The organism is Xenorhabdus sp. TH1, assembly GCF_037260955.1.
GTDB lineage: Bacteria > Pseudomonadota > Gammaproteobacteria > Enterobacterales > Enterobacteriaceae > Xenorhabdus > Xenorhabdus griffiniae.
Genome location: NZ_CP147734.1, coordinates 3,617,501 through 3,732,843 on the forward strand (window position 1 = coordinate 3,617,501; position 115,343 = coordinate 3,732,843).

Annotated in this window: 102 protein-coding genes and 9 pseudogenes (2 of these 111 running past the window's edge); 56 read left to right on the forward strand and 55 right to left on the reverse strand. The window is 42.4% G+C overall.

The window, feature by feature from the left end; translation table 11 throughout:
* Positions 1-1,066, reverse strand: partial view of a TonB-dependent vitamin B12 receptor BtuB gene (btuB, locus tag WDV74_RS15895; protein WP_338883735.1) — the 5' portion only. 773 nt of this gene lie to the left of the window's left edge; 1,066 of the gene's 1,839 nt are visible here — the first part of the coding sequence; its start codon is at positions 1,064-1,066; its stop codon lies off the left edge, out of view.
* A gap of 202 nt (positions 1,067-1,268) precedes the next feature.
* On the opposite strand from btuB, the gene trmA reads away from it, so the two are divergent.
* Complete coding sequence (gene trmA, locus WDV74_RS15900) at positions 1,269-2,369, forward strand: tRNA (uridine(54)-C5)-methyltransferase TrmA (RefSeq protein ID WP_338883736.1); 1,101 nt, start codon at positions 1,269-1,271, stop codon at positions 2,367-2,369.
* 75 nt (positions 2,370-2,444) lie between these two features.
* Here the strand turns inward: trmA and WDV74_RS15905 are convergent, their stop codons facing one another.
* Positions 2,445-2,822 carry a YijD family membrane protein gene (locus tag WDV74_RS15905; protein ID WP_338883738.1) on the reverse strand — a complete coding sequence of 126 codons (378 nt, stop codon included), beginning with the start codon at positions 2,820-2,822 and terminating at the stop codon, positions 2,445-2,447.
* Between the two features lie 41 nt (positions 2,823-2,863).
* Complete coding sequence (gene fabR, locus WDV74_RS15910; protein WP_338883739.1) at positions 2,864-3,505, reverse strand: HTH-type transcriptional repressor FabR; 642 nt, start codon at positions 3,503-3,505, stop codon at positions 2,864-2,866.
* Positions 3,506-3,710: 205 nt separating this feature from the next.
* Here fabR and sthA point away from each other — a divergent pair, with 205 nt between their 5' ends.
* On the forward strand, positions 3,711-5,108 hold the full coding sequence (gene sthA / locus WDV74_RS15915; protein ID WP_338883740.1) for a Si-specific NAD(P)(+) transhydrogenase: 1,398 nt from the start codon (positions 3,711-3,713) through the stop codon (positions 5,106-5,108).
* Here sthA and oxyR read toward each other — a convergent pair.
* The 5 genes from oxyR to argC all read right to left on the reverse strand — a co-directional run bounded on the left by oxyR (position 5,100) and on the right by argC (position 10,751).
* Complete coding sequence (oxyR, locus tag WDV74_RS15920; protein WP_338883741.1) at positions 5,100-6,017, reverse strand: DNA-binding transcriptional regulator OxyR; 918 nt, start codon at positions 6,015-6,017, stop codon at positions 5,100-5,102. The genes sthA and oxyR overlap by 9 nt on opposite strands.
* 99 nt (positions 6,018-6,116) lie before the next feature.
* Complete coding sequence (argH, locus tag WDV74_RS15925; protein ID WP_338883743.1) at positions 6,117-7,490, reverse strand: argininosuccinate lyase; 1,374 nt, start codon at positions 7,488-7,490, stop codon at positions 6,117-6,119.
* A gap of 161 nt (positions 7,491-7,651) precedes the next feature.
* Positions 7,652-8,863: an argininosuccinate synthase gene (locus WDV74_RS15930; protein ID WP_338883745.1), complete on the reverse strand. Its 1,212-nt coding sequence runs from the start codon at positions 8,861-8,863 to the stop codon at positions 7,652-7,654.
* A 55-nt stretch (positions 8,864-8,918) separates the two neighbouring features.
* Positions 8,919-9,692: an acetylglutamate kinase gene (gene argB, locus WDV74_RS15935; RefSeq protein WP_338883747.1), complete on the reverse strand. Its 774-nt coding sequence runs from the start codon at positions 9,690-9,692 to the stop codon at positions 8,919-8,921.
* Between the two features lie 54 nt (positions 9,693-9,746).
* Positions 9,747-10,751 carry an N-acetyl-gamma-glutamyl-phosphate reductase gene (gene argC, locus WDV74_RS15940; protein ID WP_338883749.1) on the reverse strand — a complete coding sequence of 335 codons (1,005 nt, stop codon included), beginning with the start codon at positions 10,749-10,751 and terminating at the stop codon, positions 9,747-9,749.
* A 115-nt stretch (positions 10,752-10,866) separates the two neighbouring features.
* Here argC and argE point away from each other — a divergent pair, with 115 nt between their 5' ends.
* A complete protein-coding gene (gene argE, locus WDV74_RS15945) occupies positions 10,867-12,033 on the forward strand; it encodes an acetylornithine deacetylase (protein ID WP_338883751.1) in 1,167 nt (388 codons plus the stop codon).
* Positions 12,034-12,647: 614 nt separating this feature from the next.
* Positions 12,648-13,859 carry an MFS transporter gene (locus WDV74_RS15950; protein ID WP_338883752.1) on the forward strand — a complete coding sequence of 404 codons (1,212 nt, stop codon included), beginning with the start codon at positions 12,648-12,650 and terminating at the stop codon, positions 13,857-13,859.
* A 36-nt stretch (positions 13,860-13,895) separates the two neighbouring features.
* On the opposite strand, the pseudogene WDV74_RS15955 reads toward WDV74_RS15950, so the two are convergent.
* A pseudogene (locus WDV74_RS15955) lies at positions 13,896-14,081 on the reverse strand (IS110 family transposase); the annotation flags it as partial.
* Positions 14,082-14,269: 188 nt separating this feature from the next.
* On the opposite strand from WDV74_RS15955, the gene metF reads away from it, so the two are divergent.
* Entirely contained in the window at positions 14,270-15,157 is an 888-nt protein-coding gene (gene metF / locus WDV74_RS15960; RefSeq protein WP_189760005.1) for a methylenetetrahydrofolate reductase, read from the forward strand.
* A 57-nt stretch (positions 15,158-15,214) separates the two neighbouring features.
* Here the strand turns inward: metF and ppc are convergent, their stop codons facing one another.
* The 3 genes from ppc to metB all read right to left on the reverse strand — a co-directional run bounded on the left by ppc (position 15,215) and on the right by metB (position 21,708).
* Positions 15,215-17,851 carry a phosphoenolpyruvate carboxylase gene (gene ppc / locus WDV74_RS15965; protein WP_338883753.1) on the reverse strand — a complete coding sequence of 879 codons (2,637 nt, stop codon included), beginning with the start codon at positions 17,849-17,851 and terminating at the stop codon, positions 15,215-15,217.
* A gap of 258 nt (positions 17,852-18,109) precedes the next feature.
* Positions 18,110-20,545 (reverse strand): bifunctional aspartate kinase/homoserine dehydrogenase II, encoded by a 2,436-nt coding sequence (locus tag WDV74_RS15970; RefSeq protein WP_338883754.1) that lies wholly within the window; start codon positions 20,543-20,545, stop codon positions 18,110-18,112.
* A gap of 2 nt (positions 20,546-20,547) precedes the next feature.
* A complete protein-coding gene (metB, locus tag WDV74_RS15975; RefSeq protein ID WP_338883756.1) occupies positions 20,548-21,708 on the reverse strand; it encodes a cystathionine gamma-synthase in 1,161 nt (386 codons plus the stop codon).
* A gap of 292 nt (positions 21,709-22,000) precedes the next feature.
* Between metB and metJ the strand changes: the two genes are divergently transcribed.
* The gene (metJ, locus tag WDV74_RS15980; RefSeq protein ID WP_338883758.1) at positions 22,001-22,318 is read left to right on the forward strand and encodes a met regulon transcriptional regulator MetJ; all 318 of its coding nucleotides are present in this window, start codon (positions 22,001-22,003) and stop codon (positions 22,316-22,318) included.
* A gap of 82 nt (positions 22,319-22,400) precedes the next feature.
* Here the strand turns inward: metJ and rpmE are convergent, their stop codons facing one another.
* A complete protein-coding gene (gene rpmE, locus WDV74_RS15985; protein ID WP_189760010.1) occupies positions 22,401-22,616 on the reverse strand; it encodes a 50S ribosomal protein L31 in 216 nt (71 codons plus the stop codon).
* Between the two features lie 231 nt (positions 22,617-22,847).
* On the opposite strand from rpmE, the gene priA reads away from it, so the two are divergent.
* The 7 genes from priA to rraA all read left to right on the forward strand — a co-directional run bounded on the left by priA (position 22,848) and on the right by rraA (position 30,853).
* A complete protein-coding gene (gene priA / locus WDV74_RS15990) occupies positions 22,848-25,046 on the forward strand; it encodes a primosomal protein N' (protein ID WP_338883760.1) in 2,199 nt (732 codons plus the stop codon).
* Between the two features lie 220 nt (positions 25,047-25,266).
* The gene (gene cytR, locus WDV74_RS15995; protein WP_338883762.1) at positions 25,267-26,292 is read left to right on the forward strand and encodes a DNA-binding transcriptional regulator CytR; all 1,026 of its coding nucleotides are present in this window, start codon (positions 25,267-25,269) and stop codon (positions 26,290-26,292) included.
* Positions 26,293-26,363: 71 nt separating this feature from the next.
* Positions 26,364-27,182, forward strand: a complete 819-nt coding sequence (ftsN, locus tag WDV74_RS16000; RefSeq protein WP_338883763.1) for a cell division protein FtsN — start codon at positions 26,364-26,366, stop codon at positions 27,180-27,182.
* A gap of 137 nt (positions 27,183-27,319) precedes the next feature.
* Positions 27,320-27,850: an ATP-dependent protease subunit HslV gene (gene hslV, locus WDV74_RS16005; protein WP_338883764.1), complete on the forward strand. Its 531-nt coding sequence runs from the start codon at positions 27,320-27,322 to the stop codon at positions 27,848-27,850.
* Between the two features lie 11 nt (positions 27,851-27,861).
* On the forward strand, positions 27,862-29,193 hold the full coding sequence (hslU, locus tag WDV74_RS16010) for an HslU--HslV peptidase ATPase subunit (protein ID WP_338883766.1): 1,332 nt from the start codon (positions 27,862-27,864) through the stop codon (positions 29,191-29,193).
* Positions 29,194-29,329: 136 nt separating this feature from the next.
* Positions 29,330-30,247, forward strand: coding sequence for a 1,4-dihydroxy-2-naphthoate polyprenyltransferase (locus WDV74_RS16015; RefSeq protein ID WP_338883768.1), 918 nt, complete (start codon positions 29,330-29,332; stop codon positions 30,245-30,247).
* Positions 30,248-30,355: 108 nt separating this feature from the next.
* On the forward strand, positions 30,356-30,853 hold the full coding sequence (rraA, locus tag WDV74_RS16020; RefSeq protein ID WP_338883769.1) for a ribonuclease E activity regulator RraA: 498 nt from the start codon (positions 30,356-30,358) through the stop codon (positions 30,851-30,853).
* A 56-nt stretch (positions 30,854-30,909) separates the two neighbouring features.
* On the opposite strand, the gene zapB is transcribed toward rraA, so the two are convergent.
* A complete protein-coding gene (zapB, locus tag WDV74_RS16025; RefSeq protein ID WP_074019086.1) occupies positions 30,910-31,152 on the reverse strand; it encodes a cell division protein ZapB in 243 nt (80 codons plus the stop codon).
* A 316-nt stretch (positions 31,153-31,468) separates the two neighbouring features.
* Between zapB and WDV74_RS16030 the strand changes: the two genes are divergently transcribed.
* Together WDV74_RS16030 and glpK are read left to right on the forward strand one after the other, a co-directional pair.
* Positions 31,469-32,266: an MIP/aquaporin family protein gene (locus WDV74_RS16030; protein WP_338883772.1), complete on the forward strand. Its 798-nt coding sequence runs from the start codon at positions 31,469-31,471 to the stop codon at positions 32,264-32,266.
* 23 nt (positions 32,267-32,289) lie between these two features.
* Complete coding sequence (gene glpK / locus WDV74_RS16035) at positions 32,290-33,813, forward strand: glycerol kinase GlpK (RefSeq protein WP_338883774.1); 1,524 nt, start codon at positions 32,290-32,292, stop codon at positions 33,811-33,813.
* 78 nt (positions 33,814-33,891) lie between these two features.
* Here glpK and emrD read toward each other — a convergent pair.
* From emrD to WDV74_RS16075, 8 genes and pseudogenes are all read right to left on the reverse strand, one after another.
* Positions 33,892-34,140 (reverse strand): annotated as a pseudogene (gene emrD / locus WDV74_RS16040) (multidrug efflux MFS transporter EmrD); the annotation flags it as partial.
* Positions 34,141-34,408: 268 nt separating this feature from the next.
* The gene (locus tag WDV74_RS16045) at positions 34,409-35,062 is read right to left on the reverse strand and encodes an HAD-IB family hydrolase (protein WP_338883776.1); all 654 of its coding nucleotides are present in this window, start codon (positions 35,060-35,062) and stop codon (positions 34,409-34,411) included.
* 16 nt (positions 35,063-35,078) lie between these two features.
* On the reverse strand, positions 35,079-35,831 hold the full coding sequence (locus WDV74_RS16050; RefSeq protein ID WP_338883778.1) for an AfsA-related hotdog domain-containing protein: 753 nt from the start codon (positions 35,829-35,831) through the stop codon (positions 35,079-35,081).
* Positions 35,832-35,920: 89 nt separating this feature from the next.
* Positions 35,921-37,405: an FAD-dependent monooxygenase gene (locus WDV74_RS16055; protein ID WP_338883780.1), complete on the reverse strand. Its 1,485-nt coding sequence runs from the start codon at positions 37,403-37,405 to the stop codon at positions 35,921-35,923.
* Between the two features lie 130 nt (positions 37,406-37,535).
* Complete coding sequence (locus WDV74_RS16060; protein ID WP_338883023.1) at positions 37,536-38,576, reverse strand: IS630 family transposase; 1,041 nt, start codon at positions 38,574-38,576, stop codon at positions 37,536-37,538.
* Positions 38,577-38,932: 356 nt separating this feature from the next.
* Entirely contained in the window at positions 38,933-39,997 is a 1,065-nt protein-coding gene (locus tag WDV74_RS16065; RefSeq protein WP_338883782.1) for an aldo/keto reductase, read from the reverse strand.
* Positions 39,998-40,021: 24 nt separating this feature from the next.
* Positions 40,022-41,185: an MFS transporter gene (locus WDV74_RS16070; RefSeq protein WP_338883784.1), complete on the reverse strand. Its 1,164-nt coding sequence runs from the start codon at positions 41,183-41,185 to the stop codon at positions 40,022-40,024.
* A 52-nt stretch (positions 41,186-41,237) separates the two neighbouring features.
* Positions 41,238-42,236, reverse strand: coding sequence for an aldo/keto reductase (locus WDV74_RS16075; protein WP_338883786.1), 999 nt, complete (start codon positions 42,234-42,236; stop codon positions 41,238-41,240).
* Between the two features lie 1,484 nt (positions 42,237-43,720).
* Between WDV74_RS16075 and fpr the strand changes: the two genes are divergently transcribed.
* Positions 43,721-44,467 (forward strand): ferredoxin--NADP(+) reductase, encoded by a 747-nt coding sequence (gene fpr / locus WDV74_RS16080; protein ID WP_338883788.1) that lies wholly within the window; start codon positions 43,721-43,723, stop codon positions 44,465-44,467.
* Here the strand turns inward: fpr and WDV74_RS16085 are convergent, their stop codons facing one another.
* A complete protein-coding gene (locus WDV74_RS16085) occupies positions 44,468-44,902 on the reverse strand; it encodes a DUF805 domain-containing protein (RefSeq protein WP_338883790.1) in 435 nt (144 codons plus the stop codon).
* A 59-nt stretch (positions 44,903-44,961) separates the two neighbouring features.
* Here WDV74_RS16085 and WDV74_RS16090 point away from each other — a divergent pair, with 59 nt between their 5' ends.
* Positions 44,962-45,582 (forward strand): DUF1454 family protein, encoded by a 621-nt coding sequence (locus tag WDV74_RS16090; RefSeq protein WP_338883792.1) that lies wholly within the window; start codon positions 44,962-44,964, stop codon positions 45,580-45,582.
* Positions 45,583-45,726: 144 nt separating this feature from the next.
* Positions 45,727-46,494, forward strand: a complete 768-nt coding sequence (tpiA, locus tag WDV74_RS16095; protein ID WP_338883794.1) for a triose-phosphate isomerase — start codon at positions 45,727-45,729, stop codon at positions 46,492-46,494.
* Between the two features lie 71 nt (positions 46,495-46,565).
* Here the strand turns inward: tpiA and WDV74_RS16100 are convergent, their stop codons facing one another.
* The 5 genes and pseudogenes from WDV74_RS16100 to WDV74_RS16120 all read right to left on the reverse strand — a co-directional run bounded on the left by WDV74_RS16100 (position 46,566) and on the right by WDV74_RS16120 (position 50,830).
* Positions 46,566-47,567, reverse strand: a complete 1,002-nt coding sequence (locus WDV74_RS16100) for a sulfate ABC transporter substrate-binding protein (protein WP_338883796.1) — start codon at positions 47,565-47,567, stop codon at positions 46,566-46,568.
* 206 nt (positions 47,568-47,773) lie between these two features.
* The gene (gene pfkA / locus WDV74_RS16105; RefSeq protein ID WP_338883798.1) at positions 47,774-48,751 is read right to left on the reverse strand and encodes a 6-phosphofructokinase; all 978 of its coding nucleotides are present in this window, start codon (positions 48,749-48,751) and stop codon (positions 47,774-47,776) included.
* A 157-nt stretch (positions 48,752-48,908) separates the two neighbouring features.
* Positions 48,909-49,808, reverse strand: a complete 900-nt coding sequence (gene fieF / locus WDV74_RS16110; RefSeq protein ID WP_338883800.1) for a CDF family cation-efflux transporter FieF — start codon at positions 49,806-49,808, stop codon at positions 48,909-48,911.
* 31 nt (positions 49,809-49,839) lie between these two features.
* A pseudogene (locus tag WDV74_RS16115) lies at positions 49,840-49,995 on the reverse strand (phosphatidate cytidylyltransferase); the annotation flags it as partial.
* A gap of 328 nt (positions 49,996-50,323) precedes the next feature.
* Positions 50,324-50,830: a Spy/CpxP family protein refolding chaperone gene (locus tag WDV74_RS16120; protein WP_338883802.1), complete on the reverse strand. Its 507-nt coding sequence runs from the start codon at positions 50,828-50,830 to the stop codon at positions 50,324-50,326.
* Between the two features lie 152 nt (positions 50,831-50,982).
* Between WDV74_RS16120 and cpxR the strand changes: the two genes are divergently transcribed.
* The 13 genes and pseudogenes from cpxR (at position 50,983) to WDV74_RS16185 (ending at position 65,996) form a co-directional block, all read left to right on the forward strand.
* Positions 50,983-51,675, forward strand: a complete 693-nt coding sequence (gene cpxR, locus WDV74_RS16125; protein ID WP_338883804.1) for an envelope stress response regulator transcription factor CpxR — start codon at positions 50,983-50,985, stop codon at positions 51,673-51,675.
* Entirely contained in the window at positions 51,672-53,048 is a 1,377-nt protein-coding gene (gene cpxA / locus WDV74_RS16130) for an envelope stress sensor histidine kinase CpxA (RefSeq protein ID WP_338883806.1), read from the forward strand. Before cpxR ends, cpxA begins: the two co-directional genes overlap by 4 nt.
* Before the next feature lie 306 nt (positions 53,049-53,354).
* Positions 53,355-54,440 carry a dTDP-glucose 4,6-dehydratase gene (gene rfbB / locus WDV74_RS16135; protein ID WP_338883808.1) on the forward strand — a complete coding sequence of 362 codons (1,086 nt, stop codon included), beginning with the start codon at positions 53,355-53,357 and terminating at the stop codon, positions 54,438-54,440.
* Positions 54,440-55,339, forward strand: coding sequence for a dTDP-4-dehydrorhamnose reductase (gene rfbD, locus WDV74_RS16140; RefSeq protein ID WP_338883810.1), 900 nt, complete (start codon positions 54,440-54,442; stop codon positions 55,337-55,339). Before rfbB ends, rfbD begins: the two co-directional genes overlap by 1 nt.
* A 56-nt stretch (positions 55,340-55,395) precedes the next feature.
* A complete protein-coding gene (rfbA, locus tag WDV74_RS16145; protein ID WP_338883811.1) occupies positions 55,396-56,274 on the forward strand; it encodes a glucose-1-phosphate thymidylyltransferase RfbA in 879 nt (292 codons plus the stop codon).
* Positions 56,275-56,277: 3 nt separating this feature from the next.
* On the forward strand, positions 56,278-56,820 hold the full coding sequence (gene rfbC, locus WDV74_RS16150; RefSeq protein WP_338883812.1) for a dTDP-4-dehydrorhamnose 3,5-epimerase: 543 nt from the start codon (positions 56,278-56,280) through the stop codon (positions 56,818-56,820).
* A 20-nt stretch (positions 56,821-56,840) separates the two neighbouring features.
* Positions 56,841-58,199: a Coenzyme F420 hydrogenase/dehydrogenase, beta subunit C-terminal domain gene (locus WDV74_RS16155; protein ID WP_338883813.1), complete on the forward strand. Its 1,359-nt coding sequence runs from the start codon at positions 56,841-56,843 to the stop codon at positions 58,197-58,199.
* 157 nt (positions 58,200-58,356) lie between these two features.
* Positions 58,357-59,709, forward strand: a complete 1,353-nt coding sequence (locus WDV74_RS16160) for a hypothetical protein (protein WP_338883814.1) — start codon at positions 58,357-58,359, stop codon at positions 59,707-59,709.
* Positions 59,710-59,722: 13 nt separating this feature from the next.
* On the forward strand, positions 59,723-60,856 hold the full coding sequence (locus tag WDV74_RS16165) for a polysaccharide pyruvyl transferase family protein (protein ID WP_338883815.1): 1,134 nt from the start codon (positions 59,723-59,725) through the stop codon (positions 60,854-60,856).
* Positions 60,857-60,859: 3 nt separating this feature from the next.
* The gene (locus tag WDV74_RS16170) at positions 60,860-61,744 is read left to right on the forward strand and encodes a glycosyltransferase (RefSeq protein WP_338883816.1); all 885 of its coding nucleotides are present in this window, start codon (positions 60,860-60,862) and stop codon (positions 61,742-61,744) included.
* A 237-nt stretch (positions 61,745-61,981) separates the two neighbouring features.
* Positions 61,982-62,662 (forward strand): annotated as a pseudogene (locus WDV74_RS16175) (IS1 family transposase).
* Positions 62,663-63,934: 1,272 nt separating this feature from the next.
* The gene (locus tag WDV74_RS16180) at positions 63,935-64,852 is read left to right on the forward strand and encodes a rhamnosyltransferase (RefSeq protein ID WP_338883818.1); all 918 of its coding nucleotides are present in this window, start codon (positions 63,935-63,937) and stop codon (positions 64,850-64,852) included.
* A 1-nt stretch (position 64,853) separates the two neighbouring features.
* Positions 64,854-65,996, forward strand: a complete 1,143-nt coding sequence (locus WDV74_RS16185) for a glycosyltransferase family 4 protein (protein WP_338883820.1) — start codon at positions 64,854-64,856, stop codon at positions 65,994-65,996.
* Positions 65,997-66,063: 67 nt separating this feature from the next.
* Here WDV74_RS16185 and WDV74_RS16190 read toward each other — a convergent pair.
* Positions 66,064-66,831: pseudogene (locus tag WDV74_RS16190) on the reverse strand (IS5 family transposase).
* Between the two features lie 126 nt (positions 66,832-66,957).
* Between WDV74_RS16190 and WDV74_RS16195 the strand changes: the two are divergent.
* Positions 66,958-67,206 (forward strand): annotated as a pseudogene (locus tag WDV74_RS16195) (ISAs1 family transposase); the annotation flags it as partial.
* Between the two features lie 118 nt (positions 67,207-67,324).
* Here the strand turns inward: WDV74_RS16195 and WDV74_RS16200 are convergent.
* Both WDV74_RS16200 and WDV74_RS16205 read right to left on the reverse strand, forming a co-directional pair.
* Positions 67,325-67,558: a hypothetical protein gene (locus WDV74_RS16200; protein WP_338885634.1), complete on the reverse strand. Its 234-nt coding sequence runs from the start codon at positions 67,556-67,558 to the stop codon at positions 67,325-67,327.
* Positions 67,476-68,737: pseudogene (locus tag WDV74_RS16205) on the reverse strand (IS701 family transposase). The gene WDV74_RS16200 and the pseudogene WDV74_RS16205 overlap by 83 nt, the downstream one beginning before the upstream one ends.
* A gap of 103 nt (positions 68,738-68,840) precedes the next feature.
* Here WDV74_RS16205 and WDV74_RS16210 point away from each other — a divergent pair.
* Positions 68,841-68,960, forward strand: a pseudogene (locus tag WDV74_RS16210) (hypothetical protein); the annotation flags it as partial.
* Between the two features lie 53 nt (positions 68,961-69,013).
* Here WDV74_RS16210 and WDV74_RS16215 read toward each other — a convergent pair.
* A pseudogene (locus tag WDV74_RS16215) lies at positions 69,014-69,434 on the reverse strand (IS4 family transposase); the annotation flags it as partial.
* Positions 69,435-69,664: 230 nt separating this feature from the next.
* Between WDV74_RS16215 and trmL the strand changes: the two are divergent.
* Complete coding sequence (gene trmL / locus WDV74_RS16220; RefSeq protein ID WP_338883822.1) at positions 69,665-70,168, forward strand: tRNA (uridine(34)/cytosine(34)/5-carboxymethylaminomethyluridine(34)-2'-O)-methyltransferase TrmL; 504 nt, start codon at positions 69,665-69,667, stop codon at positions 70,166-70,168.
* Positions 70,169-70,249: 81 nt separating this feature from the next.
* Here the strand turns inward: trmL and cysE are convergent, their stop codons facing one another.
* The 4 genes from cysE to WDV74_RS16240 form a co-directional block, all read right to left on the reverse strand.
* On the reverse strand, positions 70,250-71,071 hold the full coding sequence (gene cysE / locus WDV74_RS16225) for a serine O-acetyltransferase (protein ID WP_338883824.1): 822 nt from the start codon (positions 71,069-71,071) through the stop codon (positions 70,250-70,252).
* 19 nt (positions 71,072-71,090) lie between these two features.
* Positions 71,091-72,110 (reverse strand): NAD(P)H-dependent glycerol-3-phosphate dehydrogenase, encoded by a 1,020-nt coding sequence (gene gpsA, locus WDV74_RS16230; RefSeq protein WP_338883827.1) that lies wholly within the window; start codon positions 72,108-72,110, stop codon positions 71,091-71,093.
* Positions 72,110-72,580 carry a protein-export chaperone SecB gene (secB, locus tag WDV74_RS16235; protein WP_189759444.1) on the reverse strand — a complete coding sequence of 157 codons (471 nt, stop codon included), beginning with the start codon at positions 72,578-72,580 and terminating at the stop codon, positions 72,110-72,112. The genes gpsA and secB overlap by 1 nt, the downstream gene beginning before the upstream one ends.
* Positions 72,581-72,653: 73 nt before the next feature.
* Positions 72,654-73,091 (reverse strand): rhodanese-like domain-containing protein, encoded by a 438-nt coding sequence (locus WDV74_RS16240; RefSeq protein ID WP_189759443.1) that lies wholly within the window; start codon positions 73,089-73,091, stop codon positions 72,654-72,656.
* 329 nt (positions 73,092-73,420) lie between these two features.
* Here WDV74_RS16240 and envC point away from each other — a divergent pair, with 329 nt between their 5' ends.
* Positions 73,421-74,734, forward strand: coding sequence for a murein hydrolase activator EnvC (envC, locus tag WDV74_RS16245; protein ID WP_338883829.1), 1,314 nt, complete (start codon positions 73,421-73,423; stop codon positions 74,732-74,734).
* Between the two features lie 16 nt (positions 74,735-74,750).
* A complete protein-coding gene (locus WDV74_RS16250) occupies positions 74,751-75,782 on the forward strand; it encodes a divergent polysaccharide deacetylase family protein (protein ID WP_338883830.1) in 1,032 nt (343 codons plus the stop codon).
* Here WDV74_RS16250 and tdh read toward each other — a convergent pair.
* Together tdh and kbl are read right to left on the reverse strand one after the other, a co-directional pair.
* Positions 75,779-76,804 (reverse strand): L-threonine 3-dehydrogenase, encoded by a 1,026-nt coding sequence (tdh, locus tag WDV74_RS16255; protein WP_338883832.1) that lies wholly within the window; start codon positions 76,802-76,804, stop codon positions 75,779-75,781. The genes WDV74_RS16250 and tdh overlap by 4 nt on opposite strands.
* 9 nt (positions 76,805-76,813) lie before the next feature.
* Positions 76,814-78,010: a glycine C-acetyltransferase gene (kbl, locus tag WDV74_RS16260; RefSeq protein ID WP_338883833.1), complete on the reverse strand. Its 1,197-nt coding sequence runs from the start codon at positions 78,008-78,010 to the stop codon at positions 76,814-76,816.
* A gap of 278 nt (positions 78,011-78,288) precedes the next feature.
* On the opposite strand from kbl, the gene rfaD reads away from it, so the two are divergent.
* From rfaD to rfaC, 3 genes are read left to right on the forward strand one after another with little or no spacing between them, the layout of a single operon-like run.
* Positions 78,289-79,227, forward strand: coding sequence for an ADP-glyceromanno-heptose 6-epimerase (gene rfaD, locus WDV74_RS16265; protein ID WP_338883835.1), 939 nt, complete (start codon positions 78,289-78,291; stop codon positions 79,225-79,227).
* 9 nt (positions 79,228-79,236) lie between these two features.
* Positions 79,237-80,289, forward strand: coding sequence for an ADP-heptose--LPS heptosyltransferase RfaF (rfaF, locus tag WDV74_RS16270; protein ID WP_338883837.1), 1,053 nt, complete (start codon positions 79,237-79,239; stop codon positions 80,287-80,289).
* Entirely contained in the window at positions 80,289-81,266 is a 978-nt protein-coding gene (gene rfaC, locus WDV74_RS16275) for a lipopolysaccharide heptosyltransferase RfaC (RefSeq protein WP_338883838.1), read from the forward strand. The genes rfaF and rfaC overlap by 1 nt, the downstream gene beginning before the upstream one ends.
* On the opposite strand, the gene WDV74_RS16280 is transcribed toward rfaC, so the two are convergent.
* The 3 genes from WDV74_RS16280 to WDV74_RS16290 all read right to left on the reverse strand — a co-directional run bounded on the left by WDV74_RS16280 (position 81,246) and on the right by WDV74_RS16290 (position 84,827).
* Positions 81,246-82,133 (reverse strand): GNAT family N-acetyltransferase, encoded by an 888-nt coding sequence (locus tag WDV74_RS16280; RefSeq protein ID WP_338883839.1) that lies wholly within the window; start codon positions 82,131-82,133, stop codon positions 81,246-81,248. The two genes, rfaC and WDV74_RS16280, sit on opposite strands and share 21 nt — an antisense overlap.
* Before the next feature lie 264 nt (positions 82,134-82,397).
* Positions 82,398-83,528 carry a glycosyltransferase family 9 protein gene (locus tag WDV74_RS16285; RefSeq protein WP_338883840.1) on the reverse strand — a complete coding sequence of 377 codons (1,131 nt, stop codon included), beginning with the start codon at positions 83,526-83,528 and terminating at the stop codon, positions 82,398-82,400.
* Positions 83,529-83,867: 339 nt separating this feature from the next.
* Positions 83,868-84,827 (reverse strand): polysaccharide deacetylase family protein, encoded by a 960-nt coding sequence (locus WDV74_RS16290; protein WP_338883841.1) that lies wholly within the window; start codon positions 84,825-84,827, stop codon positions 83,868-83,870.
* A 221-nt stretch (positions 84,828-85,048) separates the two neighbouring features.
* Between WDV74_RS16290 and rfaQ the strand changes: the two genes are divergently transcribed.
* From rfaQ to coaD, 6 genes are all read left to right on the forward strand, one after another.
* Positions 85,049-86,119: a putative lipopolysaccharide heptosyltransferase III gene (gene rfaQ, locus WDV74_RS16295; RefSeq protein ID WP_338883843.1), complete on the forward strand. Its 1,071-nt coding sequence runs from the start codon at positions 85,049-85,051 to the stop codon at positions 86,117-86,119.
* Positions 86,116-87,246, forward strand: coding sequence for a glycosyltransferase family 4 protein (locus WDV74_RS16300; RefSeq protein WP_338885630.1), 1,131 nt, complete (start codon positions 86,116-86,118; stop codon positions 87,244-87,246). Before rfaQ ends, WDV74_RS16300 begins: the two co-directional genes overlap by 4 nt.
* Complete coding sequence (locus WDV74_RS16305) at positions 87,243-88,346, forward strand: glycosyltransferase (protein WP_338883844.1); 1,104 nt, start codon at positions 87,243-87,245, stop codon at positions 88,344-88,346. The genes WDV74_RS16300 and WDV74_RS16305 overlap by 4 nt, the downstream gene beginning before the upstream one ends.
* Before the next feature lie 103 nt (positions 88,347-88,449).
* Positions 88,450-89,727: a lipid IV(A) 3-deoxy-D-manno-octulosonic acid transferase gene (waaA, locus tag WDV74_RS16310; RefSeq protein ID WP_338883845.1), complete on the forward strand. Its 1,278-nt coding sequence runs from the start codon at positions 88,450-88,452 to the stop codon at positions 89,725-89,727.
* Entirely contained in the window at positions 89,727-90,536 is an 810-nt protein-coding gene (locus WDV74_RS16315; RefSeq protein ID WP_338883847.1) for a glycosyltransferase family 2 protein, read from the forward strand. Before waaA ends, WDV74_RS16315 begins: the two co-directional genes overlap by 1 nt.
* Complete coding sequence (gene coaD / locus WDV74_RS16320) at positions 90,502-90,984, forward strand: pantetheine-phosphate adenylyltransferase (RefSeq protein WP_338883848.1); 483 nt, start codon at positions 90,502-90,504, stop codon at positions 90,982-90,984. Before WDV74_RS16315 ends, coaD begins: the two co-directional genes overlap by 35 nt.
* A 40-nt stretch (positions 90,985-91,024) precedes the next feature.
* Here coaD and mutM read toward each other — a convergent pair whose 3' ends face one another.
* Complete coding sequence (mutM, locus tag WDV74_RS16325) at positions 91,025-91,834, reverse strand: bifunctional DNA-formamidopyrimidine glycosylase/DNA-(apurinic or apyrimidinic site) lyase (protein ID WP_338883850.1); 810 nt, start codon at positions 91,832-91,834, stop codon at positions 91,025-91,027.
* A 131-nt stretch (positions 91,835-91,965) separates the two neighbouring features.
* Between mutM and rfaL the strand changes: the two genes are divergently transcribed.
* The gene (rfaL, locus tag WDV74_RS16330; protein ID WP_338883851.1) at positions 91,966-93,210 is read left to right on the forward strand and encodes an O-antigen ligase RfaL; all 1,245 of its coding nucleotides are present in this window, start codon (positions 91,966-91,968) and stop codon (positions 93,208-93,210) included.
* A gap of 78 nt (positions 93,211-93,288) precedes the next feature.
* Here the strand turns inward: rfaL and WDV74_RS16335 are convergent, their stop codons facing one another.
* The 7 genes from WDV74_RS16335 to radC all read right to left on the reverse strand — a co-directional run bounded on the left by WDV74_RS16335 (position 93,289) and on the right by radC (position 99,429).
* On the reverse strand, positions 93,289-94,467 hold the full coding sequence (locus tag WDV74_RS16335; RefSeq protein WP_338883852.1) for a glycosyltransferase: 1,179 nt from the start codon (positions 94,465-94,467) through the stop codon (positions 93,289-93,291).
* The gene (locus WDV74_RS16340; RefSeq protein WP_338883853.1) at positions 94,467-95,570 is read right to left on the reverse strand and encodes a glycosyltransferase family 4 protein; all 1,104 of its coding nucleotides are present in this window, start codon (positions 95,568-95,570) and stop codon (positions 94,467-94,469) included. The genes WDV74_RS16335 and WDV74_RS16340 overlap by 1 nt, the downstream gene beginning before the upstream one ends.
* Positions 95,571-95,587: 17 nt before the next feature.
* Positions 95,588-96,577, reverse strand: a complete 990-nt coding sequence (locus WDV74_RS16345; RefSeq protein ID WP_338883855.1) for a glycosyltransferase family 9 protein — start codon at positions 96,575-96,577, stop codon at positions 95,588-95,590.
* 190 nt (positions 96,578-96,767) lie between these two features.
* Positions 96,768-97,886 (reverse strand): glycosyltransferase family 4 protein, encoded by a 1,119-nt coding sequence (locus tag WDV74_RS16350; RefSeq protein ID WP_338883857.1) that lies wholly within the window; start codon positions 97,884-97,886, stop codon positions 96,768-96,770.
* A gap of 160 nt (positions 97,887-98,046) precedes the next feature.
* Positions 98,047-98,214, reverse strand: a complete 168-nt coding sequence (rpmG, locus tag WDV74_RS16355; RefSeq protein ID WP_010847629.1) for a 50S ribosomal protein L33 — start codon at positions 98,212-98,214, stop codon at positions 98,047-98,049.
* Positions 98,215-98,225: 11 nt separating this feature from the next.
* Positions 98,226-98,462, reverse strand: coding sequence for a 50S ribosomal protein L28 (gene rpmB, locus WDV74_RS16360; protein WP_092512040.1), 237 nt, complete (start codon positions 98,460-98,462; stop codon positions 98,226-98,228).
* A gap of 274 nt (positions 98,463-98,736) precedes the next feature.
* Positions 98,737-99,429, reverse strand: coding sequence for a DNA repair protein RadC (gene radC, locus WDV74_RS16365; RefSeq protein ID WP_338883861.1), 693 nt, complete (start codon positions 99,427-99,429; stop codon positions 98,737-98,739).
* Between the two features lie 316 nt (positions 99,430-99,745).
* Here radC and coaBC point away from each other — a divergent pair, with 316 nt between their 5' ends.
* The 3 genes from coaBC (at position 99,746) to slmA (ending at position 102,185) form a co-directional block, all read left to right on the forward strand.
* Positions 99,746-100,990 (forward strand): bifunctional phosphopantothenoylcysteine decarboxylase/phosphopantothenate--cysteine ligase CoaBC, encoded by a 1,245-nt coding sequence (gene coaBC / locus WDV74_RS16370; RefSeq protein ID WP_338883863.1) that lies wholly within the window; start codon positions 99,746-99,748, stop codon positions 100,988-100,990.
* Entirely contained in the window at positions 100,968-101,426 is a 459-nt protein-coding gene (gene dut, locus WDV74_RS16375) for a dUTP diphosphatase (protein WP_338883864.1), read from the forward strand. The genes coaBC and dut overlap by 23 nt, the downstream gene beginning before the upstream one ends.
* Positions 101,427-101,585: 159 nt before the next feature.
* On the forward strand, positions 101,586-102,185 hold the full coding sequence (gene slmA, locus WDV74_RS16380) for a nucleoid occlusion factor SlmA (protein WP_338883866.1): 600 nt from the start codon (positions 101,586-101,588) through the stop codon (positions 102,183-102,185).
* Between the two features lie 242 nt (positions 102,186-102,427).
* On the opposite strand, the gene pyrE is transcribed toward slmA, so the two are convergent.
* Positions 102,428-103,069 carry an orotate phosphoribosyltransferase gene (pyrE, locus tag WDV74_RS16385; RefSeq protein WP_338883868.1) on the reverse strand — a complete coding sequence of 214 codons (642 nt, stop codon included), beginning with the start codon at positions 103,067-103,069 and terminating at the stop codon, positions 102,428-102,430.
* 103 nt (positions 103,070-103,172) lie between these two features.
* Entirely contained in the window at positions 103,173-103,916 is a 744-nt protein-coding gene (rph, locus tag WDV74_RS16390) for a ribonuclease PH (RefSeq protein WP_338883869.1), read from the reverse strand.
* A gap of 123 nt (positions 103,917-104,039) precedes the next feature.
* Here rph and WDV74_RS16395 point away from each other — a divergent pair, with 123 nt between their 5' ends.
* A complete protein-coding gene (locus WDV74_RS16395) occupies positions 104,040-104,903 on the forward strand; it encodes a YicC/YloC family endoribonuclease (protein WP_338883871.1) in 864 nt (287 codons plus the stop codon).
* A gap of 92 nt (positions 104,904-104,995) precedes the next feature.
* On the opposite strand, the gene WDV74_RS16400 is transcribed toward WDV74_RS16395, so the two are convergent.
* On the reverse strand, positions 104,996-105,766 hold the full coding sequence (locus WDV74_RS16400; protein ID WP_338883872.1) for a transposase: 771 nt from the start codon (positions 105,764-105,766) through the stop codon (positions 104,996-104,998).
* Positions 105,767-105,788: 22 nt separating this feature from the next.
* Between WDV74_RS16400 and tnpA the strand changes: the two genes are divergently transcribed.
* The 5 genes from tnpA to WDV74_RS16425 all read left to right on the forward strand — a co-directional run bounded on the left by tnpA (position 105,789) and on the right by WDV74_RS16425 (position 109,516).
* Entirely contained in the window at positions 105,789-106,205 is a 417-nt protein-coding gene (tnpA, locus tag WDV74_RS16405) for an IS200/IS605 family transposase (protein ID WP_338885501.1), read from the forward strand.
* Between the two features lie 1,035 nt (positions 106,206-107,240).
* On the forward strand, positions 107,241-107,426 hold the full coding sequence (locus WDV74_RS16410) for a type II toxin-antitoxin system HicA family toxin (RefSeq protein ID WP_338883873.1): 186 nt from the start codon (positions 107,241-107,243) through the stop codon (positions 107,424-107,426).
* A 65-nt stretch (positions 107,427-107,491) separates the two neighbouring features.
* A complete protein-coding gene (locus WDV74_RS16415) occupies positions 107,492-107,899 on the forward strand; it encodes a type II toxin-antitoxin system HicB family antitoxin (protein WP_338883874.1) in 408 nt (135 codons plus the stop codon).
* A 1,000-nt stretch (positions 107,900-108,899) separates the two neighbouring features.
* Complete coding sequence (locus WDV74_RS16420; protein WP_047962450.1) at positions 108,900-109,121, forward strand: type II toxin-antitoxin system Phd/YefM family antitoxin; 222 nt, start codon at positions 108,900-108,902, stop codon at positions 109,119-109,121.
* Positions 109,118-109,516, forward strand: coding sequence for a type II toxin-antitoxin system death-on-curing family toxin (locus WDV74_RS16425; RefSeq protein ID WP_338883875.1), 399 nt, complete (start codon positions 109,118-109,120; stop codon positions 109,514-109,516). The genes WDV74_RS16420 and WDV74_RS16425 overlap by 4 nt, the downstream gene beginning before the upstream one ends.
* A 345-nt stretch (positions 109,517-109,861) precedes the next feature.
* On the opposite strand, the gene WDV74_RS16430 is transcribed toward WDV74_RS16425, so the two are convergent.
* Entirely contained in the window at positions 109,862-111,274 is a 1,413-nt protein-coding gene (locus tag WDV74_RS16430) for an MFS transporter (protein WP_338885631.1), read from the reverse strand.
* A gap of 94 nt (positions 111,275-111,368) precedes the next feature.
* Between WDV74_RS16430 and WDV74_RS16435 the strand changes: the two genes are divergently transcribed.
* Positions 111,369-112,025, forward strand: a complete 657-nt coding sequence (locus tag WDV74_RS16435; protein WP_338883876.1) for a metalloregulator ArsR/SmtB family transcription factor — start codon at positions 111,369-111,371, stop codon at positions 112,023-112,025.
* A gap of 87 nt (positions 112,026-112,112) precedes the next feature.
* On the opposite strand, the gene WDV74_RS16440 is transcribed toward WDV74_RS16435, so the two are convergent.
* Both WDV74_RS16440 and selB read right to left on the reverse strand, forming a co-directional pair.
* Positions 112,113-113,762 carry a sulfatase-like hydrolase/transferase gene (locus WDV74_RS16440; protein WP_338883877.1) on the reverse strand — a complete coding sequence of 550 codons (1,650 nt, stop codon included), beginning with the start codon at positions 113,760-113,762 and terminating at the stop codon, positions 112,113-112,115.
* Positions 113,763-113,846: 84 nt separating this feature from the next.
* Positions 113,847-115,343, reverse strand: partial view of a selenocysteine-specific translation elongation factor gene (gene selB, locus WDV74_RS16445; protein WP_338883878.1) — the 3' portion only. 393 nt of this gene lie beyond the right edge of the window; 1,497 of the gene's 1,890 nt are visible here — the last part of the coding sequence; its start codon lies off the right edge, out of view; the stop codon is at positions 113,847-113,849.

Genomic DNA, 115,343 nt, shown 5'->3' on the forward strand with positions numbered 1-115,343 from the left:
CATGTTTCTGTACAGGGATGTTATTAGAGCCTGCGGCGATCCATTCTCTTTTCCAGTCAATCCCACTACTGATTGCACCATGAGCAACCTGCCACGTATTTCCCCACTGCACATTGTATTGTTTTGAATCACTTAGACTGGAGTTTGTGCCATAACGCCCATGCTTAGGAACATAATTGTAATCTTTAACACGACTGTAACTGACAATGAATTGGGAAGAATAGAGGCCTTGATTAAATTGAAGCCCCGCATCATAGGAACGACTGAACAGTTCGCGCGTGTCTGCTTCGCCGAAGTTCCATGCATCATAAGCGGTCCGATTATTAAATCCATAGGCTCGAGCAAACCCGCTCATTTGCTCATTTATTTTATGATCAATTTCCAACCACAACATTTTACCCATAAAACCATCACGATCTGGCTGACGATATCCCCCTGTTTTACCATCAACTATCACATCAAACCCTTTGGTATAGGTATAACCTGCAGCTGTAGTTAATAAAGTATTCTCACCAAATTTTTGCTGTGTTGAACCATTATAGTTCTGATATCCATTCGAGCCGATCCCCGCATTCAGTGTTGTCCCGCGTTGTTGCCGTTTTGTAATAATATTAATCACGCCACCAATGGCATCAGAACCGTATACAGCCGAACGCGCACCACGGATATATTCTATTCTTTGCACCATTGAAATTGGGATTTGGCTAAAATCGGCGGCTCCGGTAATACCTGCCTGATTCAAACGGAGTCCATCCACCAGCACCAGTGTATGGTTTGAGTTCGTACCACGAACAAATAAAGAAGAATGCTGCCCAATACCACCATTCTGCGCAATATCAATACTCGGCAAACGGCGCAAAACATCAACCAAGCTACTGGATTGCCAACGATCTATATCTTCACGAGTTACTACTGTCGTTGGCGCCAACACTGAAGAAACCGGCTGCTTAAAGCGATTAGCTGTAACCACCAACGTATCCTGGTTATCTGCAATTGCAAGATGGTTCCAACCAGAAAATATCGCCACGGACGCAGTATATAGAAGAGCTTGCTTTTTATTTGCCATAAGATTTGTAATGAGAATGTGTGTGTTATCTGGCTAGCTATTTTAACTATAAAGAGTCATGCTACGATGAAGACTTTAGCGTGTCCAGAATGCCTCTCTATCAAAAAAAGCACTGATAAACCAGAAAACTGGACATCCTTTGCACTTGCCCTACAATGCCGCTCGGAAATTTTTCTTAACGCGACCATACGAGAACCCGATAATGCAGAATGCTTTGCCAACGGAAAATTATGAAAATCAATTGATGGAGAAAGTCCATCGTTTAAAAGGAATGATGCTCCCCTTTAGCGCACCTGAGCCTGAAGTTTTCCGTTCCCCGGCATCACATTACAGAATGCGCGCAGAATTCCGTATCTGGCATGAGGAAGATGATCTCTATCACATTATGTTTGATCAGCAGACTAAACAGCGTATCCGCATTGATCAATTTCCCGTTGCCAATCAGCTAATCAATAAAATGATGCAAGCCATCATTGCTGGCGTAAAAGACAATCCCATCTTACGCCATAAACTGTTTCAAGTGGATTACCTTTCTACCCGCAGTGACAAAATCATTGTCTCTCTGCTTTACCACAAAAAACTGGGGGATGAATGGCGTGAACATGCAACTGCTCTGCGTACTCAACTCATAGCAACAGGGTTTGATGTGCACCTTATTGGACGCGCAGCAAAAACTAAGATCATGCTTGACCATGACTATATTGATGAAGTACTGCCTGTTGCAGGCAAGACGATGATTTATCGTCAAGTTGAAAATAGTTTCACCCAGCCGAATGCCAATATCAATGTGCATATGTTGGAATGGGCAATTGATATCACCAAAGACTCGAAAGGTGACTTACTTGAGCTGTATTGCGGTAATGGTAATTTCTCTCTGGCACTGGCGCAGAATTTTGAACGAGTATTGGCGACAGAAATAGCCAAACCTTCAGTGGCGGCTGCCCAATTTAATATTGCAGCGAACAAAATTGATAATGTACAGATTATCCGCATGTCAGCAGAAGAATTTACTCAGGCGATGAATGGAGAGCGTGAATTCAATCGCTTGCAAGGAATTGATTTAAACAGTTATCAATGTGAAACCATTTTTGTTGATCCACCGCGCAGCGGACTGGATGAAGAAACATTAAAAATGGTTCAAGCATATCCACGTATTCTTTATATTTCCTGTAATCCAGAAACGCTCTGCCAAAATCTGGAAACGCTAACACAGACCCACAAAATCAGCCAACTGGCGCTCTTTGACCAATTCCCTTATACCCATCATATGGAGTGCGGTGTTCTGCTAGAAAAAAGAACTTAGTCGTCATAAAAAAAACAAAACGCCACAGAGTCAATTTCGTGGCGTTTTTTATTGAACCATTCTCAATAAAAGCGGTTAGTTTTGGCTTTCTGAAGTGAACGCTACTTGCTGCTTGCGCTTTTTCATCTTTAGGTAGATCCAAAACACCAAAACTGTGCCAATAATGACAGATAATAAATTAGATCCAATTGCTGGATATTCCATCCGAATAAATGCGCTATACATGAATATACCTAACAAGAAACATCCCGTCGCTAGTTTTGGTAATCCTTCTGCCATTGGATAATTCAAATAACGTTGATGGAGACAATACAAAGAGAGTGCCAGTGCAATAAGCGGGAAAATAGAAAAAGGGACAAATGAATTAAAAAATGCTGAGAAAGTTCCGTGTGTTGCCATTCCAACGATAAGCGCCAGCAACATTGTGCTTTTATCTTGGCGGTATTGTTCCATCGTATTATTCTCCTTTCATTATTATTCAGAGGTTTTAGGGATCACTTTAGGGACAGTTTTCTTTCTTGCTCACGACGATACCAATAATAAGCACCTTTGGAAATCATGCGGAGTTGCAAAACTAAACGTTCTTCGAGACGACGCCTTTTTTCTTCATCAATATCCAACGCTTCTGCACCTGCACTGAACACGATTGTCACCATCGCCTCGGCTTGTATTTCGGTAAAATGACGTGGCATATGGCTGGCTTGCTCGAGATAGTCTGCCAATTCGGCAATAAAATGTTGGATTTCTCGTGCTACAGCCGCACGAAATTCAGCCGATGTACCGGAGCGTTCACGCAGTAACAGCCGGAACGCATTAGGATTGTTGCCAATAAACTCCATAAAGGTTGAAACCGAAGTACGGATGACACTGCCACCTTTGGCAATACGCTGGCGGGCTTGACGCATTAACTGACGCAACATCAAACCACTTTCATCCACCATCGTCAGACCCAGTTCATCCACATCGCGAAAATGTCGATAAAAAGAAGTTGGTGCAATACCCGCCTCCCGAGCCACTTCCCGTAGACTCAAACTGGTAAAGCTGCGTTCAGCACTGAGTTGGCTGAATGCCGCCTCAATCAGGGAGCGGCGGGTTTTTTCTTTTTGTTTTGCTCTAACGCCGGTTACGTTACTCACAACAATCCTGATCTATCTCGACTTTAATCAGGCAAATATAACAGATTCTGCTAAGTTTGCTGTGATTGTTCTCTTAAAGATATTATTCGATGTTTTCCTGATTTATTTCTAAACAATGAGATAAAAACCTTATGTTCATTGGGTTATTGCATCAAGTAATGTTAAGATAGCGTTGTTATTTTGTGTAAAAACAGGTCTTTCCTCTATGCAACATACTCATTTTGATGCCATTGTGATTGGCTCTGGTCCCGGAGGGGAAGGAGCAGCAATGGGGTTAGTAAAACAAGGCAAAAACGTTGCTGTTATAGAACGTTATAATAATGTCGGTGGTGGATGTACTCATTGGGGCACAATCCCGTCGAAAGCTCTCCGCCATGCTGTTAGTCGTATTATCGAATTTAATCAAAATCCTCTCTACAGTGATAACTCCCGCATTCTTCGTTCCTCGTTTTCAGAAATTCTCCGCCATGCTGAAGTCGTGATTAACCAACAAACTAAGATGCGCCAAGGGTTTTATGAACGTAACCGTTGTCGAATGTTTGCAGGAGAAGCCTCTTTCATTGATGAACATCGGGTCAGTGTGCGTTATGCCGATGATAGTGTTGATATCTTAAGTGCAGACAACATTATCATTGCCACCGGCTCCCGTCCTTACTGCCCTCCTGATGTCGATTTCACCCACTCCCGTATTTATAACAGCGATACCATACTGCAACTGGATCACGAACCTCGGCATGTCATTATTTATGGTGCCGGCGTGATTGGTTGTGAATATGCCTCTATTTTCCGCGGATTGGGTGTTAAGGTGGATTTGATCAATACTCGCGATCATCTTCTGTCGTTTCTTGATCAAGAAATGTCTGATGCGCTCTCCTACCATTTTTGGAATAGTGGCACAGTCATTCGTCATAACGAAGAATATGAAAAAATTGAAGGCCTTGATAATGGTGTCATCGTTCACCTGAAATCCGGTAAGAAAGTCAAAGCGGATTGTTTGCTGTATGCCAATGGCAGAACAGGCAATACAGACACTCTCGGTTTAGAAAATGTTGGACTGGAAACAGATAACCGCGGGTTACTGAAAGTCAATCGCGTCTACCAAACCAACAATGAAAGCATCTATGCCGTGGGGGATGTTATTGGTTATCCAAGTTTGGCTTCTGCGGCCTATGATCAGGGACGCATCGCGGCAAAAGCGATTATCACAGGCCATGCTGATCTGCATCTGGTGGAAGATATCCCAACGGGCATTTATACCATTCCTGAAATTAGTTCCGTTGGTAAGACTGAGCAGCAATTAACCGCAATGAAAATTCCTTATGAGGTAGGACGTGCCCAATTCAAACATCTGGCAAGGGCACAAATTGCCGGTATGAATGTTGGCAGCATCAAGATCCTGTTCCACCGTGAGACAAAACAGATTTTAGGCATCCACTGTTTTGGCGAACGTGCGGCAGAGATCATTCATATTGGTCAGGCCATTATGGAACAGAAAGGTGAAGGCAATAATATCGAATATTTCGTTAATACTACCTTCAATTATCCAACAATGGCAGAAGCCTACCGTGTTGCAGCACTGAATGGGCTAAACCGATTATTTTGAGGTTTTTCCAAGTATTTCATAATAATTACCCATTTTAGTCCGAATCGCCTCTGCCAATTGCTCATAGCGACCACGCAGAGGTGAGCCGGGACGATAAACCAATATGACAGAGCGCTTCGGTTCCGGTTCATAACACTCCAGATAGCAAACCCCATCCCGGCTTCTCTCATTCGGCACTGATAAATCAGGTAATAACGTAATACCGCTCCCCGCCGCGACCATATTGCGCAGAGTTTCCAGACTGGTCGCCCTAAAATGGGTATCTTCTTTGGCGCCAGCCTGAAAACAAAATCCCATCGCCTGATCACGCAAACAGTGTCCATCTTCCAGCATCAATAACTTCTCGCCGGATAGCTCCGCCATCTTAATTTTGTCCCGTCCAGCCCATTTATGCTCTTCATATACCGCCAGTTTCATGGGTTCTTCAAATAATGGCACTTCGATAAATGCTTCGGTTTCTTTCACCAACGCCAAAATAGCGCAGTCAAGTTTGCCACTATCAAGTTGAGCCAACAAATTTAGGGTTTGAGCCTCATGCAGGTACATTTCCAATTTGGGAAACAATTTATGCAGTTCAGGAATAATAAGTGGCAGGAGGTAGGGACCGATTGTTGGAATAAGGCCGATATGCAACGGCCCAGACATACTTTCACCTTGAAGCGAGGCCATTTCCTGCAAAACCTTCACTTCTCTCAAAATGGTTTTGGCCTGTTCCACTAGCAACATTCCCTGTTGGGTAAATAATACCTTGCGGCTAGTACGTTCCAGCAGCATCACGCCAAGCTCATCTTCCAGTTTGCGGATTTGCCCGCTTAGTGTCGGTTGGCTGACATGACAAGCATCAGCGGCTCGGCGAAAATGGCGGTATTCAGCAAGTGCTACAAGGTATTCCAGATCGCGGATATTCATTCCCAACCTCAGCATTTGATATCAATGATAGTATTGACCAATAAATCATTATATCCACGAGGGGAAAAAACTATCAACCGCATGTGATTACTGATGTTTTTAGCTAAATCGCTTCTTGGCCTGAGTAATCGCTTGCTTCACTTGTTCTTGCGCTACTCCACCTTTTGCCAGTCGCTTGTCTAAACACGATTGCAACGATAAAACGTCATAGACATCCACGGCAATGACATTGCTGAATTTTTGCAATTCAAATAGAGAAAGTTCTTCCAGTGCCTTACCTCGGTCAATTGCCGCAACAACAACTTCACCAACAATGTGATGTGCCTCGCGGAACGGAACACCTTTTGCCACCAGATAATCCGCCAGCTCAGTTGCATTAGCATATCCCTGCTTTGCTGCTTCCTCACAACGGGAGCGTTTTACCTGAATGCCATCCAACACCAGTATCGCCATATGCAAACAATCCAGCCAGGTATCCAGTGCATCAAACAAGCCTTCCTTATCTTCCTGCATATCTTTATTGTAGGCGAGAGGAAGCCCTTTTAACGTCATCATCATCCCCGTCAATGCGCCTTGCACCCGTCCACACTTACCGCGGATAAGTTCCAACGCATCTGGGTTTTTCTTTTGCGGCATCAAGGAAGAGCCGGAAGTTACCCGATCCGACAATTCAACAAAGCCGGCCTCTCCGCTATTAAAGAAAATCAAATCTTCAGCCAAACGCGAAAGATGAATCATACTAATGCTCGCATCTGACAGTAGCTCCAAAACATGATCACGGTCAGACACACTATCCAGACTATTGCGTGTCGCTGAAGCAAAGCCCAGCCATGACGCCAGTTGCTCACGATCAATATCATAAGCCGTTCCTGCCAATGCCCCGCATCCCAATGGACTGACATCCAACCGCTTTAATGCATCTTGCAGTCGGCTTTCATCACGATTAAGCATTTCCACATAGGCCAAACACCAATGGGCAAAAGTGACAGGTTGCGCCCGCTGTAAATGGGTATAACCTGGCATGACTGCATCCTGATTATTTTCAGCAGTGAATACCAATGCTTGTTGCAACTCAACTAATGCTGTCAGGATGTGGACGATCTGATCTTTGCACCATAATTTCAGGTCAGTTGCGACCTGATCATTACGGCTACGTCCCGTATGGAGTTTTTTACCCAAATCGCCCACTTTCGTGATAAGTTGCCCTTCAACCCAACTGTGAATGTCTTCCGCATCGCTTTGCAAAATGGCCTTGGGGTTGGTTCGCACTTCATCCAGTAACTCATTTAAGGCTAGTTCCAGCTTTTGCTGCTCTTCGGCAGTGAACACGCCTACCGTAACCAACGCTTTTGACCACGCAACCGAGCCAATAATATCCTGCTCCGCCAAACGATAATCAAAACGCAGTGAATCATTAAATTGCTTGAAGCGCTGATCGGCTTCCTGACTGAAACGCCCACCCCAAAGTGCCATAATATCGTTCCTGTTTTTCTAACCGTTATTCATTACTATACCAATCTCACTTCAAGATACGTGTGATATCTCCCCGCTTCGCGAGGGAGATATCAGGTTTCATAGCGTGTTGTAAATTGCAACTTGAAGTTTAATGCGTATAAAAGTTGATCGCCCCAAAATTACTTTTTGCTATTCAGTGCACGAATGCGTGAAGAAAGCGAATAGAGGCGAATAAACCCTTCTGCATGGCTGTGATCGTAAACTTCATCCTCGCCAAAAGTGGCGAATTCTTCAGAATAGAGGCTATTGGCTGATTTTTTCTGCACTGCCGTTACCTGCCCTTTATAAAGTTTCAGGACAACTTCACCGCTGACACTGACCGCTAACATTTCTGCTGCCGCTTGAATTGATTGACGCAATGGTGCAAACCAACGGCCGTCATAAACCACATAAGACATCTCCAGCCCCAGTTGTTGACGCCATTTGAAACTATCACGATCTAAAACCAGTTGTTCGATACCACGTAATGCTTCCATCATGATGGTTCCCCCCGGAGTTTCATAACAACCGCGGGATTTCATGCCTACTAAACGATTTTCCACGATATCTATCCGGCCAATGCCGTGCCTGGCTCCCAACTTATTTAACTCATCAAGGCATTGATAAGGTGAAAGTGCCTGACCATTCACACCAACCACTTCACCTCTTTCAACCATCACCGTGACATACTCCGGTTCATTGGGTGCCTCTTCTACCTCTACTGTCCACGCCCAACAATCTTTATTGGCAGCGTTCCACGTGCTTTCCAGAACCCCGCCTTCAGTTGAAATATGCCATGCATTCTCGTCACGGCTATAGATTTTCTCCAGCGTTGCGGTTGTCGGAATATCGCGAACTTTTAAATAATCCAGCAGCGCTTCACGGGAACGCAGATCCCATTCCCGCCACGGAGCCACAACTTTCAGATGTGGTGCCAACGCGGTATAAGTGCTTTCAAACCGAACCTGATCATTACCTTTACCTGTTGCGCCATGAGCGACAGCATCCGCTCCTACTTTCAGAGCCAGCTCAACCTGCGCCTTGGCAATAATTGGACGAGCCATTGAAGTACCAAGCAGATAACTTCCCTCATACAGGGCGCCAGTTTTTAACACAGGATAAACATACTCTTTGATAAACTCTTCGCGCAGATCAACGACATGGCATTCGGAAGCGCCAGAACGTAACGCTTTTTGCTCCACGCCTTCCAGATCTTCACGACTTTGGCCGACATCAGCGACAAACGCAATCACGTCACAATTGCCATAATGTTCTTTCAACCACGGAATAATGGCGGATGTATCTAAACCACCTGAATATGCCAAAACGATTTTCTTAATGCTTTTAGTCATAGGGGTAACCTTTTTAATTTTAGTAAAAACATAAGTTCGGTAAATACACGTTCAATTACGCCAAAATTCGTGTGCCAATAGGTATGCCATTAAATAACGCAATCAATTGATCTGCATGACGCCAACTCGCAATATCTACGGGTTGTCCGAGTGTTTTTGCCGCTTCCAGCGCTGCATTCACTTTCACTATCATGCCGTCAGTAATAATGCCTTGATCGATAAGCTGCCTGATCTGCTCTGCCGTGGCTTCTGGGATTTTTTTCCCTTTCCCATCCAGAATACCGCTGACATCGGACAACAAGACCAAATCTGCATTCAGTACTTGCGCGATAGCTGTCGCAGCTTGATCGGCATTCACATTCATCAATTCACCCTGCTCAGTAATACCAATCGAGCTGATAATCGGCATATAGCCTACATCCAGCAAAATTTGCAGGAGATCAGGTGATCCTGGTTGAGCCTTTCCAGTGTGGCCAAGCTCTTCATCAAGTTGAGAAACTTTAACCATCCCTCCATCACCCAAACATAATCCGATAGCAGGCAAACGATACTTTGTTGCCCACGCCAGTAATTTCTTATTGGCAGTTCCGGCAAGCGTCCCCGTAATGATGTCAACTTGATCCTCAGGGGTAACCCGCAAGCCTTGCTTTTTCAAAATAGGCATCTGCAATCGTTGCATCAGCTCATCAACCAAGCAACCACCGCCGTGTACAATAACCAGCGGACGTTTATGTGTTTTTCGATATAACTGTAATGTGGTAAATAACCGTTCCAGCGCTTCTTCACTGTCTAATAACACACCACCCAACTTGATAACTAACGGCTCCATCGGATTTATCCTCTGTCGGAATTTTAATTTTTCGGCATTCAGTTATTTTAGAAGTTAAAGTAATGCCTGAGTTTCTTCATACCCAAAACGAATATTCATGCACTGTACTGCTTGTGCCGCGGCGCCTTTCAACAAATTATCCTCAGCTCCTACGATGATCAGATGTTGCCCCTGAACAGCAAAACCAATATCGCAGAATGGCGAACCAACAACAGCTTTCAACGCGGGAACGCCTTTGCTATATAACCGTACCAACGGCTTATCATGATATGCCTGTTGATAAGCTTCCCTAATTTGTGCTTCTGTCACACCAGATTTCAACTTACAGGTAATTGTGGCAAGAATACCGCGTGAGAAATTGCCCAAATGAGGGATGAAAATCACCTCTGTACCTAAATGTGTGGTGATTTCAGGTTGATGACGATGGTTAAAAACACCATACGGTTGCAAACTCACTTCACAGAAGCTATTGGCAATCGACGCTTTTCGGCCAGCGCCACTGACACCACTGACAGCGTTGATAACAGGCCAATGTTCTGTATCTAATAAGTTTTGCTCAAGCAACGGTTTCAAGGAAAGTTGGGAAACGGTAGGGTAACAGCCGGGAACGGCAATCAATTGTGCTTGCTTGATTTTCTCGGCTTGCCATTCTGCCAACCCATATACGGCTTGCTCCAACCACTGCGTATTTTTATGTTCAAATCCGTAGTATTTTTTATAGAACTGTGTATTTTGTACGCGGTAGGCACCAGATAAATCAAATACGATACAACCTGCTGCCAGAAATATCGGGGCAATATCATGGCTGACTTCATGGGCAGTGGCGAGAAAGACGACATCAATCCCTTTTGCCGCCTCAATCACCTCAGTTAGCGGCTGTAAGGGTAAATCCACAATACCTTGATATTGTGGATGAAGTTCAGAAAAACATTTCCCTGCATCTAAACTTTGAGAAGAAACCATCAAGCCGGAAAGATGGACATGGGGATGACGTTGCAGATATGCTGCTAACTCAGCTCCGGTATAACCACTGGCACCAACTATCAGCGTATTCAACATGGGATTTATTCACCTTTAGTATTAACCCAATAATATTAATTCAATGACCCCATTGCATTTATATGCAATAAACATGCATGAATATTGATACTATTATGAGTAAGGGCTGTCAACAGTGAATATTAAATTACCGTCTTTTATTAAATTATATCATCAGCTCATTGCGGCGCCTTCGATCAGCGCCACCGATGCTGAACACGATCAAAGCAATGAAGTTGTTATCAATCTGCTGGCGGAATGGCTAAAAGAGATCGGGTTTTCCATTGAAATTCAGGGCGTCCCTGAAACCAGAGGTAAATTCAATCTGCTGGCAACATTGGGCAGTGGTTCAGGTGGTTTGCTGCTATGTGGCCATACAGATACCGTTCCTTTTGATGAGGGGCGCTGGACACAAGATCCCTTCACGCTGACCGAACGCGATGGCAAATTATATGGACTTGGGACGGCTGACATGAAAGGCTTCTTTGCCTTTATCGTTGATGCGTTACGGGATATCGATGTCAGCAAACTATCGCACCCTCTGTATATTCTGGCCACTGCTGACGAAGAGACATCCATGGCGGGTGCACGTTACTTTGCTGCCAATACCCATCTTCAGCCTGATTTTGCCATCATTGGCGAACCCACATCATTACAGCCAATCCGCGCCCATAAAGGGCATATCGCCCAAGCGATCCGCATTGAAGGAAAATCCGGGCATTCCAGTGATCCGGCACGGGGCGTCAATGCCATTGATCTGATGCACGAATCCATTACCCAGCTCATAAAACTACGCCATACCTTACAAGAACGCTATCACAATCCGGCATTTGTCATCCCTTATCCAACCATGAATTTCGGCCATATTCACGGCGGTGATGCCGCAAATCGTATTTGTGCCTGCTGCGAGCTGCATATGGATATCCGCCCGCTTCCTGGATTGACTTTGCAGAATTTGAATGAATTGCTAAATGACGCTCTGGAACCGGTCAAACAGCGCTGGCCTGGTCGCCTGAGTGTAACAGAGCTTCATCCCCCGATTCCGGGTTATGAATGTCCAACAGACCACAAACTGGTCGGCGTGATTGAAAAACTGTTGGGAACCAAAGCAGATACCGTCAATTACTGTACGGAAGCACCTTTTATACAGGCATTGTGTCCGACCCTGGTCTTAGGGCCGGGATCAATTGAACAAGCACACCAGCCCGATGAATTTTTAGATATGGCATTTATTGAACCGACAAGGAAGCTACTTTCACAGCTTGTGGAACACTTTTGTTTGAATCTTCATTCAAAGCCATGAACTAAAAACAACTATTCTCCCAATCGTCAACTTACTAATTTATGTGTTTTTTATCAAAAAATGTTCAGAATTAGTACCATAAATGGATGGAGAGTATCCGGTCAGCATTTAACCTCGGTGAGTACATCGGGGTTTTTTGCTAATTCCCGCTGATAGGCGAGTAGTGCCTAAACCGTGCGCGCTAACTTATTTGCCATGCCCACCAATCGCGATACAAAGTTTTTTCAACTCCATGCTCCACAAAGAGAGTGTTCTCGTCAGTAAAGTGGCTGACCTTGCACCGTTCTGCACTTCACTAAAGTAAACGAACCTCATGCCCCAGTTTTTTCAGCTCACAGCTACTCCCCTCATATATATACCAATCGATATATAATAGATTGACAATATTTAATCTTGATACTTACAATTGTATCAATTGGTATATTTATTTTTAACCATAGAAATGGTTGTGTTATTAAGGAACAACTTAAATGAGTTTATTTAGATTGCCTTGAACAACGTGGACTTTATCTGGTAGCGGTTGGCTCAGCCTTGCCGCATTAGCCCGATGACTTTACACAGCAAACCATTCGTTTTTCGCCTGACTTAGCACTATCTGCGAGAGGAATCTTGTTATGAGCAATTCAACTATATTGGATGGACGTCCAGCGTCCTCCGCACCTGATCATCTACCTGTCATTGGCCTATTAGCTCTGGCGATGACAGGATTTGTCAGCATCTTGACCGAAACACTACCTGCCGGTTTACTGCCGCAGATCAGTGTCGATCTAGGCGTCTCCGAAGCACTGGCCGGACAAACCGTAACTCTCTATGCCTTAGGTTCTGTGCTGGCTGCGATTCCATTGACCGTTGCTACACGAGGCTGGCGAAGGCGCACGCTATTACTTACGGCAATCGTAGGCTTTTTCATTTTCAATACCACTACAGCTCTATCTACGAGTTACATACTTACTCTGGTAGCCCGGTTCTTTTCTGGTGTCGCCGCTGGCCTATCTTGGAGTTTACTTGCTGGATATGCTCGACGTATGGTGCTGCCACATCAGCAAGGGCGCGCTATGGCGATAGCGATGGTTGGAACACCGCTTGCCCTGTCATTAGGTGTACCAATGGGAACATGGCTAGGCAACTTGGTTGGTTGGCGTATCGCTTTCGGGATCATGTCTGTCCTGACGTTGGTGCTTATTGCATGGGTGCTTTTTAAAGTACCCGACTACCCTGGGCAAACTAAATCTCGACGATTGCCGTTATACCGAGTATTCATAACACCTGGTGTCCGGCCGGTGCTAATGGTCATTGTGGCATGGATGCTTGCCCACAACATTCTATATACCTATATCGCCCCTTTTGTCGTGCTTGCTGGGCTTGCAGAGTACATAGATTTGGTACTGTTTGTGTTCGGTGTTGCAGCACTTGCCGGAATCTGGATCGTTGGCCAGATCATAGATCGTTGGTTACGTGGTGCTGTCCTGACAAGTCTAGCCGCTTTTGCCTTAATTTCTCTGGTTCTTGGGCTGGGCAGTCATTCGCAGTTGGTGATTTACGCTAGTATTGCTGTTTGGGGTTTGACCTTTGGCGGGGCCGCAACTTTGCTGCAAACGGCTCTCGCAGATAGTGCTGGTGATGGAGCTGATGTTGCGCAATCTATGTGTGTGACAGCCTGGAACTTGGCAATTGCCGGTGGCGGTATTGTCGGCGGTGTACTATTAAATATCTACGGAGTCGCCTCATTCCCTTGGACTCTGCTGATTCTATCGCTGGTTGGCTTATTAGTTGCTTGGAGAGCACGTACCTACGGTTTTAGGCCTGGTCCACGCAATTATCATTAATAAAAAAACCAGCTTGCCGTGGGATTTAATGAGCAACTATCTTCCACTTTCAACCGTGTGGAGTGATTCATCCCACGGTTTATTGGTTTTTACCATTACATTGAGAATAACCAGTAACTTACGCACACAAGCAACGATGGTGACTTTATTTAGTTTGCCTGCAACTATCCGCCTTTTGTAGAAAGCACAAGGCACGGAATTAAATCTAATTGCCGTTAATGTATTAGGTCAAAATACAAACTACACCTCAATATGAATTTCTTTCCTGATCACTTTGAATATTCCTCATTGGGAATAAGCCATTTCTCGATTGACTAAAAACGCCGCTTCGCCCATTCTATTTGGACATCTAAACGGATAGACATTTAAACACTTAAACATCTAAAAATATGTTCATGAGGGCACAGGGTATGAGTTTTTTTCACGCTAATCAGCGAGAAGCGCTGAACCAGAATCTGGCTGAACTTGAAGGTCAAATTCGTGTTTCCTTTGAATTCTTTCCACCTAGAACGGCTGAGATGGAACAAACCCTGTGGAAATCCATTGATCGCTTGAGCAAGCTGAAACCTAAATTTGTATCCGTCACCTATGGTGCTAACTCTGGCGAACGTGATCGCACCCATAGCATTATCAAGGGCATTAAAGAAAAAACCGGCCTTGATGCAGCCCCACACCTGACTTGTATTGATGCCAGCCGTGAAGAACTGAGCAGCATTGCTCATGATTATTGGCAAAACGGCATTCGCCATATTGTGGCATTACGTGGTGATTTACCGACTAACGGTTGCAAACCAGAAATGTATGGTGCTGATTTAGTTGAGCTATTAAAAAAAGAAGCGGATTTTGATATCTCTGTTGCCGCTTATCCAGAAGTGCATCCAGAAGCGAAAAGTGCACAGGCAGATTTGATCAATTTAAAACGTAAAATTGATGCCGGAGCCAATCGCGCCATTACCCAATTCTTTTTTGATGTGGAAAGTTACCTGCGTTTTCGTGATCGTTGCGTCGCAACAGGGATTGACGTAGAAATTGTACCCGGGATCTTACCAGTCTCTAACTTCCGTCAATTGCAACGATTTGCCGCCATGACTAACGTTCGGATCCCAAGCTGGATGACCAGAATGTTTGAAGGGTTAGATGATGATCCGGAAAGTCGCAATTTAGTCGGTGCATCTATTGCAATGGACATGGTGAAAATTCTCAGTCGTGAAGGCGTGAAAGATTTTCATTTTTATACCCTGAATCGGGCAGAATTGAGTTATGCCATCTGCCATACACTGGGAGTACGCCCTTGCTAGCACCAAAAAGCCGAACAGTTTCCCATTCGGCTTTTATGATTAAAAAATATTTAAACGCTATCCTGTATTACGCATTCCTGCCGCAACACCGGCAATCGTCACCATCAGCGCTTGTTCAAGATGCGGAGCAGGATTTTCCTGCTGACGAGAACGCTGTAATAATTCGACTTGTAGTACGTTCAACGGATCGGTATACACGTTACGCAAAGCGATAGATTCAGCGATCCACGGCAAATCTGCCATTAATTGTTCATCCTGCGAAATAGTCAATACCGTTTCGATATCCTCTGCAAGTTGATTACGCAATTTGACGCCTAAAGGCCACAACTTAGGTTCTACCAAACGCTGATCGTAATATTCTGCTAGCCACAGATCTGCTTTAGCAAACACCATCTCCAACATGGCAATACGCGTATTGAAGAATGGCCAATCACGACACATATCCGTTAAAACTGACAAGTTACCGGCATCGATCACCCGTTGCAGCGCCGCACCCGCGCCTAACCATGCCGGCAACATCAACCGGTTTTGCGTCCAGGCAAATATCCACGGGATCGCGCGCAAACTTTCAACTCCCCCTGTCGGGCGCCGTTTAGCTGGCCGCGAACCCAAAGGCAGTTTTGCCAACTCTTGCTCTGGCGTCGCTGCGCGAAAATAAGGCACAAATTCCGGTTGCTCACGGACATAATCACGATACATGTCACAGGAAACATCAGAGAGTGTATCCATAATCTGCTGCCATTCCGGTTTCGGCTCTGGTGGCGGCAATAAGTTTGCTTCCAGGATCGCACTGGCGTACAAGGCCAAACTGCTGATCGTGACCTGCGGCAAACCAAATTTAAAACGGATCATTTCCCCCTGTTCCGTTACCCGAAACCCGCCTTTCAAGCTACCCGGCGGTTGGGAGAGCAAAGCCGAATGGGCAGGAGCACCACCGCGGCCAATGGTGCCACCACGTCCGTGGAACAGAGTGAGTGTCACGCCTTCTTTTTCACACACCTTGATTAATGCATCCTGTGCCCGATATTGTGCCCACGACGCTGCCATCACCCCTGCATCTTTGGCTGAATCAGAGTAACCAATCATCACCATCTGCTTATCCTTAATCAGATCGCGATACCACCCAATCCCCAACAGTTTTTCAATCACGCCTTCTGCATTATTCAAGTCATCAAGGGTTTCGAACAACGGCGCAACAGGCAATGACAATGGACATCCCGCCTCTTTCAACAATAATTTCACCGCCAAGACATCAGAAGGAACTTTCGCCATGGAAATAACATAAGCTGCAATCGAATCTTGGGGTGATTCAGCAATAACCTTGCAGGTATCGAAAACTTCTTGCGTTTCTGCGCTTGGCTGCCAATCACGTGGGATCAGAGGACGTTTTGATTGCAACTCTCTCAGCAGAAATGCCTGCTTTTCGGCTTCAGGCCAGCTCGCATAGTCTCCCATTTCCAGATATTGCGTCAGTTCAGCAATCGCATCGCGATGGCGGGTACTTTCCTGACGGATATCAATACGTACCAAAGACAAACCAAAGCAACGAATGCGGCGCAAGGTATCCAGCAATTGGCCATTTGCGATAATTTCCATCCCGCAAGCTTTCAATGATTGATAACAAGCATAGAGTGGTTGCCATAACTGTTCGTTATGCAAAAGTAGATCCGCGGGTGGTAAAGTTTGCTCGCCTTTAAGGCGTTTTTCCAGATAAGCCAGTGTGTTACCTAATTGCGTGCGCAATTGTTTGGCAATTTCACGGTAAGGCTCCAAAACATGCTCACCTCCTGCCATTTGGCGAAGTTCAGGCGTACATTCCGACATGGAAAGCTCAGAAACTAAAACCTGAATATCTTTCAGGAACAGATCGGCGGCTTTCCAACGGCTCAGCAATAAGACATGACGGGTAATCTCGGCGGTAACGTTAGGATTACCATCACGATCGCCTCCCATCCAAGAGGTGAAACGTACTGGTACAGCTTCCACCGGCAAACTATGACCAATGGATCCTTCCAGTTGTTCATTGAATTCACGCAGGAATGCCGGCACACCTTCCCACAAGCTGTTTTCAACCACAGCAAAACCCCATTTTGCTTCATCAATTGGGGTGGGACGATTCTTACGGATCTCATCAGTATGCCATGATTGGGCAATCAACTGACGCAATCGGCGGATGATGTTATTGCGTTCATAATCGGCCAAATCGTCATGATCAAGCTGTGCCAGACAGCCATTAACTTCAACCAACTTATGAATCAGGGTACGGCGGGCAATTTCTGTCGGATGAGCGGTCAGAACCAGTTCAATCGCCAGTTCATTGACTGCCTTGATCAGATCATCATTGCTGAATTGCTTGTCTTTGAGCCGGTTGAATAGCGCTGCCAGCGCGACCGGATTACTTGCCGCTTCGCCATGTGGCGAAATGCTGTGATATTGTTCGGCAACGTTAGCCAGATTTAAAAACTGGTTAAACGCACGGGCCACAGGCAATAATTCATCATTGGATAAATTTTCTAACGTCGATAAAAGCTGCTGACGGTGGGTTTCGTTACCTGCACGGGATGATTTAGATAACTTCCTGATCGTTTCAACTTTATCAAGAATATCTTCTCCCAAAGCTTCTTTAATTGTATCGCCCAGCAACTTACCGAGCATACTGACATTACTTCGCATTGCGGAATATTGTTGATTCATGTGGTTCCTGGCCTTGTGTTGCTGTATGTCACCTATCTCACCAATGGATTGGCTTACCCTTATTTTCTGTCTAAATATTTCATATTTTGCTGTAGAGCCTGTTCTTCTATTTATATACCAATCTAACTTCAGGCTGCGTGTGATATCGTGTTGTAAATTGCAGCTTGAAGTTTAATGCGTATATTCATATCAGAAAACAAACAACTTGGGCGAATTTTAAAGCCTGATCGCTCAATATCTCTCCTACCGAGAGATAGGTTACAGAAGTTGTGACAGACGATTTAAATCCGATTGGATTGCTCCCGCGGTGACATCTCGTCCCGCACCAGGCCCACGGATTACTAACGGATTATCACGATACCAGCGACTTTCTATCGCAAAAACATTATCCGCCGGCAGTAGTGAAGCCAATGGATGATCGCTACGCACCGCTTCTACCCCCACTTTTGCCTTACCACTGGCATCAAAACGAGCGACATACCGTAGCACCAGGCCCATTTCCTGTGCCGCTTCCAATCGTTGCCGCATTTGCTCATTAATGGCAGCACTGTTTTCAAAGAACTCTTCGATAGAACCGCTTCGAGCCTCTACCGGCACCAAAGATTCAACCCGTACATGATCAGGCTCTATCTCATAACCCGCTTCGCGCGCCAGAATAACCAATTTACGCATCACATCCTGACCAGAAAGGTCAATACGCGGATCAGGTTCCGTCAACCCTTGTTGCCATGCTTGTTCAACTAATTCACTGAAAGGTACAGAACCATCAAACTGCAAAAACAGCCAGGATAATGTGCCGGAAAAAACGCCACTGATGGACAGAATAGTATCACCGCTCTCCCGCAGATCCCTGACGGAATAATTAATCGGCAGCCCTGCACCTACTGTGGCGTTGTATAACCAATGGCGCCCCGTTTTTGCAAAGGCATCGCGGATCATACGATAGGTATTACTGTCGGAAGAACCGGCGACTTTGTTGGCACTGATAACGTGGAATCCATAACTGGCAAAATAGATATACTCTTTGGCCAATTCTTCACTTGCCGTGACATCCAGTACAACCAAGTCATCATAAGGATGTGCCCGCATCCATAAAAACAGAGTATCTTCTTCATGTTCAGTTGCCTCATCATCAAAGAAGGCCAATGCCCGACTGGCATCAATACCCTGATAATTCAACAAACTCCGCCGACTATCGACGACACCCGCGAGAATAAATTCAAATCCACTGCGAGCAGAAATGTTCTTCTGTTCACGGGCAAACAGCTCCAGCCAACGAGAACCAATATTCCCTTTACCAAACAACACCAAACCGATACGTTTCTCTGCCCTAAACAGGCTTTGGTGCAATCCCTGAATTAAATGTGATGTCTGATTCAAACGCAGTACAGCAACCAAACTAATGTCATCTTCTGCATGCCAGATAAATTCAACTGGCTGATCTTTTAATTGTTGATAAAAACGATGGCTATGCAGTGGATTCTTGCATACACCCGCCCCCACTAATGCCACCAGCGCTAAACCTTCACGCAAAGAAAGTTTGCCGGGTAAGGAAGCATCCTGCAAAACATCAAGGGCGCTATTGACAATCTCAGAGGTATAGCAAAGTTGGATCAGGTTGCAATCTGCGTGCAGCCCTGTTGCCAATGGCCGGATTTGGGCGCGTTTCAACAAAGAATCAATGTCTTTATAGATTTGCTTGAAATCGTGGGCTGAAGAAACATGCAATTCAATCAGGCAGACATCATCATGGCTGGTGACAATTTTTGCCCCTGTCCCCGTTGCCAGTACCCGTTCAATCCGGGTGGAACCCTGTTCAGGCTGGTAACTGCAACGCAGTTGTAGATCAATATCGCTGAGAGAAACCGGCTGCAATGTTCGGGTATGGAGAACAGGCGCGGCCAAACGTGCCAATTCACTGGCTTCGTCCAAACGCAGCAACGGCAACAAACAGGCATCTTTAACTTTACGCGGATCGGCACTGTAAACTCCCGCTACGTCACTCCAAATTGTGACTTTTTTGGCTCCCGCCAAAGCGCCAACTTGGGTAGCAGAATAGTCGCTGCCATTGCGCCCCAATAATACCGTTTCCCCTTTCTGGTTACTGGAAATAAAGCCGGTAACCACTAAACGCTTATTGGAGTTTTGGATCAGTAATTGGCTAAGCAGAGGTTGAGATAAACTGACATCAACTTGCGGCTGAGCAATGCGCTCTGCCCGCAGGAATTGACGCGCATCCAGCCATGCGCTAGGGATACCCTGATTTTCCAGCACTGCCGCCATTAAACGTGCAGACCAGATTTCCCCGTGACCGACAACTTCGGCGTATGTCATATCGGTGACAGGCTTATCCAACAATACGCTCAATCTTTCCAGATCAGCGACAAACATTGCATTTAGTTCTTCTGCAACTGTTTCGGGCAACAAGCCACGGATCAATTCTTGCTGGTAACGCCGCAAAGACTGCTGTATTTGATGGGCTGATATCCGGTCACTCTGGCTCAATTTAAGCCAATCAATCAATTGGTTGGTTGTACTCCCTGCGGCCGATACCACCATCAAATCACCTGGCAGGCTGTAGTTCGCCATAATTTCAGCAACCCGCTGATAACATTTCACATCAGCCAGGCTGCTACCACCAAATTTATGTAACTGACGGCCAGATCCCGTCCCCGCTGTTGCCCTTGTACTCATGATTACCTCGTTGCCGCTGCCTGAAACGCATTGTCCAGATCAGCAATTAAATCCTGACTATCTTCAATTCCCACAGAGACACGAAGAAGCGAATCCGTAATCCCTGCCTGAGTCCTTGCTTCTGCCGACATTCCCGCGTGTGTCATCGTCGCGGTATGAGAAATCAACGATTCCACACCACCGAGAGATTCAGCCAAGGTAAATAATTTTAACGCAGATAAGAAACGACACATGGCCTGTTCATCACCATCCAGTTCGAAACTTAGCATCGCCCCAAAACCTTGCTGTTGCTTAACGGCAATTTCATGCCCTGGATGGTTCTTCAACGCAGGATAGAAGAGCTTTTTCACTTGGGGCTGTTGTTGCAAATAATCCGCAATGGCAACAGCATTGTTTTGTTGGAGCAGCACGCGGGCAGATAATGTACGAATGCCGCGCAGTAGCAGATAACTGTCAAAGGCCGCAGCCGTTACGCCAATATTGTTCGCCCACCAAGCTAACTCTTCCGCGATGGATGGCTCCTTAGCGATAATTGCTCCCGCAATCAGATCAGAATGTCCATTCAAATATTTCGTGCAAGAATGCACGACTAAATCTGCCCCCAAATCCAATGGCTTTTGCAGTACAGGGCTTAAGAAAGTGTTATCGACCACAGCCAATGCCCCAATTTCATGGGCCAAGCCACAAATGTATTGAATATCTACGATCCGCAACAAAGGGTTACTCGGTGTTTCAATTAGCACCAGTTTGGGGTTTTTAGCCAACGCCTGTTTCAACGCTTGTTCATTTGACTGATCAACAAAAATCACATTGTATGCGCCACGCTTGCTTAGACTGTCAAACAGGCGGTAGCTCCCACCATAACAATCATGCGGAGCCACCAATAAATCCCCTGGTTTCAGAAATACGGTACAGAGCAGATGAATCGCTGACATGCCACTGCTAGTCATGATTGCGCCCGCGCCTCCTTCCAGCTCGGCCAACACCTGTTGGACAACATCACGACCAGGATTGCCACGGCGCGAGTAATCATGCGCCCTGGGCTGATTGAAACCCGTAAAGTTGTATGTACTGGAAAGATAGATAGGCGGAACAACACAACCATATTGTTCATCAACATTTGAACCACTGTGAACCGCAATTGTCGCTTGCTTACATCCCATAACCTTTCACCATCATCGTTATTATTAGCGTCACGCAAGAATAACGATTGGAAAGATAGACGTCAATACATCTAGACATCCAAATTATTTTGCGGTTTAATACCACAATTCCATGGCTGTCATTACACTTTATATGTCTTCTGGTTATATTTTATAAATTAGTGCGGGTAGGGCGATATAGTCGACAGGCTAATTATGTTAGACTATTGCATTATCGACATGAAAACAGATCAGAAATTCCTTCCAATTTCTAATCTCAATTACTTGATTCAAAAATTATTTAAGGTATCTCATGGCTGAGTGGAATGGTGAGTATGTCAGCCCTTATGCTGAACATGGCAAAAAAAGTGAACAGGTCAAAAAAATTACAGTTTCAATCCCACTAAAGGTATTGAAAATTCTGACTGATGAGCGCACTCGCCGTCAGGTGAACAATCTGCGTCATGCAACAAACAGCGAATTACTGTGTGAAGCTTTTCTCCATGCATTCACCGGACAGCCTCTGCCTAATGATAACGATTTGCGCAAAGAACGCCATGATGAAATCCCGGAAGTAGCGAAAACCATGATGCGTGAACGAGGCATTGATCCTGATACATGGGAATATTGATAACAAAAACGCCCGATGCAAAACATCGGGCGTTTTTGTTTGAACTCTCCGGCCTGTATGAACAACAGACAGGAAAAAGTCATTACTTTTTAGTACCTGGAACGCTGAAACGTTTGTTAAAGCGATCAACACGACCACCAGTCGCAACATCACGCTGCTTACCAGTGTAGAACGGGTGGCATTCACCACAGACGTCCAGGTTCAGATTATGACCTACAGTAGAGTTAATTTTGATGACATTACCGCAAGAGCAAGTTGCAGTAATTGCTTCGTATTTAGGATGGATACCTTGTTTCATGGGAAACCTCTGTTCAGGCCGTGTCGCTATCCAGCCTTGTTTTGCTGCCAGACACCACACGTCGTGTTGATAAAAAATATGTATCGGTAATTTCTATACCAAAGGCGGCGGATCATACAGAATATCTGTTTATTGCGCAATGAAATCTGCCGATTTGCTATGATACCCTTATCGCTATATGTTCTTTTATACGTTCTTTCATCTGGTCATTAATTATCCGGAAATCGCCTTATGACAGTTGTCCAGGTTGCATTGCCTGTCCCCCTAACCCGCACATTTGATTATCTACTGCCTACAGCGTTACCTTTACCCACTATTGGAGTTCGAGTACTCGTGCCTTTTGGTAAACGTAATGCGATAGGTATTGTCACTGGTATCACAGACAGCAGCGAACTTCCTCTTGAACAACTCAAGTCTATTGCTACTATTCTTGATAACCAACCCCTTTTTCCTAACGATCTCTGGCAATTGCTTCAGTGGGCCGCCAGCTATTATCACTATCCGCTGGGTGAAGTGTTGTTCCATGCTTTGCCTGTCTTGCTACGACAGGGAAAACCGGCAGAATTTTCCCCTCTTTGGCAATGGCAAGTTACTGAGGCAGGCCGCGAACTCCCGCTTACACAACTCAAGCGCTCCGCTAAGCAACAAAAGGCGTTGGCCGCTTTGCGCCAACGTCCCGTTTATCGTCACCAAGTCGCTGAATTGGCGTTAAGTGAAAGCGCACTGCAATCACTGAAAAAGAAATCACTGATTGCCCTGCATCCCATCCAACCAAAAGCGGAAAATTGGCGTGAGCATTTTAAAACTATTGGCGAACGGTTAAAGCTCAACACAGAACAAGCTACCGCGATAGGCGCCATCCGTGCAGAAGATCAAACCTTTTCTCCGTGGCTACTAGCGGGGATCACGGGATCGGGTAAAACAGAAGTGTATCTCAGTATACTGGAGAACATTCTTGCACAAGGTAAACAGGCTCTCATTTTAGTGCCAGAAATTGGCTTGACGCCACAAACTATCCGCCGGTTCCGGGAACGTTTCAACGCTCCCATTGATGTTCTGCATTCAGCCTTGAATGACAGTGAACGGTTAACAGTTTGGCTGAGAGCGAAAAGAGGGGAAAATGCCATCGTTATCGGTACACGCTCAGCTTTGTTTACCCCCTTTGCTCATCTGGGTGTCATTATTATTGATGAAGAACATGACAGCTCTTACAAACAGCAAGAAGGCTGGCGCTATCATGCCCGCGATCTGGCGGTATTCCGGGCGAAAAAAGAGGGGATTCCGATTATTATGGGTTCTGCCACCCCGGCACTGGAAACACTATATAATGTACAACAGGGGAAATATCGCCAACTCACCTTAACTCAACGGGCAGGCCACGCCCAAGTAGCTACTCAGCATTTATTAGATCTGAAAGGCTTGCCATTGACGGTTGGATTATCCCAACCACTCATCAATCGCATAGGTGAACATCTCAAAGCTGACAATCAGGTCATTCTATTTCTGAACCGTCGTGGTTATTCTCCTGCCCTGCTCTGCCACGAATGCGGCTGGATAGCAGAGTGCCAACGCTGTGATCACTATTACACCCTACATCAAAATCATCGCCACCTGCGTTGCCATCACTGTGACAGCCAGCGCCCAATCCCACGCCAATGCCCGCAATGTGGCACCACTAACTTAATTCCCGTTGGCTTAGGCACTGAGCAACTTGAAGATGGCATTACAAAACTGTTTCCCGATACCCCGGTTACTCGTATCGACCGTGATACCACCAGCCGCAAAGGTGCGCTGGAACAGCAACTAGCCGAAGTCCATCAAGGTGGAGCCCGCATCTTGATTGGTACGCAAATGTTGGCGAAAGGTCACCATTTCCCTGATGTTACGCTGGTTGCCTTACTGGATGTCGATGGTGCCCTGTTTTCTGCTGATTTTCGAGCCGCCGAACGTTTTGCCCAACTCTATACCCAAGTCTCCGGTCGGGCAGGACGAGCCGGAAAGCAGGGAGAAGTTGTCCTGCAAACCCACCATCCTGAGCATCCACTTTTGCAAATATTGTTGGAGAAAGGCTACGATGCCTTTGCCCAGCAAGCGATGGAAGAGCGTCAACAAGTTCATTTGCCACCTTTTGTGAGCCATATCCTGCTCCGCGCAGAAGATCACGACAACCAACAAGCCCCCGCATTTTTGCAGCAAATGCGTCAACTGTTTGAACATCATTCACAACCTGATAATCATTTATGGATCATGGGGCCAGTACCCGCATTACAGGCTAAACGTGGCGGTCGTTATCGTTGGCAGTTGATGATTCAACACCCTTCCCGCATTTTTCTCCAGAAAATGATGGCCAGAATTAATCCCCAAATCACTACACTGCCACAAGCACGTAAAGTGAAATGGAACATTGATGTTGATCCCACCGAAAATTGATAATTATTTCTTTAATTTGCGAAGCACTTCTAAGAAATGATTTATCTCACACTTTTTATGCAAACAAAGTAACAGATGGATCTGTTAATCAGCTTAAAATGAACTTATTAATATAACTGTAGAAAATAATTTGCCAGCACTCCCTTCTCAGGAAAGACTGGCGTTTTTCAGCAGCTGGATAGCAACCGATTAGCTGCCTATGGAAAGCGAGAAGTGAACTATGGAAAAAAAGCATTACGCGTTAGTAACTATGAAGGATGTTGCCAAGGTGGCTGGTGTTTCTACCGCGACTGTATCAAGAACACTAATGAATCCTGACAAGGTTTCTGCCCATACACGCCAGAAGGTTGAGAATGCAGTGTTGGAGGTGGGTTACTATCCCCACACCCTGGCCAAAAATTTACGACGTAATGAATCCAGAACCATCTTAGTACTTGTTCCCAATATCTGTGATCCTTTCTTTACTGAAGTTATTCGGGGCATTGAAGAAACCGCCACTGAACATGGTTATTTGGTTCTGATTGGTGATTACAAACATCAACAGCAACAAGAACATGCATTTATCAATTTTCTGATCACCAAACGTATTGATGGTATGGTGCTATTGGGTTCCAACATTCCTTTCGATGTTTCTAAAGAAGAACAGAAAAATCTGCCTCCCATGGTGATGGCCAATGAATTCGCACCAGAACTGGAACTCCCCACTGTCCATATTGACAACCTGACAGCCGCCTTTAATGCTACCCATCATTTGCAAGATCTGGGACACAAACGCATTGCCTGCATTACCGGGCCGGAAACCATGCCATTGTGCCACTATCGTTTACAAGGTTACATCCAGGCATTACGGCGTGCAGGAGAAGAAATTCGCGAAGAATATATTATCCGTGGTGATTTCACCCATAAAAGTGGGGCTACACTGGCAGAAACCTTGCTTAACCTGCCAGAGCCTCCAAGCGCTATTTTTTGCCATAGTGATATCATGGCAATGGGCGCAATGTGGCAAGCTAAAAAAATGGGATTAAAATTACCAGAAGATCTCTCTATTGTCGGTTTCGATAATTTAAACTTGGCTCAATACTGTGAGCCAGCCCTAACTACAGTAGAACATCCCCGTTATGAGATTGGGTATAATTCCATTTTATTATTACTGGAGCAGCTTCAAGGCCGTTTGGTTTCTAAAGGTTCAAGATTATTGGAGGCAGAATTGATCATCCGTGCAAGTACTTGTTCGCCTAAAAGCTAGGCAAATAACAACAGCTTAAGTAACATTAGTTACCTATCCTTTAATTTTTAAATAACTCAGTGAATTAAACAGTGGCACAACGAGATTATGTAAGTCGCGGGCGTAACAATCCCCGTCGGAAAAGTACTGGTAAGAAAAAAAATCAGTCTCAAGGATTACCCAAAACTACATTAGCCGTTGCTGTGGCCTTGGTGGTCATATTTATTGGTGGACTTTATTTCATCGTACACAATAAACAGGAAGAAAATAAGCAGGAAGAAAGTACACAAAATACCTCACAGCCCCATCATCAAAACAAGGGGCACGGCTTGCCACCAAAACCAGAAGAGCGCTGGAGTTACATCAAGGAATTGGAAAATCGTCCTGTTAATGAATCTTCCATCCAGGAAGGCGATACAACAGTAAACAAACCACTAAACCAGCCTCCTCAATTAACCCCTGAGCAGAAACAGCTACTCGAACAAATACAAGCGGATATGCGCCAACCGCCTATTTCATTGAAAGAAGTGCCCTATAACAGTGAAGCAGTTGCACGTTCACAAGTGTTGATCAGCCCTCCTCAACAACATACTGAACAACATTCACCAGAACAAAAGCCAGCCAACGTGCCGGAAAAAAGGTCTTCCGCTTCTTCCCAAACCAGCACAAAGCCTGAAGCCAATGAGGCAAAATTGATGCTACAATGCGGCTCTTTCCGCACAATGGAACAGGCGGAATCTGTCCGTGCCAGCCTTGCATTCGCAGGCATTGAGAGTCAAATTACCACGAAAGATAATTGGAACCGTGTTGTACTTGGCCCTTATAAAAATAAAGCCAGCGCTGTGAAAATGCGCGAACGTGTTGCAGGTGCTGGTGTACCTGGTTGTATTCTCCGCCCTACCGGGGGTTGAAAAAGCGGAAAGCTCCCCCATCTTACTCTCTAATAATATACACATGGTGCTTTTATCAGCAGTGCACAAGCAATTGTGGGATAGCAAATTAATGCTCCGTGTGTACCATCTTCTATTTTGTAACCAGGGGCTAACTCGTGACTACAATCGTAAGTGTTCGCCGTAATGGCAAAGTCGTCATCGGTGGTGATGGACAAGCAACAATGGGTCATACCGTTATGAAAGGCAATGTCCGCAAAGTACGCCGCCTTTACAATGACAAAGTCATCGCGGGTTTTGCCGGCGGTACTGCTGATGCTTTCACACTGTTCGAGCTGTTTGAACGGAAACTCGAAATGCATCAAGGACACCTAACCAAAGCAGCCGTGGAACTAGCCAAAGACTGGCGAACGGATCGCATGTTGCGCAAGCTGGAAGCCCTGCTTGCTGTCGCAGATGAAAATACTTCGCTGATCATTACAGGCAATGGTGATGTTATTCAGCCAGAGAATGACCTTATCGCCATTGGTTCCGGTGGATCATACGCACAGGCTGCTGCCCGTGCGATGTTGGAAACAACCGAACTCGGCGCCAGAGAAATCGCAGAACGCGCTTTAACTATCGCTGGCGATATCTGCATCTACACCAACCATAATCACAACTTCGAAGAACTGCCTTCGAAAGCGTAAGGATAGATAGTATGTCTGAAATGACTCCTCGCGAAATTGTCAGCGAACTAAACAATCATATTATCGGTCAGGACAAAGCAAAACGTGCCGTTGCTATTGCCCTGCGTAACCGCTGGCGTCGCATGCAGTTAGATGAATCACTGCGTTATGAAGTCACGCCAAAAAATATTTTGATGATAGGCCCAACCGGTGTCGGTAAAACCGAAATTGCCCGTCGTCTGGCAAAACTGGCCAATGCTCCCTTTATCAAGGTTGAAGCAACTAAGTTCACCGAAGTGGGTTATGTCGGTAAAGAAGTCGATTCCATTATTCGTGATCTCACTGATGTAGCGGTAAAAATAGTCCGTCTGCAATCCATTGAGAAAAACCGCTATCGTGCAGAAGAGTTAGCAGAAGAGCGTATTTTGGATGTCCTGCTACCACCAGCAAAAAATAACTGGGGACAGACTGAGACTCAAGCTGAGCCGTCTTCAACTCGTCAAGCATTCCGCAAGAAATTGCGTGAGGGCCAGTTAGACGATAAAGAAATTGAAATTGAAGTTTCAGCCGCCCCAGTTGGTGTTGAAATCATGGCACCTCCGGGCATGGAAGAAATGACGAATCAGTTACAATCCATGTTCCAAAATCTGGCAGGCCAGCGTCAAAAAAATCGTAAGATGAAAATCAAAGACGCCTTCAAGTTGCTGGTCGAAGAAGAAGCGGCAAAACTGGTCAATCCTGAAGAACTGAAACAGCAGGCAATTGATGCAGTTGAACAACACGGCATCGTTTTCATTGATGAGATCGATAAGATTTGTAAACGCGGCCAAACTTCCGGTCCAGATGTTTCCCGCGAAGGTGTTCAGCGCGATCTGCTGCCACTTGTCGAAGGCTGCACCGTTTCCACTAAACACGGCATGGTCAAAACTGATCACATTCTGTTTATCGCTTCCGGTGCATTCCAGGTTGCCAGCCCTTCTGATCTGATCCCAGAACTTCAAGGTCGCTTGCCAATCCGTGTTGAATTGCAAGCCCTGACCACCGAAGACTTTGAACGAATCCTGACTGAACCTAATGCTTCGCTGACCGAACAGTACAAAGCCCTGATGGCAACGGAAGGCATGGGTATTGAATTCACGGCTGACGGTATCCGTAAAATTGCGGAAGCAGCATGGCAAGTTAATGAAACGACTGAAAACATCGGTGCCCGTCGTTTGCACACCGTGCTTGAACGTATGATGGAAGATATCTCTTTCGACGCCAGCGAACGTCAAGGACAAACTGTCGAAATCAATGCCGATTATGTCAAAGAACACTTGGACGAATTGGTTGCAGATGAAGATTTGAGTCGGTTTATTTTATAATCAGTCATATTATCAGTTTGATTAGAGCCAATAATTCTTCGTACTGAGACAAAATGGGGGGCTTTTAGCCTCCCGTTTTGCTATTTTCGATGGTATAAAATTTATTTCATCAATCATAATGACAAACAGTGACAATATGAGCTCAACAACGTCTATCAGTCAGATGCAAGCATGGCTGGAAAGTTTACGCCCCAAAACGCTCCCGCTGGCCGTTGCTGCCGTCATAACGGGTTCAGCCCTTGCGTCATGGACCGGACATTTCAAATGGCCTGTCGCTTTACTGGCTTTATTAACTGCGGCCCTACTGCAAATTCTTTCTAATCTCGCTAACGATTATGGTGACGTCACCAAAGGCAGTGACACAGAACATCGCATTGGCCCAAGTCGTGGTATGCAAAAAGGCCTGATTACCGCAAAGCAGATGAAAAATGCCTTGAAGCTCACTGTACTACTCTCTTGTTTATCAGGAAGTTCCCTGATTGCTATAGCTTGTAATAACCCAAACGACATAATCGGATTCTTGATCCTAGGGTTACTGGCGATTGTCGCCGCTATCACTTATACAGTGGGTACGCGTCCTTATGGCTATCTGGGGTTGGGAGACATTTCTGTCCTGATTTTCTTTGGCTATTTAAGCGTTCTTGGAACCTACTATCTGCAAGCCAGTACTTTTTCCATAAGCACCGTTTTGCCCGCAACTGCCAGTGGCTTACTTTCCGTGGCAGTCTTGAACATTAATAACTTACGCGATATCGACAGTGATCGCCAAAACGGCAAAAATACGCTGGCTGTCCGGCTGGGAGGAAAAAAGGCTCGCTATTACCATGCAGCCATTCTGCTAACTGCGATGCTCTGCTTTGTTTTCTTCACGCTCCTATACCTGAATAATTGGTTTAGTTGGTTGTTCCTGCTTGCTTTTCCCCTGCTGTTAAAACATATGATGCAAGTGCTACGTGATCCAACCGCTGAAGGTATGCGCCCCAAATTAGTACAAATGGTCAAAGCGGCATTATTGACCAATATTCTGTTTTCTATTGGATTGGTACTGAATTAAGCGAGTAAGAATCGATTTTACACATAGGTTTCAAGATTGATGGTTTTGCCAACACTGACTTTAAAAGGATATACTGTCCGTTCCTTGCATAAACCAGACGTAAATCCCATGAAATATGATACTTCCGAACTTTGTGATATCTATCAAGAAGATATAAATGTGGTAGAGCCAATCTTTACCAACTTTGGTGGGCGTACTTCATTTGGTGGTCAGATCATCACAGTGAAATGTTTTGAGGACAATGGCCTTCTTTATGATTTACTTGAAGAAAACGGACAAGGTCGCATTTTGCTCGTTGATGGTGGTGGATCAGTACGCAAGGCACTCGTTGATGCTGAAGTGGCTCAGCTCGCCGTCAATAATGATTGGGAAGGCATTGTCGTCTATGGCGCAGTGCGTCAGGTCGATTATCTCGCGGAACTTGATATTGGAATTCAGGCAATGGCTGCCATTCCTGCTGGCTCCAATAGCGAAGGGGTGGGAGAAAGTGATATCAGGGTGAATTTTGGTGGCGTCACATTCTTCTCTGGTGACTATCTCTACGCAGATAATACCGGCATTGTCTTATCCGATTTCCCTCTGGAAATTGATGAAGAGCTAAATTAAAGGGAATATAAAAAGGGCGCAATTATCGCCCTTTTTCAGCTAAGCCATTAGATACCCTATTGTACATCTTCCATCTTACCCAACAAAGTGCGTAAGCGCTCTTGCCATGCTGATTGTTCTTGTTTGAGCTGCTCATTTTCACGTGCCAGAGAATCACGACTGTCTGTTATATTCTGGACATCCTGAGATAAGACGGCATTCTTTTCTTTTAATTCTTCAATTTCCATTTGCAGCAAAGTGATGGTATCAATCGCCTGCTGAACTTTAGATTCTAGCTTCTCAAAAACTTCAAATGACATTCTAAGGCCCCTCTTGTAAGCAATGTTATTGATTGTATTTAGCCTATTAACATCTGTCTAGTTTCATCCTAGCAATGTGCGGCATAACGCGAAATATCGTGACCAAACCCAAATGTCTGTAAGATCACATTTCCAAGTTCAATAAAACTGTAAATAAATGCGAATTCGCTCATTTTGTTGACGCAACACGCATATTTCAATTTCGCTATTTCTCGTTTACGCGCATTAACGATAAATTCACAGGCATCTTTTTCTTAACACATAAGAAATGACTAATAATTAATCTCTTCCCTGTACTTTTTTATAGGATATAGAAATGAGCCAGACCACAACTCCAACATTATCAGGTCAATGTATTTCCGAATTTCTCGGTACTGCATTGCTCGTTTTTTTTGGCTTAGGCTGTGTTGCTGCTGCCCGAATTGCCGGAGCACAACTGGGCTTATGGGAAATCAGCATTATCTGGGGCTTTGGTGTTGCCCTGGCAGTCTACCTTACTGCCGGAATATCAGGCGCACATCTTAACCCCGCAGTGACTATCGCATTATGCCTATTTGCCAACTTTGACAGAAAAAAGGTGCTGCCTTATATCATTGCCCAAATGCTCGGTGGCTTTGTCGCAGCACTCATTATCTACATGATGTATTACGATCTGTTCCTCGATTATGAGCAAGTTCACAACATCGTTCGAGGCTCGCAAGAAAGCCTCTTTACTGCGGGGGTTTTCTCCACTTACCCAGCTGCCCAGATCTCCGTGTTTCATGCGTTTATCGTTGAAGTTATTATTGCGGCCGTTCTGTTATGCCTGATCCTGTCCCTGACAGATGATGGTAATGGCATCCCACGTGGACCTTTAGCTCCCCTGTTAATCGGGATTCTTATTGCAGTTATCGGTGGCTCGTTTGGCCCACTGACCGGCTTTGCCCTGAATCCAGCTCGTGATTTCGGCCCCAAATTAGTTGCTTACTTGACCGGCTGGGGAGACATTGCCCTGACCGGAGGCCGAGATATTCCTTATTGCCTTGTTCCGTTGGTAGCTCCTATCGTTGGCGCGATTTTAGGTGCTTTTGGCTACCGTAAACTGATTACTCGCCATTTACCACGCGAGATTTAAATACATAAAACCAGGTTATAGTTATGACAACAGAAAATACTACAGAAAAAAAATATATTGTTGCTCTGGATCAGGGCACGACCAGTTCACGCGCCGTTGTACTTGATCACGATGCCAATATTGTCTGCATCTCACAGCGTGAATTCCCACAAATCTATCCCAAGCCTGGCTGGGTGGAACACGATCCAATGGAAATCTGGGCAAGCCAAAGCTCTACCTTAGTTGAAGTCTTGGCAAAAGCCGATATTCGCTCTGATGAAATTGCCAGCATTGGTATTACAAACCAACGAGAAACAACCATCATCTGGGAAAAAGAAACCGGTAAACCGATTTATAACGCGATTGTATGGCAATGTCGCCGGACAGCAGATATTTGCACCAAACTGAAACAAAAAGAGGGACTGGAAGAATACATCCGCCATAATACAGGTTTGGTGCTTGACCCTTACTTCTCAGGTACGAAAATAAAATGGATTTTGGACAACATTGAAGGCGCCCGTCAGCGTGCTGAAAACGGTGAACTTTTATTCGGTACAGTCGACACATGGCTGGTCTGGAAAATGACTCAGGGGCGCGTACATGTGACCGATTACACTAATGCCTCCCGTACCATGCTATTTAATATCCATAATCTGGAATGGGATCAAAAAATCCTTGAAGAGTTAGGCATACCTCGCGTGATGCTGCCTAAAGTGGCCGCATCCTCGGAGATCTATGGCCAAACCAATATCGGCGGTAAAGGCGGCACTCGTATTCCTATCGCGGGTATCGCAGGCGACCAACAAGCCGCTTTATACGGGCAACTGTGTGTAAGCCCCGGAATGGCAAAAAATACTTACGGCACAGGCTGCTTCCTGCTCATGAACACCGGCAAAGACGCAGTACGCTCCAACCATGGCCTGTTAACAACTGTTTGTTGTGGCCCACGCGGTGAAGTTAATTATGCACTGGAAGGTGCCGTCTTTGTTGGTGGTGCATCCATTCAATGGTTGCGTGATGAACTGAAACTCATTGCAGATGCCGCAGATTCAGAATACTTCGCGACCAAGGTCAAAGACAGCAACGGTGTTTATGTTGTTCCTGCTTTTACTGGCCTTGGCGCACCATATTGGGATCCTTACGCCCGTGGCGCTATTTTTGGCCTGACCCGCGGCGCCAATAGCAACCACATTATCCGTGCTACATTAGAATCCATTGCTTACCAAACCCGCGATGTTTTGGACGCTATGCAAGCTGATGCGGGTACTCGCCTGCAAGCCCTGCGCGTCGATGGCGGTGCTGTCGCCAACAACTTCCTGATGCAATTCCAGTCCGATATTCTTGGCACTCGGGTAGAGCGCCCTGAAGTGCGTGAGAGCACAGCTTTAGGCGCAGCTTTCCTTGCAGGTTTAGCCGTTGGTTTCTGGCGAGATTTGGATGAAGTGAAAAGTAAGGCGGTAGTCGAAAAAGAATTCCGTCCAAGTATCGAAACGACTGAACGCAACCATAAATACAATGGCTGGAAAAAAGCCGTCGCCCGCGCCCAAGAATGGGAAGATCGTGCCTAACCGCAAGATATTGAGCAAGTGAGATAAAGGCTTTGGCATCTAAGATTGTTGCCAGAGCTTTTTTAAACACTATCGTTTCTACAAAACCGTATGTTCTTGACGCTGGAACCGCTGTGAAATAGGCAGCCAACAAAATAGAATCAGCAATGACATGGAAAACATCAACATCCCAACACTAAATTGGCTATTTTGCGGTAGCATCGCCGACAGCCACGTTGCCACACCTGAACCGACATTCTGCAATCCCCCGACCAAGGCACCTGCTGCTCCTGCCAGATAAGGGAAAGGCTCCATCGCTCCCGTCGTCGCGAGAGGGAACAACATACCATGAGAATATAAAAAATCTTGGGACTCTTTCTTTATTCAATTAGCGATAGAATGAACAACCAAACATACCTATCAAGCACCTCACATGAAAACCTATATAGCACTTCAGGGGTATTAGTCAGTCCTATGGGCTGGCACCATTTCAGACTACAGATGATACTTCTTTAGCTGCTTTTTACTATAAGATTAGGTGATGAAACGATAAATTGCCTCACTGAGGCCATTACAGCACAAGCGCCCAAGCTTTTTATGCTCTCAGACTGAACCATTAGAGTCTTGGCTCTAGCAGGATCGGCCAGCCTTGCTTCTGACATTCTTCCATCAGTTCTGATGAAGGGTTAACAGCATAAGGATGGCCAACAAGCCGTAGCAGATCAAGATCTGATATGTGGTCTCCATAGGCATGGCATGCAGAAAGCGGTTGGTGATGAACTTGAGCATAATCACGGGCATGTTTGGCTTTTTGGCTGCCAATGGAAATTCTGCTAAGTGCACCAGTATAATACCCATGTTCTGTTATGGGTTCAGAACATAATGCATTTCTGATTCCGAGTGATTCCATCACGGGGTAGATGATATCTGTCATCGCACCTGAGACGAATACAACGTCATCATTACAGTTTTGATGAAAGCGTATTCTTTTAATTATCGTGGTATTGAAATCATAACAACCTTCACTAAATACCTTACTGGCCATTATTCTTACCTGATTTTGTGATATACCATCAAATAAAGAGTAGTAATAACGGTTAATATCTTCTCTTGATTTTCCTTCGTTACTCTGTTTTTGTATTTTACTCATTATACTGGAGAACGATAATCCACATTGTAATGTTCCATGTTCTAAATATTTTTTCAGAAATATGAACATACTTTTACCTGTAATAACAGTTTCATCAAAGTCGAAAAAGGCGATTCCCATGATAGTAAAACCTCATTTAAATACTTTCTAGATAATGATGATGGCACATAGACGCCTGACTACCCTCTTTTTGGGTAATATAATTAAAGTCATATACACTGAATATGAAATTAATTTCCGCTGTTTTTATTTTGTTTTGTTCGAATGTTATACTATATTCACCTGTAAATTTACCATATTTTGTGATTTTCTGAGATAATACCTTGAGCGATACAGTAACAGGTAATGGGAATACAAAAGATAAAAATGATACATTCAATGATGTCAAAGTAAAATATTTTTCTTCCATGTTGATACCGGCATCCCTAAGAAAGTATTTCTCCGTGGTGGCAATCATAGCCTGCCTTGCTGCTTCAATCAGAATCATTCCCTGTATATGCTGGCCTGTTTGATGATCACATAATAATTCTGAAGAATCCTGAAGAATAAGTTTAGACTTATAATTTCCATTGTCTTGTTTTTCTGGGCTAGTAATAAGAATATTTTCTTTTTTACGTTTATGCACTAGTTTTTGTAGCTCTTTATTATTCTGATAATAAATATCGTTCAAGTTAATTATCCCTTGTATTTTATTAGGATAATTTTGGTGAATAGTATGAATCGTTCTTGCAATATCATCAAGCTGTACGCCCTGACCAAAAATAATTTTTTTCACATTGGCAATTTCACCTGACCAGACAAAATGCTCAAATTCATGAACGGTCAAAACATTTTCATTTCTTTCGGCAAATTCTGTAAATTTTTCTCCGACCACAATAAGTTTTTCCATATTTGTTACCTCTCAGTTTTTTAACTAGTTACACTTCATTCCTTCATCGATACACAATGATGCAAACACGATAATTTTCCTTTTTAAAATCACACCAAGTTATACAGGGAGGAAAAATATTGTATTAGCTCAGTTTCTTTTCCTGTGAAACCCAGGTATCCGTCAGGATTAAGAACGGCATACTCGTCATTATTGATTTGAAGATGCATTATCAGTGCTGTATCTTCTTTCTCTATATGGTAAAAAATAAAAAATTCACTTTCTTTCATAATGTTAAATACCGAACATTTTTTCCTTGCGGAAAAGATAACAATTTTTCCTGAGGAAAAAGCATCATACGTATTTTTAAATCCATATTTATTCGAAGAAAATTCAAACCAAGGAACATGATGCCCCTCCATTGTGCCGGAAGATATTTCCAATGAAGCTGAAAATCCCGCATATTTATGAGGAAGCTCATGGCGATAATAATCCCGGTTGCAGAATTCAGGATAATAAACAGCATCGACACTTCGGTGGGGGATAAGTCCAGCAATTAACCCCGTGTCATGATCTGTGGAGTTCAGAACTTTTCTGACAGCAGTGAAGCGCTGTGAACGATATGTATTAAGAAGTTCAAAATTGGAAACTCCCTTAAGATAAAAAGCCAATTTCCAAGCCAGATTAATAGCATCCTGAATACCTGTATTCATTCCTTGCCCACCTATAGGACTAAATAGATGAAAGGCATCTCCGACAAGAAAAATATTTTCTTTAAAATTTTCATCCGCTATTCTGTTATAAAAATTCGCACTGGATGACCATACCAACTTATTGGCTTCTCCTGTCTGGTTACAGTACCTTGAAATATAATTATTTATTTCCATTAAGTTAGGAATAGGCCGTAAAAGAGGCAATTTACCGTCTTTCTTGATTACGATTCTGACCATGTTATCAGGCATTGGAAGAAAAATTAAGAACCCATTCTCATTAATATAATAAGATGTCACGGGAATATTTTTGTTTTGCCCGAACTGTACATCTGCCATAATGAAATGCATATCATAATTGTGACCACTGAAATTAATCCCAGCCAATTCTCTGACCGTACTAGTAGCGCCATCAGCACCAATAATATAGTCATATAAGGATGTATACACTATTCCATTTTCGTCCAAAAGTGTTGCTTTATAAAGTCCTTTTTCCCTGGTCCATGAAATAAGTTTGCATCCTCGTTTCACCCTGACCCCAGATTGTTGAAGGTGGTTCTCAAGTATCTGTTCAGTTTCTGGCTGAGGAATACTGATATGAAATTTGTAACATGAAGAAAGATATTTATTATTTATATGAAGGAAGCGTTTATTTTTATAAAAGGCATAAACAGAATTAACTTGATGACCCTTCTTGACTAACTTATCTGCAAGATTTAATCCATAAAACGCTTTAATTGTTGCCGGACTAACTGTCAGTGCTTTAGAATAAGTAGTACTTTCTGTATTTTTATCAATAATATCAAAACAGATATTATATTTATTTAAGTAACATCCTGTCATCAATCCCACTGGACCTGCGCCGATGATAAGAATTTTTTTCATGATAATATTGGTTCAATTTACTATTCAATAATTAATCACATGAAGTGTTCTGAAAAAACCTCAGTGTTAATTAATTGGTTGTTTTAATATTTTGATAATTCACAAAACTGCTATGCTTATAAATAAACTTTCATAATAACGATACACTCATTTTTTTCATTCCCGGTTGTTGCCCGAATGAAAATGCAATCATAAATTCTTCAACGCACGCTAAGAGTTGCCACATATACTGACAGCAATGATTTCGGGTGACGGTTTCATGCAAGGATTGCCACAAGCGTTCAATCTTATTTAGCCATGGCGAATAGACCGGTAAAAATAACAGGTTAAATTGAGGATTTTGTTTTAGCCATTCCCTGACCTTATGGCTTTTGTGAATACCATAATTATCCAAAATCAACGTGATACTTTTGGCTTGACGATACTGACGATTAATTTTCTCTAACATATTGATAAATAAATCAGCGTTTTTCTTTATACCACCGACATAAGTCACTTGACCTGTTCGGACATCAAGGCAGCCTGCAAGGTAGTGCTTTTGGTTTTTCCCCGGTGTCATCACGCGTTTTTGTTGTCCTTTTAGACACCAGTCTGCCCCGATTTTAGGATTCAGATCGATATCGACTTCATCTTCATAAAAAACAAGATGTTGCTCTGATGCGTTGGCTAAGGCTTCGGTGATTTTTGCCATTTTTTCGTCATACTCCGGATCAGGCTTTTTGACAGTAGGCGCCGCTCTTCGCCAGACAATACCCACCTGACAAAAGTAACGATAAAGCGTACTTTTCGACAGTGATACCCCTAATAATTCATTGATTATCTGAGTGATAAGTTCAATACTCCAGCGTGAACGCAAACAGTCAAAATCCTGCGGGGAGTGTGATAATAAGAACGACAACAAGCTAAAAATCGGGGCTAAATTCCATCGAGTAGGCCTTCCTCTCGGTAAGCTTTTTAATCCTTCCAGCCCATATAACGTTAACCAATTTATCCAACGATGGACGGAAGAACGTGAACAATGAAGGGTTCTGGCGATGTAAGAAACGGTCTGACCTTCATGTAACATCAAGAGTGCCATGAGTCGGCGGGCGTAATCTTTATCCCGGGTTTTATGAATAAATTTTTTCATCTGACGTCGTTCATTTCGGGGTATTGGTGCTATGATTCGCATCACTCAGTCCATTTTGGGATTTTTTTGATTTGGCGATTAATCAGATCGCAAAAATTGGACTGAGTTCCCTTCAAGTGATCTACTATTTTGAAAGCTTATTTATACCAATCTAACGTCAAGATGCTTGTGATTTTTCCCCGCAAAGCGGGGAAAAATCAGGTTTCATAGAGTGTTGTAAATTGCAACTTGAAGTTTAATGCGTATATATCCTGTTAAGGCATACGTATAATAGGTTTTTATAATAGTCAACCACTACAAATCGTAGGGTGCTTAATGCCTCCGCAGTGCGAGGTATTAAGCAGTTTCCTATCATGTTGACAAACTATTTATTATCTCTTTAAAAAAACCATTATCAGTTACGGATAAATATCACCTTTAATGCGGCGATCACTGGCGACATTACAAATGTGCCAGTATGGATATGGCTTTTCTCTTTCACTGACTTTATTAAGAATATCTGTTTCCTCCAGACTAAGCTGCCAGGAAAGTGCGGCAATATTGTCTTCGAGCTGAGTCATTTTTGTCGCTCCAATCACAAGTGAGGTGATCCCCGGACGTGTACGCAGCCAGTTCAGTGCCACTTGTGCGATACTAGCGTCATGTTGCAGTGCAATTTCACGCATAACATCCAACGTCTGATAAGCCTGCTCCCGGTTAGCTATAGGCGCAGATTCAAACGGGGTAATATTTGATAAACGACTACCTTCAGGATAAGCCTGATTTCGCGGATATTTACCCGTCAGGAACCCACCGGCAAGTGGACTCCATACCGTGATCCCGACATTTTGATCGACACTCAACGGGATAATTTCGTGTTCCAATTCCCTTGCAGCGATATTGTAATACCCTTGATATACACAAAACTTTTCCAGGTCAAGGCGTTCAGAAATGTCTAAAGCTTTCATCAGTTGCCAAGCTGCATAGTTTGAAACACCAATATAGCGGATTTTTCCGTCACGGATCAGATTATCTAATGTCCTGAGGGTATCTTCCAGTGAAGTCCGGGGATCAAAACCATGCAAATGATAAATATCAATATAATCCGTCTTAAGATGTTTTAAACTCAGCTCTACTGCATTGATAATGTGATAACGAGATGCACCAAGTGAATTAGGATTGGGATCAGTCTGCCAGCGGCCTTTAGTGCCGATGATGACTTCGTGTCGCTTACCTTTCAGCGCATTACCCAGTAGCTCCTCGCCTTGTCCATTTTTATAACAATCAGCGGTATCAAAGAAATTGATCCCAGCATCCAGAGCCTTATATACGAGATCATAAGCTGTATTTTCAGAAACGACTCCAAATTCCGCCCAATTACGATCTGGTGCACCAAGAAAAGCGCCTTTTTCACCAAAAGTCATAGCGCCGAAGCATAACTCAGATACGGATAAACCCGTAGAACCTAAATATCGGTATTTCATATTCACTCACTTACCTTAAAGGGATTACAAGGTTACATATACAATGATGAGTCCGATTGCCGTCATAAAGGCACCTGCCAGCGGAATATGGGAAAGAGATACACCGTATGCAAGTAACAGCCCACCAATCCAGGCACCAACTGCATTACCGAGGTTAAATGCGGCGATATTACAGGAGGACACCATGCTTTTGGATGTTTCGCTACTGTCCAGTGCTTGAACTTGCAACGGAGGAATAGTAGAAAACATGGCCATTCCCAGTAAGAAGACAGCCACACAAGCTGATGCAGTGCTCAACATGGCCACTGGGAATAGGCAAAGCACTATAATAAGGAACGACAGTGTAATAAGGAGTGCTTTGCGTGTTCCTTTATCTGTGAGTTTCCCACCGATATGATTCCCTACAATCATGCCGATACCAAATAGCACCAATATAAATGGAATTAATTTTTCATTCATTTGAGTGACATCTTTCAGCATTGGCGCGATATAAGTGAATGCAGAAAATACACCAGAAAAACCCAGTATTGTAATCAACAGACTTTTAAATACTTTTGCCTGAATAATAATTTTCAATTCATTAACGACGCTTATTTTATTCATCTCTGTTGTCTGACGATTCGGAACAAAAAAGAAGACTGATAATGTCGAAAACAAACCGATAAGAGTCACCATGAAAAATGTGTAACGCCAGCCAAAAGATTGCCCCACCCATGTTCCGAGAGGAACGCCCATGATATTGGCCAGCGTGGCTCCAAGAAATACAGCTGATACCGCAGAGGCTCTTTTATCTGGTGCTGCCAGTTCCGATGCGTAGACAGAGCTGATGCCAAAGAACGCGGCATGAGCAAAGGCTGTGATGATCCTGGCTATAATCAACGTAGTAATATTGCCTGATACACCGCACCAGAAATTTCCAGCAGTGAAAATAATCATCAGAAGAATAAGAGAATACTTTTTATTATATTGACTAAGGAATGAAGTAATCAGTGGTGCTCCAATCACAACACCAAAGGCATACGCAGTGATCGAATAAGCCGCCAATGTGATGGAAATATTAAAATCCCGAGCAATATTAAGCAGTACACCCATAATAACGAATTCTGTCGTTCCAATACCGAATGAGCCTACAGACAATGCATACACAGCAGTAGGCATGTCTGATCCACGGGGAGCAGATAATGTCATGATATAAACCTCATTTCCTGCCAGAGTCGGCGGAATAATTTACGACAGATGATTATTGGTCAATGAGTCTAAGATCATCCTGATTGTATCGCAGACCATGAATGTTTTCCGGCATGAAAATAATATCAATGAGTTGAATATCATCGTCAGAAATACGCAGCTCGGCTGCACAGGAATTATCCTTCAAGTGTTCAATTTTCCTCGCTCCCGGAATTGGGACAATATCATCCCGCTTGCTCATCACCCAAGCGAGGGCGAGTTGGGCCAGAGAACATTGATACTTTTCGGCTATAGATTGTAGCTTATAGAGTAATTGTCGATTTTTTTGCATGGCTTCTTGCTGGAAACGAGGAAGATTTCGGCGAAAATCGTCGTTGGAGAAACCAGACTGATCAATAATTTTACCCGTCAAGAAACCTCGGCCTAACGGGCTATAAGACACAAAGCCCACACCCAGTTCACGACAAACCGGAAGAATGTTACCTTCAGGTTCACGAGTCCAAAGAGAATATTCACTCTGTACGGCGGTAATAGGGTGCACTTTACAAGCCCGACGCAACGTATCGGCGGAAACTTCTGATAAGCCAAGATGACGAACTTTTCCTTCCTTAATTAGGTCAGACATTGTGCCCACTACGTCTTCAATCGGTACAGAAGGATCAATGCGGTGCTGATACAGCAAATCAATAGTGTCTATATTGAGCCGTTTCAGAGAACCTTCGACGGCTTCACGAATATGCTCTGGTCGGCTGTCAACACCGGCCATACGCTCCAATCCACTGCCAGTGGGTAAAATACGGAAACCAAATTTTGTCGCAATCTGGACTTTATCACGGATCCCTTTAATGGCCTTTCCTACGAGTATTTCATTGTCAAAAGGGCCATAGACTTCAGCAGTATCAAGGAAAGTGATTCCCATATCAATGGCTGCATGAATAGTCTTAATAGCCTGTGATTCTTCTGCTCCACCATAGGCAAAGCTCATTCCCATACAACCTAACCCCAATGCGGAAACGGAAAATTTATCTTTTCCGAGATAATGTGTTTTCATCTTTCTTTCTCTTTTGTTAAATTATTTTAAAGGGTGTTATCACTATTAATATGTGATAAATATAGTGTTAACGCATGACGTTTTTGCTCTAAAAATGCATTTATATAAAAAACTGGGTTGTTTTATTTTCATTGCAATACAACTATTTGACCTTTATATAATAATCATTATGGTATTAACCCTGTATCTTTTATAATTACAAGACATTAGACTTGCGGAAATATTTACGCCTCGATCCATCAATGGAGTAACATGCTATCTGCCATTTTGAAAAAACCCATAAATGCTAATTTTGACTTAAATTAACTCCAAATAATGCTTGCCAAAATGCAATTTCACGGCCATTTAAAACATCGAAGATAATAAGACACGGAATATAAATAAATTATCAACACGATAAAATAATTATTTTATTATTGTATGGGCATAATAAGAATAATAATGCTACTTTATATATTCTATAATTATTAACCTAATGGCTTACAATAATGTTACTCTCTAAACAAATAACTCATTTAATCTATTGATTTTGTTATTATTACATAACCAAAAATAACTTTTGTACTAAAAATTTTTAGCGTAACAGAGTTATCAATACTGGATTCTATTTATGTATTTATTAGGAGAGAATAAAAATGTGTGAAGCACTTATTGCAGCAATAGCTTCTGTCAAATAATAATCCTTTTCTTCACATGATCTTATTCCCAGATACCAACGCTTAAATCAAGCTTTTAAATCATCATTGAGTCCCGCTCTGTTCGTGTCTGGAGCAAGTAATGTACCTTGTTGACCTCATTATTTTTGCTGTTTTTTCACCATACGCTTAACGATAACCCCATTGATCGTCAACTCAACAAATGAAGAAAAAATCAGCTCGTCATATCGATACATTTCGCCATAATAGGGGAATTCATGCTGTTATCTACAATATAGATATACATTTCATCTATTTGTTTTAACAGAGATTTGTTGTTTTCACAGTGCGATGTGCCGCCATCACATATCAAGGCGAAATTATCCAATTATTTTAATGCATTATCGACATTTCCAAGCCAAATATACCATTTTATACTAAATAGGTTTTCATAATACTGAGAGTATCAGATGTTGAAGTTTCTTACCTCGCGCGACGCGCGGGGTAAGAAACGCCTATCATTTTGAAACGCTATTTAGTAAAAGAGGTTTAATAGTTCAGTTCCGAATTTAGAGGAGTTTTTGATACCCTTTTGATATATCGTTTTAATATTGCCAGGGGCATCAACAGAAAAATATTTTTCGGCGATGACTTCGAAATGGTGTTTTTTAGAGAAAATAAATTACAGATATATCACCCATATATGTCAATAAAAATGTACATATTAGACCATGATATTGGCAAAAACCCAGTTAATCGAACTGTAACACGTAATCGATAATGCTATCTCAAGTAATCACGTAGAATCGTTACAAAAAATCATCAATTTGTGTAGAGAGGTTAATCGTAATGACAAATTGGGTTACAGGAAAAGTTACCGACATAACCAACTGGACTGATTCGCTTTTCAGCATCAAAGTTCATGCACCAATAGAAAAATTCACCGCCGGACAATTTGCAAAACTTGCCCTAAAAATTGGGGAGGAACGTATCCAACGGGCTTATTCCTACGTCAACGCTCCCGATGACAATAATCTGGAATTTTATTTGGTTACCGTTCCTGAAGGAAAACTCAGTCCTCGATTGGCTGCACTAAAAATTGGTGATGAATTGCTGGTAACAGAGCAAGCGGCGGGTTTTTTCGTTCTTGATGAAATCCCTGACTGCCAAACACTCTGGATGCTTTCCACTGGCACCGCCATTGGGCCTTACCTTTCCATCCTCCAGCAAGGAACCGCTCTGGAACGATTCGAAAATATCGTTTTGGTTCATGCCGCCAGATGGGGAGCGGATTTAAGTTATTTACCGATGATGCAAGAATTAGAGAAAAAATTTCAAGGTAAACTGAGAATACAGACCATCGTCAGCCGAGAAAAATGGCCAAATTCACTCATGGGCAGAATTCCAGCATTAATTGAAAATGGCGAATTGGAATCGGCTGTTGGTTTACCCATTCAGGCAGAAAACAGCCATGTCATGCTGTGCGGGAATCCCCAAATGGTCAGGGATACCCAGCAACTATTAAAAGAGCAGCGTAATATGGCAAAACATCTACGTCGTAAACCAGGCCATATTACCAGCGAGCAATACTGGTAATCAGTTTTCCTTGGCAGAAATATAATCAACCGTTTCTGCCATCTCACCAAAACGATTAGCGCCTTCCGTACCACGGAATACACCACAATCCAATATCATCATGACAAAAATCAGGGTTGGAACAAAACGACCAATTCCCCACTGCCATATTGGTGCCATCACGCTCCAATCAAGGGACAACAATATCCAGGCCAGTGCACATAGTAGCATCCAACCACCCCGTTTATTCCGGTCATGCAGGCGCTTCGAAAAAATTGCCGCCGTTGGATACAATAGCAAAGCAAGACCGACCGCCGCATAATTCATGGGAAGGAGATTCATTCCATGCAATGTCAGAAGTATAAAGATCAAGGCGAAACAAATAGCCATGCCGATCCAAAACTCCCGCCTTCCAATTCGGCCTTTGAATGAAAATCCCCATTGTTGTAATGTCATGTACTCTTTTCCAATTGTGGATGCTGTTTTTCCAGGATTTAACTCAGTGAGTAATTAAAATGAAAACAGGCATAAATAAACTTCTGGTGACAATTTTAATCGCTTTTAGCATCGGTTTACCATTCTCAGCCTCTGCCGATGAGTCTTCAGTCACACCAGAAATAAACTCACCGTTAATGTATCTGCTGCCAGATTCCCCTACTTTCGAAGACACCATCCCTGTCTTTCGGGAGAAATTCAACAAAAAACACCCGGATATTCCCCTATATGAATATCGGGTGATTGCAAGCACAGATATTTCTCAACCTTTCATCCGCGCCGCCAGTAAAATCAATGACAAAATTTACTCTTCAGCGGTACTGGAACGAGGCAGCGAAAAAATTAAAAGTCTGCAAATTACCTTGCTGCCATCACAAAATAAACGAGAAGATGAACAAAACCGTATATTGGCAAAGCAATATATCACAGCCCTGATCAGCCAATTCGAACCGACCTTTTCTCCTGAACAAGCCGAAATTCAATTGGAAAGGCTTTTGCAGACAGCAGAAAACCGCCCTGCTTTCAGTCAAAAAATGGGAGCAATGCGTTATATCATCGTAAACAGCAGCGAAAATATAATGACCTTCGCAATTGAACCGATTAAGCTATCGTTATCTGACACAGCAGCAAATGAAAATTAGTGACACAACGCAGAGCTATTCGCGTTGATGATCTTTATACTGTCGGGATTCCACTTACAGGGAATGACATCACCATAATGTCATTCAAAGAAAGAATATTCATTCAGTTCGCAATTTGATTATTTTCTGGTTGGAGGGAAAAATATGCGACATCCATTAGTTATGGGTAACTGGAAATTAAATGGCAGTACCCACATGGTTAACGACCTGATTGCAGGCCTACGTAAAGAACTGAGCAACGTTGACGGCTGTGACGTCGCTATCGCACCACCAACAGTTTATGTTTCTCTGGCAAAAAATGCCCTGGCTGGTAGCCGTATCGCTCTGGGTGCACAAGATACTGGCGTCAATCTTTCTGGTGCCTTTACGGGCGAAACCTCCGCAGAAATGCTGAAAGACGTCGGGGCAAAATATATCATTATCGGCCACTCTGAACGCCGCACTTACCACAAAGAGAGCGACGAATTCATCGCGAAGAAATTCGCAATCCTGAAAGAGCAAGGTTTGATCCCTGTCCTGTGCATTGGCGAAACTGAACAAGAAAATGAAGCCGGTCAGACTGAAGCTGTTTGCGCGCGACAAATCGATGCCGTTCTGAACACGCTGGGCGCGGAAGCATTCAAAGATACGGTGATTGCTTATGAGCCAGTTTGGGCAATCGGCACAGGCAAATCCGCTACACCTGCTCAGGCTCAGGCCGTCCATAAATTTATCCGTGACCATATCGCCAAACAGGATGCAGCTATCGCTGAACAGGTCATTATTCAATATGGCGGCTCAGTTAACGCCAGCAATGCAGCAGAGCTATTCACCCAACCAGATATCGACGGTGCTCTGGTCGGTGGCGCATCACTGAAAGCTGATGCCTTTGCTGTTATCGTAAAAGCCGCAGCAGAAGCGAAAAAAGCGTAAGTTTTTAATTAAGACAGAACCGCCACGCAGTATCACTTGTGGCGGTTTTCTATCCCAAATGAGTTCAATGATTAACGCCGGATAATGTCGTCAAATGTTCCGCCTGTGGCAAAATGTTCTTTCTGAGCGTTCTCCCAACCACCAAAAACCTCATCAATCGTAAAAAGCTTCAAATCAGGAAAAACCGCGTGGTATTTTTCTGCAATTGCTTTATCACGAGGACGATAATAGTTCCTGGCGGCAATCTCCTGCCCAGCCGGAGAATAAAGATATTTCAGATATGCTGTTGCCAGCTCACGCGTTCCTCGCTTATCAACCACCTTATCGACAACAGAAACCGTTGGCTCTGCCAGAATAGAAATGCTCGGCGTCACAATTTCAAACTTGCCTTTGTCCAACGCATTAATTGCCAGTAACGCTTCGTTTTCCCAGGCAATCAATACATCACCAATTCCGCGCTCCACAAACGTATTCGTTGCACCGCGTGCGCCGGAATCCAGCACTTCAACATTTTTATAAAGCGCTTTCACGAATTCTTTAGCTTTAGCCTGATCTTGGTTGTTATGCGCCAGACCATATCCCCAAGCAGCCAGATAATTCCAACGTGCTCCGCCGGAAGTTTTCGGATTTGGCGTAACCACCGCAACATCTGGACGAATTAAATCCGACCAATCCTTTATCTGTTTAGGGTTTCCTTTTCTCACTAAAAAGACAATGGTTGATGTATAAGGTGCTGAATTATCTGGCAGGCGCTGAATCCAATTCTTATCAATGCGCCCATGCTCTGCAATGGCATTCACATCATAAGCCAGTGCCAGCGTCACAACATCCGCCTGAAGACCATTAATAACAGAAGTTGCCTGCTTGCCTGAACCGCCATGTGATTGGCGGATTTTTACATCATCCCCCGTTTTGTTATGCCAGTATTCGCGGAATGCCTCATCATACTGCTGATAAAATTCACGTGTCGGATCATAGGAGACATTCAATAATTGCTGCTCTTTTGCCCATGCACCGTTAGTTACCGCCAGCGCCGCCAAGAATAACGCCGATACCACATACTCTTTTGCCATTGCCCATCTTGAGCCTCTATTTATACCCCTTGCATCCACGATAATATTTCCCCTAAGTTATTATGATTTCTCTATAAAAACTGACAGAAAGCGTTATGACGCAGAAATAATTTTAAATTTCTGCTTATGCATAAGAAGAATATGAGGAACGAGACAGCCAGAGCATATGGCTGTCTCCGCAAGAGGATCTGACAGGTAAGAAAGGATTAGTAGAGTTTCTTCGCGGTTTCCAGCCACTCTTTCTTAAAGACACGCTGCATATTTTGCACCGCATCAATGATATCATGATGAACAAGTTTCTCGTTCTGGATACCAACACAACGACCACCGTGACCTTCCAGCAGTAGTTGAACAGAGTATGCCCCCATACGGGAAGCAAGAATGCGGTCATAAGCGACAGGCGCACCACCACGCTGGATATGTCCTAATACCGTCGCACGGGTTTCATGGTGGGTTTCTGTCTCAATATATCTCGCCAGCTCCGCGACATCACAAACATGCTCAGTTATAGCAACAATCGCGTGACGCTTGCCTCGTTGAATTCCAGCTTTAATTTCAGCCAGCAATTCCTCACGGTCGAACGGAACTTCACTTTCAGGCAGAACAATAAATTCGCATCCACCCGCGATTGCCGCTGATAAGGTTAAATCACCACAATAACGTCCCATCACTTCAACAATCGAAATTCGTTTGTGGGAAGTTGATGTATCGCGCAAACGGTCAATCGCTTCAACCACCGTTTCCAACGCCGTGAAATAACCAATGGTGTAATCTGTGCCCGCAACATCGTTGTCAATCGTTCCAGGCAAACCAATACAAGGGAAACCTGCTTCGGTCAGCTTTTTCGCCCCCAAATAAGATCCATCCCCTCCAATCACCACCAACGCATCGATTCCATTTTTGCGCATGTTTTCAATGGCAGTTTCCCGAACCTTATCATCCCTGAACTCTGGGAAGCGGGCTGATCCCAAAAACGTACCACCGCGGTTAATCATGTCGGAAACACTAAAGCGATCAAGCTTCTTCATGCGGTTTTCATACAACCCCAGATAGCCATCATAAATACCATAGACTTCCAACCCTTCGGTTAAAGCGGCACGAACAACACCACGAATAGCGGCGTTCATGCCAGGCGCATCACCGCCACTCGTTAAGACTCCAATTCTTTTAATCTTGTTGATCATGATGACCTCTGACTTGTAGATATAATATTTGAGAAACCTGATTGTCACTGCATTAGCTGAATTGATTCAACTCTAACTATAATACGGAAAAACACCCAGTCTGCATCAAGATTATGTCTGTTTTTTGATGTTCTTTTGATTATGAATAAATTCCCCTTCAATCCCAGCGGTTTTTATGCTCTTCAGACACGACAGAGCAGGGATCTTGGTGAATAATAATATCGGCATCTGGGAATCTACTCCGCAATTTATTTTCAATCCCATCGGCTAGAGCATGCGCTTGCACCAAGGACAAATTGTCATCTATCTCCAGATGGAACTGGATAAAACGCGTTGAGCCTGATTGACGAGTCCGCAGATCATGCCCACCAGCTATACCCGGATAATTTTGAATGATCTCAATAATCTCCTGTCGCTCTTCATCTGGCAAGGCGCGATCAAGCAAAGACTGTACAGCATCATAGCCCATCCGTAACGCACTATAGAGGATATAGGCTCCAATACCCAAAGCAAAGAGTGCATCTGCGCGTTTAAAACCATACAGACTCAAAAACAACGCCAGCAAAATCGCCCCATTCATCAACAGATCGGACTTATAATGCAGCATATCCGCGCGGATTGCCTGACTTTGCGTTTTACTGATCACCCATTTCTGGAACGTAACTAAACATAACGTGGAAACCAAAGCAATGACGATTACCCATATACCTATCGCCGCATGTTCCAATGGCTCGGGGGAATATAGATGCTGGAAGCCTGTCAAAAACAAGAAAATTGCCGAACCGGAAATAAACATACTTTGCGCCAAAGCCGCCAGCGATTCAGCCTTACCGTGTCCAAAAGCATGTTCGTCATCAGCAGGTTGAAGTGAATAGCGCACAACAAAAAAATTCGTCAAGGAAGCAGCCAAATCGACCAATGAATCCACTAACGCTGCCAATAAACTCACCGAACCCGTCAACCACCAGACAAAAATTTTCACGATTAACAACACACTAGCCAGAACCGTTGCCGCCAACGCAGCAGAACTGACCCATCGCCCATAATTTATACTCATTGACTACCGCCTTTCGGTTCTTCAGTCACTCTCAAGTATAAAAATAGCGTGTGAAATGGAAAAATATAGGCGCAGAGAGGCAAAGTGAGTCGCTTCACTCCAACTCCCCACCATGGCTTTCAATTATTCCACTGAACTCCCTCACTCCACTATCTCGTTTAATCGCCGACTTGCATAATCTACCAACTGTATCAGGGTGATTACTAACGACGAACAGCACAGACATAAGATCCCTCCACCAACAGAGCTATGTCATGAGCTATCGTCAATATGCTTTGTCAGACTACGGTTTTACATGTTAAATGATTTCAACGTCTCGACTATTACTATCCGGTTTTTGGTTTTCGGCAGCAGTACACTTTGAGAGTTCATTTTCTTACTGATAATTAAGGTAAAAAAAAAAGCCCCTCACAGGGGCTGAAAGACAGGGATGGTGTCTATGGCAAGGAAAACCGTTGTTAATGCTACTATGTAGCAAAAGTATAGGAATCAAGAGTAGTAACAAAAAAATTAATTCACTTTTCGAGCTTCACATTCGTTTGTTTTAAACAATTTTTTAATAGCCCTTTCTGCTCTGGTGTTAAAAGTTGATAAATCTGATTGCTAATGCGTGCAATTTCTACACCCAAGGCAACATTCTTTTCAGCTATTTTTTCGAGCTGCGAGCGAACCTCAGCTTCATCAAAATCCTCTGTTGCCAAAAGCGCACGCAACTTTCGATGTTCAGCTCGCATATCAAGCTGCGGCTGTTCATACTGATGCTGCTTTTTGACTAAATTCCACATCTGCTCACGTTGATGCTCAGTTAACGCTATTCCACCGAAGATATAACTATAGTTATATTGACCATCTTGGTGATGATTAAATCCCCTCTTATACCCATATGGCATACAATATGGATGTGTGGAGGAAGGACTAACACTAACCTCAGGAATATGATCCGTATCAGCAGTTTTAGCTAAAGCCTCCGCTGTTCCGAGAACAACCATTGACGCTAAAGCCAATATTGCTATGTTACGCATTAAATTTCCTCGCTTTCTCGAACAGCAGCATTCGATTCAGTGTGGATAACTATAAACCTGCGGCTGCAAACTAGCGTCAGAGCATGTAAAAGAACGTAAAGTCATGGAATAGCGAAGTTTGTTATCGTATTTTGCTCTTGGAGGAAGAATTAATGCATAAAATCTTATTAGTTGATGATGACCGCGAACTGACATCGCTATTAAAAGAATTGCTCGAGATGGAAGGATTCAATGTTGTAATCGCCCACGATGGCGAACAGGCTTTACAATACATCGATTCTTCAATTGACCTATTGTTGCTGGACATCATGATGCCGCGCAAGAACGGCATTGAGACGCTGAAAGAGTTACGGCAATACCACCAGACCCCTGTTATCATGTTAACGGCTCGTGGTAGCGATTTAGACCGTGTTTTGGGATTAGAGTTAGGAGCAGATGACTATCTCCCCAAACCGTTTAACGATCGCGAACTGGTCGCCCGCATACGTGCCATTTTACGCCGTTCCAACTGGAGTGAACAACAAGCTGATATTGGGACACCTATACTGGAGATCGATAAACTACAACTCAACCCAGGACGTCAGGAAGCCAGTTTTGATGGTGTCATTTTGGATCTCACTGGCACAGAATTCACTCTGCTTTATTTATTAGCACAACATTTGGGACAAGTCGTTTCCCGTGAACATTTAAGCCAAGAAGTATTGGGAAAACGTTTAACGCCTTTTGATCGAGCTATTGATATGCATATTTCGAATCTACGCCGTAAATTACCCAACAGAACTGATGAACTACCATGGTTTAAGACATTACGCGGCCGTGGATACTTAATGGTTTCTGCAAAATGATCAACAGCTTGACAGCCCGTATATTTGCAATTTTTTGGTTCACGCTTGCACTTGTCCTGATGATAGCTTTAATGGCTCCCAAACTGGACTCACGGCAGTTAACACCTCTTTTAGATAGCGAATATCAGTTAGGGGAAAAACTGGCAAAACAAGTAGAAGAAGAATTAATGCACGACTCTGGGAATGATCTATTCTGGTGGTTACGTCTAGATCGTGCTATTGCTTTGTGGACTCCTCCTGGACAACGTCTAATCCTCGTCTCCAGTGAGGGGCTGATTAGTGACATTAATACTCCCCCCCATCAACAACAAGTTATCCGCAACTTTATCGGTCAATCCGATAACGCTGATCACCCTAAAAAGAAAAAATATGGCCGTTCGGAAATACTCGGCCCCTTTTCTGTCCGTGATAGAGAAGATCATTACCATCTCTACATCATTAGGCCAGCGGGCAGTCCACAATCAGATTTTATTAATTTGATGTTTGACCGGCCATTTTTACTGCCCGCAGCCACCATGTTAATCAGCGCTCCACTACTCTTATGGCTATCATGGAGCCTGGCAAAACCCGCTCGTAAACTCAAAAACGCAGCCGATGACGTCGCGAAAGGAAACTTACGACAACACCCTGAACTGGAATCCGGACCACAAGAATTTTTAGCTACCGGCAGTAGTTTTAACCAAATGATTAGTGCACTAGAAAGGATGGTCACCGCCCAACAACGTCTGATTTCCGATATCTCCCATGAGCTGCGCACGCCGCTTACCCGTTTACAGCTAGCGACTGCCTTATTACGCCGCCGTCATGGTGAAAGTAAAGAGCTGGAGCGTATCGAAACAGAAACCCAACGTTTAGATGGTATGATTAATGACTTACTAGTACTTTCCCGCAATCAACATAAAAACGAGTTACTGCGCGAAAATATCAAAGCCTACGATATATGGTCTGACATTCTGGAAAATGCAAAATTCGAAGCTGAGCAGATGAGTAAAACTCTCGACATCGTCTCACCTCCCGGAAACTGGATAATTTACTGCAACCCCGCAGCACTCGGCAGCGCACTAGAAAACATCGTCCGCAATGCATTACGTTACTCTAGCAACCATATTGCTGTTGCATTTAAGGCAGATAACCAAGGCGTAACAATTACCGTTGATGATGACGGCCCAGGAGTCAGCCCAGAAGACCGAGAACATATCTTCCGACCGTTTTATCGAACAGATGAGGCACGGGATAGAGAATCTGGTGGAACTGGATTAGGGTTGGCGATAGTTGAAACGGCAGTGAATCAGCATCGAGGTTGGGTGAAAGCAGAAGATAGCCCTTTAGGAGGATTACGGTTGATAATTTGGTTGCCATTGCATGGAAGATAAACAGGCTTTCGCCTTGAAATTTAGCTAGTTACAAAATGTAACAATTAAAGAAAAAAAGTTATTATACTTGACCTCAAAGCGTCGAGGGACTAATCTCGTCGCTGCTTAACATAACTCATAGATATGTTAATTTTTGTTAATATAAAAAATCCTTTTATATTAAATGGATAAGTCAAATTGTTACATATAAAGGTACTCTGGGAACCGTAACCTAGTGCGGTAGCTTTAATTACATATAACAATTTATATTCCATAAACTTCCTTTCTAATTTCTATCAATCCTAAAATCAACTAAAAATCTCAAAAATGAAAATTCTGGTTACTGGCGGAGCAGGTTTTATTGGTTCTGCATTAATTCGATATATTATCAACTACACTAATAATAGCGTTATAAATGTTGATAAGCTTACTTATGCAGGCAATTTGGAATCACTCAAAGAAATTGACGGTAATCCACGTTATTCCTTTGAAAAAGCAGATATTTGTGATCGAAATAGGTTAGATAATATATTAGAACAATACCAACCTGATGCAGTGATGCATTTGGCTGCAGAAAGTCACGTCGATCGCTCCATCACCGGACCTGCAGCATTTATTGAAACCAACATCATTGGCACTTATGTACTGCTAGAAGCCACACGCAAATATTGGTCTTCACTTGATAGTGAGAAAAAAAGCGCTTTCCGCTTTCATCATATTTCTACTGATGAAGTCTATGGCGACTTACTGCACCCTGATGAGGTGCTCAATAAAACGGAACTTCCCCTGTTTACTGAAACAACTGCCTATGCTCCAAGTAGCCCTTACTCCGCATCAAAAGCATCCAGCGATCACTTAGTACGTGCCTGGATGCGCACCTATGGCCTGCCAACAATCATCACGAATTGTTCTAACAATTATGGCCCGTATCACTTTCCGGAAAAATTAATCCCGTTAGTGATACTGAACGCTCTGGAAGGTAAACCACTGCCAATATATGGCAAAGGCGATCAAATTCGGGACTGGTTGTATGTGGAAGATCACGCTCGTGCGTTATATGCCGTTCTGAGAGAAGGTAAAACAGGTGAGACATACAATATCGGTGGTCACAACGAGAAGAAGAATCTCGATGTGGTGCATACGATTTGCGATTTACTGGATGAAATCGTACCAAAGGGTTCGTCATATCGCGAGCAAATCATCTATGTTGCCGATCGACCGGGGCATGACCGCCGCTATGCCATTGATGCAGAAAAAATTAGTTGTGAGTTAAGATGGAAACCGCAAGAGACATTCGAGAGCGGTATTCGTAAAACGGTGGAATGGTATCTGGCAAATACTCAATGGGTGGAGAATGTAAAAAGCGGCGTCTACCAAACTTGGATTGAGCAGAATTATGAAGGACGTCAATAATGAATATTCTTCTGTTTGGCAAGACCGGACAAGTCGGCTGGGAATTACAACGAGCTTTGGCTCCACTTGGTAATCTGATTGCGCTTGATGTCCATTCAAAAAGTTATTGTGGTGATTTTAGTGACCCTGCAGGTGTTGCTGAAACCGTTCATAAAATTCGGCCGGATGTCATTGTAAACGCAGCGGCCCATACTGCTGTTGATAAAGCCGAATCAGAACCTGAATTCGCCCAGGTACTCAATGCATCCAGCGTTGAAGCAATTGCTAGAGCGGCAGCAGAAATAGGGGCTTGGGTTGTTCACTTCTCTACCGACTATGTATTTCCTGGTACTGGAGATGCACCATGGAGGGAAATTGATGCTACTGCCCCTCTGAACGTCTATGGGGAAACCAAATTAGCTGGTGAAAAAGCGTTGCAGAATAACTGCGAAAAACATCTGATCTTCCGCACCAGTTGGGTATATGCTGGCAAAGGGAACAATTTCGCGAAAACTATGCTTCGTCTAGCGAAAGAGCGTTCAGAACTCTCGGTGATTAACGATCAATTTGGTGCGCCTACGGGAGCTGAATTATTAGCAGATTGCACCGCACATGCCATTAGAATTGCCATAAAAAATCCAAATGTGGCGGGTTTGTACCATCTTGTTGCTGGTGGTACAACTACTTGGTACGACTTTGCTGCACTTGTCTTTGACGAGGCGAGAAATGCAGGTATTGAACTTGCACTGACCAAACTCAATGCCGTACCAACCAGTGTCTACCCGACTCCGGCACGCCGCCCGAACAACTCTCGTCTGAATACAGAAAAATTCCAACGTAATTTTGACCTCGTTCTTCCTCAATGGGAGACGGGTGTTAAGCGTATGCTGAACGAGTTGTTTACGACAACAACAATCTGATAATAATAATGATATTAATACCCAATTGGGCATTTTGTGCATAAAGAGATAATGAAATGAAAACGCGTAAAGGCATTATTTTAGCTGGCGGATCCGGCACCCGTCTTTATCCAGTAACTATGGCAGTAAGTAAGCAACTGCTGCCAATATATGACAAGCCAATGATTTATTATCCGTTGTCTACACTCATGCTAGCAGGAATCCGAGATATTCTTATTATCAGCACAACGCAAGATACGCCGCGTTTTGAACAACTCCTAGGGGACGGTAGTCAGTGGGGACTCAATCTGCAGTATAAAGTGCAACCTAGTCCCGACGGTTTAGCGCAAGCATTTATCATCGGTGAAGAATTTATTGGTAACGATGATTGTGCCCTAGTCCTCGGTGACAATATTTTTTATGGTCACGATCTACCGAAGTTGATGGATAACGCTGTTAACCAGGAAAGTGGTGCTACTGTATTTGCATATCACGTCAACGATCCTGAGCGCTATGGTGTCGTTGAGTTTGATAAAACCGGCACTGCTATCAGCCTCGAAGAAAAACCGATCGAGCCAAAGAGTAACTATGCGGTTACCGGGCTTTATTTCTATGACAACGATGTTGTAGAAATGGCTAAGAGTCTGAAACCTTCTGCACGCGGTGAACTGGAAATAACAGATATTAACCGAATCTATATGGAGCAGGGGCGTTTATCTGTAGCCATGATGGGGCGAGGCTATGCCTGGCTGGATACAGGAACTCACCAGAGCCTGATTGAAGCCAGTAACTTTATCGCGACGATTGAAGAACGCCAAGGCTTGAAGGTGTCTTGTCCGGAAGAAATTGCGTATCGCAACGATTTCATAGATGCTGAACAGGCTAAGAAATTAGCCGAACCACTGAAAAAAAATGCCTATGGGCAGTATCTGCTGAAAATGATTAAAGGTTATTAAGAAATGAACATAGTTAAGACCGATATACCTGACGTATTGATTTTTGAACCAAAAGTTTTTTGTGACGATCGTGGCTTTTTCTTTGAAAGTTTCAGCCAGAAAATCTTTGAAGAGGCTGTAGGGCGGAAGGTTGAGTTTGTTCAGGATAACCATTCTAAATCCTGCAAGGGTGTGCTTCGAGGTCTGCATTACCAGTTGGCCCCGTATGCCCAAGGGAAATTAGTTCGTTGCGTAGTTGGTGAAGTATTTGATGTTGCGGTCGATATTCGTAAATCTTCGCCGACATTTGGAAAATGGGTAGGTGTAAATTTATCTGCTGAAAACAAACGTCAGTTGTGGATTCCTGAAGGCTTTGCACATGGTTTTCTGGTTTTGAGTGAAACAGCAGAATTTATTTATAAGACTACAAACTTTTATTTTCACACGCATGAAAAAAGTATCGTATGGAATGATGATATTATCAATATATCATGGCCAAATAATGAGCGCATAATTCTTTCAGAGAAAGATAAAAATGCACCACTATTTAATGATACGGTACTATAATAATCATTATTGGATATGTTATGACAATACAGAAGGTTATCGAAAATGGGTACTGTGTTGGTTGTGGTGCATGCAAACTTACACTGAAAGAGTCTGTTGAACTGAAAATATATGATGATGGTTTTTATCATGCAAAAATAAAAGAAAATGTAAATACAGATGTAGCTAATAAAGTTTGTCCGTTCTCAGATGATGCAGATAATGAAACTGAAGTAGGGGAACGGTTATTTTTTGGAAAGAAATTTGATGAACGTATTGGTTATTATGATGATGTTTATGTAGGGTATGTCAAAAAATTAAGTGATCGAAATAGTTCCAGTTCAGGGGGACTTACTACTTGGTTTGCGAAAAAATTATTGTTGAATAATGAAATAGATGCTGTTATCCATGTTGGACATGATAAGAACATGTTCGATTATATTATTACTGATAAAATTTCAGAGTTGGATATAAAGACCAATAAAAAATCAAGATATTACCCTGTAAGTTTTTCTGGCTTAATCAATGAAATTAATAAATCAAATAAGAGATACTTATTTATTGGGGTTCCATGCTTTGTAAAGTCTATAAGGCTTGCTCAGCAAGAGGGAATGCTGAAAAATGTCAAGTTTGCAATTTCATTGTTGTGTGGTCATATGAAGTCTACCAATTTTGCAATGAGCTTAGCTTGGCAAGTAGGTGTCAAACCGGAAAAATTATCAACAATAGATTTTCGCGTAAAGCAAGATTTTAAGAAGGCAAACGATTATAATATAGAAGTTATTGATATTGAAAATAATAAAATTTTGCATCAAAGCTCATCTCTGTTTGGGACGAACTGGGGCTTGGGTTTTTTCAAGCACAAATCATGTGATTTTTGTGATGATATTGCGGGTGAATTGGCGGATGCTACATTAGGGGACGCATGGTTACCAAAATATATTAATGATTCTCAAGGGACCAATATTTTGGTAATAAGAAATAGTATTCTAAATAACTATTTAAAAATATATAGTGAAGAGATATTTATTGAAAATGTTGATGTAAATGATTTTTACGAAAGCCAGGCAGGAAATTATAGAAACCGACGAGAAGGATTGTTAGTTCGTATTGAACATGAAAAAAAATGGACTCCAAGAAAACGAACAACATTACTCAATAATAACTTATCAAATGCTCGTCGTAAATTATATTTGGAGCGCTCGCGTTTGAGTAGGCAAAGTATAAGAAAATTTCAAATTGCAAAAAATTTAGGTTCTATCTTTATATTTAAAATACTTATGTTACCAGATATATTTATGTATAAGCGGATAGAAAAAAGCAATCTTGCAGCATGGAAAGAAATCATAAGATTGTCAGTTCCTGAAAAAATCAAAAAATTACTTAAAAAATGTAATTAAAATTATGCATAAACAAGTTATCCGGAACGCGTTTCTAAACATATTAACATTTTTTTTCAATGTAGTTACTGGATTGTATTTAACACCTTTTTTGATTAGGTATTTAGGCCTTGAGGTATATAGTGTTGTTCCTTTAGCAATGTTCCTGACTTTTTATATGGGTGTAATTACTCAGTCATTAACATCCTCAATAAATCGATTCTTTATAGCAAGCTTGCAAACGAATAATATTCGTGATGCAAATATTATATTCAACACGGCTCTTATTGTAATTGTCTTTTATGCCGTGATTCAGTTTTTGTTTATTTATTATCCAGTTCAGGATATAAACAAGTACATTTCAATTCCCTCATTGAGTGTAGAGCCTGCTATTCTCTTGTTTGAGTCTATTCTGATCAGTTTTTCTATAGCACTTTTGACATCAATATTCAGTGTGTCATTGTTTGCATTAAATAGAATTGACTTTATACAATGTGTATCATTACTTAAGGTATTTTTAAAGTTTATCAGCATCATTGCTTTTTTTAATAATGGTTATATAGGGATTCAATATGTTGGCTATGCAATGATAATTGCAGAGATCTCAGCACTCATTATGACTATTTTTTTATGGAAAAAATTGACACCAAATATAAATATAAATATAAAGCTATTCAGTAAGGATAAAGTTGGTGAAATATCAAAGTTTGCATTATGGTTGATAATAGATCAAATTGGTTATGTGCTCTTCATCAAGATGGACTTATTGCTGGTAAATAAATTTTTTGGTGCAAAGGAATCAGGGCGATATTCAATTGCAACACAATTTAGTGATTTACTCAGATCATTCGCTGGTTTAATAGCTGGAGTTCTTTCTCCTGTTATAATGATCCTTCATGCGAAGAATGAGTTTGAAAGTATCATTACTGTAACAAAAGCATTTGTGATGGTACTCTCACTAACGATCGCGATTCCAGTTTCTATTATTTGTATTTTTTCAAATGAGCTGATCTATTTTTGGATTGGTCAACAAATGAATATTGATTACTTAATGTGGGTAATCATGTTACCGCTAATAATAAATCTAGGCGTGTTACCATTTTTTTCTATTAACGTAGCATTTAAAAAAGTAAAAATACCTGCGTTGCTAAATGTGGTTTTGGCTTTATTTGGAATTTTAATTTCATTTATATTAATTCGTTTTACAGAATTACAAGTTTTGTCAATTGCAATAGGCTTCAGTGTTGCATTAACAGTCAAAAATGCCATATTTATTCCTATTTATGCAGCAATGAACTTAAGTTTAAATAAATTAACTTTCTTAGGTATCCATATTAGAACTGTCTTATTTTCAGCAAGTTACATGATAATTCTATATTCATTTAAATCTATATTATCTTCTAAGTTGGATATATTTTTGCTTGAACTTATTTTATTAGGCATATTAGGTGGGATAGCTAGTGTGATTTTTTATGCTCGAGATGAACGTAAGTATCTTATTAATATGATTCTTAAAAAATTAAATAAATAGTAAAGAAGGTAAAATGAAAAAAAAAGTCGGTGTTTTAAATTTCCAGTATTCTGATCACAACTATGGTGCAGTTTTACAAGCTGTTGCTTTGGAGGGAATACTACATAAAGTTTGTGAGGATGTGGAGCATATTAATTTTATACCAGATGCTAAAAAAAATCGAACATTCAGGGAGAGAATCATAGTAACTTTAGAATTTTTAAGACTAAAAAAAATTCTATTGAAAATACTTAAAAAGAAAATAATTATCAAAAAAAAAGTTCAAGGATCGGAAGTATTTGAGTTATTTAGAGAAAAACATCTGACTCGTTCAAAAACCTATAATTCAATATATGATCTCAAAAATGTAGCATCTACATATGACGTAGTTATCGTCGGTAGCGATCAGGTCTGGCGTCCTCGAATGTATTCAGATCTTTCTCAAGTTCAGGTTTATTTTTTATCATTCGTATCTGAACAAACAAAAAAGATATCTTATGCAGCAAGTTTTGGTGTCGATCAATGGGAATATAAAAAAAAAGATAATGTAACCCATTTGGTTTATGAGTATTTGCATAAATTCGATTCTGTATCGGTTAGAGAAGATACGGGGGTTGCTATTTGTAAAAATCTATTTAAAGTAGATGCTACGCATGTGTTGGATCCAACTTTATTAATCGGTAGAAGTTTTTTTGACAATATTATTGGTGATTTACAGACCAGAGATACAGGTCTGATTAGCTATTATAAACTTGATCTGAATGAGACGTTTTTATCGGGTGTTGAGCATGTATCGCAAATGATGAAATGTAAGCCGTGTAATATTTATTATAAAAGCATGAGCGGCAAAAATTATGAATATTACCCTGTTGTTGATTGGTTAAAGAAGATTAGAGATTCTTCTTTGATCATAACTGATTCTTTCCATTGTGTATGCTTTTCCATTTTATTTAGTAAAAACTTTTATTGTTGTCTTAACGAGGAGCGAGGGGCATCTAGACTCGAAAGTTTATTAAGTGACCTGGAGTTAAAGGATAGACTAATATCTGAAGAAGATTTAGGTAAGCTAAAATCATTCGAGGATATTGATTACTCGAGAGTAGAAGGTATTTTGAGTAAAAAGAGGGAATCATCAATGGATTTTTTGATAAAAGCGCTTGAAGGATAATATATGGACTGCGTTATCCCAATTATAATAATGACACGTAATGAAAGCAATTATCTAAAAAAATGTGTTGAGTCGATAATTAATACAGTTACAATCCCATATCATATTTACATCATTGATAATAAATCCTCTGAAGCCAAACATAACGAAATTTTGGCCAAAATAGAGCAGAATTACAGTAAAAAGATCAATGTTATCAGGAATAAATCCAATCTTTGGATTCTAGGGCTGAATAAGACTTTATTGGAACTTTTTGCGGAAAAAAAGCAAAAATACTTTTTTCTTACCGATGGGGACATTGACTTTTCAGCCTGTCAGGCTAAGCCATGCTGGCTATCGTATTTAGTTTCAGCAATGGATAATAATACTTGTATTGGAAAAATTGGTATAACCCTAAATTGGGACTATATTTCAGGCCGTAAAGAACTGAGCGCCATATATCAACAAGAAAAAAATTTATACAATGAAAATAAAAAAATAAATGATTTATATGTTTCCCCTGTAGATACTACTGCAGCATTGTTCCGTTGGGATTGGTCTATTGAAGGAAAGCCAGGACTATATCCTGACCATATTAGATATTTAAGACCTGAACTTTATTCATGTCGTACGCCATTCAATATTAACGTAATACATATGGGATGGTTTCAATATGGAGAAATACCTGTTGATAAAAGAAATATTAAAGAGAAAATAGCTTGTTTTACACTTGTTGGTGGTGATGTTAAGGATGAGGTATTAAACCAAACTACCGTATTTTATCGACTCTTGTATAAATGCCTTTCCGGCCCAATGAAAAAATTATGGTATTTCCGACGATACTATTATCTTTTGAGATATATGCTTCTAAAAGGAATTCGTCAGTTTGACGGTCAAAATAGCATTTAACATATTATGTTGGCATTATACCCGCCGGGATAAACCTGAAATTTTTTCATCCTGGGAAATCTATTTTTGGAAAACGAAACTATTATATTGGATTAATCGGAAGAAAAGAGTTTCACAAAGGGACTAAGGAACTCATTAAACTACTTTGTAAGTGGCCTAGTGTAAAAAGCATAAAACTGGTCACGTATTCAACCTATTGATGATTGTGTATAATCGCCATTTTTTCGGAAAAATCACATGGCGACTGTTGAAGTAAAATGTCGGTTTTGTCAGCAAACTGAATACGTCAAAAAGCATGGCAAAGGTGAGGCCGGACATCAACGCTATCGTTGTTTCTCCTGCAAACGAGCCCTCCAACTGGATTACGCCTATCGCGCCTGCCAAGCGGGTATAAAAGAACACGTTGTTGATCTTGCCATGAATAATGCGGGTATCCGTGATACAGCCCGTGCATTACATATCAGTATCAATGCGGTTATCCATGTTTTAAAAAACTTAAACCACGAGGCGTAACGACACTCCCACCGGATAATGTCAACGTTCAACTCATTTGTGAAGTTGATGAAGTGTGGTCATTTGTCGGGAATAAAAAATGCCAACGTTGGTTATGGTATTCTAAAACGCATCATCACTCATACGTTTGAAGCGAGAAGCAAAGAAACCCTCAAGAAATGCCTCAAAAAACTGGCTTTGTTCAATGTTGTTTTCTGGTGTACAGATAATTTCAAGGCTGGCAATCTATTACCCAAAAGCCAGCCTCTTGTCGGAAAAACCTTCACTCAACGTATTGAGCGGGAAAATTTGACATTGCGCAACCGACTTAAACGACTCAATCGTAAGACGTTGGGTTATTCGAAGTCACCGGAAATGCATGATAAAGTCATCGGGACTTTCATTGAACGTGAATACTATGTTTAACACAAATCAACGGATTGAATACGTGACCCGAATTTCTGTATAAAACTACAGAGTATTATTTGCCACAGCATGAATTTTCGATCGCCTATAATGAGCCGTTTTTAAATATCGATTGACCTAAAATTGTTCAAGAATATATTTTCTCCGAAAAATATCGAATCGCGAAATATTTTCATGCATGTACTCGATTTAAATAAATAGCAGAAAGTGATTGCTAATCATGCTTATATATAAAAAGAACTTGTTTTATTTAATAATGTTGATGGTGGCAACGATTTATGTTGTTAAAATAATGCCATTTTCTAATGACTATGAATCTTATGTTGATCTATTTACCTATACTTTTAAGGAACCAGCCTTCGACAGGATGGAAATAGGATTTCGTATTCTTGTTATTCTCTTTAAGTCGATCAGTGAAGATTTCATGCTATTTTGGTTTTTTATGGTTGTGATTTCATTAGCTCTGAAATACTATGTATTAAAATCTTTTAATACTAACAACTATATATTAGTCCTTTTGTTTCTTCTATATGGAATTTCTTTATTAGCTTTACATGAAGGAACACAAATCCGCGCTGCTCTTGCTATCGCTTTTGGATTTACGGGATTCCGATGCAAGAACCCTATTTATGCTTTTGTGTTTCTCTCACTTTCAGTTTTATTTCATTACTCTGCATTTTTATTCTTAATACTTTATATTTGTGGGTATTATGTTAAATCATATAAATTTATGTGGTTAATATTGGTTATTAGCTTAGCTACTATTTTGCCTATGCTTTTAAATCAATACTTGAGTTTATTAATAGATTTCAATCCACTTTTTGATTTATATTTAGAAAATTCAGACAATACAAAAGTTAACAAATATTCCTTTACTCTAATATTTGCAATGTTATTTTTTATTGTGAACTTCTTTGTCGGACGAAGGTTAAGTCGCTATAGTTTTTTGGATAAAGATATATTTAATAAATATAACTTATTTTCATTTTTATATCTCACTAGTGCAATATTGTTATCAGTTTTGTCTTTCTCTCCTGTGTTATCAATAAGATTATATGAACTCCTATCTTTGAGTCCCTTTGTTATTATAGCTTGTCTCTACACAAAATTAGTAGATTACATAATTTTACAACATTCAGATGTTAAGCTTTTAATGCTAAGAAAAATCTTGCTTTTAATTTTAGTACTAATGTCGATACACCGCTATATTGCATATTATTTCGTTAATCCAATTATTAATTTCAATATTCAATTGTAGAAAGGGAAAACCAGGTGACTGTGAGTACTCCATCAGTAACTGCAATTCTTGTCACATTTAACCCCGACTTGAAAAGCTTTGGCCAAGTAATAGATAGTATTTCCACACAAGTTAAATATCTAATTATAGTTGATAATGGTTCTAAAGATATATCTGAAATAAAGAAAGTAGCTGTTGCAACAGGATGTAATTTCATCCTTTTAGAACAAAAGAATAATATTGGTTTGGCTTCTGCACAAAATATTGGGATCGAGTATGTAAAACATAATCTTAATACAAGTCATATTATCCTTTTTGACCAAGACAGTATAATTAACACTGATTTTATTATTCATCTGTTAGAAGAAGAACAGAGACTGAATGAAAATGGTGTTAGAGTTGGTGCAATTGGTCCAAGTTTTTATGATCCTGACAATAACAATGTATATCCAGCGACTGTCTATAATGGCCCCTTTATTCAACGTGTTGAGTTAAAAGATGAACCAGTAGAAGCCACATTCCTGATTGCTTCCGGCTGCTTAATCAAGATGGCTGTTCTCAACGATGTCGGTAAGATGTTGGATGATTTATTTATTGATTATATTGATGTTGAATGGTCTTTGCGTGCTAAAAAAAAGGGATATAAAGTTTTTATCACTCCTAAAGCTTCAATGGCACACACTATAGGTGATAAGCGAGTATCCATCTTTGGCAGAACAATTTCAAGTCATAGCTCTTTTCGTCGTTATTTTCTAGTGAGAAATAGTTTTCTGATGATACGGCTATCTTATATACCTTTTGGCTATAAACTTCGTGAAATTGTATTTAATTTTATAAGGATAATTATTGGATTTGCGACGAGCTCGCAGAAAAAAGTATTTATAAAGTACACTATTGCAGCCCTTAAAGATGGTTTTTTAAAGAAATTTGGCCCTTGCAAATATAAATTTTGATATGATTAAAATTGCACATGTTCAATTACTACCACTACTGAGTGGAGTACAACGGGTATGTCTCGATGAGCTAATTCGTCTGGATGATAATAAATTTGATAAGTATCTTATTTGTCGACAGGAAGGACCTCTTACCGTCGAAGCTAGAAAATATGGGATTACCTGCTTGGTTGTTCCTGAACTGGTAAGAGAAATATCCATAGTAAACGATATTAAGGCTCTATATGCATTATGGAAGATTATAAAAAAACACCGATTTGATATTATTCATACCCATTCATCTAAAACAGGTGTATTAGGACGAATTGCTGCTTGGCTAAACCGAACGAAGCTAATTGTCCACACTGTTCATGGATTTTCGTTTCCTGTTGCCAGAAATAAAATGCAATATTTATTGTTCTGGTTGATGGAGAAAATTGGTTCAGCATGTGGAGATATAACTATTTGTTTGCATGAAGATGATATGCGGATCTCAACTCAAGTGGTGAGGATCAACCGCAAAAAAATTCTGATTATCGGTAATGGGGTAGATACCGAACGGTTTAAACCTTACTCTCTTCAGCATAGACAACAATTGCGTACACAACTAGGTGATATAAAAGACAATGAAGTCATTGTTGGTATGATCGGTAGGCTTTGGCCACAAAAGAATCCGATGTACCTGTTGAACGCTTTAGCAAAGTTAATCAAAGATTATCCGTATGTGAAATGTTATTTCATCGGAGATGGTGAGCTTCGTGAAGAAATGACAGAGTTCATTTCTAAAAATCAGTTGGAAAATAATGTTAAGTTATTTGGTTGGAGAAATGATACCGAAGTTTTTTTAAATATTTTTGATGTTTTCGTCCTTCCCTCACTCTGGGAGGGAATGCCCTTAGCTATTCTTGAGGCAAAAAGTTGTGGCTTACCTTGTCTGGTCTCAAATATTTCAGGCAATCGCAATATCATAGATGACGGCAAAGATAGTTTGCTATTTGACCTAGAACAAAACGGTAACGATTTACATAAGAAACTGCAATTTCTTATTGAGGAGTCCGATGAAAGAAAAAGTTTGGGCCAACAAGCAAGACTGAATATACTACAGGAATATAATATTGATGTCCGCATTCGTAGAATTGAACAAATGTACCTGGAGCATTTTTGATTTCCTGTGGTAATCCAAAAAAATGGTATAGAGACATTAGACTCTAAGGGCTGTTGATGTTTTAAGGTCATAATTCAATCACCCACATCAGCAACCAGACAAGGATAAATGCCAGTGCCACCATGCTGGCATAATTCCGTTCAAGTTTATCGTATCTTGTTGCTATTGCTCGGAAATGTTTAATTCTGGCAAACAAATTTTCCACCAAGTGGCGATAACGGTATAAACAGTTATCAATATGTTGGCCTGCTTTTCGACTATTTTTGCGGTCAGGGATCACCGGGGTGGCTTCTCGTTGTTCAATAAATGTTCTGAAAGGCTAGCTATCATATCCTTTGTCAGCGATAACAACTTCGGATGAGGGGGACTCAGAGACAAGACTTTCCGCATGAACACTATCGTGAACCTGTCCCCCGGAGAGTTCAAAATGAACGGGCAACCCTCCGCTGTCTACCGCTAAATGGATCTTGGTTGAACGCCCGCCACGACTTTTACCAATCGCCTCATCGTTATCTGAAGCGGCTCCAGCACTATGCTGGTGAGCACGAACAATAGTTCCATCAATAAACAACCATTTTGTATCCGCAATATCAGATAACCATTTGAAAATAAGCTGTAAAACACCTTTCTTCGACCAGGCATTAAAACGTGAAAAGACGCTATTCCATTTACCGAATTTTGTCGGTAAATCGCGCCAGGGGATGCTCGTTCTCATTCGGTAAAGGATCCCTTCGAAGGTCAAACGGTGTTCAGGTTTGTCATAAACCCAACCGGTATGTTGCATTAATGCAGATAGCTTATTCCAATAGAGATCTGTTAACATAGTTCGCGGCATGATGGTGAGGTCTGGTTGTTTTTTGGCGAAAGTAATTATACCGAATCATCATGCTGTCTAATAATCCCTCGCAAAACGTCAACAGCCCCTAGTCACGGTGATAAGTCAGCTGACTTTATCGCCTATGCGATACGCAGTCATTGGCATATTGAAAATAAACTGCACTGGCAATTAGATGTGAGTTTTGGAGAAGACAGGCAGCGCCAGAGAAGTGGTCATGAGGCTGAAAATCTAGCACTGCTGAATAAAATAGCGCTTAACCTGCTGAAAAATGAGAAAACAGTTAAAGTGGGGGTGAAAACCAAGCGTCAGAAAGCCGGATGGGATAATGATTATCTGCTGAAAGTCCTTACGATGGGATTTACATCAGTATAATTTAGACCCGTTTGCCCTGGCATGATGAGCTGGGGTAATAGTTTTTTCGCGAAGACAATGATACCAGATCATCATGCTGTTCAAACTTACCTCCACGAAACGTCAACACGCCCTAGTACTACAGCCGTAATGGCTCTGGGATAAGAGGGTTATCCCGGCGACGATAATGACATTGTTGTGCGCGGTACTGATGTCGTCGCCACCAATCTGACCAAGATAAAATCTGTTCGACGGTTTCCCTTGCCTTTTTCATCAGTTTTGACAGCAGATTACGCAGTTCCGATACGCTCAGGGCTATCAGCTCCTCCGGTGTTTTTTTTCTCCTGTATTCGCAAAACAGCCAGGACCGCATGGGCCAATAACGACAGCGTAATATGCCAGTACCAACTCTGCCACTGCCGGACTTCGTAGTGATCCAGCCCACACTCGCCTTAACCGCTCTCAATTTCCCAACGATGTCCGGCCGCCTGAACCAGTGCCTTGAGGTCAGCCTGGTCTCTGCGGGCATACACCACATAGTCAGCCCGTTCTTGCTTTTCATCCCGGCTACGCCGGACCAGCAGATAATGACCATAACGCCGTTCCTCTTCACTTATCTGCAGACGCCAGAGCGGGATCCGTGCCCAGTCATACCAACGCTCTCCCTTTGTCCCTAACCCTGCGGACTGGGTTTCCCAATCGTCAGGCGTCAAACTGGCTGCAATCACATCCGCCCTGATATAGCTAAATCAGCATAACTTGACGCAATCTATATACATCATAAGCAATGCTGTGTTGCCATTTGAATTCAGATGCTATGTCACATTATTTTGGTTCTGCTATATCGCGCGGGCCTTGCCACCAGAGCTGTTCATTCTTGGGGATCGTTAATACAAACGGTTGATGCCGGGACTCCAGCCAGCATCGCAGGCGGCGGTCATGCCCATACATGGCATCGGCGGTCACCTAGCGACAGGGCACACCGGCATCCAATGCCTGTTCCAGCATGTGCCGGACAAGCTGAGGTTTCGTGGCAAAGCTCACGGAGTCAGGGATGCCCGCGGCCGCACAGCGAGGCCGGTCCTCAGTCCACTGTTCGGGCAGGTATAAGGCCCGATCAAGAAAGGCATGGCCGCCCTTGCCGGCGTAACACAGGAAGACGCCTATCTGACTGTTTTCAATGCGCCCAGCAGTACCACTGTATTGACGCTGTACTCTGGCCGAGTGGCGCCCTTATTTTGACAAAACCAGTTTCATCGATGATGAAGATACCTTGCTCATCGCCGAGATGTTCAGTCACATCATCGCGTAAGATATCGCGGGTCGCCTCCGCATCCCACTGAGCGCGTTCCAGAAAATATTGAATGCCATCAGGCGAGTGTTCACCCAACCATTCAGCCAGTTGCCAGCTATTTTTACGTTCTACATCACTGAGCAGTCCGCGAAGATAAGCCAGACAACGGTGTTGAGAGCCTACAGAGTGAAACAGCGGAGCCAGACGGGAATGCAGGCCTCGTAGCTCCTCTTCCCAGAGATTGACAGGTGAGGTCATAGGACACCTCCCTTGGTGTGAGGAAGAAAAGAATCATCATGACACAATACGGATCACGGCTGTAGTACTAGTATTGCCGTGATACCCCCTCCCCTTAACTACCTACTACGACAGCAACCGTGCCACTGTTCTGCCAGCCAACCTGATCCAGGAGCAGCGCGATTAATTTAGTGCGCACACCTATAATCGCACTGATAAAGAAGGAATTTTCCATACTGAATGAATGAGAGAACTCTGAAAATATAGATGAGCCCGGTTAAAAGCCCTGTCTCTTGATCAAATCTCTAGCTCAAGAGACTGTGCAAGTAGATAACCCTCAAGGATGGTTTGTAACATGAACCATCCTTCCCCACCCTACTCGACCATTACGTTTCGAGTCGTACCAACCTGCAAGCTTTCCAAGGTTAATATATGCCCAGTAAAGACTTGGCGCTTTGTGAAATTCTTCAATTAGCCAACGTTTTTCGTAGTCATCGAGAATGCGCTTTGCCTCTTCTTTTGTTTTCACTGACTCTGAGGTCAGAATGTGCTAACTCAAGCCGTCATCGTTTTCCGTTTCTTGACAACCGACATAGTACAGCGGTACGGGCTCACCGGTTTTATTCGCAGGGATTTTTACGGTCACGGCCGCATAACGAACTTCACAGTGTGCATCACGAGCCTTTCGCCCACCTTTTTGCCTCACTTGAACCGTTCTTTATTGTAGGGTCAAGAAATATGTCCGAAAGTTCTTGACCACTACATGTTTTAAGGAAAAAAAGAGGCAATCATCATGACACAATATAGGCTACGGCTGTAGTACTAGATAATATCTTTAACTGATAAAATAGAAGTTGGTACTACACACTTAGTAGTAGTAAAAACACATACAACAAAAATGGATACTGTAGAAAATTACAACTACATCTGTAACAATTTAATCAAAACATGCTAAACATAGTCCTATTCGAACCAGAAATTCCGCCTAATACAGGCAATATCATTCGCCTGTGTGCCAACACTGGCTGTCAACTTCATCTCATTCAACCTTTGGGTTTCACATGGGATGACAAACGCCTGCGTCGTGCAGGGTTGGATTACCACGAATTCGCCAATATCAAACAACACCACAATTACAATGCATTCTTGGAAAGTGAAGGGCTCAGCTCTGTCAATTCACAATCTCCTTCTGGAGCCCGTCTGTTTGCCTTAACCACAAAAGGCACACCGGCGCACAGTAATGTAAGTTATCGTGATGGTGATTATCTGATGTTCGGCCCGGAAACCCGTGGCTTGCCATCTTATGTGCTAGATAATATGCCTTCTGGACAGAAAATCAGAATCCCTATGCTGCCAGATAGCCGTAGCATGAATCTGTCCAATTCTGTCGCAGTGGTTGTGTTTGAAGCATGGCGGCAACTGGGTTATCCAGGTGCGTTATTGCGGGATTAAGATTAATAGGACATTCAGCACCTAATCCGCGCTGGATGTCCTATCTATTAACGCTAATGCTCATAAGAAAAGAACAGAATTTCAAATTCCATCCCCATTCTCAAATCCATTATTGATGCCATTAAAATGCTGGTTCATATCCAAAGATGGTTTTTCACTTTCCGGTTTACCAACGATCCTCGCCGGTACGCCTGCCGCAGTGGTATGAGGTGGCACTGATCTCAATACAACCGAGCCTGCCCCAATTTTTGCACCACGACCAATCTCTATATTTCCGAGAATTTTAGCTCCCGCACCAATCATCACGCCTTCACGTACTTTCGGATGACGATCTCCTACTGTTTTACCCGTACCACCAAGCGTTACAGATTGCAAAATGGAAACATCATTTTCAACAATCGCCGTTTCACCAATCACAATGCCAGTTGCATGGTCTAACATAATGCCACAACCAATTTTTGCAGCAGGATGAATATCGACACCAAAAGAAACTGAGATCTGGTTTTGCAGATAAATTGCCAATGCCTTGCGATCTTGTTTCCACAGCCAGTGTGCAATGCGGTAAGCCTGTAGTGCATGGAAACCCTTAAGGTAGAGCAATGGTGTCGAATATTTATCTACTGCTGGATCGCGTAGTCGAACAGCTTTGATGTCATAGGCTGCCGATTCGATCATCTTGGGATCACTGCGGTATGCATTTTCAACGACTTCTCTGACTTCGATGGGAGGCATAATCGGTGATGCTAGCTTATTTGCCAACATATAGCTCAAGGCACTACCAAGATTTCTATGCTTTAGTAGTGTCGCGTGAAAAAAACTGGCTAACATAGGTTCACAATCAGCCAGAGCTTTTGCTTCATTTTTTATATGTTCCCAGACTTCGTTAAGTTCTGATCGCGACATATCAGCATTCCCGTTTTACTTAAGAGTGAGAGTTTTCTCCCTCTTCCCTGGTAGCTCTTCCCAATAATGTTTGGGCAGCCTCAATCACATTTTTATTGCAGTATAGTATCTGGTAGATCTGCTCTGTGATAGGCATTTCAACACCCACTCGTTCCGCCAAGGCCCGAACTTCTTTAGTATTGCGATATCCTTCAACAACTTGTCCGATCTCACGCTGCGCTTCATCAACACTGATACCTTTTCCCAGCATCATGCCAAAACGACGGTTACGGGATTGGTTATCGGTACAGGTCAAAACTAAATCACCCAATCCAGCCATTCCCATAAATGTAGAAGGATCAGCCCCCAACGCCACACCAAGGCGGCTCATCTCCGCCAATCCTCGAGTGATCAAAGCTGTACGGGCATTAGCTCCAAATCCCATACCATCAGAGATCCCTGCACCAATTGCAATAACATTTTTTATTGCCCCGCCGAGCTGCACCCCAATGAAATCCGGGTTTTTGTAGACTCGAAAACTTTTACCACAATGGAAAAACTGTTGCAGTTCTTCACTAAACTCAGGTGTAGTGGCAGAAACCGCAATCGCCGTTGGTAAACCTGCTGCCAGCTCTTTTGCGAATGTCGGGCCAGAAACTACGGCCAAGGGGATTTCATCACCTAATATCTCACGAGCGACATCTTGTAATAAGCGCCCTGTTTCCGCTTCAAGCCCCTTGGTCGCCCACACAATGCGGCTATCCTGTTGTAAATATGGTTTTATCTGCTGTAAGACATCTCCGAAAACATGGCTGGGAACCACGACCAAGATATTGTGGCTGGCTGAAACAGCGCTTTTCAGATCAGTCTCAAGCCGTAAACTATCAGGAAAAGAAACATCTGGTAAAAATGCCTGATTACAACGCGCTTGTTGCAACGCATTGACGTGCTCAGGGTTATGCCCCCAAAGCACAACATCGTGCCCATTGCGAGCCAAAGTAATGGCTAAAGCGGTGCCGTATGAACCGGCACCGATCACTGTCATAGAAGCAGTATTCATTAGGCTTCCTGTTCAGCCTCATTAGGCTGAGATTCAGCCTGCTGTTGCAGATAATTCATGAACAGCGCATCAAAATTAACAGGGGCCAGGTTCAGTTGTGGGAAAGTACCACGACTTACCAAGCTGGTGATGCATTCACGGGCGTATGGGAACAGAATGTTCGGGCAATATGCACCTAAGCAATGTGCCAGTTGGGTTCCTTCAATACCATCAATAGAGAAAATACCCGCTTGCTGAACTTCACACAGAAACGCAGTTTCTTCTTCCAGTGTCGCCGTGACGGTAACACGCAGAACAACTTCATAAACTCCCTGAACCAATTCATTGGAAGCCGTGTCCAGATCCAATTTAACTTCCGGCTGCCAATCCTGCTGGAAAATCTGCGGGGCTTTTGGTGCTTCGAAAGAAATATCTTTCGTGTAAATACGCTGGATCTGGAAAGCCATTTCTGTGTTGTTTTGTTCTGACATAATGATGTTTACCTTTTTCAGATGTCCTTAAACTGTTCAATGATGCAAGAGCTATTACTTGCAGCTAAGTTCGTTATCTCTTGCCATGAGCCAATGGCAGATTTTCACCCGCCCAACCAGCAATCCCCTCTTTCAGGGAATAAACCTGCTCAAAGCCTAAACGAACCAGATTTTCCGCTGGTGTTTTGGATTCTAGCCCATTCGCTGAAACTACGATAACAGGCTGTTTTTTATGTTTCTCCAACTCACCTAAATTACTGTCTTTAATTTCAGATGGCGTCAGGTTAACGGAACCAATAATATGCCCTCTGCGAAAATCGTCACGGGAGCGTAAATCCACGACGATAGCTTCTTCCTTGTTGATGAAATGGATGGCCTGAGCACGGGTGATCTCTTTACTCTTGGAGAACACGCTTTTTACCGTCATAACAATGACAGCCACCAGCAATGCAATCCAGACAAGGCTCAGGATCGTGTTCCGGCTAATAAATTGCATGATTTCTTGCAGCATGGAGGGCAACAACTCCCGTTAGTTAATAACAAATATCTAAGGTAGAAGAGTATACCTGTGTGTTGCCTCAATTACAGCCAATTAGCATCAATCCAATGCAGATTTTGCGGAGAGTTTCGAGAAAAATTTAAAAACATACCGAGAACGACTTGATTGTCATGCACCAATAAAATATTTCATGTAACACTGGCTCCAGGCAGGATCTTCGACCATAAATGGACTAAATTAACTAAAACTTATGTTAATGATAAAAAACAGTCTGTTCTCTGGTCAGGGGCAATTCCTCATGAAATAATCAGGCGCTATGTAGCAGCAGGGTACCCAATAAGATGGCTGAAAATAAGGATCTCAATAGCCGTAAGAATCGGCAGAGGCAATACAAACTGCAAAGTAAAATCAGAGTGTTACAACTCTGTGCCTTGTTATTCACCTTTCTCAGTTTCAGTATAAATACTTTCGCTAATCCAATTTCAGAGAATAAAAATCAGCTCAAAGATATTCAACAGGATATTGCCGAGAAAGAGAAAAGCGTAAAACAGCAACAAAAACAACGTGCAGACTTACTCAACCAATTAAAAGAACAAGAAAATACTATCTCCGAAGTGGGACGTTCGCTGCATACAACACAGAATCGTCTGGAGAAACTAGAAAACGACGTTTCATCACTAAATACCAATATCAAGCAGCTGCAAATACAACAAAAAGAGCAACGTCAATTACTTGCCAACCAATTGGATGCTGCATTCCGGCAAGGAAATCACCAAGGGTTAGAATTGTTGCTCAATGGACAAGAAAATCAGCGCAAAGAACGTATTCTCGCTTATTACAGTTATTTAAATCAGGCTCGTCAGGAAACTATCGCTAAACTGCAAAAAACAACCGAAGAACTTAACCAGCAAAAAAAACTGCAACTAGAAAAACAAAGTGAACAGAAAGCGATACTGGCCAGCCAAAAACAGCAAAAGCAAAAGATGGAAACTGCCCGCACTGCACGGCAAAAAACATTAACGACACTCGAATCTTCATTGAAGAAAGAGCAACAGAGTCTGGCTGAGCTTCGGCAGAATGAAACCAGACTGAGAGACAAAATTGCCAAAGCTGAGCGGGAAGCAAAAGCGCGTGCTGAACGTGAAGCACGTGAAGCAGCTCGTGTTCGTGCCCAAGTTGCTGCTAAGCAGAAACAAGCACAACAAAAAGGTTCCAGCTATAAGCCAACAGAAGAAGAACGTGCTCTCATGGCTCGAACTGGTGGCCTTGGGCGTCCTGCAGGGCAAGCAATCTGGCCAGTACGCGGTCATGTCATCCATAGTTTTGGTGAAGCAATACAAGGTGAGCTTCGCTGGAAAGGCGTCGTTATCTCGGCAGCGGAAGGAACAGAAGTCAGGGCAATTTCAGATGGGCGTGTCTTGCTGGCAGACTGGCTACAAGGCTATGGACTGGTTGTTGTGATTGAACACGGTAAAGGCGATATGAGCATTTACGGTTACAACCAGAGTACATTGGTCAGTGTTGGGCAACAGGTTCGGGCAGGCCAGCCAATAGCGTTGGTTGGCAACAGCGGTGGACAACAACAACCGTCTCTGTACTTTGAAATCCGCCGTCAAGGGCAGGCTGTTAACCCTTTACCGTGGTTAGGGAAATAGGATAGGAACACAAGTCATGGTGAAGATGCGGTATCGATTAATAAAGCGGGTTAATGTATTCACTTTTTTATCTTGGATACCGCTATTCTTCACATCATTGCTGTTTACTTTAAATGCACAAGCTGCACGTTTAGCCATTGTCATTGATGATGTTGGCTATCGTGTTAATGAAGAAAATAAAATCTTACAAATGCCCGTTGCGGTTTCTATCGCCATCCTGCCCAACTCTCCGTATGGCAGGAAAATGGCGGAAAAAGCTCATCAGCAGGGAAGGGAGATTTTAATCCACTTGCCAATGGCCCCATTAGGCAGGCAACCTCTGGAAAAAAATACACTCCATCCTGCCATGAGCAAGGAAGAAATTGCCCGTATTATTCAAGATGCGATACAGAAAGTCCCCCATGCTATTGGTATGAATAATCATATGGGCAGTGCAATGACATCTAATCTCAGTGGCATGGAAAAGGTAATGCAAACGTTAGCCCATTATCACCTTTACTTTCTGGACAGTGTGACAATAGGCAATACACAGGTCACCAAAGCAGCAATGGGAACCCCTGTTCCCGTGATCCGAAGAAATGTATTTTTGGATAATATTCAAACCGAAGCCGAAACATGGCATCAATTTAACCGAGCAATTTCACTTGCCCGTAAGCGAGGTTCTGCCGTTGCAATTGGACACCCACATCCCACGACCATACGCGCCTTACAGCAAGCACTTGCAACATTACCCAGTGATATTGAGCTGGTAACACCCAGCCGGTTGTTAGATCATCAAACTGCACGTAAGTGCATAAAACCCCATCAGCCAAAACATGTACCAACCACTCAGTTGGAGTATCTCAAGATGGTCAAAAAGGCATTCTCTAACAGTGTCATCTTTAATACCTTAAATCGGTACATGCAAAAACTTTTGGGGAATTACACGACAAAAAAAGCGTCAGACAAAACAGAAGTAAAACACACTCTGGAAAATAAAACGGAAACTCGACCAGAAAACGATCAAGCAGGCGCCCAAAAAACCAAAGACGCCTGCGCTAATTTTTAACCCCAATTTAAGATAACTTTGCCAGATTGCCCTGAACGCATGACATCAAAGCCTTTCTGGTAATCATCAATCGAGAATTGGTGAGTGATAATCGGGGATAAATCCAGGCCAGATTGGATCAAAGCCGCCATCTTGTACCAGGTTTCGAACATCTCACGCCCGTAGATGCCCTTGATAAATAATCCCTTAAAGATGACCTGGTTCCAATCTATCGCCATATCCGAAGGCGGAATACCTAACAGAGCAATGCGCCCACCGTGGTTCATGGTATTGAGCAAAGTATGGAACGCTGGTGGAGCACCCGACATCTCCAACCCAACATCAAAACCTTCCGTCATTCCCAGTTCTGCCATGACATCAGTTAGATTTTCTTTGCTGACATTCACAGCGCGGGTAACACCCATTTTACGAGCTAACTCAAGGCGGTATTCATTGACATCCGTAATCACGACATGACGGGCACCAACATGCTTACATACCGCTGCTGCCATAATCCCGATAGGACCAGCGCCTGATACCAGTACATCTTCTCCCACCAGATCAAAAGACAGTGCAGTGTGTACAGCATTACCAAATGGATCAAAAATCGCAGCCAGCTCATCGGGTATATTGTCTGGGATCTTAAAAGCATTAAATGCGGGAATAACCAGATATTCAGCAAAAGCACCTTCACGGTTCACACCCACACCCGTGGTATTGCGGCATAAATGTGTACGTCCAGCACGACAATTACGACAGTGACCACAGGTGATATGGCCTTCACCAGATACACGATCACCAACCTTGAACCCTTTTACTTCCTGACCAATCGCAACAACTTCACCAACATATTCGTGCCCCACTACCATCGGGACAGGGATAGTTTTTTGCGACCAATCATCCCAGTTATAGATGTGAACGTCCGTCCCACAAATAGCAGTCTTACGGATTTTAATCATCACATCATTGTGCCCAAGCTCCGGCGTAGGCACATCTGTCATCCAGATACCTTCTTCTGGCTTTAATTTGGACAATGCTTTCATAATGATACCTTAAGCAATGACATCCAATTGCTTGCCAATGCGGATAAATACAGCCACCACACGTTCAATTTGTTCTTCAGTATGGGCGGCTGAGATCTGGGTTCGGATACGCGCCTGACCTTTCGGCACAACCGGATAGAAGAACCCAATCACATAAATGCCTTCTTTCAGCAGTTCTGCGGCGAATTCCTGCGCCAGTTTTGCATCCCCCAACATAACAGGAATAATCGCATGATCTGCTCCCGCCAGTGTGAAACCTGCCGCTGTCATTTTTTCACGGAACAAATTCGCATTTTTCCAGAGACGCTCACGCAGATCATCGCCACTTTTCAGCATATCCAGCACCTTGATCGATGCAGCGACAATGGCGGGAGCCAGTGAGTTGGAAAACAAATATGGGCGTGAACGCTGACGCAACCATTCAACCACTTCTTTACGCGCGGCAGTATAACCACCTGATGCGCCACCCAGTGCCTTACCTAGCGTACCGGTGATGATGTCAATACGTCCCATAACATCACAGTATTCATGAGTGCCACGACCATGCTTGCCAACAAAGCCAACTGCATGTGAATCATCCACCATGACCAATGCACCAAATTCATCAGCCAGGTCACAGATAGATTTCAGGTCAGCAATAACGCCATCCATTGAAAATACCCCGTCAGTTGCGATCAGGATATTTTGCGCACCGTCCGCTTTTGCCTTTTCCAACTGCACCCTTAATTCTTGCATGTCATTATTGGCATAGCGGTAACGCTTTGCTTTGCATAAGCGGATGCCATCAATGATAGAGGCATGGTTCAAAGCATCGGAGATAATGGCATCTTCTGGCCCAAATAGGGTTTCAAACAGACCGCCGTTTGCATCAAAGCATGATGAGTACAGAATGGCATCTTCCATACCTAAAAATTCAGCAATCTTATTTTCTAATTCTTTATGGGAATCTTGTGTGCCACAGATAAAGCGAACGGATGCCATACCAAAACCATGGCTATCCATGCCTGTTTTTGCCGCAGCAATCAAGTCAGGGTGATTAGCTAAGCCTAAATAGTTATTGGCACAAAAATTAATAACTTGGTTACCCTGCGCAACAGCAATATTGGCATCCTGGGCAGAAGTGATTATACGCTCACTTTTGAATAATCCTTCGGAGCGGGTTTGCTCCAACTGCTCATTAATTTTCTGGTAAAACGACGCTGACATTTTTCTCTCCTGAATCCCTAACTAAGTGAAAGGCCTGATGTATTTTACTGATAGATCCTGCTAGTGACGACACAACGAGAAAGTTAATCTCAACTTTGTAAAGCTGATCACGCCTCAGTGTCTGGTATACAGCAAGATTTCAGGATATTTCCCTGCCTAAGCTGCTGTCGTCAGTGGGGTTAAGTGCTATTATACGCAGCAAAGATATACCCAATAGACGTCAAGTTACAGTAATAAAGCTGGGTATAAAGTGAACTGACTATTTAGAGGTGAGCCAAATGATTATTGTCACTGGTGGCGCAGGGTTTATTGGCAGCAATATTGTCAAGGCACTGAATGATGAGGGCTATAAAGATATCCTGGTTGTTGATAACCTGAAAGACGGCACAAAGTTCGTCAATTTGGTTGATTTGGATATCACCGATTATATGGATAAGGAAGACTTCATTGCCAGTATCGTGGCAGGTGATGATTTAGGTGACATTGATGCTATTTTCCATGAAGGTGCTTGTTCATCCACAACAGAATGGGATGGTAAGTATATGATGGACAATAATTATCAGTATTCTAAAGATGTGCTGCATTACTGCCTTGAGCGCCAAATCCCCTTCCTGTACGCCTCTTCTGCTGCTACTTATGGCGGCCGCAGTGACAATTTTATTGAAGAGCGCCAATATGAAAAACCTCTCAATGTCTATGGCTACTCCAAGTTCCTATTTGATCAATATGTTCGTGATATTTTGCCCCATGCAAATTCCCAAATTTGCGGCTTCCGTTATTTCAATGTGTACGGGTCGCGCGAAGGTCATAAAGGCAGTATGGCGAGTGTCGCCTATCATTTAAATAACCAGATTCACCAGGGACAGAATCCGAAGTTATTTGCTGGCAGTGAAAATTTCCGCCGCGATTTTATCTATGTTGGCGATGTTGCCGCCGTCAATCTGTGGTTCTGGCAAAATGGCGTTTCCGGCATTTTTAACTGTGGAACAGGCCGCGCTGAATCTTTCCAGGCTGTCGCAGATGCTGTGATTGAATTCCATAAAGAAAAATCTCCAGCCGTGGAATACATCGACTTTCCAGAAAAATTAAAAGGCCGTTACCAGAGTTTTACTCAGGCAGATCTGACAAAACTTCGCGCTGCTGGCTATCAAAAACCGTTCAAGACGGTTGCCGAAGGCGTCGCTGAATATATGCAATGGCTCAATCAGGATAATTAATCGATTTCTATGAAGATATTGGTGATCGGCCCATCATGGGTGGGTGACATGATGATGTCACAAAGCCTCTACCGTACTTTGAAAGATTTGCACCCCAATGCAGAAATTGATGTGATGGCACCCGCATGGTGTCGTCCATTACTGGCAAAAATGCCAGAAGTGCATCAGGCATTAGCCATGCCGCTTGGTCATGGTGCCCTGGCCTTGGGTGAGCGCCGACGCCTTGGGCTGGCATTGCGTGAAAATAGATATGATCGTGCTTATATATTACCCAATTCATTCAAATCTGCATTGGTCCCTTTCTTCGCCAATATCCCGCGACGGACAGGCTGGCGCGGTGAGATGCGTTACGGATTACTAAATGACATCCGCGTCCTGAATAAAAGTGCTTTTCCACTCATGGTTCAACGCTATGTCGCTCTCGCGTATGAAGGGAAAAATATACGTAGCGCCGATGATCTTCCACAACCTTTGTTATGGCCGCGATTAAGTGCCAATGACGAAGATATTGCCGAATCAACTTCAGCCTTCAATATCTCCGATCACCGCCCTATTATTGGTTTCTGTCCTGGTGCTGAGTTCGGCCCAGCCAAGCGCTGGCCACATTATCACTATGCTGCTCTTGCCGAACAGTTAATTACTCAAAAAGGCTACCAAATTTTGCTGTTTGGTTCTGACAAAGATCATCAGGCAGGTGAAGATATTCGCGCACTGTTAAGCGATGATGCCCGCGAATATTGTCTCAATCTGGCAGGAAAAACCTCGCTTGAACAAGCGGTAAATGTCATCGCAGCTTGTGATGCCATCGTCACAAACGACTCAGGTTTGATGCATGTAGCGGCAGCCTTAAACCGGCCGCTGGTGGCATTATATGGGCCAAGTAGCCCGGATTTTACCCCGCCATTATCAAATAAGGCCGAAGTGATCCGCCTGATTACGGGTTACCACAAAATCAGAAAAGGCGACAGCGATGGTGGTTATCACCAAAGTCTGATCGATATTCAACCTGAAAGAGTTCTATCCTCATTAGCCAAACTGCTACAGGCGGAGAGCCAAAATTAATGCGTGTTTTACTGGTAAAAACGTCTTCGATGGGAGATGTGTTACATACTCTGCCAGCATTAACTGATGCAAAACAGCAGCTTCCTGACATTCAATTTGATTGGGTAGTGGAAGAGGGATTTGCCCAAATTCCAACCTGGCACTATGCAGTCGAAAATGTGATCCCCGTGGCTATTCGCCGCTGGCGAAAAAATTGGTTCAGAAAAGATATTCGTGAAGAACGGGCACAATTTCGGCAACAACTGCAACAGCACCAATATGACGCTATCATTGATGCTCAAGGTCTGTTAAAAAGCGCTTTTTTGGTAACGCGATTAGCACAGGGTCCAAAGCATGGTTACGATCGAAAAAGCATCCGTGAACCCATTGCCAGCTTCTTCTACGATCATTGTCATGCTGTCAGCAAGCAACAACACGCGGTTGAACGCACTCGGGCTTTATTTGCTGATAGTTTGGGGTATAAAAAACCGTCAGGGCAAGGTGATTACGCCATCGCCCGCCATTTTTTGCACCAGCAAATTAATGGCCAAAATAATTATCTCGTTTTTCTCCATGCAACAACGCGCGATGAAAAACATTGGCCTGAAGATCATTGGCGGCAGCTTATCGCAGATATCCAGACAACGGGTATGCGCATTAAATTGCCTTGGGGCGCTGAGCATGAATATCAACGGGCATTAAGGCTAGCGGAAGGGTTTTCCCATGTTAATGTTCTGCCAAAACTGACACTGGCTGAAGTTGCACATGTCATTGCAGGGGCACAAGCCGTAGTTTCAGTTGATACGGGCTTAAGCCATCTGACAGCGGCACTTGATCGACCCAATATTACGCTATTCGGGCCGACTGATCCTGGTTTAATCGGTGGATATGGTAAAGAACAGCATCCCCTGAAATCAGCAGATAATACGATGCAAGGTGTTGCTTCAGGGGAAGTTATGCTGCTCTTGCAGAACATGTTAAAAAAGCACTCTTCCTAGTGGCAATGTTTCACACCAACGATTTTTGTATTCAAACGTAGGGTTACCTAAGGAATAACGCATAGTTTTATCTCCTTGCTGACACAATGCTTTTGCTTCTTGGATATTCACCCACATCAAGACACTACCAACGCTAAGATGAGCATATTCAGGATCATAACCACCATTAATGGCATCAAAAGAAATCCATTTGGGGCTTTCTGCCCACAGGACAAAATCGTAAGCACAAGGCTTGCCGTTAATCAGTAATACATTGCCAAATATATGCTCGCGAAGCTCAGTGTATATTTCAAGGAGATGCTTTTTCTGCTCTTCAGAATGGCCGTTATTCCAACGCTTTTGGTACAGATCAATATAAATATCTACCAACTCTTCTGCACTGAATTCACTTGAGGGACGAATTTCTCCTCCTGCACGCTTAAATTTGTTGATCTCGTTACTGCGATTACGGCGAGTTTTGTAAGAAAAACTGCCTTTGATTAAGCAAATTTGGCGCTTACTGAAAAGAGGTCTATAACTAACATTGATAAAATTCTTTTCATGAATAGGCGATAATCGCTTTGATTTTATAGGTAAAAATAATTTTGCATCCGTTACAATAGGGAAAACAATTTCATCATATGAAACTGGATATTTAGTTTGCATTTCTTCAATCAGCTTTTTATTTTCAAAAGAAAAACAGGCACCTTTAATTCCAGATGCTGTTTTTTTGATATAAAAGCAAAACTGCCCATCAAGATGTTTATCCAAAAAAGATACAATATTGGGATGAGTTAATGTACATCCGCCAAAAAGAGCATGTGCTTCTTTATACTGTTCAAAATTGCATTCTTTCCATCCTGAAAAAAGCGCTTTTGCTGTTTCCATAGAAAGTATCTCCACCCAAAAATTCAAAATTTGTTAAAAAATCTATTAAAAATGATATAATAATATTACTAGTAAACAATCTATAAATAAAGGTGACCCATTTATATAATGTTTATAATTAGAAATCTAATAATAACCTAATATATCTTTATTATACCATAATATATTTTATGATAATAAAATTTAAAGCATAAATATATAACATCCTAATATTGAATTCTCATAACCCCAGTAGGTCGAGAAAAAACATACTGGGGTAATTCATTAAGGCTGAAATATTTTCTTTACAGATTCAATGACCAACTCATCAATATCTTTATTTTCTTGTAATCTTCCATTTTTAGCTAATATTTGAATCGCTTCATCATAACCGGGTCCCCATAGTGTTTTATTTGATTCAATATCCTGATAGATTGCAACTAGTGGTTTTTTATATGCAGCTGATATATGCACAATAGATGTATCAGGTGATATGATAAGATCGGCCTGGGAGATCATGGAAATAGTATGATATAATGACTCAGATTGGTATCTATAAACTCCATCAAACTTAGACATATCAATAATATTTTCATGATCTAAAAAAACCACCTTGATATTTCCATAAATATTATTTAACTTTTCCGTTATTCTTTTTAATTGATAAACAGATAAACAACGATCTATATTTCCTGCAAATGGATTTATAATAATAATCTTTTCTGAATTAACCTTAAAGTTGTCAATAAATTTTTTAGTTTCAATATCTATTTCACTTGGATAATATAAATCATAACTAAAGTCAGTAACATTTATTCCCAAAGAATTCATTAATGATTCATATGTAAATTTTATATGACTTTCATTATAATCAAAAAATATTGTTTTATTATAATGATTTATCCATTGTTTTTTATTAAATCCAATTATATTCTTAGGGTTTATTTTTTTAAATAAACTTAGTCTGTGAATAGGGGTGTTAAATAAAGATGGATCAACTATAAGATCATAATTATTATTTTTTAGTGTGCTTAAAGTTTTAAATGGTATATTATGAGAATAGTCTTTCATGAAAGACGTCACATCAATATCTTCAGCGAGATAAATATTTCTAACATAAGGATTGTATTTGAGTATGGCGCAGTTACTTTTAGTTCCCACAACATCAACTTGATAACCTGACCTATTTAATTCTCTTATCAAAATAGTATCAACTATCATATCACCAATTTTTCCTTCATTGCGTAATAGCAACACTGTTTTTATGGTATCAATATCAAAAATATTCTTTCCCCTTTTATCCCAAATTAATTTGGCAATAAGTAGTCTTATATAATATCTTATATCTTTCATTAAATAATTTCGTTTACGATTCCAAGCTCTCAATGTTGCAAATTTTTTATTTTCTTTCTTCATAAATCATTCCAAAATTAACTACTTTTAATAAACAACAATTCATCATTTCAGATCACCTTATATAAGGTTTTGCATAAAACCTAATCAAATAATTAAGTTGTATCATCATTATTAATATTTATACGTATTAAACTTTAAGTTGCAATTTACAACGCTATATGAAACGTGATTTCTCCCCTGCGAAGAGGAAGAAATCACACGTATCTTGAAATTAGATTGGTATAGTATATAAATTTTCATTCTATTTATAGAGATTATTCCATAATCAATACATTATTCTACAGAGAATAGTTTCCCTTATATTCTGAAAAACTCCCAATAAAGGAATATAGGATTGGTTCATTGTTTATATTTCAATCTATAATACTCAGCCAACGTCATTCCCTTTACCAAAGGCTGCAAAAACGCAAATAATCCTTCTAGGTCCTGATAAAGCAGCTCAATTTGTTCTTCATTCTGGAAAGTTGGACTCCCTCCCGGCATAAATTCAGAGGAATGCAACATAAACTCAACATAATCATTACCCGATGCCAACGTTCTCTGGACAACAGTTTTCATCTGCGCCAAATTCTCGCCTTTTGGTCTCAGCCAATTAACCGATGGAGGACGCTGTTTTCCTCTCAATCGGTCATATTTCTGCTTAATAAAATTCATAACCGCAGAGTGCTTATATTGAATACTCATCGGGACTTGCAATAACGGAGAATTTCCTTCTTTGGAAATATCTTGCAAATCCATAAAATAAGCATGATCAGGAAAACGGCTATAATCTGTTCCACCGTTTCCATTAGGATCACCTTTGGTAAAGTTCCAATTAACTTTTGGTGTAACAGAACAATCTACCTGATATCCATATTCTACTAATAATTGTGCGTAATACTCATTAAACGCCCAACGGCCAGCACGATGGCTCAGCATCTTAGTTTGGAGCTTATCTTCCAAAAGATTGGTCATTAAACCAACTTTTTCTTTAATTTGATCTTTAGGGTACTCAATCAAATATGGCTTATAGCGCATATCATCATCAGTAAGGGGAACAATAGGTGGGCTATTCCAAGCATGTAAATGCATACCGATTTCACCCATATTTCTGGCTATCACATCTTTGGCAAACTCGATGTAATTATCATCCATTGCCATTTCATAGTTAGTTAACCAGACTGGTTTGAATCCAAAACTCTCACAAAGATTCTGAAATCTCGGCAAATACTGCGTATTTTTTGTTGAGATTTGACCACTATTTTGCCATAGATCATCACCTTCGGTGTCGATCGTAATAATGAAAGCGGGTAATGACATTGATATACACCAAAATGTGACAATAGTAATTGTCCCAATAGTACGCATAGCAAACAAAGAGCGCAATTAGAGAATACTAATTATCAGCTTGCCCCTACTCTATCTGATTGAACATACACTCTATCCAGTGCCATTCTTGGTTGGTGTACTTAAGGATGCCACACTATAATTTTTACACTAAGATCACCCTATGACCTTGATATGCTAAAGAACTCAAAAAAATGATCCCAAAAAAGAATAAAATTAAACGCATTCTGGTGATTAAATTACAACATCATGGAGATATGTTACTGATAACTCCAGTGATTAGCTCACTAACTTACCACTATCCAGATGCAAAAATTGATGTTCTCCTTTATCAAGAAACCTCACCGATGCTGGAAAATTCAGCAGAGATTTCTCGTATTTTTTCTATAGACCGCATGTGGAAGCAACTAGGTACAAGGAAGAAATTATTATATGAGTGGATCCTGCTTAAGACATTGAGACAGCAACACTATGATTTAGTAATTAATCTTGCTGACCAATGGAGAAGTGCATTTATTGCCCGTTTTACTGGTGCACCGATTCGATTGGCCCTTAATTTCCCTAAACGACAAAATTGGAAATGGCGTTTTTGCCATACTGAGATTATACCCACAGATGACCATGATTCATTACATACAGTAGAACAAAATCTTTCTATCCTAAAGCCATTACAACTTAATTCAATTATCACAAAAGTGACAATGAGTTATAGTGAAGACGATTTAAAATGGATAATGCAAACACTTTCTAATTATAGATTTTCAGAAAGATATGTCGTTGTTCAACCCACATCTCGATGGTTTTTTAAGTGTTGGGATGAAAAAAAAATGGCACAAGTGATTACTGCATTACAAAAAGATGGGCATAGTATTATCATTACTTCTGGACCAGACCAAAAGGAATTGGAAATGGTCACCACCATTTTGTCGCATTGCCCTGATGATAAAAAGAACATCCTTTCTCTGGCGGGAAAATTAACTTTACCCAAGCTTGCCGCTTTGATTGATCATGCTAAATTATTCATTGGCGTAGACTCAGTACCAATGCATATGGCCGCGGCCCTAAAAACACCCTGCGTTGCATTGTTCGGTCCCTCCAAGCTGACATTTTGGAAACCCTGGCAATCTGTTGGTGAGGTGATTTGGGCTGGCAATTATGGCAATATTCCACACCCAGATGATATAAGAACTTGTACAAACAAACGCTATTTAGATCTGATACCCACAGATGCTGTCATTTCAGCAGCAAGGAAATATATTTCATGAAACCATTACGTTTAGCCATTGTCCGTCAAAAATATCGTCCAGATGGAGGTGCTGAACGTTTTATTTCAAGGGCTCTGGAAGCCTTGGAGCACCAACAGCTTGAACTGAATGTCATTACACGTTCTTGGCAAGGTACAAGTAACCCAAATTGGCATATCCACCTGTGTGATCCCATCAAATATGGAAGAATTAGCCGCGAAAGCGGTTTTGCCAAATCAGCACGGAAAGTATGGCAAAAAGCACAATTTGATTTGGTTCAAAGCCATGAACGTATTGCTGGCTGTGATATTTACCGGGCAGGAGATGGCGTTCATAAGCGCTGGTTACTTCAAAGAACCCGTATTTTGCCAACATGGAAAGCACGCTGGTTGTTAAACAATCGGTATCACCGCTATGTTATGAATGCTGAGGAAGAAATGTATTCAGATCCAGCTCTAAAGAAGGTGATTTGTAATGCTGAAATGGTAAAAAGAGAAATTATCGAAGAATTTGGTGTAGACGAAGATAAAATCGCCGTTATATATAATTCAATTGACAATACAAAGTTTTTTCCTGCTGATGAGCAAACCCGCCTACAGCTTAGACAACAATATCAAATCCCCGCGACGGCAAGATGCTTAGTTTATGTTGGTTCTGGTTTTGAGCGAAAAGGATTATCTGCGGCAATCCAAGCCATCGCAAAGACAGATAGCTATCTCTTAGTTATTGGTAAAGACAAAGAGCAGAAAAAATATCAGGCGCTTGCAAATACACTAGGGTGTATCCAGCGTATCCGTTTTATGGGGTTACAAAAAGATACATTGCCCTTTTACCAGTTGTCTGATGCTTTGCTACTGCCGACACTATATGATCCATTTCCTAATGTTATCCTTGAAGCTATGGCATGTGGTTTGCCCGTCATTACCAGCACAACATGTGGTGGGGCAGAATTCATCACCGAAGGGAAGAATGGTTTTATCTGTGATGCATTAGACATTGAAAAATTAAAGGATGCTGTTTATGGCATTCCTGATAACATACTCGGAACCGATATGTCTATTGCCGCTAGAAACCAAATAATCGCTGCAACACCTGAAAATTTATCCAAACAATTAATTGATCTTTATCAACGAGTTTTAACACAGTGAAAGAACATATCCTTTTTATTATTGATGGATTACCTGGAGGAGGAGCTGAAAATGTTACCCTTCGTCTTGCGGCTGGTTTGAGTAAATCAAACTACCAAATATCCTTACTTTCACTCAATGCTCAGTTGGATTACACCATTCCGGAAGATATTCATTACATCGTCAGCCCAGATGACTATCGAGGGCTACTAAGAAAACTCAATGAAATAAACCGCAGAGCTAAAGCAATGGATAAAGTTTTATTTAAGCTTTTCCAACAAAAAGGCAAACCTGCACTTGTCATCTCTAATCTACATAAAACTGACCGTATTGTAGTTAAATCCAAAGCGTTAAAAAATTGTAATGTATGGCATTGTATTCACGGCATTTATTCTCAATCCTATTTAAGCAATAAAAGTGGCTTTTCTTATTGGCTAAAAAAAGAAAAGATAAGAAAAGTTTATAAAAACAAAAGAGTTATCTGCGTTTCCGAAGCCGTTAGTCATGATCTACTAAACAATATTGGGATACAGCCCAAGCAGATAAAAACCATCTACAATCCCTTTGATTTTGAAAAAATAAAAGCACAGGCATCAGAAACCAATCCTTATCATGGGTTGAATTACATTTTGCATGTCGGGCGCTTACATCGAGTAAAACGTCAAGACCGATTAATAGATGCCTTTGCAAAGGCAAATCTCCCATGCAAGCTAATTATCGTAGGCCAAGGTTCCAAAGAAATAGAAGGGCACCTTAAAGTAAAGATTGATGAATATGGGTTAAATGATAAAGTCATTTTAGCTGGCTTCCACTCCAATCCACATCCCATTATCAATGAAGCAAAAGCGGTTGTTATAAGTTCAGACAGTGAAGGATTACCGACAGTATTAATCGAAGCATTAATTTGTCATATTCCGATTGTCAGTACTGATTGCCCTGGTGGCGTTAGAGAGATAATGACCGGCCAATTGGAAAATTATCTGTCTAAACTAGACGCAGATTCTTTGGCAGAAAAAATACGACTTGCTTACAACATGCCTCCACAAATTACAGATGAACTGTATGAAAAATTTGAGGCAAACAATATACAGAAGCAATATATTGAATTAATAGAAAAATAACATATAAAACACCAAACTATAGTTCAAGAGGAACTGCATTTACACACTTTCTTCAAACCAATGTGGTACTATAACCGCAGTCCATGTCAGTGAATTTGATAGAATGTTGCTTCGCTTATATCAGGTACTTCTTTACCTTATCCAACCAATTATCTGGTTACGTCTGCTGCTGCGCAGCCGCAAATCCCCCGCGTACCGCAAACGCTGGGGAGAACGCTATGGCTTCTGCGCTAAAAAGGTGACCCCAGGTGGGATCTTACTGCATTCCGTTTCTGTTGGAGAAACATTAGCTGCCATTCCGCTCGTACGGATCTTACGGCACCATTACCCTTTTTTGCCCATTACGATAACAACCATGACACCGACAGGTTCGGAAAGGGTTCTTTCTGCCCTGGGCAATGATGTTAACCATGTATACCTTCCCTATGACCTGCCAGGTTCAATGAAACGTTTTCTTGATCACGTCAATCCCAAGCTAGTGATCATTATGGAAACTGAACTATGGCCAAACCTGATTACTCAGTTACATCAACGGGAAATTCCACTGGTTATCGCCAACGCGAGGCTATCAGCCCGATCAGCAGCGGGATACCAGAAAATTGGCAACTTTATTAAAACCATTTTAAATAAAATCACGTTGATAGCCGCACAAAATCAGGAAGATGGTGAACGTTTTATCGAATTGGGATTAAGACGCTCCCAACTCTCTGTCACTGGTAGCCTTAAGTTCGATATTTCTGTTACACCAGAACTCGCAGCAAAAGCCGTCACATTGCGCCGTCAATGGGCACCGCATCGCCCTGTATGGATAGCAACCAGTACCCATGATGGGGAAGAGACAATTATCCTGGACGCACATTGCAAACTGCTTAAACAATTTCCTGATCTATTGTTAATTCTAGTACCCCGCCATCCCGAACGTTTTGGTAAAGCGGCTGAGTTAACCCAAAAAGCAGGGTTAAACGCGATATTACGTAGTACCGGCACTATTCCTGATACCAATGTGCAAGTGGTTATTGGCGACACTATGGGTGAATTGATGCTCCTGTATGGTATCGCTGATCTGGCTTTTGTCGGAGGGAGCCTGATAGAACGTGGAGGACATAACCCGCTGGAAGCGGCTGCTCATGCCATTCCAGTTATCATGGGTCCACACACATTCAACTTTAAAGATATTTGTGCCAAGCTACATAAAGCGGATGGATTGATTACTGTTACAGATAGCCAATCATTAAGTTCAGCTATTAATAGCCTGCTGACAGACGAAGATTACCGACGCTATTACGGCCACCACGCCGCAGAAGTCCTGCATGAAAACCAAGGTGCTCTTCAACGCTTGCTAAAATTACTGGAACCTTACCTCCCACCAAGGAGCCATTGATGATTGCCAAAAAACGCCTGTCCGTTGTCATGATCACCAAAAATGCCGCTGATGTAATTGCAGATTGCCTGCTTTCTGTAAATTGGGCGGATGAAATCATCGTTCTGGATTCAGGCAGCACCGATACAACTTGCCAAATAGCCAGCGAAATGGGGGCAAAAGTCTACTCAAATACCCAATGGCCTGGCTTCGGACGGCAACGGCAGCTCGCACAATCCTATGCCAGCGGTGATTACATCTTTATGATTGATGCCGATGAACGCGTAACACCAGAACTAAAAGCATCCATTGAACATGTTCTGACAAATCCTGATGACAATAAAGTTTATAGCTGCGCACGCCTCAACCTGTTTATGGGGCGATTTATGCAACACAGTGGCTGGTATCCTGATAGGGTTATTCGCCTTTATTGCCGAGAACGTTACCAATATAACAACAATCAGGTTCACGAATCCCTTGATACCCGAGGCGTCTCTATCGTAACTCTAAAGGGGAACCTGCGTCATTTGACCTGCCGTAACCTAATGGAGTTTCAACAAAAACAATTAAATTATGCAAGAGATTGGGCAAAGCATCGCTACGAACAAGGCAAAAAAACCCGTTATTTTTCTATAATCAACCATACGCTAGGCGCGTTTTTCAAAACTTGGTTATTAAGGGCAGGTTTTTTGGATGGTAAACAAGGGCTGGTGTTGGCAATTGTGAATGCCCAGTATACATTCAATAAATACGCTGCACTGTGGGAAATGGCTCAAACAAAGGGTAAGAACAACGATGAAAAGAAAAGCGATTTATCCCGGCACCTTTGACCCCATCACTTATGGTCATCTTGATATTGTTACTCGTGCCGCAAACATGTTCGACCATGTTTTATTGGCTATCGCCAATAGTGATAGAAAAAGTCCCATGTTCAGTTTGGAAGAACGTGTCGCGTTGGCAAAAGAAGTCACAGCACATCTGAAAAATGTTGATGTGGTTGGGTTTAGCGAACTGATGGTTAATTTTGCCAAAAAACAGCAAGCTAACATCTTAATCCGCGGATTACGCTCTGTTTCCGATTTTGAATATGAATGGCAACTAGCCAATATGAATCGACATTTTATGCCTGAGCTAGAAAGTGTCTTTTTATTGCCTTCCCAAACTCTGTCTTTCGTCTCATCATCCTTAATCAAGGATGTTGCACGCCATGATGGTGACGTTTCATCTTTCCTGTCAGAACCCGTTGCGCTGGCAATGCTAAAAAAATTAGGTAAATAATACATTATACGGGGCAACTATCTTCTGCCCCCCAATATCTTTAATGCTGGCACTGACGACAGAAAAATGTACTGCGTTGCCCCAATCTCACACACTCGATTTTCTCACCGCATAGCGGACAACGTTCACCTTTCTTACCGTAGACAAACAATTCTTGGGCAAAATATCCCGGCTTACCATCAGATTGCAGAAAATCCTTCAGTGTTGTTCCACCTTGTTCAATGGAACGACGTAAAATTTGTTTGATTATCTCGGCCAATAGATGCGCTTCTTGCTGTGTTAATGAATTCACGGAGCGTTCAGGCAAAATACGCGCAACGAACAACGCTTCGTTGGCATAGATATTCCCAACACCAACCACAACTTTGTTATCCATCAACCAAGGTTTGATAGCTGTTTTTTTGTTGCGAGAAACCGTATAAAGATATTCGCCATCAAACTGATCAGAAAGAGGCTCAGGACCTAAATGAGCCAGTACAGAGCACTCTTTGAGATTGTCGCTCCATAACCACGCACCAAAACGTCGGGGATCGGTATACCGGAGAATTTTGCCATCGGACATAACCAAATCGACATGATCATGCTTTGCCGGGGGCTGTTCATCCAACAAGACACGCAGACTACCAGACATGCCCAAATGGATAATAATCCAACCCTCCGGCAACTCAAGCAATAAGTATTTTGCCCGCCGTTGGACACTAAGCACAGGCCTGTCTGAAAGCGCCATGATTTGCTCAGAAACAGGCCAGCGCAAACGTGCATTTCTGACCTCAGCATATTGGATCACATTACCAACCAAGTGAGGTTCAATCCCCCTGCGGCTAGTTTCTACCTCTGGTAGCTCCGGCATACCCACCCCTTGAATAAATTATCTACGATATTGATCTGAGAATATTGTATCTAAGCAGATTACAATATTGTTTTCATGTATTATTTGCAGCCAGATTTGATTGGTTAGTATAAGAAAATAGATTATTCATTATGCTTAATATAAAAAATAGATTTAACCTCTGTCACGACAAGAAATCCTTATGGAATTTATCTCTTGTTGGGCTATATATTATTCTTGTTTATCTGCCAGATATCACAAGATACAAAAATATTGTCATGATTCTTATCGGTACAACCGCACTCTATTATCTGGTAAGATATTTTCGCCAAGTCATCAATTCGTTACGTAGCCACCTGTTTTTATCCGTATTACTGTTCGTTCTGGCAATGTTTTATTCTGTGGGGATCTCTATTGATCCTGCATTAAGTTTCAAGGAAATGAACAAGCCTATCTTAAATGGATTACTTTTATTCAGTTTTACTTTCCCGATTTTGCTCTACCAAGAAAGTAAAGAGCATATCGCAAAGATGATTCTGGTTTCATTTATTATCGGAATGGCGGCTATTTCACTGACCGATATTGCAAAATATATCATCAATTACCATGCTACTGGTGAAATGCCATTTAAGAATTTCAATCATCGTGAGTTTTCATACGGTTTTATTTTCTATTTCCCCGTGTTGCTATGTACCTGGGCGTTATGGAAAAAACATTCTCTATTGAGTTGGGTATTATTGATTATTGCCTCAGCAATGAGCTTATTTTTACTCCTTGGGACACTTTCCCGTGGAGCCTGGGTTGCCGTTGCCGTTGCCACTGTATTTATTATTGTGATTAACAGAGAGTGGAAACTCACCCTTGTAGCTACAATATGTTTAGGGTTACTGGCGGGCACCACACACTGGACAACGGCTTCCAACCCTGATACCCGATTACTGTTCTATAAACTCACTCAAACAGACAGTAGTCATCGTTATCATAATGGTACTCAAGGCTCTGCATGGTCGCTCATTATGGAAAACCCTATCAAAGGCTATGGTTTTGGTAATAAAATCTATCATCAGGTCTACGATAGCCGTGTGGCCGATTATCCTGACTGGACATCTAGGATTTCGCTTGGTCCACATAACATCTTCTTATCACTTTGGTTTTCGGCTGGCATCTTTGGCCTGATAACAACATTATTGATGACATTTTCGGCTCTGTTGACTGGAGGACAAATCATACGCCAAAATAAAGGTATTGTCCGGCAAGTAGGGCTTATCCTTCTGTCTGCTTTTATTGGCGTGTTTATTGTCAGAGGAACTTTTGAAAATGCCTATATCAATCAGATAGGTATCTTGTTTGGCTTAATGCTTGCGCTATATAAGAAAACACCCGATAAAGCGATATAAGCTAAACGACAAAATACCAGCCCATAGGCAATGGATGATATGGGCTGAATTTACACATTTTCCGATAGGATAAGCAGATTATTGGAATAATTTTTCCGTTATCACGTTCATAATTAACTTCGCCCTCTGATCCCAGTTAAAACGTTCCGCAACTAGTCGTTGCGAATAGTCAACTTTCGCCATCATTTCAACAGGATGATTAATCAACCATTGAATCTGTTCAGCAAAACTCTCTGCATTTTCACTATCAGCAAAATTTACCGCATTTTCATCAACAGCATCACGAATGGAAGGGAAATCAGAAATAACCACAGGCTTGCCCATGGCCATATATTCAAATAGCTTGAGAGGGGAGGTATAGCGGCTACCAATACTGGTTTTCGTCAGTGGCAAGACACAGATATCACTGCCAGCAATAACCTGAAAACGTTTTCTGGGTTGAATAAAACCCAGGAAATTCACTTTATCACTCACGCCAATTCGTTCAGCAATCTGTTTTAATCGCTCAATTTGTTCATTTGTACCGCCAGCAATGTTTAGTTCAACATTATCCAGGTAACACATAGATTTCATTACCGTTGGGATACCTTTCCAACGATGCAAGCTGCCCAAATAAAGCACTTTTTTAGCCAAAGTATTGCTGTAATCGCTGCCAACAAGTGTCTGCTTAGCAGATTCAACCGCTAGCATATCAACGCCATCGGGAGCAACAACAATCGGTGTTTTGACACTATATTGCTTATAAATATCTTCTCGTAAGAGCGAAGTCAGGGCAAAAACAACCTTAGAACTATCATAAACCTGCTGTTCAATTTTTCTTAGTTTATGATATTTACGTTGGTTTCTACGATTTAGTAAATCATGGGACTCTCTAAACGACTGAGAAAATACCTCATGGCTTTCAAAAAAATGAGGAATATCTGGATGATTACACAACAGATAATTTGCCATTTTAATATTGCGGGTAAAAAGGGCATCAACTTGATGCTCCTTTAGCCATCGCGAAACCTGCAAATAAAACAGTTTCTGGGTATTTAGCGGGAAATACCATTTTCTACGTATATCATGCAAGGCAACTAGCTCTACGTAGGATGGTAACGACCGGCCAAGAATCTCCTCAACTTGACTTTGGCCTTTTGGAGTAATCAGGTAAATACAGTGCCCCTGGCGGGCAAAAGCGTCTACATTCTGCAAAATTTGCAACGACGCAACCCGATAATCAGGTACAGGATAAGGATCAATATACGCAATTTTCATTATTTTTTTATAGCGTTCAATAAACGGCTAGCAGAATGTTGCCAAGTGTACATCGTTTCAATCCTCTGGCGGGCAGATTTCCCCATCTTTTCTCCCCTATCCGGCAAAGATAAAAGATGATTCACCGCCTCAGCAATAGCGACAGCATCACCCGGTGTCACCAAAATACCAGTACTACCTTCGTTGCCGACCACTTCCGGTATTCCGCCAATACAACTGGCAATCACAGGGCGTCCACACGCCATCGCTTCTGCAATAGTAATACCGAATGCTTCATCACCAATACTAGGGAAAATACCAGCATTACCCGCAGCATAAAATTCTGGTAATTGATCGTGACTAACTGGAGGGTGAAAAATAACAGATTTTTCCAGCTGCAAAGCTGAAACCTGCTTTTCAAGCGATTTCAACTCTTCACCTTTACCAATAATTAATAACCTTACATCCTTGTTCCGCAGCAAAGTCATTGCATTAATGGCTACTTTCATACCTTTCCAGCCAACTAATCTGCCTGCAAACGTTAACAGAAACGTTTTCTCGTTAATACCTAATCGAGTTCGGACATCCGAGTCAGATGGTTTAAACTTACTGATATCTACGCCATTATAGATGACGCTTGGAAATTGCTTGAAATGATGCTGAATCTGCCAGGCATTAAAATGGCTACATGCAACCCATGCAGATATTTTCTTACCTAATACCCGATCCCCTTTAAAAAAACTGGTTCCACCACTCATATAGCAAAACTGGGTACGAGATGTTGCAGGCACCATTCTGGGCCAGAAAAAATCAAATGGTTTGGTCAAAATCACCCAATCAAAATTTTCAGCAATAACTGTTGCGCGGGCATGACGAGCAAAAGAATAACGTTCAACAATGCGTTGGAAACGACGCCCAATGTTAAGCACGCGCTCTCTAGAGATAAATGGGAAAGTATGAATATGGATATTTCTTCCACCTAATGCCGGCCGAACATCACCAACACCACCGAAAATATGGACTTCATGCCCCTCATCAGTTAGCGCTTTGGCTAACTCCCAAACAGCGGTTTGAATGCCGCCATACGACATAGTAACAGTAACATCGATAAATCCTATCTTCATTGGATTTCATTATCCTTTCATTCATTTTCCAGCAAATTTTGAACAGAACGCCAGACTTGATCTACCGATATTGCCGACATTGTATCTTGACGAGTTGCCTGTCGATAATCTATCGGATGTTCAATTACCACTAATTTGGGATGTTGCTGAGGTGCAAGAAAACGTCCTGGATGAAAACTGTGGTACAGTGCAACCATTGGTATTCCCAAGGCTCCTGCCAGATGAGTTGTTCCAGTATCGACGCCCACATACAAATTAAGTTGGCTCATGATTGCCGCATTTTGCCGCATCGTAGTTTTACCTGCTAATGATGAACATCTGTTTGTACCCAATTTCTCAGCCAGCATTCGCGCACTTTCTTCACTCTCTTTACTGCCTAACAACAAAACATGTGCATACGGATAATCACGGTAAATACGTTGAGCTAACTCGTAAAAATATTCTACAGGCCAATCACGATAGGCTTTTGCTGGAAAACTCTGTAACTGAAAACCAATTCTTAATTGCCGCTCTATCCCTTGCCGCTGAAGAAAATCTCTGGCGTATGCCTCTTCACACGAACTTACATTATACTGCAAACGCCAATTACTCACTTCAACCCCAAGTAAATCAATTAACAAAGCCCTTTCCTGTTGTGCTGGTATAAGTATTCCAGGCTTTGCAACAGTATATTCATTTGACTTTTTACTAGAGATATCCGCAAAATAAACCGTCAAATTTGCTACGCGTTTGGCATATTGCAATAGAGATTTATCTTGGCCATAGACTAATGCCAGATCATAGTGCCGACGAGAAAACCAGCCACACCATCTGGCTTTGCCCTTTGAAAAATCTTTCAATTTATTAATTAATTCTATATTTTCAAGGATTTCTTTCGTTTTTTTATGCGCAAATATATCAATATTTGCCTCTGGCCATTTTTCTTTCAGGGCGCGAATAACTGGCGTTATCAGCAAGGTGTCACCAAAACGGGCAATATTGATGATTAGGATATTTTGGGGCTGCATAATAATGAATATTAAATTATCAATTCAGGAATTGGGGGCACTTAAGATACTATACAGTAAAGTATATCAATGTTCTATTTATGGTTAGTAACACAATAAACTCATAAGAATAATCTAATTACACTTCAAATAGCTAAGAAAAAATATCGATTATTCTACTAATATGGATAAAAATGATATAAATAAAACGTTACCTCTTACTTTCAATACTAGAATAAAAAATAGTCTCCATTTTTTCTAACATATTATCCATACCAAATAAGTGAGTTGCTCGTTGCAATGAGGCCTCTCCCATTTGTAAACGCAATTCAATATTATTCATTAATGAATCTAATCTTTCTGCTAATTGTTCAACATTTTTAGGTTCAATAATATACCCTGTATCTCCATCAATTACGGCTTCTGTTATCGCTCCCACCGATGTAGACACAACAGGCAATCCACACGCCATTGCCTGCATGATACCTTGGGGTACACCTTCATTGCCAAACGAAGGCAGAGCAAATATATCCATTGCATTTAAACAATCAGGAACATCCTGACGATTGCCAAGAAAAATGACACTTTCTGTCAGTCCTTCCTGCTGAACTCGCGGCTCTAAATTCTTTCTCTGGGGGCCATCACCCACGAACAGTAATTGCCAATCAGGATAACGTTGGTGGAGAGTTTTCCAACTATCAAGAAGGTAACGATGGCCTTTCCACGTTCTCATTGTGGCGACAATGCCCAGTGTTGGCTTATCTTTTATGCCAATACGCTGACGACTTAAGGATTTATTTTCAGGATGAAAACGTGACAAATCGATTCCTGTCGGTACAGAAGTCATATGAGATAGCGGATAATCGTTATGTATATGCAGATATTGGCGTAGTTTTTCCCCGGTTGTCACAATATGCTGACCTGCGTGCAAATACAGCCAACGAGTCGCAATGGATTTTGAAACATGGGTTGAAACATGACGGGTTCGGACTATCGGGGGCATGCCTTTTAATGTGGCACATGCCGCCGCCACTAGCCAAGAATCCGTAGAACTATGGGTATTGATTACATCAAATTGGCGACCTTCTGTTTTTAGCCAATGACGTATTGCCCGAAGACAAGAAAGACGTTTTTTTTCAATTGGGAGCGCAACAACAGGCACACCGTAATGATGAGCTTCACGGTAAAGGGTTGAAGTTGGACAACAAACGATAACGACATGGTGTCCACGCTGTATCATGCCTTGAGACTCTGTCAGGATACGAATTTCCTGCCCTCCCCAACCACACGATGACTCTGTATGTAAGATATTCAAGGTCTTTCTAACCATTTTAGCGCTACACCTGACGGTTCATAATTGAAAAAACGGTAGTATAACTGAACAATGCACAGGTCTACACGCATAACCCAATTTAAAATAAGCCGTGGTGACATTATCAACAGATATAAAAAACCCAGCATAATGCTGGGTTTTTTATAATCCACTAAAATTACTTAATTTTAGCTTCTTTGTACATAACATGCTGGCGAACAACTGGATCGAATTTTTTCATTTCCAATTTTTCAGGCATAGTACGCTTGTTCTTCGTAGTGGTATAGAAGTGACCTGTACCAGCGGAAGAAACTAGCTTGATTTTATCGCGAATACCTTTAGCCATTTTTCAGCTCCTTAGTACTTCTCACCACGGGCACGCAGTTCAGACAGAACTGTGTCGATACCTTTTTTGTCAATCACACGCATACCCTTGGCAGATACACGCAGAGTTACAAAACGTTTCTCAGACTCAACCCAGAAACGGTGAGAGTGCAGGTTAGGCAGAAAACGACGCTTAGTCGCATTTAATGCGTGGGAGCGGTTGTTACCACTCACCGGACGCTTGCCAGTAACTTGGCAGACTCGGGACATGTCTATTCTCCAAAAATCAAATCAGCTCGAGCTTTATATTGGGTATGACCGCCTCGTCAGGCTTAGGAGCCCATCTCAGCAAACTTTCTTTATTGAAAATATTACTGAAAAGAACGTCACTAAAAGGACTCACATTCTCCCAGTAAAAAAACTTACTGAGATAGGCTCTTCTCGCCAAACCCAAGATCCTCAAAGGTGGCGTAGTATACGCCCTCATTAGCTGATGCTCAAGTCCCGAACAACTAAGATCTGATCGTAATGCGAAAAAACCGTATTAAATCCAACCTCTTTCCATAAATGAGACACAAGATTGCTTACCAATAACGATATGATCCAAAACCTTAACGCCAACCAAGTCACAAGCTTCAATAATTTTTTCTGTCACTAATTTATCTGCCAGGCTAGGTTCTGGATTGCCGGAAGGATGATTGTGAGCAAGAATAATTGATGCAGCATTTACTTTAACCGCTTGTTTCACAATTTCACGTGGATGAACTTCAACTTTGTTTATCGTTCCTTTAAACATTTCATCATGGCAAATAACTTTATTTTGGTTAGTTAAAAACAACACCACAAATATCTCCCTATCTTGCCAGGATAATAAATCCTGCAAATATGTTTGAGTCATCGTGGGACTGCTCATAATATCTTCATGGATAAATTGACTGGAGAAAAACCGTTTTGCCAATTCAGATATCGCCTGCAATTGGACATACTTACATCTCCCCATGCCTTTATGTGAACAAAATTCATCGTAATCCGCGGATAGAAGGTGATAAAGCGAACCAAATGATTTCAGCAGGTATTCTGCCATTTGAACGACAGGAACGCCCCTGGTTCCTGTACGCAGAAAGATAGCCAATAACTCCGCATCGGTTAGGGAAACAGCCCCATAAGCTAATAATTTCTCCCGGGGAAGAAGATTTAAATGCAATTCATCGTTTCTTTCCATTACCGTTAAATCCATAATACTCCTCCCACCTTCAATATTGTCCCAATCCCTTGCCCTATAATCCCCTCATAACAATGGGTGCTATCAATCAATATTCACTCGCCCGCTATCTCCATTCTTCCTCTATATTCATGCAGTTATATATTCACGCACCTACATTTACGCACTTACTATCCCATGATGAAAAAATCATCGCCAGATCGACTTGCGAGGCTTGCGCAACGCTTCGCAAACTTGCCATTTTTGACTACCTAAATAGGGACAGTTCTCAACACAATATTTTCTTGTGATAGAATCTTAGGGAATTGTAACTTACATCTGGACAATCAAAATGACAGGATTTTCCGGCAAACCACTTTCTGATAATTCACTTTCTGGTAAGCAGATAGTCCTCGGGATCAGCGGAGGGATCGCAGCTTACAAAACAGCCGAACTAGTACGACGCTTACGTGATCGTGGCGCCCAGGTACGCGTCGTCATGACTCCTGCAGCAGAAGCTTTTATCACTCCACTGACCTTACAGGCAGTATCCGGTCATCCCGTCTCAGATGATCTTCTAGACCCCGCAGCCGAAGCTGCTATGGGGCATATCGAACTGGCAAAGTGGGCTGATTTAATTATTCTCGCCCCCGCCACCGCAGATCTACTTGCTCGTCTGGCCACAGGCATGGCGAACGATTTAGTCACTACAATCTGCCTGGCTTCCGCTGCACCTATTGCTGTTGCTCCCGCCATGAACCAACAAATGTACCGAGCGCAGGCCACCCAACATAACCTGAAGGTACTTAAAGAGCGTAATGTATTAATTTGGGGACCAGATGAGGGCAGCCAGGCATGTGGTGATATTGGGCCAGGGAGAATGTTGGAACCGATGGCGATTGTCGAACGGGCAATGCAGCATTTCACCACGGAGAAAAATTTTTCTGGCCTACGTATCACCATTACCGCAGGACCAACCCGTGAAGCCTTGGATCCTGTTCGTTTCATCAGCAATCATAGCTCCGGTAAAATGGGGTTTTCCATTGCACAGGCAGCAGCAGAACGGGGTGCTGAGGTGACATTAATTACCGGCCCCGTTAATTTACCCACACCACAAGGCGTTAAACGCATTGATGTCAATAGTGCACTGGAAATGTATGAACAGGTTCAAGCTACCGTAGCCTCACAGCATATCTTTATCGGTTGCGCTGCCGTGTCTGACTATCGTTTTAAGCAAATCTCAACAGAAAAAATCAAAAAGCAGGGTGATGAAATCACATTTACACTGGTGAAAAATCCTGACATTGTAGCGAGCGTTGCTACCATAGAAAAAAATCGTCCATTTGTCGTTGGATTTGCAGCCGAAACCCAGAATGTGGAAGAATACGCCCGCGGAAAACTCAAACAGAAGAATCTGGACTTGATTTGCGCAAATAATGTATCCCTGGCCGGACACGGTTTCAACAGTGATACTAACGCATTACATCTATTCTGGCATGATGGTAGTGTTCTGTTACCCCACAATGGTAAATTACAACTCAGCCACAGCTTATTAGACGAGATACTCAAACGCTATGATGAAAAAAATCGACGTTAAAATCCTTGATCCCCGCATCGGGCAAGAATTTCCTTTACCGACTTATGCTACACCTGGCTCTGCGGGTTTAGATTTACGTGCTTGTCTGGATAATGCAGTGGAACTACCTCCTGGCCAAACTGAACTTCTGCCAACTGGGATTGCTATCCATATTGCAGATGAGCAATTAGCGGCAGTTATTCTCCCTCGCTCTGGTCTGGGTCATAAACATGGCGTTGTTCTGGGCAATTTGGTAGGACTTATCGACTCAGATTATCAGGGACAATTAATGGTTTCAGTTTGGAACCGTGGTGATAAAACTTTCATTATCGAACCTGGCGAACGCATTGCCCAAATGGTTTTTGTACCCGTTGTACAGGCTGAATTCAATGTGGTTGCAGATTTTGAGGAGAGCCAACGCGGCAATGGTGGATTTGGCCATTCCGGTCGTCAATAACTTTTCATAAGGCCTGTACCATCAATCGATTTTCATATTTTTTGTCCACAATGTTTTTGACGACAATAGCTTTTGGCAAAAATGGCTTTTGGCAACAATAACGTTGTGGCAAAAAATCGCTGGATTTGTTTTGCTGTTTTAGCAGGGGTCTTACCAGACATGGCAGAAAAAGAACGTACAAAGAAGAAAAATAGACGTGAGGAAATCTTGCAGACTCTGGCACACATGCTGGAATCCAGTGATGGCAGCCAACGCATTACTACTGCAAAACTTGCCGCAAACGTTGGTGTTTCTGAAGCAGCCCTTTACCGTCATTTTCCGAGCAAAACCCGGATGTTTGACAGCTTGATTGAATTTATTGAAGATACCTTAATTTCACGTATCAATCTGATCCTGCAAGATGAAAAAGACACCATCATACGCATTCGGTTAATTCTCGTCCTTCTTTTAGGTTTTGCGGAAAGAAATCCGGGGCTGACTCGTATCATGACCGGCCATGCTCTAATGTTCGAACAAGACAGATTACAAAATCGAATAAACCAGCTATTTGAGCGAATTGAAATGCAACTTCGCCAAATTTTAAAAGAGAGAAAAATCCGTGATGGGCAAGGATTCGCTTATGACGAATCCGTATTGGCATCACAGCTACTGGCATTTTGCGAAGGGATGCTCTCCCGTTTTGTTCGCTCTGAATTTCGCTATCGCCCGACAACTGAATTTGAAGTACGCTGGCCATTGATATTGACCCAACTGCAATAATCTAATCCACTACAATAGCTGATCGCAGCATCGTAAGTTATGCCCTTCATAGAGTGAATGATAACGTGCGGATTTTTTATTGAGTTGTGTTAACATGTCCTCGTTCATTAAGTTCACTACTCAGTGACTTAATAATGGCATCATCATTATCGCAATCCTTACCATTAGATAGATGCCATTTCTACTACTCACCCCGCCCATTTTTGGGCGAGGGATTTTTTTTCAACCCAGCTTACTGGCCATTAAATACCGTATTCTTTGCGATAAGCCTCTACCGCTTCCAGATGAGATTGCATCTCTGGGTTTTCGCGCAAATAACTTACCAAATCATTCAAGGTAATGATGGAAAAAACCTGACAATGATAGTCACGTTCAACTTCTTGAATTGCTGAAAGCGTTTCACGTCCACGTTCCTGACGATCCAGGCACAAAATCACACCGGATAGCGTTGCCCCGTGCTGCTTAATGATTTCCATCGACTCACGAATCGCCGTACCTGCGGTAATAACATCATCCACAACAACAACATTACCTTGCAGAGGACTACCAACCAGCGATCCACCTTCACCATGATCTTTAGCCTCCTTGCGGTTAAAGCAATAAGGCATATCGATATCATGACGTTCCGCCAATGCTACTGCGGTAGTTGTTGCAATCGGGATCCCCTTATAAGCCGGCCCAAACAGCAAATCACACTGAATTCCGCTATCTAGCAACGCTGCTGCATAGAAACGACCAATCAACGCCAAATCACGTCCGGTATTAAACAGGCCAGCATTAAAAAAGTACGGACTTTTGCGGCCTGATTTCAGCGTAAATTCGCCAAATTTCAGCACCTGTTTTTCCAGTGCCAACTCAATAAACTCGCGCTGATAGGCTTTCATTGGGGTTTCTCCTCTTTGATCTCTTGTCATTCATTACTATTTATTGCAGGTAAATTTATTGCAGGCATAAAAAAGGCGACTCTTCAGCCGCCTGATTTATTTATTATTTTAATGGTTCTTGTTCTAACGCATCTCGCTGTGCTTTGAAAATCGTATCCAATCCCTCTTTTGCCAATGAAAGCAGTGAGAGCAACTCATCATGGCTGAACGGTTCACCTTCTGCCGTACCCTGCACTTCAATCATTCTGCCATCATCCATCATGACGATATTCATATCAGTTTCAGCCGCAGAGTCTTCGACATATTCCAGATCGCAACGTCCTTCACCCTCAACGATGCCAACAGACACTGCCGCAACCATTGCTTTTAGCGGGCTTTCTTTCAGTTTGCCTTCCGCAACCAGCTTATTTAGGGCATCGACCAGAGCCACACAAGCGCCAGAAATAGCCGCAGTACGAGTACCGCCATCCGCTTGGATCACATCACAATCTAGCGTAATGGTAAATTCCCCTAATTTTTTCAAATCAACGGCAGCACGTAGTGAACGCGCAATCAGGCGTTGGATTTCCATTGTGCGACCTGTTTGCTTGCCTTTGGCAGCTTCGCGTACATTACGGCTATTGGTTGCGCGTGGCAGCATACCGTATTCAGCGGTGATCCAGCCTTGTCCCTGGCCTTTCAGGAAACGGGGAATTCCTTCTTCAACGGAAGCATTACACAACACTTTGGTATCCCCAAATTCCACCAGAACGGAGCCTTCTGCATGTTTGGTGTAATGACGGGTCATTTTAATAGGACGCACCTGCCCCGCTGACCTTCCTGCTGGACGCTTTCCTACTAAGCTCATAGTGTATCTCCGTTGTTCGTACATTTTAGGGGCGCATTATACTGCCTAAAGTGGCGGATGCCTATCCTGCATCTACATGGAGCGCTATAATCCGCACATCATTTTATAAATTGGAAACGAATTATGATCCGTAGTATGACTGCTTTTGCACGGCAAGATATTAAAGGAGGTTGGGGAAATGCAGCATGGGAACTACGTTCTGTCAATCAGCGTTACTTGGAAACCTATATCCGCCTGCCAGAGCAATTCAGAAGCCTTGAACCTGTCATTCGTGAGCGCATCCGTTCCCGCCTGACGCGCGGCAAAGTGGAATGTAACCTTCGTTTTGAATTGAACTCCCTTGCCCCAAATTCCTTAATCCTGAATGAAAAACTGGCAAAACAACTGGTTGAAGCAGCAAGTTGGGTTAAACAACAGAGTAGTGAAGGTGAAATTAATCCGGTAGATATCTTACGCTGGCCAGGCGTGATGTCTGCCGAAGAGCAGGATTTGGATGTCATCAATGCACAGTTGCTGGCAGAATTAGATCTGGCGCTAGATTCTTTTATCCAGAGTCGTGAAACCGAAGGACAAGCGCTCAAAACACTGATTGAGCAACGCTTGGATGCGGTAACTGTAGAAGTGGCTAAAGTCCGAGAACAAATGCCGGCAATCCTGCAATGGCAGCGCGAGCGCTTACAGACCAAGTTAGAAGAAGCACAAATTCAGTTAGATAATAATCGCCTTGAGCAAGAGCTAATTTTATTAGCCCAGCGTATTGATGTAGCAGAAGAGTTGGATCGTCTGGATGCTCATGTCAAAGAGACACGTAATATCCTGACGAAAAAAGAAGCTGTCGGCCGCCGACTGGATTTTATGATGCAGGAATTTAACCGCGAATCGAATACATTGGCTTCAAAATCAATTAATGCGAATGTGACGAATTCTGCGATTGAGTTGAAGGTGCTGATTGAGCAGATGCGCGAGCAGATTCAAAATATTGAATAACGTTTCTTAGCGAATCACAACAAACCATCAAGCCAGTCTATACATTGTTTTGACATCCTCCCCGCCCTAAAGGACGGGGATTCCTACAGCGTTCAGACCGAAGCCTGACTCACCTCGGTGGGTTCCTGCTTCAACGGGCGGTCTGACTGCACCATCCCTCCACAGGCAAGCACGGCATGTCCTGCCGCTAAAATATTACGTGCGGCGTTTACATCCGCGTTCGCGGTGTAGCCGCATACCTGACACACGAATTGACTTTGCGTCTGACGGTTTTCTTTCGCCGTATGACCACAGCAGGCACACCGCTGGCTGGTGTATGCCGGAGGTATCGCCACTACCTGACCACCGCGCCAGAGCTGCTTGTACTCAAGCTGACGGCGCATTTCATGCCAGCCTTGATCCCGTATCGAGCGGTTCAAGCCTGATTTGCCTCTGACGTTTCTTCCGTGCTTCTCTGCCGTGCCTTTTGCCGATTTCGACATGTTATTGACCTTCAAGTCTTCAATGACGATCATCGCGTGGTTTTTGCTGATTTCACTGGTGACTTTGTTTTTGAAGCGGGGGAATGCAGCACGCTTCTGGAAGAAATTTTTGTAGCCGCGCTCCAGATCTTTCAGTGACTGCTGCAACGGTTGCGAGGGAGATTCTTTCAGCCATTGTGTTTCAGGTACGGATTTCCACTCAATCAACCATGAAGCCATTTTGGTGTAAGGGAGATATTTATTCCCTGCTGCATGGTTCTCATTCTGGAGTGCCAGTGCACGGTTAAAAACGAAGCGACAAGCCCCTGCGAAGCGTCGCATATCGCGCTCCTGCTGACCATTTGGTCTTAACTGGAATTTGAAGGCTTGAAGTCGTATCATGACTATCATTATACTTTGGTCTATGACAAAAGAAACTGATATTCGACGCGGAAGACACTGTGTTTTCCTGATGCACGTCCACTTGGTATTCGTCGCCAAGTATCGACGAAAGATATTCGATCTTGATGCCATCGAAAAGCTACGCAGCTACTTTAGCAGCGTATGTGCTGATTTTGGTGTTGAACTGGTTGAAATGGACGGCGAATACGACCACGTGCATTTGCTGATCAACTACCCGCCAAAGCTCGCAGTATCGAATCTGGTCAACAGTCTTAAAGGCGTTTCCAGCAGGCTGCTTCGGCGTGACCGTCCAGATATTGCTCTACGCTATTACTACAAAGGCGTTCTGTGGACACCGAGCTATTTTGCAAGTAGTTGCGGAGGTGCGCCGATCTCGATCATCCGGCAATACATCGAGCAGCAGAAAACACCAGGTTAGTCGGAAAACCGCGCCTGATAACTGGCTTTTTTATTCATAACTGACCATCTTATTTATTTGGTGTAACAAGGGTAACAGGTGTAACAGATTTATTTCTTATAATTCAATGATATAACCCATGTTACACCTAAAAATAGAAAGGTATGTATTAAATTGGCTTTATTCTGGAAGGCATTAAAGCGAGGATTAGCAACAATGCGCGTGATGAAAATATACTACCCAGAGTGCAACGAGCAGGCAACAATCAAAAAAATCAAAATGGAAAGATTGGATAACATACCGGAGATTTACTGTTGTTGTAATGATGTTGAATGTGGTCATACATACGTTTTAACCTTGAGTTTTTCACATTCCATACGTCCCAGTAAGTTGATGCAAGATCCAAGTAACCATGTATTGAAGTTGTAGTCATATGGGAAATCGCATCAATAATTGTCTGGTGCAAAACGCTAACAGCAAAAATAATTTTTTCACACAATTTCAGTTTACATTTCCTCTTACCCCGCATGAAGACTGGCTTTTCAGTTTTTATGTTGGGTTTCCCTCCAAGTAAACATCTCACGTAAAACAGAAAAATCATTTTATTTCAAATAAATACAATTGACGCTCCAGAGCGGAACTGGATAACAAACTGAAATTTTCTGAAATTCTTTTCACTCATTTCAGTTTGAAATTTTTCTCACACAGCCAGTACTGGCGCGGTCTGGTGATTTGATTTGTAGAATTTTAAAAGTGAAAAAACTTTTTGATCCAAAAAGTGCAGGCGGGTGCGGTGTAGTGGGGTTTACGTTTATTTCGTGGGAATTACGCAGCATGAGATGCAATGTAATAACGTGATCCAAATTAGCCGTAGAGTGAGTCAATGTTATTGTGCATAGCTCTGTATGCGTCTGGTTGCGCTCTATGGGTGGGCAATAAATAACAGGTTAAGAGGGAGAACACTAGTCAATAATCATAGGTATAATACCCACAAAATAATTGACAACACTTGAGATTATGGGTATTATACCCATACATTAACGCAATGGAGGGTTGATGAGTAGTACAGAGTTAATCAAACGCCTAATGGCTGACGGTTGGGTAAAGATGCGGCAAGATGGGAGTCATGTCACGCTAGCCAAACCGGGAGTCAAAGAAATAATCACCGTACCGCATCCGAGAAAAGATTCGTCAAAGGGGATTCGACAGGCACAGAAAAATTCAGGATTGAAGTTGTTGTAATAATTAAGGAGCGGTCTAACCGTTCCTTCTCTGCGCTACTCATCATCATACGACGAGGTAATATTATGATTTATCCACTCTTTATCTTTAAAACAGAAGAGGGCTTTGACGGTTACTTTCCTGATGCTGACGGCTGCTTTTTCGCTGGCAACACTTTAGAAGAAGCTATCCGTGATGCTGAAAGCGCGTTCGGGCAGCATATGGAGGTATTGACGGAACAAGGCGGATATGTCCCCGCGCCGAAAGATCCCTCAGAGTACATCAATGATCCCCGCTTAACGGAAGATGGAGGAATGATTGCACTAATTGAGCTAGACCCTGCGAAATATGAATCTAAGGCCATCAAGTTTAATCTGACGATGCCTGGCAATTTGTTAACCGCGATAGACCGCTATATTGAGCGAAACGGTCACTATAAGAACCGTTCGGCTTTTCTGGCGGAATTAGCACGTAAAGAAATTGCTCACCCCTAACCCCTAATATTAAAGGTCATCGCATGATTAACCCGATGGCCTTATCCGCCAAAGCAGTGGTTGATTTTGACGAGATAATTTCATTTATGCAGTGACTGAGGAACTATTTGCCTGCATGTTAAATCTTGCACGCTCCGATTTAGGGTGTACCCCTAAAAAATATTGAGTAACAACAATCCAGTATTCATGCGGGCTTGATCCTTCTACTCAATGAATAAATCCATTAGCGAATCACAACATTTCAGAAAGCCAGCATATACCTTGTTATTGCTGGCTTTTTTACTATCAGAATTGCTGAACGAATCACAGTAGCGCATGATTAGCGTGTACCCATAGCACATTCTAAAAACCATTTTGGGTACACCCCCACTTTTTTACATTGAGAATTGCACAAATGCCTAAACTTACAGACAAAGAGATCAGTGCGTGGATACGTCCTAGTAAGTTGGTACAACTGTCTGGAGCAGAACGCTAACAGTGAAAATAAATTTTTCACACAATTTCAGTTTACATTTCCTCCCATTCCGCATGAAGACTGGTTTTTATGTAGGTTTCCTCCCAAGTAAAAATCTCACGCAAAATAGAAAAATCATTTTATTTCAAATAAATACAATCAATATACGAGAGTGCAACTGGATAAGAAACTGAAATTCTTTTCACTCATTTCAGTTTGAGATTTTCCTCACACAGTCAGTACTGGCGCGGTCTGGTGATTTGGTTTGTAGGATTTTAAAATTGAAAAAACTTTTTGATCGAAAACGTGCAGGCGGGTACGGTGTAGACCGTTCTACGTGAAGTTTACGTTGATTTCGTGGGAATTACGTGGTGTGGGCGTGATGTGGTGACATGATCTAAAATCTGCGTAGCTTAGCGGGCGATTGGTTGCGTTATATGAGTATGCAAAAAAGCCACGATTAAAGGTGAACTATGCCGAGATCACTATTGTTGAATAAACACCCAAATTATGTACAATTCACATGTACATATCTGGAGATATATTATGCGTACATACACCTCAACCCAAGCACGAGCCAATATTTCAGAAGTGTTGGATGCGGCTACCCACGGCGAACCTGTTGAAATTACTCGTCGGGACGGCAGTTCAGCAGTTGTTATCAGTAAAGCAGAATTCGAGGCATACCAGAATGCCAAACTGGATGCAGAATTTGATTCGATTATGCAGCGTCATGGGCATACGGTAGAGGCTCTGACAAACCGATGATATGGGTCAGCGCGCAGGAAGTTATCGCTTTTCATGACCGTATATTGCAGTGGTTTCCCGGCGTTGCTGGAATGCCCGATTCAGGCAGAGCTGAAGCACTTATCTATCGGGTACAAAACCGTACCCACAATGAAGGTGTAACAGACATCTTTGAACTTGCAGCCACCTACTGGGTTGCTATTGCTCGTGGTCATATCTTTAATGATGGTAATAAGCGCACAGCGTTTTTCGTTACCATGACTTTTCTTTACCGCAACGGTATCAAGATCCGTGATAACGACAATACACTAGAAAACTTAACAGTAGAGGCTGCCACGGGTGCGAAAACTGTTGACCAGTTGGCGCAACATTTACGCGAATTGGTAGACCATGTTGAGCCAAACTGTAAGACATAATCACAACTTACTTTTTATGAGAATAAGTGAACATCTCATTTTGCCGTGTACCCAAAGGTGTACCCCTAGAAGATATTGAATAACAACAACCCAGTATTTATGCAGACTTAGGCTGTCTACTCATCAATGAATAAATCCGCCCCACAATAGTACATGATTGACGTGTACCCAATTTGGACACATTCACTTTTCATACACAATCCAATTTCCATTTATCAAATACACGGGAAGGAAATTAGAACTTTCGGTTCATAATATCAATCACCACTATTATATGGATATCCCATCACACGGAATCAAGAAAACGGCACTACTTTTTTTATGATAATGCCGTTGATAATAAATTTATTCCTCTGCCTTAATTTTCGCTGATTGAAATGCTGTTAATAATGCCAATATTGGTGCAATGGAAAAGAGTAAAAATAGCCAATAAGCAGAAGAAGCAGCCCCTTCAACGCCTCCTGGCTGATAAAATCCAAATAAATTGACGGTCATTCCCCCCAATGCAGAACCAAATGCAGAGGCAAATAACTGTATAGTAGTAATGGATGAACCGGCGATGCTTTTATCCGCATCACGGGAAACCTGTAAAATGAGCGTCAAAAGATGAGGCCAGCCGAATCCAACCCCAAAACCAAACATCCCCAATCCCAGGATTATCGGTAGTATAATCTGCCGTTCCCCTGCTGACTGAGATGGCAGCAACACAAGCAACAGCAACATACCAACCAACATGAAGACAGGCCCACTGATAATCGCAAACCGCATTTTTGTCCCTTGCCAGCTAGCACTGAGTATTTCTCCTATAGTCCAACCCATTGCCACGGACGCAACCATGTAACCAGAAACAAAAGGGGATTGCCCATGCAGAATTTGCAAAAAATAGGGAATAAAAACATCCCCTGATAAACCCACTACCAATAGAAATATAGTAGTAAATAAGACCAAATGAGGAGAACGTAAACTTAGGGAACGTTCAGGCAATAACCTGGCTGAAGCTCTACGCTCATAAATAATCAATAAAAAGATGAATATCACAGCGGCAACAATGCCGAGAATGTTGAACCGAACATCTGGCGACAAACTGCCAGAAGAAACCGCCAGTACCGCTGCCGATAACAGAATCAATTGAACAATGGGCAGTGCTGTTTTGGTTTTATCCTGCACCTCTGTTTTAGGTAAAATCAGACAGGTAAATACGGCATAAGACAGAATAATAGGAAGCATAATGCCAAATGCGTAACGCCATGCATCCATCTCAGCAAAAATACCGCCAATAGCTGGCCCGATTAAAGTCGCTACACCCCACATCCCCGAAACCAATGCGATAGCTCGCGGCCAAAGTGATTGGGCAAAGACGAGATTAATCATCAAATAGGAAAGGGCGAACAAAAATCCACCACCCAGGCCCTGAATGGTTCTGCCAACCAACATCACTACCATTGTCGGTGCAAGAGTACAGAGTAAGCTACCGATAAAAAAGATCACTGATGCAATCAGATAAGCGTTTCTTGCACCCAATGCACTCAACAATCTCGCAGAAAGAACGGAACCAATAATCGATGCCACGACAAACAATGTCGTATTCCAGGCATAAAGATTTAATCCTCCAATATCATTGACGACAGAAGGCAGAATCGTAATCGCAATTAAGGTATTAATTGCCATCAATACCACGCCCAGTGAAAGTGCTATCGCACTCGGTGCATTTTTGCTGGAAAACAGATCCCTCCAGCGGCTTTCCTCAGTCATTATCATCATTTTTGCCCTAAACACAGGTTGAGTTGTGAAAAGTCTTACGCTAAATTAAACAAGATAAATCTTGGAATAAATTAATGTCGGGATCAACAATATGTCAAGCGATGACTTGGAAAATAGTACAATCGTAGGGCAAACAGTGAGTGAAAAGCTATTAATGTTGCTAAAAACTCAAGGTGCCTTACAAGCCTCTGATGCCGGCAAATTATTGGGAACAACTGGAGAAGCAGCCCGTCAGCAATTTGTGAAAATGGCTAAAGAGGGGTTAGTTGAAGCAAAATCAGAAACAAGGGGGGTTGGGCGTCCAATACAGCTTTGGCATATTACAGAGAAAGGCCATGCCAAATTTCCTGATGCTCACGCAGATTTAACAACGCAACTGATATCGATTATCCGTAATCAGTTGGGTGAAGATGCTATGGATTTGATTATCAGCACCCGTGAAAAAGAGGCTTTTTCCAACTATAAAAAGGCAATGGAAGGTGCCACTGGGTTACAGGAGAAGGTTGAGCGTCTGGTTTCGATTCGCTGCCGAGAAGGCTATATGGCTCATTATTCTGTTGAAGATGGCGCTATTTTGTTTTTTGAAAACCATTGTCCAATTTGTGCCGCCGCCAAATTGTGTCAGGGTTTTTGTCGGACAGAGTTGAAACTGTTTCGGGAGATCCTGCAAGCCAATGTGGAAAGAACCGAATATATCCTGAGTGGTCACCGACGCTGCGCTTATCGCATCACCGCCACAAATAACTAAATGGTTTCACACATAGTTCCCATATTGTAGCGGTATATCGATAACACATCCCTTCTGTCAGTAGCATCACCGACAGAAGGGATAACATTATTCCTTACCTGCCGCTTCCAACTGCTGATAAATATAATGCTTATAACTCTCTACCAATGCACTATCCTGACAATCATTCAAAGCACCACCACATAAATGGCGCATGATCATATTTGCTTGGTAAAACGCTGGCGCTGACAAACGGGCACGTTCCAGAATGATCCCGCCGAGGAAAGAGATATCGGTCAGCTTGCCCGTTGTTATTGACGCTCCCTGTTTCAGGTTATCCCGCAGAGTAAACTGAGTCACATGTGCTGGATCAGGTAACGGAGAATTATAGTGATCAAAATTGATGTTCGGTTGATGATCACCAAAATAGAGGAAAACGGTAGGCTTGTCGCGATTAGCAACGAATTCACTGAAATCCCTGATGGCAGGATCAGAGGCCACAATTTTTTCCATATAATGGCTAAACTTACCTGTCGCTATTACAGAGTCAACGTTGCCAGCCAAGCCATAATCATCATGATGACTCTCTTCATAAGGACCATGTTCATACATGGTGAGAGAGAAAATAAAAATCGGCTTGTCTGTTTCCTTAGCCAGGATAGTTTTCACATAAGACAACATATCTTGTGTTGGAATTTTCCACAAATTTTCATCCATGCCAGCGGGATACCCTAACTCCTGCGGTTGGATAATTCGATCAACACCCAGTGTCTTGTAAGCATGTCCCGCATGGTAAGCAGACTTATTAAACGGTGTCAGAACAACCGTGTAATAGCCATTATCTTTCATTGCACGAAACAGGCTGTTTTTCAGGTGATCAACGACAAAATAAAACACCGCATTTTTACGTGAACCAAAATCATCCGTATTCAATCCGGTTAAAACGGAGAATTCAGATAACCAGGTTCCACCACCAAAGGTTTGTACCCTGAGTGGACTTTGGGCACTGACACCCGCATCACGCCGGAACATGTAAAGATCGGGCAACTGCACTTTGGCAGGTAATTGATAAATATGGGGATTGACCGTGGATTCTTGCAGCAAGACAACCACATCGGGTTTAACCTCCGACTGAGGTTCAGGCAACGTCACTTGTTTCGCCTGCTGCAAGAAATAATCAGCAGATGAACCCAATTTTGGCGGCTGATATTGGGCATCAGAGGCAGACATTACCATATTAGTCACCGTTCCCCGCCCCTTCGGTAATTCCCCTTGCCATTGCTCATGATAAGCACTAACTGTGAGATTGATACCCCAGGTACTCACGACCATCAAAACGATACTGGCGAAGCGCCATTTTATCCCACGCGCAGAAGGGACCATTTTCCAGCTCAATATCATGTTGAATATCAACCAGATAAGCATAGCCACTACAGCGATACCTGCCAGCCAATAATGGCGTAAAGTCTCCTGATTTGATGGATCTAACATCACATTCAAATCAGAAAACATCAGTTGTTCTTTGTAGTAATGGATTTTTATCTGGTTGAGGAATTTTAGGATGATAAATAACGTGCCAGTTAACACTACCGAAAATAACCAGCGCGCTGAAACTAAAAAAGCCAGGCCAAAGATGATGCCGAATACGCCGACAGACACCAGTACAGGATAAATATCTCCACCTTTCTCAAACACTAATATCAAGGAAGCAATCAACAACAATCCAAGATAAATCCTCGAGATTATCTTCTTTTTCATACTCTATTGAATTCCACACATGAGTTCAGTTTGCCAACCCGATGAAAAATAGCACAGATTGTCAGAGATACTGTAAATAAAATACTAAAAAATGCCCTCATCCCGTAGAACATGCAAATTCGCTTTCCTGCGGGTAAATCCCGTACGATCAAAGTATTCCAGTATTTGAATCGCCAGTTTCCGGCCAATCCCTAATTCATCTCGAAAATCGATTGCTGTTATGCCGCCCTTAGTCTGAGAATAGTTGCGAATTAAATCAGCAAGCTGCTGAATCTGCTGTCGGTGGTAATAACGATCAGACACAATGGCGATAACGAGTCCTAATTGTGCCGCTTTTCGCAAAAGACGACGTATGACCTCTTCATCTTCCCCCATTTCAGTTGTCAAATCGCGCACCCACCACGCTTCCGTTTTAAAATAAGGTTCTGCTTTTAACCACAAACACGCCTGCTCTGGGGTAAACATCAATCCATGCTCAGGCAAATGCAACCAACCATGGGTTTGTTTTAGCACTTCTTGTTCCAATAGCCGATTGATAAGTTTATAAGCCAGCATGTCATCCAGTGTCGGCAAAGCCATTCGTTTCAAACGCGCCTTACCCACACCCAATTGATCAGGGTGTTTTTCGTGGTATTCCACGACAGTCTGCAATAGCTTTTGTTCTGCCAGCACCACATGATGCAGTGATAAAACCCAATCACCCGCAACCATTACCTCCATCCCAACCAACAAGTTGTTGAGCTGATTTTCTGTCAACTGGCGTGCCCAGGCAAAGTGGCTAAGTAACAGTGTACCACGTGTTAAATATAAGGTAAGATTTTCCAGATGGCTGCTCGTTCGAGCCAGTTGGGATAACCAATGAAGAAATTCAGGCTGGCGTTTCCCTCTGCGCGGGGAATTTAAGCTAACGACTCGTGCCCCAGCCAGCGTTTTTCTGGCACTGATATCACGCAGTACCAGGCGATCATTTTCCACCAGCCACAAAGGACGATCCAGCGTCAGCTCAGCCAATATTGGCGTAGCGGTTAGCGAGTTCAGGATAGAAATTCTGCCGGTGATATGGCTGGCAGCATGATGGATATGGAGAGATTGCCAGTTTTGCAGCGGTAAATCCGCTTCAATTTCGACTAACACTTTTTCAGCCGCAAACGAGGGTTTTTGTAATAACAGCCAGTCGCCACGGGAAATTTGCTCTTTGCTGATATCCCCCGCAATATTCAATGCAATACGCTGTCCCGCTGTAGCACGTTGAACGAGTTGATTCTGGGCGTGCAAGCCACGCACTCTCACGCTTTGATCACTGCCAGTCAGCCATAACATATCGCCAACATTGACACTTCCCGCTAACGCCGTTCCGGTGACAACCAACCCGGCACCTTTAATAGTAAAAACGCGATCGATAGCCAAACGAAAGCGTTGCTGTAATTTTTCATGTTGTGGATTTTGCCGGAAGCGAACTTGATGGATAGCATAAGATTGGTGAATAGACTGCAAATGCTCTCTTAGTGGGATAATGCCTTCTTTTATGGCGGCTGCCGTTATAAACAAAGGCACCGATTGCCAACCTTGTGATGCTAATAA

Excerpts from the sequence above, each read along its gene's own strand:
- trmA (WP_338883736.1), top strand. The coding sequence starts at position 1,269 with ATGCAGAATGCTTTGCCAACGGAAAATTATGAAAATCAATTGATGGAG.
- WDV74_RS15905 (WP_338883738.1), bottom strand. The coding sequence starts at position 2,822 with ATGGAACAATACCGCCAAGATAAAAGCACAATGTTGCTGGCGCTTATC.
- sthA (WP_338883740.1), top strand. The coding sequence starts at position 3,711 with ATGCAACATACTCATTTTGATGCCATTGTGATTGGCTCTGGTCCCGGA.
- oxyR (WP_338883741.1), bottom strand. The coding sequence starts at position 6,017 with ATGAATATCCGCGATCTGGAATACCTTGTAGCACTTGCTGAATACCGC.
- argH (WP_338883743.1), bottom strand. The coding sequence starts at position 7,490 with ATGGCACTTTGGGGTGGGCGTTTCAGTCAGGAAGCCGATCAGCGCTTC.
- WDV74_RS15930 (WP_338883745.1), bottom strand. The coding sequence starts at position 8,863 with ATGACTAAAAGCATTAAGAAAATCGTTTTGGCATATTCAGGTGGTTTA.
- argB (WP_338883747.1), bottom strand. The coding sequence starts at position 9,692 with ATGGAGCCGTTAGTTATCAAGTTGGGTGGTGTGTTATTAGACAGTGAA.
- argC (WP_338883749.1), bottom strand. The coding sequence starts at position 10,751 with ATGTTGAATACGCTGATAGTTGGTGCCAGTGGTTATACCGGAGCTGAG.
- WDV74_RS15950 (WP_338883752.1), top strand. The coding sequence starts at position 12,648 with ATGAGCAATTCAACTATATTGGATGGACGTCCAGCGTCCTCCGCACCT.
- metF (WP_189760005.1), top strand. The coding sequence starts at position 14,270 with ATGAGTTTTTTTCACGCTAATCAGCGAGAAGCGCTGAACCAGAATCTG.
- ppc (WP_338883753.1), bottom strand. The coding sequence starts at position 17,851 with ATGAATCAACAATATTCCGCAATGCGAAGTAATGTCAGTATGCTCGGT.
- WDV74_RS15970 (WP_338883754.1), bottom strand. The coding sequence starts at position 20,545 with ATGAGTACAAGGGCAACAGCGGGGACGGGATCTGGCCGTCAGTTACAT.
- metB (WP_338883756.1), bottom strand. The coding sequence starts at position 21,708 with ATGGGATGTAAGCAAGCGACAATTGCGGTTCACAGTGGTTCAAATGTT.
- metJ (WP_338883758.1), top strand. The coding sequence starts at position 22,001 with ATGGCTGAGTGGAATGGTGAGTATGTCAGCCCTTATGCTGAACATGGC.
- rpmE (WP_189760010.1), bottom strand. The coding sequence starts at position 22,616 with ATGAAACAAGGTATCCATCCTAAATACGAAGCAATTACTGCAACTTGC.
- priA (WP_338883760.1), top strand. The coding sequence starts at position 22,848 with ATGACAGTTGTCCAGGTTGCATTGCCTGTCCCCCTAACCCGCACATTT.
- cytR (WP_338883762.1), top strand. The coding sequence starts at position 25,267 with ATGGAAAAAAAGCATTACGCGTTAGTAACTATGAAGGATGTTGCCAAG.
- hslU (WP_338883766.1), top strand. The coding sequence starts at position 27,862 with ATGTCTGAAATGACTCCTCGCGAAATTGTCAGCGAACTAAACAATCAT.
- WDV74_RS16015 (WP_338883768.1), top strand. The coding sequence starts at position 29,330 with ATGAGCTCAACAACGTCTATCAGTCAGATGCAAGCATGGCTGGAAAGT.
- rraA (WP_338883769.1), top strand. The coding sequence starts at position 30,356 with ATGAAATATGATACTTCCGAACTTTGTGATATCTATCAAGAAGATATA.
- zapB (WP_074019086.1), bottom strand. The coding sequence starts at position 31,152 with ATGTCATTTGAAGTTTTTGAGAAGCTAGAATCTAAAGTTCAGCAGGCG.
- WDV74_RS16030 (WP_338883772.1), top strand. The coding sequence starts at position 31,469 with ATGAGCCAGACCACAACTCCAACATTATCAGGTCAATGTATTTCCGAA.
- glpK (WP_338883774.1), top strand. The coding sequence starts at position 32,290 with ATGACAACAGAAAATACTACAGAAAAAAAATATATTGTTGCTCTGGAT.
- WDV74_RS16045 (WP_338883776.1), bottom strand. The coding sequence starts at position 35,062 with ATGGGAATCGCCTTTTTCGACTTTGATGAAACTGTTATTACAGGTAAA.
- WDV74_RS16050 (WP_338883778.1), bottom strand. The coding sequence starts at position 35,831 with ATGGAAAAACTTATTGTGGTCGGAGAAAAATTTACAGAATTTGCCGAA.
- WDV74_RS16055 (WP_338883780.1), bottom strand. The coding sequence starts at position 37,405 with ATGAAAAAAATTCTTATCATCGGCGCAGGTCCAGTGGGATTGATGACA.
- WDV74_RS16060 (WP_338883023.1), bottom strand. The coding sequence starts at position 38,576 with ATGCGAATCATAGCACCAATACCCCGAAATGAACGACGTCAGATGAAA.
- WDV74_RS16065 (WP_338883782.1), bottom strand. The coding sequence starts at position 39,997 with ATGAAATACCGATATTTAGGTTCTACGGGTTTATCCGTATCTGAGTTA.
- WDV74_RS16070 (WP_338883784.1), bottom strand. The coding sequence starts at position 41,185 with ATGACATTATCTGCTCCCCGTGGATCAGACATGCCTACTGCTGTGTAT.
- WDV74_RS16075 (WP_338883786.1), bottom strand. The coding sequence starts at position 42,236 with ATGAAAACACATTATCTCGGAAAAGATAAATTTTCCGTTTCCGCATTG.
- fpr (WP_338883788.1), top strand. The coding sequence starts at position 43,721 with ATGACAAATTGGGTTACAGGAAAAGTTACCGACATAACCAACTGGACT.
- WDV74_RS16085 (WP_338883790.1), bottom strand. The coding sequence starts at position 44,902 with ATGACATTACAACAATGGGGATTTTCATTCAAAGGCCGAATTGGAAGG.
- WDV74_RS16090 (WP_338883792.1), top strand. The coding sequence starts at position 44,962 with ATGAAAACAGGCATAAATAAACTTCTGGTGACAATTTTAATCGCTTTT.
- tpiA (WP_338883794.1), top strand. The coding sequence starts at position 45,727 with ATGCGACATCCATTAGTTATGGGTAACTGGAAATTAAATGGCAGTACC.
- WDV74_RS16100 (WP_338883796.1), bottom strand. The coding sequence starts at position 47,567 with ATGGCAAAAGAGTATGTGGTATCGGCGTTATTCTTGGCGGCGCTGGCG.
- pfkA (WP_338883798.1), bottom strand. The coding sequence starts at position 48,751 with ATGATCAACAAGATTAAAAGAATTGGAGTCTTAACGAGTGGCGGTGAT.
- fieF (WP_338883800.1), bottom strand. The coding sequence starts at position 49,808 with ATGAGTATAAATTATGGGCGATGGGTCAGTTCTGCTGCGTTGGCGGCA.
- WDV74_RS16120 (WP_338883802.1), bottom strand. The coding sequence starts at position 50,830 with ATGCGTAACATAGCAATATTGGCTTTAGCGTCAATGGTTGTTCTCGGA.
- cpxR (WP_338883804.1), top strand. The coding sequence starts at position 50,983 with ATGCATAAAATCTTATTAGTTGATGATGACCGCGAACTGACATCGCTA.
- cpxA (WP_338883806.1), top strand. The coding sequence starts at position 51,672 with ATGATCAACAGCTTGACAGCCCGTATATTTGCAATTTTTTGGTTCACG.
- rfbB (WP_338883808.1), top strand. The coding sequence starts at position 53,355 with ATGAAAATTCTGGTTACTGGCGGAGCAGGTTTTATTGGTTCTGCATTA.
- rfbD (WP_338883810.1), top strand. The coding sequence starts at position 54,440 with ATGAATATTCTTCTGTTTGGCAAGACCGGACAAGTCGGCTGGGAATTA.
- rfbA (WP_338883811.1), top strand. The coding sequence starts at position 55,396 with ATGAAAACGCGTAAAGGCATTATTTTAGCTGGCGGATCCGGCACCCGT.
- rfbC (WP_338883812.1), top strand. The coding sequence starts at position 56,278 with ATGAACATAGTTAAGACCGATATACCTGACGTATTGATTTTTGAACCA.
- WDV74_RS16155 (WP_338883813.1), top strand. The coding sequence starts at position 56,841 with ATGACAATACAGAAGGTTATCGAAAATGGGTACTGTGTTGGTTGTGGT.
- WDV74_RS16160 (WP_338883814.1), top strand. The coding sequence starts at position 58,357 with ATGGGTGTAATTACTCAGTCATTAACATCCTCAATAAATCGATTCTTT.
- WDV74_RS16165 (WP_338883815.1), top strand. The coding sequence starts at position 59,723 with ATGAAAAAAAAAGTCGGTGTTTTAAATTTCCAGTATTCTGATCACAAC.
- WDV74_RS16170 (WP_338883816.1), top strand. The coding sequence starts at position 60,860 with ATGGACTGCGTTATCCCAATTATAATAATGACACGTAATGAAAGCAAT.
- WDV74_RS16185 (WP_338883820.1), top strand. The coding sequence starts at position 64,854 with ATGATTAAAATTGCACATGTTCAATTACTACCACTACTGAGTGGAGTA.
- WDV74_RS16200 (WP_338885634.1), bottom strand. The coding sequence starts at position 67,558 with ATGCGGTCCTGGCTGTTTTGCGAATACAGGAGAAAAAAAACACCGGAG.
- trmL (WP_338883822.1), top strand. The coding sequence starts at position 69,665 with ATGCTAAACATAGTCCTATTCGAACCAGAAATTCCGCCTAATACAGGC.
- cysE (WP_338883824.1), bottom strand. The coding sequence starts at position 71,071 with ATGTCGCGATCAGAACTTAACGAAGTCTGGGAACATATAAAAAATGAA.
- gpsA (WP_338883827.1), bottom strand. The coding sequence starts at position 72,110 with ATGAATACTGCTTCTATGACAGTGATCGGTGCCGGTTCATACGGCACC.
- secB (WP_189759444.1), bottom strand. The coding sequence starts at position 72,580 with ATGTCAGAACAAAACAACACAGAAATGGCTTTCCAGATCCAGCGTATT.
- WDV74_RS16240 (WP_189759443.1), bottom strand. The coding sequence starts at position 73,091 with ATGCTGCAAGAAATCATGCAATTTATTAGCCGGAACACGATCCTGAGC.
- envC (WP_338883829.1), top strand. The coding sequence starts at position 73,421 with ATGGCTGAAAATAAGGATCTCAATAGCCGTAAGAATCGGCAGAGGCAA.
- WDV74_RS16250 (WP_338883830.1), top strand. The coding sequence starts at position 74,751 with ATGGTGAAGATGCGGTATCGATTAATAAAGCGGGTTAATGTATTCACT.
- tdh (WP_338883832.1), bottom strand. The coding sequence starts at position 76,804 with ATGAAAGCATTGTCCAAATTAAAGCCAGAAGAAGGTATCTGGATGACA.
- kbl (WP_338883833.1), bottom strand. The coding sequence starts at position 78,010 with ATGTCAGCGTCGTTTTACCAGAAAATTAATGAGCAGTTGGAGCAAACC.
- rfaD (WP_338883835.1), top strand. The coding sequence starts at position 78,289 with ATGATTATTGTCACTGGTGGCGCAGGGTTTATTGGCAGCAATATTGTC.
- rfaF (WP_338883837.1), top strand. The coding sequence starts at position 79,237 with ATGAAGATATTGGTGATCGGCCCATCATGGGTGGGTGACATGATGATG.
- rfaC (WP_338883838.1), top strand. The coding sequence starts at position 80,289 with ATGCGTGTTTTACTGGTAAAAACGTCTTCGATGGGAGATGTGTTACAT.
- WDV74_RS16280 (WP_338883839.1), bottom strand. The coding sequence starts at position 82,133 with ATGGAAACAGCAAAAGCGCTTTTTTCAGGATGGAAAGAATGCAATTTT.
- WDV74_RS16285 (WP_338883840.1), bottom strand. The coding sequence starts at position 83,528 with ATGAAGAAAGAAAATAAAAAATTTGCAACATTGAGAGCTTGGAATCGT.
- WDV74_RS16290 (WP_338883841.1), bottom strand. The coding sequence starts at position 84,827 with ATGTCATTACCCGCTTTCATTATTACGATCGACACCGAAGGTGATGAT.
- rfaQ (WP_338883843.1), top strand. The coding sequence starts at position 85,049 with ATGATCCCAAAAAAGAATAAAATTAAACGCATTCTGGTGATTAAATTA.
- WDV74_RS16300 (WP_338885630.1), top strand. The coding sequence starts at position 86,116 with ATGAAACCATTACGTTTAGCCATTGTCCGTCAAAAATATCGTCCAGAT.
- waaA (WP_338883845.1), top strand. The coding sequence starts at position 88,450 with ATGTTGCTTCGCTTATATCAGGTACTTCTTTACCTTATCCAACCAATT.
- WDV74_RS16315 (WP_338883847.1), top strand. The coding sequence starts at position 89,727 with ATGATTGCCAAAAAACGCCTGTCCGTTGTCATGATCACCAAAAATGCC.
- coaD (WP_338883848.1), top strand. The coding sequence starts at position 90,502 with ATGAAAAGAAAAGCGATTTATCCCGGCACCTTTGACCCCATCACTTAT.
- mutM (WP_338883850.1), bottom strand. The coding sequence starts at position 91,834 with ATGCCGGAGCTACCAGAGGTAGAAACTAGCCGCAGGGGGATTGAACCT.
- rfaL (WP_338883851.1), top strand. The coding sequence starts at position 91,966 with ATGCTTAATATAAAAAATAGATTTAACCTCTGTCACGACAAGAAATCC.
- WDV74_RS16335 (WP_338883852.1), bottom strand. The coding sequence starts at position 94,467 with ATGAAAATTGCGTATATTGATCCTTATCCTGTACCTGATTATCGGGTT.
- WDV74_RS16340 (WP_338883853.1), bottom strand. The coding sequence starts at position 95,570 with ATGAAGATAGGATTTATCGATGTTACTGTTACTATGTCGTATGGCGGC.
- WDV74_RS16345 (WP_338883855.1), bottom strand. The coding sequence starts at position 96,577 with ATGCAGCCCCAAAATATCCTAATCATCAATATTGCCCGTTTTGGTGAC.
- WDV74_RS16350 (WP_338883857.1), bottom strand. The coding sequence starts at position 97,886 with ATGGTTAGAAAGACCTTGAATATCTTACATACAGAGTCATCGTGTGGT.
- rpmG (WP_010847629.1), bottom strand. The coding sequence starts at position 98,214 with ATGGCTAAAGGTATTCGCGATAAAATCAAGCTAGTTTCTTCCGCTGGT.
- rpmB (WP_092512040.1), bottom strand. The coding sequence starts at position 98,462 with ATGTCCCGAGTCTGCCAAGTTACTGGCAAGCGTCCGGTGAGTGGTAAC.
- radC (WP_338883861.1), bottom strand. The coding sequence starts at position 99,429 with ATGGATTTAACGGTAATGGAAAGAAACGATGAATTGCATTTAAATCTT.
- coaBC (WP_338883863.1), top strand. The coding sequence starts at position 99,746 with ATGACAGGATTTTCCGGCAAACCACTTTCTGATAATTCACTTTCTGGT.
- dut (WP_338883864.1), top strand. The coding sequence starts at position 100,968 with ATGATGAAAAAAATCGACGTTAAAATCCTTGATCCCCGCATCGGGCAA.
- slmA (WP_338883866.1), top strand. The coding sequence starts at position 101,586 with ATGGCAGAAAAAGAACGTACAAAGAAGAAAAATAGACGTGAGGAAATC.
- pyrE (WP_338883868.1), bottom strand. The coding sequence starts at position 103,069 with ATGAAAGCCTATCAGCGCGAGTTTATTGAGTTGGCACTGGAAAAACAG.
- rph (WP_338883869.1), bottom strand. The coding sequence starts at position 103,916 with ATGAGCTTAGTAGGAAAGCGTCCAGCAGGAAGGTCAGCGGGGCAGGTG.
- WDV74_RS16395 (WP_338883871.1), top strand. The coding sequence starts at position 104,040 with ATGATCCGTAGTATGACTGCTTTTGCACGGCAAGATATTAAAGGAGGT.
- WDV74_RS16400 (WP_338883872.1), bottom strand. The coding sequence starts at position 105,766 with ATGATACGACTTCAAGCCTTCAAATTCCAGTTAAGACCAAATGGTCAG.
- tnpA (WP_338885501.1), top strand. The coding sequence starts at position 105,789 with ATGACAAAAGAAACTGATATTCGACGCGGAAGACACTGTGTTTTCCTG.
- WDV74_RS16410 (WP_338883873.1), top strand. The coding sequence starts at position 107,241 with ATGAGTAGTACAGAGTTAATCAAACGCCTAATGGCTGACGGTTGGGTA.
- WDV74_RS16415 (WP_338883874.1), top strand. The coding sequence starts at position 107,492 with ATGATTTATCCACTCTTTATCTTTAAAACAGAAGAGGGCTTTGACGGT.
- WDV74_RS16420 (WP_047962450.1), top strand. The coding sequence starts at position 108,900 with ATGCGTACATACACCTCAACCCAAGCACGAGCCAATATTTCAGAAGTG.
- WDV74_RS16425 (WP_338883875.1), top strand. The coding sequence starts at position 109,118 with ATGATATGGGTCAGCGCGCAGGAAGTTATCGCTTTTCATGACCGTATA.
- WDV74_RS16430 (WP_338885631.1), bottom strand. The coding sequence starts at position 111,274 with ATGATAATGACTGAGGAAAGCCGCTGGAGGGATCTGTTTTCCAGCAAA.
- WDV74_RS16435 (WP_338883876.1), top strand. The coding sequence starts at position 111,369 with ATGTCAAGCGATGACTTGGAAAATAGTACAATCGTAGGGCAAACAGTG.
- WDV74_RS16440 (WP_338883877.1), bottom strand. The coding sequence starts at position 113,762 with ATGAAAAAGAAGATAATCTCGAGGATTTATCTTGGATTGTTGTTGATT.